At 64.1% G+C, this 109960-nt stretch carries 113 protein-coding genes and 2 pseudogenes (2 of these 115 running past the window's edge); 49 read left to right on the top strand and 66 right to left on the bottom strand.

Going from position 1 to position 109960, the window contains the following annotated elements; translation table 11 throughout:
• On the bottom strand, positions 1-119 hold the start of the coding sequence (locus ACVW1C_RS39840; RefSeq protein ID WP_456762886.1) for a MerR family transcriptional regulator. Its footprint begins 349 nt before the window's first position; only the first 119 of its 468 coding nucleotides appear in the window; its start codon is at positions 117-119; its stop codon lies off the left edge, out of view.
• Between the two features lie 285 nt (positions 120-404).
• Between ACVW1C_RS39840 and ACVW1C_RS39835 the strand changes: the two genes are divergently transcribed.
• The 6 genes from ACVW1C_RS39835 (at position 405) to ACVW1C_RS39810 (ending at position 5982) form a co-directional block, all read left to right on the top strand.
• Complete coding sequence (locus ACVW1C_RS39835) at positions 405-893, top strand: hypothetical protein (RefSeq protein ID WP_456762885.1); 489 nt, start codon at positions 405-407, stop codon at positions 891-893.
• 15 nt (positions 894-908) lie between these two features.
• Positions 909-2210: an AAA family ATPase gene (locus tag ACVW1C_RS39830; RefSeq protein WP_456762884.1), complete on the top strand. Its 1302-nt coding sequence runs from the start codon at positions 909-911 to the stop codon at positions 2208-2210.
• 588 nt (positions 2211-2798) lie between these two features.
• Positions 2799-3599: a hypothetical protein gene (locus ACVW1C_RS39825; protein ID WP_456762883.1), complete on the top strand. Its 801-nt coding sequence runs from the start codon at positions 2799-2801 to the stop codon at positions 3597-3599.
• 318 nt (positions 3600-3917) lie between these two features.
• Entirely contained in the window at positions 3918-4103 is a 186-nt protein-coding gene (locus ACVW1C_RS39820) for a hypothetical protein (RefSeq protein WP_456762882.1), read from the top strand.
• Positions 4100-4396 carry a hypothetical protein gene (locus ACVW1C_RS39815; protein WP_456762881.1) on the top strand — a complete coding sequence of 99 codons (297 nt, stop codon included), beginning with the start codon at positions 4100-4102 and terminating at the stop codon, positions 4394-4396. The genes ACVW1C_RS39820 and ACVW1C_RS39815 overlap by 4 nt, the downstream gene beginning before the upstream one ends.
• 227 nt (positions 4397-4623) lie before the next feature.
• Positions 4624-5982, top strand: a complete 1359-nt coding sequence (locus ACVW1C_RS39810) for a PIN domain-containing protein (RefSeq protein ID WP_456762880.1) — start codon at positions 4624-4626, stop codon at positions 5980-5982.
• Between the two features lie 197 nt (positions 5983-6179).
• Here ACVW1C_RS39810 and ACVW1C_RS39805 read toward each other — a convergent pair whose 3' ends face one another.
• From ACVW1C_RS39805 to ACVW1C_RS39790, 4 genes are all read right to left on the bottom strand, one after another.
• Positions 6180-6431: a DUF7662 domain-containing protein gene (locus tag ACVW1C_RS39805; protein WP_456762879.1), complete on the bottom strand. Its 252-nt coding sequence runs from the start codon at positions 6429-6431 to the stop codon at positions 6180-6182.
• Between the two features lie 410 nt (positions 6432-6841).
• Complete coding sequence (locus tag ACVW1C_RS39800; RefSeq protein WP_456762878.1) at positions 6842-7033, bottom strand: hypothetical protein; 192 nt, start codon at positions 7031-7033, stop codon at positions 6842-6844.
• A complete protein-coding gene (locus tag ACVW1C_RS39795) occupies positions 7033-7470 on the bottom strand; it encodes a hypothetical protein (RefSeq protein ID WP_456762877.1) in 438 nt (145 codons plus the stop codon). The genes ACVW1C_RS39800 and ACVW1C_RS39795 overlap by 1 nt, the downstream gene beginning before the upstream one ends.
• 228 nt (positions 7471-7698) lie before the next feature.
• Positions 7699-7878 carry a hypothetical protein gene (locus ACVW1C_RS39790; RefSeq protein WP_092117602.1) on the bottom strand — a complete coding sequence of 60 codons (180 nt, stop codon included), beginning with the start codon at positions 7876-7878 and terminating at the stop codon, positions 7699-7701.
• 744 nt (positions 7879-8622) lie between these two features.
• Here ACVW1C_RS39790 and ACVW1C_RS39785 point away from each other — a divergent pair.
• The gene (locus ACVW1C_RS39785) at positions 8623-8829 is read left to right on the top strand and encodes a hypothetical protein (protein ID WP_456762876.1); all 207 of its coding nucleotides are present in this window, start codon (positions 8623-8625) and stop codon (positions 8827-8829) included.
• Positions 8830-8944: 115 nt separating this feature from the next.
• Complete coding sequence (locus tag ACVW1C_RS39780) at positions 8945-9877, top strand: phosphatase PAP2 family protein (RefSeq protein WP_456762875.1); 933 nt, start codon at positions 8945-8947, stop codon at positions 9875-9877.
• 33 nt (positions 9878-9910) lie between these two features.
• Here the strand turns inward: ACVW1C_RS39780 and ACVW1C_RS39775 are convergent, their stop codons facing one another.
• Positions 9911-10240 (bottom strand): hypothetical protein, encoded by a 330-nt coding sequence (locus tag ACVW1C_RS39775; RefSeq protein WP_456762874.1) that lies wholly within the window; start codon positions 10238-10240, stop codon positions 9911-9913.
• Positions 10237-11742 (bottom strand): hypothetical protein, encoded by a 1506-nt coding sequence (locus ACVW1C_RS39770; RefSeq protein WP_456762873.1) that lies wholly within the window; start codon positions 11740-11742, stop codon positions 10237-10239. The genes ACVW1C_RS39775 and ACVW1C_RS39770 overlap by 4 nt, the downstream gene beginning before the upstream one ends.
• 95 nt (positions 11743-11837) lie before the next feature.
• Here ACVW1C_RS39770 and ACVW1C_RS39765 point away from each other — a divergent pair, with 95 nt between their 5' ends.
• Entirely contained in the window at positions 11838-11972 is a 135-nt protein-coding gene (locus tag ACVW1C_RS39765; protein WP_456762872.1) for a hypothetical protein, read from the top strand.
• A gap of 7 nt (positions 11973-11979) precedes the next feature.
• Positions 11980-12654: a DUF992 domain-containing protein gene (locus ACVW1C_RS39760; RefSeq protein WP_456762871.1), complete on the top strand. Its 675-nt coding sequence runs from the start codon at positions 11980-11982 to the stop codon at positions 12652-12654.
• 364 nt (positions 12655-13018) lie between these two features.
• Here ACVW1C_RS39760 and ACVW1C_RS39755 read toward each other — a convergent pair whose 3' ends face one another.
• Positions 13019-13408 (bottom strand): hypothetical protein, encoded by a 390-nt coding sequence (locus ACVW1C_RS39755; RefSeq protein WP_456762870.1) that lies wholly within the window; start codon positions 13406-13408, stop codon positions 13019-13021.
• Between the two features lie 1418 nt (positions 13409-14826).
• Here ACVW1C_RS39755 and ACVW1C_RS39750 point away from each other — a divergent pair.
• The gene (locus ACVW1C_RS39750) at positions 14827-15231 is read left to right on the top strand and encodes a hypothetical protein (RefSeq protein ID WP_456762869.1); all 405 of its coding nucleotides are present in this window, start codon (positions 14827-14829) and stop codon (positions 15229-15231) included.
• Positions 15232-15258: 27 nt separating this feature from the next.
• On the opposite strand, the gene ACVW1C_RS39745 is transcribed toward ACVW1C_RS39750, so the two are convergent.
• The 3 genes from ACVW1C_RS39745 to ACVW1C_RS39735 form a co-directional block, all read right to left on the bottom strand.
• Positions 15259-15894: a 2-dehydro-3-deoxy-6-phosphogalactonate aldolase gene (locus ACVW1C_RS39745; RefSeq protein WP_456762868.1), complete on the bottom strand. Its 636-nt coding sequence runs from the start codon at positions 15892-15894 to the stop codon at positions 15259-15261.
• Positions 15895-15905: 11 nt separating this feature from the next.
• Complete coding sequence (locus tag ACVW1C_RS39740; protein WP_456762867.1) at positions 15906-16820, bottom strand: 2-dehydro-3-deoxygalactonokinase; 915 nt, start codon at positions 16818-16820, stop codon at positions 15906-15908.
• Between the two features lie 177 nt (positions 16821-16997).
• Positions 16998-17213, bottom strand: coding sequence for a hypothetical protein (locus ACVW1C_RS39735; RefSeq protein WP_456762866.1), 216 nt, complete (start codon positions 17211-17213; stop codon positions 16998-17000).
• A gap of 208 nt (positions 17214-17421) precedes the next feature.
• On the opposite strand from ACVW1C_RS39735, the gene ACVW1C_RS39730 reads away from it, so the two are divergent.
• Positions 17422-17598 (top strand): hypothetical protein, encoded by a 177-nt coding sequence (locus tag ACVW1C_RS39730; RefSeq protein ID WP_171947593.1) that lies wholly within the window; start codon positions 17422-17424, stop codon positions 17596-17598.
• A gap of 77 nt (positions 17599-17675) precedes the next feature.
• On the opposite strand, the gene ACVW1C_RS39725 is transcribed toward ACVW1C_RS39730, so the two are convergent.
• Positions 17676-17981 carry a hypothetical protein gene (locus ACVW1C_RS39725; RefSeq protein WP_456762865.1) on the bottom strand — a complete coding sequence of 102 codons (306 nt, stop codon included), beginning with the start codon at positions 17979-17981 and terminating at the stop codon, positions 17676-17678.
• Positions 17982-18121: 140 nt separating this feature from the next.
• On the bottom strand, positions 18122-18298 hold the full coding sequence (locus ACVW1C_RS39720) for a hypothetical protein (protein WP_171947595.1): 177 nt from the start codon (positions 18296-18298) through the stop codon (positions 18122-18124).
• 186 nt (positions 18299-18484) lie between these two features.
• Here ACVW1C_RS39720 and ACVW1C_RS39715 point away from each other — a divergent pair, with 186 nt between their 5' ends.
• Together ACVW1C_RS39715 and ACVW1C_RS39710 are read left to right on the top strand one after the other, a co-directional pair.
• The gene (locus ACVW1C_RS39715; RefSeq protein WP_456762864.1) at positions 18485-18706 is read left to right on the top strand and encodes a hypothetical protein; all 222 of its coding nucleotides are present in this window, start codon (positions 18485-18487) and stop codon (positions 18704-18706) included.
• 204 nt (positions 18707-18910) lie between these two features.
• Entirely contained in the window at positions 18911-19267 is a 357-nt protein-coding gene (locus ACVW1C_RS39710) for a DUF6481 family protein (RefSeq protein WP_456762863.1), read from the top strand.
• A 56-nt stretch (positions 19268-19323) separates the two neighbouring features.
• Here ACVW1C_RS39710 and ACVW1C_RS39705 read toward each other — a convergent pair whose 3' ends face one another.
• On the bottom strand, positions 19324-19557 hold the full coding sequence (locus ACVW1C_RS39705; RefSeq protein ID WP_092114537.1) for a pentapeptide MXKDX repeat protein: 234 nt from the start codon (positions 19555-19557) through the stop codon (positions 19324-19326).
• A gap of 317 nt (positions 19558-19874) precedes the next feature.
• Here ACVW1C_RS39705 and dctP point away from each other — a divergent pair, with 317 nt between their 5' ends.
• From dctP to ACVW1C_RS39690, 3 genes are read left to right on the top strand one after another with little or no spacing between them, the layout of a single operon-like run.
• Positions 19875-20897 carry a TRAP transporter substrate-binding protein DctP gene (gene dctP / locus ACVW1C_RS39700; protein WP_456762862.1) on the top strand — a complete coding sequence of 341 codons (1023 nt, stop codon included), beginning with the start codon at positions 19875-19877 and terminating at the stop codon, positions 20895-20897.
• Positions 20894-21448: a TRAP transporter small permease gene (locus tag ACVW1C_RS39695; protein ID WP_456762861.1), complete on the top strand. Its 555-nt coding sequence runs from the start codon at positions 20894-20896 to the stop codon at positions 21446-21448. Before dctP ends, ACVW1C_RS39695 begins: the two co-directional genes overlap by 4 nt.
• On the top strand, positions 21445-22803 hold the full coding sequence (locus ACVW1C_RS39690; RefSeq protein ID WP_456762860.1) for a TRAP transporter large permease: 1359 nt from the start codon (positions 21445-21447) through the stop codon (positions 22801-22803). The genes ACVW1C_RS39695 and ACVW1C_RS39690 overlap by 4 nt, the downstream gene beginning before the upstream one ends.
• A gap of 188 nt (positions 22804-22991) precedes the next feature.
• Here ACVW1C_RS39690 and ACVW1C_RS39685 read toward each other — a convergent pair whose 3' ends face one another.
• The gene (locus tag ACVW1C_RS39685) at positions 22992-23129 is read right to left on the bottom strand and encodes a hypothetical protein (protein ID WP_456762859.1); all 138 of its coding nucleotides are present in this window, start codon (positions 23127-23129) and stop codon (positions 22992-22994) included.
• A gap of 73 nt (positions 23130-23202) precedes the next feature.
• On the opposite strand from ACVW1C_RS39685, the gene ACVW1C_RS39680 reads away from it, so the two are divergent.
• Positions 23203-23424 carry a hypothetical protein gene (locus ACVW1C_RS39680; protein WP_456762858.1) on the top strand — a complete coding sequence of 74 codons (222 nt, stop codon included), beginning with the start codon at positions 23203-23205 and terminating at the stop codon, positions 23422-23424.
• Here the strand turns inward: ACVW1C_RS39680 and ACVW1C_RS39675 are convergent.
• Complete coding sequence (locus ACVW1C_RS39675; protein ID WP_456762857.1) at positions 23415-24260, bottom strand: SMP-30/gluconolactonase/LRE family protein; 846 nt, start codon at positions 24258-24260, stop codon at positions 23415-23417. The two genes, ACVW1C_RS39680 and ACVW1C_RS39675, sit on opposite strands and share 10 nt — an antisense overlap.
• 291 nt (positions 24261-24551) lie before the next feature.
• On the opposite strand from ACVW1C_RS39675, the gene ACVW1C_RS39670 reads away from it, so the two are divergent.
• Positions 24552-26777 carry a lytic transglycosylase domain-containing protein gene (locus ACVW1C_RS39670; RefSeq protein WP_456762856.1) on the top strand — a complete coding sequence of 742 codons (2226 nt, stop codon included), beginning with the start codon at positions 24552-24554 and terminating at the stop codon, positions 26775-26777.
• A gap of 299 nt (positions 26778-27076) precedes the next feature.
• On the opposite strand, the gene ACVW1C_RS39665 is transcribed toward ACVW1C_RS39670, so the two are convergent.
• The 12 genes from ACVW1C_RS39665 to ACVW1C_RS39610 all read right to left on the bottom strand — a co-directional run bounded on the left by ACVW1C_RS39665 (position 27077) and on the right by ACVW1C_RS39610 (position 37176).
• On the bottom strand, positions 27077-27442 hold the full coding sequence (locus tag ACVW1C_RS39665) for a hypothetical protein (RefSeq protein WP_456762855.1): 366 nt from the start codon (positions 27440-27442) through the stop codon (positions 27077-27079).
• Positions 27443-27462: 20 nt separating this feature from the next.
• Positions 27463-28431, bottom strand: coding sequence for a tripartite tricarboxylate transporter substrate binding protein BugD (locus ACVW1C_RS39660; RefSeq protein ID WP_456762854.1), 969 nt, complete (start codon positions 28429-28431; stop codon positions 27463-27465).
• Positions 28432-28510: 79 nt separating this feature from the next.
• Positions 28511-29752 carry a threonine synthase gene (locus ACVW1C_RS39655; protein WP_456762853.1) on the bottom strand — a complete coding sequence of 414 codons (1242 nt, stop codon included), beginning with the start codon at positions 29750-29752 and terminating at the stop codon, positions 28511-28513.
• Between the two features lie 188 nt (positions 29753-29940).
• Complete coding sequence (gene lpdA, locus ACVW1C_RS39650) at positions 29941-31362, bottom strand: dihydrolipoyl dehydrogenase (protein WP_456762852.1); 1422 nt, start codon at positions 31360-31362, stop codon at positions 29941-29943.
• Between the two features lie 17 nt (positions 31363-31379).
• Positions 31380-31622, bottom strand: a complete 243-nt coding sequence (locus ACVW1C_RS39645; protein WP_456762851.1) for a hypothetical protein — start codon at positions 31620-31622, stop codon at positions 31380-31382.
• Complete coding sequence (locus tag ACVW1C_RS39640; protein ID WP_456762850.1) at positions 31623-31799, bottom strand: hypothetical protein; 177 nt, start codon at positions 31797-31799, stop codon at positions 31623-31625.
• Positions 31800-31811: 12 nt separating this feature from the next.
• Positions 31812-33167 (bottom strand): pyruvate dehydrogenase complex dihydrolipoamide acetyltransferase, encoded by a 1356-nt coding sequence (locus ACVW1C_RS39635; RefSeq protein WP_456762849.1) that lies wholly within the window; start codon positions 33165-33167, stop codon positions 31812-31814.
• A gap of 2 nt (positions 33168-33169) precedes the next feature.
• Positions 33170-33475 carry a DUF5076 domain-containing protein gene (locus tag ACVW1C_RS39630; RefSeq protein ID WP_021079261.1) on the bottom strand — a complete coding sequence of 102 codons (306 nt, stop codon included), beginning with the start codon at positions 33473-33475 and terminating at the stop codon, positions 33170-33172.
• A gap of 5 nt (positions 33476-33480) precedes the next feature.
• Positions 33481-34872, bottom strand: coding sequence for a pyruvate dehydrogenase complex E1 component subunit beta (locus tag ACVW1C_RS39625; RefSeq protein ID WP_456762848.1), 1392 nt, complete (start codon positions 34870-34872; stop codon positions 33481-33483).
• A 45-nt stretch (positions 34873-34917) separates the two neighbouring features.
• On the bottom strand, positions 34918-35937 hold the full coding sequence (gene pdhA / locus ACVW1C_RS39620) for a pyruvate dehydrogenase (acetyl-transferring) E1 component subunit alpha (protein WP_456762847.1): 1020 nt from the start codon (positions 35935-35937) through the stop codon (positions 34918-34920).
• A gap of 205 nt (positions 35938-36142) precedes the next feature.
• Positions 36143-36460: an FtsB family cell division protein gene (locus tag ACVW1C_RS39615; RefSeq protein ID WP_021079258.1), complete on the bottom strand. Its 318-nt coding sequence runs from the start codon at positions 36458-36460 to the stop codon at positions 36143-36145.
• A 164-nt stretch (positions 36461-36624) separates the two neighbouring features.
• Positions 36625-37176: an NADPH-dependent FMN reductase gene (locus ACVW1C_RS39610; protein ID WP_456762846.1), complete on the bottom strand. Its 552-nt coding sequence runs from the start codon at positions 37174-37176 to the stop codon at positions 36625-36627.
• 252 nt (positions 37177-37428) lie between these two features.
• On the opposite strand from ACVW1C_RS39610, the gene ACVW1C_RS39605 reads away from it, so the two are divergent.
• Positions 37429-38544, top strand: coding sequence for a D-alanine--D-alanine ligase family protein (locus ACVW1C_RS39605; RefSeq protein WP_456762845.1), 1116 nt, complete (start codon positions 37429-37431; stop codon positions 38542-38544).
• 122 nt (positions 38545-38666) lie between these two features.
• On the opposite strand, the pseudogene ACVW1C_RS39600 reads toward ACVW1C_RS39605, so the two are convergent.
• The 3 genes and pseudogenes from ACVW1C_RS39600 to eno all read right to left on the bottom strand — a co-directional run bounded on the left by ACVW1C_RS39600 (position 38667) and on the right by eno (position 42403).
• Positions 38667-39739: pseudogene (locus ACVW1C_RS39600) on the bottom strand (IS5 family transposase).
• A gap of 191 nt (positions 39740-39930) precedes the next feature.
• Positions 39931-41070, bottom strand: a complete 1140-nt coding sequence (locus ACVW1C_RS39595) for a zinc-binding dehydrogenase (protein WP_456762844.1) — start codon at positions 41068-41070, stop codon at positions 39931-39933.
• A 49-nt stretch (positions 41071-41119) separates the two neighbouring features.
• Entirely contained in the window at positions 41120-42403 is a 1284-nt protein-coding gene (gene eno / locus ACVW1C_RS39590) for a phosphopyruvate hydratase (protein ID WP_456762843.1), read from the bottom strand.
• A gap of 122 nt (positions 42404-42525) precedes the next feature.
• Here eno and queF point away from each other — a divergent pair, with 122 nt between their 5' ends.
• The 3 genes from queF to ACVW1C_RS39575 all read left to right on the top strand — a co-directional run bounded on the left by queF (position 42526) and on the right by ACVW1C_RS39575 (position 43931).
• Positions 42526-43002: a preQ(1) synthase gene (queF, locus tag ACVW1C_RS39585; RefSeq protein WP_456762842.1), complete on the top strand. Its 477-nt coding sequence runs from the start codon at positions 42526-42528 to the stop codon at positions 43000-43002.
• Positions 43003-43341: 339 nt separating this feature from the next.
• Positions 43342-43515, top strand: a complete 174-nt coding sequence (locus tag ACVW1C_RS39580) for a DUF1059 domain-containing protein (protein ID WP_456763291.1) — start codon at positions 43342-43344, stop codon at positions 43513-43515.
• 119 nt (positions 43516-43634) lie between these two features.
• A complete protein-coding gene (locus tag ACVW1C_RS39575) occupies positions 43635-43931 on the top strand; it encodes an antibiotic biosynthesis monooxygenase (RefSeq protein ID WP_456762841.1) in 297 nt (98 codons plus the stop codon).
• 343 nt (positions 43932-44274) lie between these two features.
• Here the strand turns inward: ACVW1C_RS39575 and ACVW1C_RS39570 are convergent, their stop codons facing one another.
• Genes ACVW1C_RS39570 through kdsA form a run of 3 tightly spaced genes read right to left on the bottom strand, consistent with a single transcriptional unit; the run spans position 44275 to position 46860 of the window.
• On the bottom strand, positions 44275-44748 hold the full coding sequence (locus ACVW1C_RS39570; protein ID WP_456762840.1) for a hypothetical protein: 474 nt from the start codon (positions 44746-44748) through the stop codon (positions 44275-44277).
• A gap of 24 nt (positions 44749-44772) precedes the next feature.
• On the bottom strand, positions 44773-45984 hold the full coding sequence (locus ACVW1C_RS39565; RefSeq protein ID WP_456762839.1) for an MFS transporter: 1212 nt from the start codon (positions 45982-45984) through the stop codon (positions 44773-44775).
• Between the two features lie 15 nt (positions 45985-45999).
• Positions 46000-46860, bottom strand: a complete 861-nt coding sequence (kdsA, locus tag ACVW1C_RS39560; RefSeq protein WP_456763290.1) for a 3-deoxy-8-phosphooctulonate synthase — start codon at positions 46858-46860, stop codon at positions 46000-46002.
• A 163-nt stretch (positions 46861-47023) separates the two neighbouring features.
• Between kdsA and ACVW1C_RS39555 the strand changes: the two genes are divergently transcribed.
• Positions 47024-47359 (top strand): PAAR domain-containing protein, encoded by a 336-nt coding sequence (locus ACVW1C_RS39555; RefSeq protein ID WP_456762838.1) that lies wholly within the window; start codon positions 47024-47026, stop codon positions 47357-47359.
• Positions 47360-47421: 62 nt separating this feature from the next.
• Here the strand turns inward: ACVW1C_RS39555 and ACVW1C_RS39550 are convergent, their stop codons facing one another.
• A complete protein-coding gene (locus ACVW1C_RS39550) occupies positions 47422-47748 on the bottom strand; it encodes an NIPSNAP family protein (protein ID WP_456762837.1) in 327 nt (108 codons plus the stop codon).
• A gap of 169 nt (positions 47749-47917) precedes the next feature.
• Here ACVW1C_RS39550 and ACVW1C_RS39545 point away from each other — a divergent pair, with 169 nt between their 5' ends.
• From ACVW1C_RS39545 to ACVW1C_RS39535, 3 genes are all read left to right on the top strand, one after another.
• The gene (locus ACVW1C_RS39545; RefSeq protein WP_176531085.1) at positions 47918-48592 is read left to right on the top strand and encodes a response regulator transcription factor; all 675 of its coding nucleotides are present in this window, start codon (positions 47918-47920) and stop codon (positions 48590-48592) included.
• A complete protein-coding gene (locus tag ACVW1C_RS39540; RefSeq protein ID WP_456762836.1) occupies positions 48589-49968 on the top strand; it encodes a sensor histidine kinase in 1380 nt (459 codons plus the stop codon). The genes ACVW1C_RS39545 and ACVW1C_RS39540 overlap by 4 nt, the downstream gene beginning before the upstream one ends.
• A 221-nt stretch (positions 49969-50189) precedes the next feature.
• A complete protein-coding gene (locus tag ACVW1C_RS39535; RefSeq protein WP_456762835.1) occupies positions 50190-50855 on the top strand; it encodes a class I SAM-dependent methyltransferase in 666 nt (221 codons plus the stop codon).
• A gap of 19 nt (positions 50856-50874) precedes the next feature.
• Here the strand turns inward: ACVW1C_RS39535 and ACVW1C_RS39530 are convergent, their stop codons facing one another.
• Both ACVW1C_RS39530 and secG read right to left on the bottom strand, forming a co-directional pair.
• Positions 50875-52506: a CTP synthase gene (locus ACVW1C_RS39530; RefSeq protein ID WP_076857637.1), complete on the bottom strand. Its 1632-nt coding sequence runs from the start codon at positions 52504-52506 to the stop codon at positions 50875-50877.
• 167 nt (positions 52507-52673) lie between these two features.
• Positions 52674-53063 (bottom strand): preprotein translocase subunit SecG, encoded by a 390-nt coding sequence (gene secG, locus ACVW1C_RS39525; RefSeq protein ID WP_456762834.1) that lies wholly within the window; start codon positions 53061-53063, stop codon positions 52674-52676.
• A 204-nt stretch (positions 53064-53267) separates the two neighbouring features.
• Between secG and ACVW1C_RS39520 the strand changes: the two genes are divergently transcribed.
• Together ACVW1C_RS39520 and ACVW1C_RS39515 are read left to right on the top strand one after the other, a co-directional pair.
• The gene (locus ACVW1C_RS39520) at positions 53268-53834 is read left to right on the top strand and encodes a helix-turn-helix domain-containing protein (RefSeq protein WP_456762833.1); all 567 of its coding nucleotides are present in this window, start codon (positions 53268-53270) and stop codon (positions 53832-53834) included.
• A 3-nt stretch (positions 53835-53837) separates the two neighbouring features.
• Positions 53838-54371: a GNAT family N-acetyltransferase gene (locus ACVW1C_RS39515; RefSeq protein WP_456762832.1), complete on the top strand. Its 534-nt coding sequence runs from the start codon at positions 53838-53840 to the stop codon at positions 54369-54371.
• 192 nt (positions 54372-54563) lie between these two features.
• Here ACVW1C_RS39515 and tpiA read toward each other — a convergent pair whose 3' ends face one another.
• On the bottom strand, positions 54564-55316 hold the full coding sequence (gene tpiA, locus ACVW1C_RS39510) for a triose-phosphate isomerase (RefSeq protein ID WP_456762831.1): 753 nt from the start codon (positions 55314-55316) through the stop codon (positions 54564-54566).
• Between the two features lie 241 nt (positions 55317-55557).
• Here tpiA and ACVW1C_RS39505 point away from each other — a divergent pair, with 241 nt between their 5' ends.
• From ACVW1C_RS39505 to ACVW1C_RS39480, 6 genes are all read left to right on the top strand, one after another.
• Positions 55558-57459: a SurA N-terminal domain-containing protein gene (locus ACVW1C_RS39505; protein ID WP_456762830.1), complete on the top strand. Its 1902-nt coding sequence runs from the start codon at positions 55558-55560 to the stop codon at positions 57457-57459.
• 70 nt (positions 57460-57529) lie between these two features.
• Positions 57530-58543 carry an anthranilate phosphoribosyltransferase gene (gene trpD / locus ACVW1C_RS39500; RefSeq protein WP_456762829.1) on the top strand — a complete coding sequence of 338 codons (1014 nt, stop codon included), beginning with the start codon at positions 57530-57532 and terminating at the stop codon, positions 58541-58543.
• An 11-nt stretch (positions 58544-58554) separates the two neighbouring features.
• Positions 58555-59376, top strand: a complete 822-nt coding sequence (gene trpC / locus ACVW1C_RS39495; RefSeq protein WP_456762828.1) for an indole-3-glycerol phosphate synthase TrpC — start codon at positions 58555-58557, stop codon at positions 59374-59376.
• A 4-nt stretch (positions 59377-59380) separates the two neighbouring features.
• Positions 59381-59896, top strand: coding sequence for a cyclic pyranopterin monophosphate synthase MoaC (gene moaC / locus ACVW1C_RS39490; protein WP_456762827.1), 516 nt, complete (start codon positions 59381-59383; stop codon positions 59894-59896).
• A gap of 271 nt (positions 59897-60167) precedes the next feature.
• A complete protein-coding gene (locus ACVW1C_RS39485; protein WP_456762826.1) occupies positions 60168-61733 on the top strand; it encodes an ABC transporter substrate-binding protein in 1566 nt (521 codons plus the stop codon).
• A gap of 329 nt (positions 61734-62062) precedes the next feature.
• Positions 62063-64795, top strand: coding sequence for a bifunctional diguanylate cyclase/phosphodiesterase (locus ACVW1C_RS39480; protein WP_456762825.1), 2733 nt, complete (start codon positions 62063-62065; stop codon positions 64793-64795).
• A 74-nt stretch (positions 64796-64869) separates the two neighbouring features.
• On the opposite strand, the gene ACVW1C_RS39475 is transcribed toward ACVW1C_RS39480, so the two are convergent.
• From ACVW1C_RS39475 to ACVW1C_RS39460, 4 genes are all read right to left on the bottom strand, one after another.
• The gene (locus ACVW1C_RS39475) at positions 64870-66222 is read right to left on the bottom strand and encodes a S41 family peptidase (RefSeq protein WP_456762824.1); all 1353 of its coding nucleotides are present in this window, start codon (positions 66220-66222) and stop codon (positions 64870-64872) included.
• A gap of 175 nt (positions 66223-66397) precedes the next feature.
• Positions 66398-67585 (bottom strand): NADH:flavin oxidoreductase/NADH oxidase, encoded by a 1188-nt coding sequence (locus tag ACVW1C_RS39470; RefSeq protein WP_456762823.1) that lies wholly within the window; start codon positions 67583-67585, stop codon positions 66398-66400.
• Between the two features lie 136 nt (positions 67586-67721).
• Complete coding sequence (locus ACVW1C_RS39465) at positions 67722-67871, bottom strand: hypothetical protein (protein WP_456762822.1); 150 nt, start codon at positions 67869-67871, stop codon at positions 67722-67724.
• 277 nt (positions 67872-68148) lie between these two features.
• On the bottom strand, positions 68149-69159 hold the full coding sequence (locus ACVW1C_RS39460) for an ABC transporter substrate-binding protein (RefSeq protein ID WP_456763289.1): 1011 nt from the start codon (positions 69157-69159) through the stop codon (positions 68149-68151).
• A 169-nt stretch (positions 69160-69328) separates the two neighbouring features.
• Between ACVW1C_RS39460 and ACVW1C_RS39455 the strand changes: the two genes are divergently transcribed.
• The 6 genes from ACVW1C_RS39455 (at position 69329) to ACVW1C_RS39430 (ending at position 74480) form a co-directional block, all read left to right on the top strand.
• A complete protein-coding gene (locus ACVW1C_RS39455; RefSeq protein WP_456762821.1) occupies positions 69329-69661 on the top strand; it encodes a His/Gly/Thr/Pro-type tRNA ligase C-terminal domain-containing protein in 333 nt (110 codons plus the stop codon).
• 960 nt (positions 69662-70621) lie between these two features.
• Positions 70622-71260 (top strand): HAD family hydrolase, encoded by a 639-nt coding sequence (locus tag ACVW1C_RS39450; protein ID WP_456763288.1) that lies wholly within the window; start codon positions 70622-70624, stop codon positions 71258-71260.
• A gap of 13 nt (positions 71261-71273) precedes the next feature.
• Positions 71274-72485, top strand: coding sequence for a molybdopterin molybdotransferase MoeA (locus tag ACVW1C_RS39445; protein ID WP_456762820.1), 1212 nt, complete (start codon positions 71274-71276; stop codon positions 72483-72485).
• A gap of 231 nt (positions 72486-72716) precedes the next feature.
• Positions 72717-73421 carry a transcriptional repressor LexA gene (gene lexA, locus ACVW1C_RS39440; RefSeq protein WP_456762819.1) on the top strand — a complete coding sequence of 235 codons (705 nt, stop codon included), beginning with the start codon at positions 72717-72719 and terminating at the stop codon, positions 73419-73421.
• 257 nt (positions 73422-73678) lie between these two features.
• Entirely contained in the window at positions 73679-74107 is a 429-nt protein-coding gene (locus ACVW1C_RS39435) for a hypothetical protein (protein ID WP_456762818.1), read from the top strand.
• A 145-nt stretch (positions 74108-74252) separates the two neighbouring features.
• Positions 74253-74480 carry a hypothetical protein gene (locus tag ACVW1C_RS39430; protein WP_456763287.1) on the top strand — a complete coding sequence of 76 codons (228 nt, stop codon included), beginning with the start codon at positions 74253-74255 and terminating at the stop codon, positions 74478-74480.
• On the opposite strand, the gene ACVW1C_RS39425 is transcribed toward ACVW1C_RS39430, so the two are convergent.
• A complete protein-coding gene (locus tag ACVW1C_RS39425; protein ID WP_456762817.1) occupies positions 74477-76762 on the bottom strand; it encodes a ComEC/Rec2 family competence protein in 2286 nt (761 codons plus the stop codon). The genes ACVW1C_RS39430 and ACVW1C_RS39425 overlap by 4 nt on opposite strands.
• 430 nt (positions 76763-77192) lie before the next feature.
• Here ACVW1C_RS39425 and ACVW1C_RS39420 point away from each other — a divergent pair, with 430 nt between their 5' ends.
• Entirely contained in the window at positions 77193-78521 is a 1329-nt protein-coding gene (locus tag ACVW1C_RS39420) for an MFS transporter (RefSeq protein ID WP_456762816.1), read from the top strand.
• 233 nt (positions 78522-78754) lie between these two features.
• On the opposite strand, the gene ACVW1C_RS39415 is transcribed toward ACVW1C_RS39420, so the two are convergent.
• Positions 78755-79117 (bottom strand): SPW repeat domain-containing protein, encoded by a 363-nt coding sequence (locus ACVW1C_RS39415; protein WP_176531062.1) that lies wholly within the window; start codon positions 79115-79117, stop codon positions 78755-78757.
• 250 nt (positions 79118-79367) lie between these two features.
• Here ACVW1C_RS39415 and ACVW1C_RS39410 point away from each other — a divergent pair, with 250 nt between their 5' ends.
• Both ACVW1C_RS39410 and glnA read left to right on the top strand, forming a co-directional pair.
• Complete coding sequence (locus ACVW1C_RS39410; RefSeq protein ID WP_166295895.1) at positions 79368-79550, top strand: hypothetical protein; 183 nt, start codon at positions 79368-79370, stop codon at positions 79548-79550.
• Between the two features lie 113 nt (positions 79551-79663).
• Complete coding sequence (gene glnA, locus ACVW1C_RS39405) at positions 79664-81094, top strand: type I glutamate--ammonia ligase (protein WP_456762815.1); 1431 nt, start codon at positions 79664-79666, stop codon at positions 81092-81094.
• 315 nt (positions 81095-81409) lie between these two features.
• On the opposite strand, the gene ACVW1C_RS39400 is transcribed toward glnA, so the two are convergent.
• Positions 81410-81796 carry a YybH family protein gene (locus ACVW1C_RS39400; protein WP_456762814.1) on the bottom strand — a complete coding sequence of 129 codons (387 nt, stop codon included), beginning with the start codon at positions 81794-81796 and terminating at the stop codon, positions 81410-81412.
• A 35-nt stretch (positions 81797-81831) separates the two neighbouring features.
• A complete protein-coding gene (locus ACVW1C_RS39395) occupies positions 81832-83511 on the bottom strand; it encodes a glutamine--tRNA ligase/YqeY domain fusion protein (protein WP_456762813.1) in 1680 nt (559 codons plus the stop codon).
• Positions 83512-83688: 177 nt separating this feature from the next.
• Between ACVW1C_RS39395 and gltX the strand changes: the two genes are divergently transcribed.
• Entirely contained in the window at positions 83689-85110 is a 1422-nt protein-coding gene (gene gltX / locus ACVW1C_RS39390) for a glutamate--tRNA ligase (RefSeq protein WP_456762812.1), read from the top strand.
• Positions 85111-85270: 160 nt separating this feature from the next.
• Positions 85271-86572 (top strand): citrate synthase, encoded by a 1302-nt coding sequence (gltA, locus tag ACVW1C_RS39385; protein ID WP_173642822.1) that lies wholly within the window; start codon positions 85271-85273, stop codon positions 86570-86572.
• A gap of 32 nt (positions 86573-86604) precedes the next feature.
• Here gltA and ACVW1C_RS39380 read toward each other — a convergent pair whose 3' ends face one another.
• The 5 genes from ACVW1C_RS39380 to lpxA all read right to left on the bottom strand — a co-directional run bounded on the left by ACVW1C_RS39380 (position 86605) and on the right by lpxA (position 90566).
• The gene (locus ACVW1C_RS39380) at positions 86605-86940 is read right to left on the bottom strand and encodes an ArsR/SmtB family transcription factor (RefSeq protein WP_456762811.1); all 336 of its coding nucleotides are present in this window, start codon (positions 86938-86940) and stop codon (positions 86605-86607) included.
• Positions 86941-86946: 6 nt separating this feature from the next.
• Positions 86947-87606: an SRPBCC family protein gene (locus tag ACVW1C_RS39375; RefSeq protein WP_456762810.1), complete on the bottom strand. Its 660-nt coding sequence runs from the start codon at positions 87604-87606 to the stop codon at positions 86947-86949.
• Between the two features lie 110 nt (positions 87607-87716).
• Positions 87717-88895, bottom strand: a complete 1179-nt coding sequence (gene lpxB / locus ACVW1C_RS39370; RefSeq protein WP_456762809.1) for a lipid-A-disaccharide synthase — start codon at positions 88893-88895, stop codon at positions 87717-87719.
• Complete coding sequence (locus tag ACVW1C_RS39365) at positions 88895-89752, bottom strand: LpxI family protein (RefSeq protein WP_456762808.1); 858 nt, start codon at positions 89750-89752, stop codon at positions 88895-88897. The genes lpxB and ACVW1C_RS39365 overlap by 1 nt, the downstream gene beginning before the upstream one ends.
• Before the next feature lie 19 nt (positions 89753-89771).
• Positions 89772-90566, bottom strand: coding sequence for an acyl-ACP--UDP-N-acetylglucosamine O-acyltransferase (lpxA, locus tag ACVW1C_RS39360; RefSeq protein ID WP_456762807.1), 795 nt, complete (start codon positions 90564-90566; stop codon positions 89772-89774).
• Positions 90567-90715: 149 nt separating this feature from the next.
• Here lpxA and ACVW1C_RS39355 point away from each other — a divergent pair, with 149 nt between their 5' ends.
• Complete coding sequence (locus ACVW1C_RS39355; RefSeq protein WP_456762806.1) at positions 90716-91039, top strand: KTSC domain-containing protein; 324 nt, start codon at positions 90716-90718, stop codon at positions 91037-91039.
• 21 nt (positions 91040-91060) lie between these two features.
• Here the strand turns inward: ACVW1C_RS39355 and fabZ are convergent, their stop codons facing one another.
• The 13 genes and pseudogenes from fabZ to ACVW1C_RS39290 all read right to left on the bottom strand — a co-directional run bounded on the left by fabZ (position 91061) and on the right by ACVW1C_RS39290 (position 107967).
• Positions 91061-91519 (bottom strand): 3-hydroxyacyl-ACP dehydratase FabZ, encoded by a 459-nt coding sequence (gene fabZ / locus ACVW1C_RS39350; protein ID WP_016841580.1) that lies wholly within the window; start codon positions 91517-91519, stop codon positions 91061-91063.
• Positions 91519-92581: pseudogene (lpxD, locus tag ACVW1C_RS39345) on the bottom strand (UDP-3-O-(3-hydroxymyristoyl)glucosamine N-acyltransferase). The gene fabZ and the pseudogene lpxD overlap by 1 nt, the downstream one beginning before the upstream one ends.
• A gap of 32 nt (positions 92582-92613) precedes the next feature.
• A complete protein-coding gene (bamA, locus tag ACVW1C_RS39340; protein ID WP_456762805.1) occupies positions 92614-95157 on the bottom strand; it encodes an outer membrane protein assembly factor BamA in 2544 nt (847 codons plus the stop codon).
• 177 nt (positions 95158-95334) lie between these two features.
• Positions 95335-96486 carry an RIP metalloprotease RseP gene (gene rseP, locus ACVW1C_RS39335; protein ID WP_456762804.1) on the bottom strand — a complete coding sequence of 384 codons (1152 nt, stop codon included), beginning with the start codon at positions 96484-96486 and terminating at the stop codon, positions 95335-95337.
• Between the two features lie 44 nt (positions 96487-96530).
• Complete coding sequence (gene dxr, locus ACVW1C_RS39330) at positions 96531-97757, bottom strand: 1-deoxy-D-xylulose-5-phosphate reductoisomerase (RefSeq protein WP_456762803.1); 1227 nt, start codon at positions 97755-97757, stop codon at positions 96531-96533.
• A gap of 4 nt (positions 97758-97761) precedes the next feature.
• Positions 97762-98550: a phosphatidate cytidylyltransferase gene (locus ACVW1C_RS39325; RefSeq protein ID WP_456763286.1), complete on the bottom strand. Its 789-nt coding sequence runs from the start codon at positions 98548-98550 to the stop codon at positions 97762-97764.
• Between the two features lie 80 nt (positions 98551-98630).
• On the bottom strand, positions 98631-99389 hold the full coding sequence (locus tag ACVW1C_RS39320) for an isoprenyl transferase (RefSeq protein WP_456762802.1): 759 nt from the start codon (positions 99387-99389) through the stop codon (positions 98631-98633).
• Positions 99390-99410: 21 nt separating this feature from the next.
• Entirely contained in the window at positions 99411-99974 is a 564-nt protein-coding gene (frr, locus tag ACVW1C_RS39315) for a ribosome recycling factor (protein WP_028334007.1), read from the bottom strand.
• A 53-nt stretch (positions 99975-100027) separates the two neighbouring features.
• Positions 100028-100744: a UMP kinase gene (gene pyrH / locus ACVW1C_RS39310; protein WP_456762801.1), complete on the bottom strand. Its 717-nt coding sequence runs from the start codon at positions 100742-100744 to the stop codon at positions 100028-100030.
• 70 nt (positions 100745-100814) lie between these two features.
• Positions 100815-101738 carry a translation elongation factor Ts gene (gene tsf, locus ACVW1C_RS39305; protein ID WP_456722913.1) on the bottom strand — a complete coding sequence of 308 codons (924 nt, stop codon included), beginning with the start codon at positions 101736-101738 and terminating at the stop codon, positions 100815-100817.
• Positions 101739-101865: 127 nt separating this feature from the next.
• A complete protein-coding gene (locus tag ACVW1C_RS39300) occupies positions 101866-102858 on the bottom strand; it encodes a 30S ribosomal protein S2 (RefSeq protein ID WP_146985730.1) in 993 nt (330 codons plus the stop codon).
• A gap of 387 nt (positions 102859-103245) precedes the next feature.
• Positions 103246-106767 carry a DNA polymerase III subunit alpha gene (gene dnaE, locus ACVW1C_RS39295; protein ID WP_456762800.1) on the bottom strand — a complete coding sequence of 1174 codons (3522 nt, stop codon included), beginning with the start codon at positions 106765-106767 and terminating at the stop codon, positions 103246-103248.
• 465 nt (positions 106768-107232) lie between these two features.
• Positions 107233-107967 (bottom strand): outer membrane protein, encoded by a 735-nt coding sequence (locus tag ACVW1C_RS39290; RefSeq protein ID WP_456762799.1) that lies wholly within the window; start codon positions 107965-107967, stop codon positions 107233-107235.
• A gap of 293 nt (positions 107968-108260) precedes the next feature.
• Between ACVW1C_RS39290 and ACVW1C_RS39285 the strand changes: the two genes are divergently transcribed.
• Complete coding sequence (locus ACVW1C_RS39285; RefSeq protein WP_224924440.1) at positions 108261-108557, top strand: DUF3551 domain-containing protein; 297 nt, start codon at positions 108261-108263, stop codon at positions 108555-108557.
• 116 nt (positions 108558-108673) lie between these two features.
• Entirely contained in the window at positions 108674-108955 is a 282-nt protein-coding gene (locus ACVW1C_RS39280) for a DUF3551 domain-containing protein (protein ID WP_456762798.1), read from the top strand.
• Positions 108956-109064: 109 nt separating this feature from the next.
• On the opposite strand, the gene ACVW1C_RS39275 is transcribed toward ACVW1C_RS39280, so the two are convergent.
• Together ACVW1C_RS39275 and ACVW1C_RS39270 are read right to left on the bottom strand one after the other, a co-directional pair.
• Complete coding sequence (locus ACVW1C_RS39275) at positions 109065-109763, bottom strand: ABC transporter ATP-binding protein (RefSeq protein WP_173642802.1); 699 nt, start codon at positions 109761-109763, stop codon at positions 109065-109067.
• Between the two features lie 9 nt (positions 109764-109772).
• A protein-coding gene (locus ACVW1C_RS39270; protein ID WP_092114619.1) for a lipoprotein-releasing ABC transporter permease subunit crosses the window boundary here: on the bottom strand, positions 109773-109960 show its 3' end. Its footprint extends 1093 nt past the window's final position; only the last 188 of its 1281 coding nucleotides appear in the window; the start codon falls outside the window, past its right edge; the stop codon is at positions 109773-109775.

Raw genomic sequence — 109960 nt, 5'->3', positions numbered from 1 at the left:
GTGACGGTCTCTTTGAAGAGTTTGCCGCGCAGTCGCCACGACGCCAGCGTCGGAAAAGGGCAGCCCGCAGCCTTGGCAACGGTCTCCATATCGAACTGCTTTGCTTCATAATCTGCCATTACGCAATTGCGTAACACGACAACAAATGTTACGCAAGTGCGTAATACAGATTTGTGCAGCAACCCTCCCTCGGCGGATCAGGCCGAGAGAGGATTAGAACAGGAGATAAATCAGTGAGATCCCCATCGTATAGTTCACACGTGGAATTGTCCACGAGCGGGCCGACCCAAATCGGTCCTTGGCCCATCTGCGCCAATGGTCTGGTTGGCGGGCACCGCACCGTTGGCTCACACAAAGTTGGTTCTTCGCGGATCGTTGCGGTGCAGGGTGCCGAGCGCAGGCCAGTGAGCCGAGAACAAGTTGAGATCGCCAAGGACTTCTTTGATCCTTGCCGCCGCTCGCGCTGGGCGCGCAATTTGAGCTCCCCGGTCTCGTCCGACCTGAAGCATTGGATCGAGAACTGGGCTGGCCGCTACATCAGCACCGGCGCCGTCATCGTGGCCGCGTTTGAGCTTGGCTTTGCCTGCGTTCCGACGTTTGAGGGCTCGCGCAACGTCTGGATCGGCGTTTACTTTGACGACGTTGCCGCGAGGATGGCCGAGCGCGGCTGGCATGTCGCGCGCGACCACGTGACAGCGACGCGGATCAAGCCGCCCGCGACGGAATACGACGACAAGGGCTTCTTCGCGAATTGGGCCCGGGAACGCGGCATCGACCTGAGCCGCAATGTCGAGCCCAAGGCGTCCGCGCCTTCGCCGGCGCCCGAGCCGCCGCCGACCTTCTGGGAAGACCTCGCCGAGGCCCTTGGCCTCTCGGAAACCGGCGAGGTGTAAGCCATGGACAGGCCCATGAACAACAATTGGCATTCTCGCCGCAACGGCGCTCAGGCGAAAGCGGAACTGATCAGCATGATCAAGCGGGCGATGCGCCTGCACCACACCGACGAGGAAATCCGGGATCGCATCACCGCCGCTGGGATCGCCCAGGGTGGCTATATGCCGGTCATCAACGCCTTGATCGCCGCCGCACGAAACGAAACCCGCATCCCCGATCCGTCCGATCCGATCGCCCTCGCGGCGTCGGAGCCGATCAGGTTCATGGATATGACGCCTTGGGACGACGAACCGCCGCCGCCCCGTATCTGGGCCGTGCGCGACCGCGTTCCTGGGCGTCAGGTCACGCTGCTCTCGGGCGAAGGCGGCATCGGCAAGTCGCTCCTCTTGAAGCAGTTGTTGTGCTCCGCCGTGCTCGGTCGCGACTGGATCGGCAGCCTGCCTGAGCCAGGGCCGGTGATCTACATGGGCGCTGAGGACGACGCGGACGAATTGCATCGCCGCTTTGATGCCATTGCCCGCCACTACGACGAGCCGTTCTCCGAACTGGTCGTCAACGGACTGTATGCCGCTTCATACGCGGGCGAAGATATGACGTTGGCGCGGTTCGACCGGCACGGCAACATCGAGCCGACGCTGCGCTACGACCGACTGCTCGAACAAGCTTGCGACATCCATCCGGTCATCGTCGCACTCGATACGCTGTCCGACATCTTCGGCGGGAACGAGAACGACCGGGTGCAGGTGTCCTTGTTCGTTGGCTTGCTCCGCAAACTGGCGATGGCGTCGGACTGCGCGGTCATCGTCAACTCGCACCCCTCGCTTGCGGGCACAAACAGCGGCTCCGGCCTCAGCGGATCGACGGCGTGGCACGGCAAGGTCCGTGGCCGCATGTACCTGCGCGCTGCGACTGAGAACGAGGGCGGCGGCACGGCCGATCCTGATCTCCGTGTTCTTGAATTCAAAAAGAACCAGTATGGCCCGCTCGGCGATAGCGTGCCGTTGCGTTACCGGAACGGCGTTTTCGTGCCGGAGCCGCGCGGCGGCTCGCTCGACCCACAGCTTGCCGGGCAGCGCGCCGAACAGGTGTTTCTGACCTTGCTCGACCGCTTTACCAAGGAGGGCCGCAACGTCTCGGACAAGAAGGGCACGACCTACGCTCCGGCCTCCTTTTCCAAGGAGCCGGAAGCCAGGGCCCACAAGCTGTCCAATGATATGCTCACCGACGCTATGCTGCGCCTGTTCCGCTGCTTGAAAATCCGCGTGGTGACCGAGGGGCCGCCGTCGCGCCAGCGGACGCGGATCGTTGCGACGTAGCCGCCGACTGCGCCGAATGGCGCAGTTTAAGGCTGCTGTCACGATTTACCAACCTATTCCACCAGCTTTCCACCATGCTTCCACCGGCTTCCACCAACCCTTCCATCCCTCCCCCCTATAACCCCCCGGCTGGTGGAAGCGCACCAGCGGTGCTGGAAGCACCGTGCGCTATCCACCATCGGGCTCGGGGCGTCGGGACTGTCAAAGAGAGAGAGGCCACAGCACGGTGGAGGGGCAGCGGCGTCGCTGAGTTCATCAACGCCAACGTGGCCGGATCGGGAGACCAGACGTTGCGGAGACCATCGCCGACCGGTCTCAAAAGCTACTTCGCTGGCTTCGCGCCGCGCTTGCTGGATGCGCCCGGCGCTCTACATCTGACTGAACTGCCCCGAACCGCAAAGGCCGTCCTGCGTCGGTCCTGGCCGATCTGGCGGCACTCGACCGGGGACGCGCCTGGCCTCAACCCTGACCGTTCGGCGCCCCACGAAATGGTCGCTGGGCAAGTGAGACGGCGGGAGCGGGGTCGCCTTACATAAGCCAGCGATCTCGATTTCTACTTAGCTGCCCCTGCCGATGCGAGGGAGACACGTGACTTTCATTATTTCAGCGGCCACAGGGAATGCGGCATTTCAGGTCGCAGACACGAGAGTAACTGATGCAAAATCCGGTAAGCTCATAGACGACCAAACCATCAAAATGGCTATAGTCCATTGCGTGGACGCCAAGTTGCTCATGTCGTTCACTGGTCTCGCATCAATTCGCGGCGTCAAGACTGATGCGTGGATCGTCGAGAAGCTCCACGGGTTCAAGGCTTGGGAAAAAGTCTTTCAAGAAATTACGAACTGTATTCGCGACGAGTTAAATAAGGCGCTGGATCAAGACGCGAACCTCACAAAGTACGGCTTAGAGATTGCAATCATCGGTCTCGGACACTCGCCTAACTCAGTTAGGCAACCTGCCATCGCCTGCATCACAAATATTGGCGCTCCTAATCCGGTGAGAAAAAATCAGTTCATGAGGTTCAGCACACCGCACGGGAAATTTGATCGGTACATTTTGACGCCAGCCGAAGACAGCGAACCTCCCGGTATTCAAGCATTCTGGGGTGTCTATGGTTGTGTCGGCCCCTCCAACCTTGCGATTACAGGCGGCCTGAAGCAACTAAAACGACGGCTACAGTCGTTGCAAGGTCAGGCTGATCCTCGCCCGTTGCTCGATTTTCTAGTCTCGCTCGTCAGATTACATCGGCAAGTCCCGCGTTATGAAGGCGTGATCGGCGAGCATTGCGTTGCCGCCGCTATCCGCACCGATTTCTCAACGGTAGTCGTGTCCTATGGCCAAAATGGCAAAAAGCTATTGGTGCCGAACATAATTCGATCTCCCCTCTAAGAGCCTTGCGTGAAGGGAATGGCCCAAACATAGGGGCTGTAGCCTCTGAGCAACGCGGTTCGCGCCTTTACAAAGCAGCGATCGAACCCCGTAGTTTCACGGGTTAGAAATTGGGGTTTATCAACCGAACCCACAGAACCGCGTGACTGTCACGGTCAGAATGTTGCTTTTGGTGCGCGACGGTGTTCGGATTAGCTCGCTCGACCGAAGCCGCTCGTGACGAGCACCCCAAATCGCAAGAGGGCAACGCCTGCGGAGCGTCGGACGGCAATCGCTGTTCGGTGAGGGATGCGGCACGCCCGTGTTTAAGGTGATGAAATGATCACAATTGAAGAGCAAATCAGGCAACTCCGCAGCAATTTGGCGGACCTGCAATCGGGAAGGTTTCACCACACCGATGCTGCTCGAAAGCTCGACGGAGCGATGCAGGCCGATCAGATCGAGAAGATTAGTTTCGTGCTGTCGGCGTATGACGAATTCATGCGGCAGAAAAAGCCGCAATGAGCAATAAATCCGACTATAGCAACATCGTGGACCTAGCTGCGGTGCGTCAGGCACGACAACGCGTAGCCGCACCTGACGGGCTGCGGGAACTCGATGATCACGAGATGGAATTGATCGGCATACTGCTCGACAGATTGTCAGCCTTGAAAGCTGAGAAGGAATTGATAGAGCAATACTGCGATTTGATTGAAGCGGGCGGTGATCAATTCGACGACGCACATATGGAGATCGAGCGGTTGTGCGATTTGATCTCCGCTCGGCAGACGAGCGCCGACAGCAATATCAACCCCTAGCAGGACGCTCCGTGTCGACATCTCGCGACCGCGATAAGTGCGCCGCAACTCCCGCCCCTTCGGGCGCGGCGGCGGAACGACTGTATTTAGGTACTGTGCTTCAACGCACAACGCGGTTCGCGCCTGCGCCCCCGGCATGACTAGTTCTGACTTTTTTCCTAGGAGTATATATTAGCGCCGCCCAATTGCTCTGTTTTCTGGCCAGAAACTGCGTTAATTCCAGGGACATGGCCAGCGAAACCAAGATACTGTTCGTCGACACGAATGCGTTTATCCAGGTTCGTGATCTAAAGGATATCCCCTGGGGCGATCTATTTCCTAGAGCGGACGCCGTCGATCTAATGATTGCCGACGCCGTAGTTCGTGAATTGGATGAACATAAGACAAGCACCAACGAGCGGCGCCGCACCCGTGCGCGCTTGGCGTTGCAGCTTATAGATAAGGCATCACTAGAACCCGATTTCGCACTTGTTTTGAAAGACAGTCCGGTTCGGGTGCGCCTCGTGATCTCGAACAATGCGCGCGTCGACTGGTCGGCATACCCAAATTTTGATCCCTCCAACTCTGATCACCAACTCGTTGCCGAGACCTTGTCTTTTGGCAACGGGGCTGCCGTGTTTTCACACGACACGGGGCCGTTAATTCGAGCGCGCGTTGCGGGGGTCGAAGCATACAAGCCTGCCGAAGATTGGCTCTTGCCTGCGGAGCAGACAGACGATCAACGACGAATTAAACAGCTAGAGCGCCAGGCAAAGGAGACAAGACCAAACATAGTCATTGCGCTTGAGGGCGTAAACGAGACAACCTCAGAAATCCAAGTGATCCGACCTGTGCTCCGGCCACTCGATTCTGAAATTGCGAACCAGCTTGCAACAGCGTACTTGGCCGAGCATCCGCGAGCCGAACTACGGTATCCGCCTAGAGACCCCTTCTGGTCGTCCGTTTCCAACGCTTTAGAAATATCAAGCGTCCGCATCGATCGTTACTATAACGAGTACGCAACTTTCGAGAGGGCGATCCGAGCCTATTACACTGAACTTCACGATCATGTTCGGCGCATGGGTGCTGCCGCCGCGATTTCCTATCGAGTGATAAATGATAGCGGCGTCGCGGCTGACGGACTTCGCATCGAATTTGATCTCGAGGGCGAGGGCTTGCTGCTGGCCGACAGAAATGACGTGGCCGAGTATGTTGGACTGCAAAGGCCGGAACCACCAGAGCGACCACGCGCGCGCTTTGATTTGTTAGGCAGTATCCCGGTGCAGGTTTCGCCCCCTTCCCGTGATCCGATAGCGTTCTACTGGGTCGCACGTCCCGAGGCTCGAAACCACAAGCAAGCTGCACTTCAGTGTGCCGATTTTCGGCCCCGGCGGACTTACTCCGACAGCATCCTCGTGGCGACTGGCCCGGATTTGCCGAAACGACTAGCCATGCGACTTCATGTTGATGCAACGAACCTTCGTGACCCCGTAGATGTCTCGGCCACACTCGTCATCACCGAGAAGGCGGCAGAATGGTCAGATCAAGTCGTCCAGGCAATCCTTCCCGAGGAGGTTAGGAACTCGATGATGCGCTTTTTCAGCTGATTTTTTTGCAGCCGCTAAAGCAGAAAATCGTTCGAGTATAGCCTGTAAGTCACCCGGCTCCTTTTTAAGGTGCGGGTAAACCTTGGCAGCTTCTAGATCGAATTGTTTCCAATTCGGCATATCGAGCAGCCTCAACGAGCGGAGCGCCGGGCCAAAACAGCTACGGGTTCGATCGCGGCGGTGAAGTTCACGGGACGTTATCCCTTTTTCCGAAACGTTACCGTCCGCTGCAATCGATTTGGTTCGGCTTGATATCCTGGCACGGTCCACGCAAGGCTGTGACTGTGATTGGTCTTGTTCGGGTCTTCGTTGGCCCACCAAGCATCATATTCATAGGCTGATTTCGGGAGCGAGCGACCGATTAGCATCTCGATGTCGGCGAAGGTCATCTTGATCGAGGCAGAGGTGTTTGCGATCAGCTTATCTCTCAAAGGATCATATATCGACATCGCGTCCCTCCCCCCAATCCAACGATCTGAGTTTATATCGCGGTCAGGTTCGACTTGGGACCAAGATGGCGCTCTTGCGCCGGTTATCCATTGGACCGAAAACCTAAGCTCGGCAAATGTCGCCATAAGGCCGGTTAGCCGCCCTATCACGTTGAATTTGCTGCCAGTATTCGTTCTGCCGGGATCGCCAATGTTTTCAACGCGATGGACGTTCCGTTCTCTAAAATATCGTGTCTCAGCGCATATTGAAGAAACCCCTTTAGTTTCAAGCTTTCCCGTTTGGTCCCGCTGAGTGGACAGTACACGGATCGTACACGGCGCTTCAGCATTTGTTCTCGTTCGCCGCAAAAACAAAGAGCTCGCCGGCTGTGAACCGGCGAGCTGAGAGAAGATGCCCTAAGGGCGTCGTATCAGGCGCAGTCGTTGCCACCGACCAGAGCGATCACGGGAGCCGACTTCTTCTCCTCCTCGTCGACGGTGAGGAAGTCCGTCACAAGCTGAGTCGCCAAGCGCAATACCAGCAACGCGTCCTCCGTTTTCTCCGGAAGCTGGCTTGCCAACATTACGGCTTGGCGGCGATGCCAGGATTCCTCCTTTGCCATCAGACCATCCCCTGTAGCGCTTCCAGCGCTCTCGCTGCGGACTGGCGGAGCCGGTAGTGCCAACCGTCGCTGCCGATCGTGTCGGTGACGGGCCACTCCTCGCCCTTGTCCTCGCACTCGTTGGCGTAGCGAAGCACAGCGGCGACGCCGGCCAGCGTCGCGGGGATCGTTGTGGCTAGATCCCATGCGGCATCCATCGCCGCGACACAGCATGCTTCGTTGTGGTCTTCGGCGTCGTAACGCTCGTCCGTGCGCGGATCGGTGTCATCGACCGCGTAGATTGATGACAAATGATCGGCCGACGCCTGACGATGTTTGGCAATGGCCGCCAAGGCTGGATCAGGCAGATCATTGCCCGCGGCTGATCCGCGAAGCGTAGAGGCGGCCGCTGCGCCCGCAATCATGCTCAGGCTGAACCTCCGGGTTACCGGTTTCATCCCAAACCTCCCCGGCGCCAGTGAACGCGCGATCGGCGCGATTATTGGCGCATGCCCTGGCGCCGCAAACAATTCCTTCGGTACTGGACCGGCCCCGTCGATCGCGACTACGGCGGACAGTGGAGGGTGAATAACACGGGCTAGGTTCGGTTACGGGTTACGGCTCTCTATAGAGAGAGCCGAACCGTAACGTAACGCCGTGCGCGCGCCGCGATGTGTCTCATTGCCTTAGCCAGGCGGAAGGTAGCCGCCCGGCTTCAGGTCCTTCACCATCGCAAGATTCTTGTCGATCGCCGCCAGCAGCTTGTCGAACGCATTTCCGGGAACACTGACCGGGCTGGTCGGCTTGCCTCCTGAAACTGCTCCCAGTTCGTCGGCTGACAGTTCACGAATGCTCGTCATCTTCATCTGCTTTCCCTCCTGTTGCCGGCGGCTCCATTGCGACCGGTGCGGGATGGATACGAACTCCGAGCGAGGGTCGCCGTGACGCACGTCACACTCGACAGCCTACAAGTGATACAGCAGCGGAGGTGCAGCCGACTTGGAAGGCGCCAAGAGCCGCTTCCGGGAGGCGTGGGAACGGTTCTATGCTGGCCTTGACCCGGAAGAGCATAGAGCTCTGGCACCACACCCAGGACGCGGCTAAAGGGCGGTTCGGACGATCAAAGGAAGACTGATGAAGCACGTCGGCGACCGCCCCTACTCCGACTCCGAGAAAGCCGCCGCAGGATCATGCTTCTTTAGGACGCGATCACGGCAATGATTTCGCCGCAAGCCGCACCAACGGCAGCACCGAATGCGCCAAGTAGAACCGCAATGACTCTGATCTGCCGGGCGGACTGTTTATACATTCCGGAAGTTCGAACGAGGACGTAAGCGACGCCGAGCGCAGCGCCGGCCGTCGCGCCAGTTAGAATCCACATTCCTCCTCCCTTGCGAGGCTTTACCCCTAGTGCTGGGCCACTTTCATCGGAGATTGAGCCCGGTGAAAAAACACCAGCGCCCCATACCCGGCGCTGGTGCTGTAGTTCCGCAAGCGTTGTAGCGTCGCCGCTGCGTGCTCAGAGTTTCTTCAAACTGGCCTGCGCAGGACAATGCGCCATTGGTCTATGCGGAACTCGCAAACCGGCCCGGAATACCTATCTCCCAGGCATGTCGATAACCCGAAAGCCGCTGGAGATCCCGCTGGAGGCTGCCCGCCAGTTCGCGGCCAAGATGCAGCTGTTCCACGCGGAGAAGAGCCCGCTCAAGCGCGACGAGATCGCTGCGGATACACGGCACGTGCTCCTCGAGAACATGCCACGCGGCACCAAGCTGCGGCTGGCCGATGTTCTCCAACTGTTCAAGCTGATGCGATGAACGAACGGCGCTGATCCGCTGCGATGACGTCGGTCGGTTTGCCAAAACCACCGGTTGAGCACGCTCTAATTGTCATGATAACCTGCCGCCATTTCAGGTACGGGCGGCCATTTCCATGAATTTTTTTGAGCGGGCGCGCCTCGGTGCGCTAGCCAGCGCTTCTTCCGAAGATCTTTTGCCAACTCAGATATCCACGTCGGCTGCAAATCACACGGCGATGTGGATCGTCATTGCGTCAATCGTCGCGATCGATGCGATCTGGAGCTTCTACTCTGATATTACCATCTCGATCGGTTGGGCTGTTCCTTCAGTGACGCTCGTACTCGTCGCCGCAAGCTCTGCCTTGACCGCATGGAGGCCGAACAAGCGGCTGGCTTCATTCTTGCTGACCTTCGCTCAGTACGTCGCCTTCGCCAATGCGGCCGGTGTCCTGAGCTATCTGGCGGCGGCTTGCGGATTTCCGTTGGTCGATGACGCTCTCGCTTCTGTCGATCAAAAGATCGGCTTCGACTGGCTAGCCGTTTTCAACTGGACAAGCTTGGAGCATCCCCTCGTCGGCAAGATCCTCAATATCGTCTATTGGTCTCTCGCACCGCAGCTGGCGATTCTGGCAGCCAATCTGAGCGCCAGCGGCAGGCTTTATCAGATGCGCCTGCTGTCCTGGCTCGTCGCAGTTTCGCTCCTCATCATCATGCCGTTGTCGCTGATATTGCCTGCCGAGGGCGCATGGGCCCATTACGGGGTGTCGCATCTGACGAGTGGCTTCTACCTGCCGGATTTCCGCGCCATCCGTTCGGGGGCAATGCAGGTCATCGACCTGTCGCGGATAACCGGAATTATTCAGTTTCCCTCATTCCACGCTGCAATGGGACTGATCCTAATCTTATCGAGCTGGCGAACCCCCCTGTTCCCGCTTTACCTGCCGCTCAACATCGCAATGATTTTCTCCGCGATCACCGCCGGCGGTCACTACCTCATTGATATCGTTTTCGGGCTGGCTACCGCTGTTGCCACGGTCTTTATTCTGCGGAAAGTGAAACATGGGTGACGATGTTGCTGGCGAGAGACGCAGCGCCTGAAATCATGCATTCCTGGCCGGCGTCGCCGCTTGCAGCGAACTTCGCGCTTCCTCCACCTGTTTAGCCTGTGCCGCGTCACACCATTCGGCGATATCGCGCACCAACTTGTCGGCGCATTGCACGAGGTCCGCGGCGGCTGTTACGGCTTCGCCGATCTGCCGGATTTCCTCGATCGTCGTGGCTTCCTGTCCCTTCGATCCACTTCGCTCGCGTTCAAGTAGGAAGGCCTCGGCAACGCATCGGGGGTGCGCCAGGCTTAGCGACTTGAGAATGTATAGGCGCTCTCCGAGCAGCCGCCACATCTCCAGGAATTGATCACGATCGATCGTCACTTCGATCCCCCGTACCAGCCCGGCTTGGTCCCGGTCGTGTACCTCTTGGCTTTCTGCGCCGCAGAATTGAGATGGCGCATTGTGTCGCGCTCGGTGGTAACCTTAAAGTCACCGTGATCGGTTCGGAGGTCGACCGTGCCAAAATGCTGACCGGCGCCGCCGGCAGATGAAGACGCGACCGTCGCACCACTGATCGACGGCAATCCAACATTGCCCATGATTCCGACGGGTCCGCCAACGGCAAAATGGAGGATGTCCCTTCCGCTGTTGATCGCGTGCAGGAGCCCGATGTGCTTCTCCGCGGATGCGGCGTTGACCACGAATTCTTTGTTCGAAAGCATCGCGGGGATGCTGTCTGAGACCGTCGAGCCTGGTCCCGTGATCAGGCCGCCAGTGGCCGCGTATGTGGGCTCCTGTCCCGCCTCTGCTCCAGCGCCACGGATGCTATTCGCGGCTTCGGCGACGGCCGACGCCAACCCCTTGAGGCTGTCGTCAACCTGACCGGCCGATTGATCGAGGTCGTCGCCTGTGTCGCCGCTCGGCGCCTGACGGGCATCGGCGCTCTGCACCGGCTGCGCATCGGTGCCCGTCGTGGTTTGCGCCTTTCCCTTGTTCAACTCCTCCACCACGCCCTGGATGAAGCCGGCAAAGGCCGTGCTCAGACCATTAAGCTGGCTCGCATCTGGCAGTGCTCCCTGCTTCTGCTGGTCAGCTTCTGGCGGACGCGGCTGGGGCAGTGGCACATGCGGCTGTTGGGGTTGTTGTTGCGTACGCCCGTGGAATTGACCGTCATCACCGTAGGTACCGCCGAAGTCTTCGGGGAGACCGCCATACGGCACAGCATTTCGCAGTCGCCGCAGATCACGCTCTGTTAGTCCGTCTTCTCGCGGGTCATAGGGCTTATCGCTAAAGAGCGGCTTCCGGATGTGCGGAGCTATCTCTTCATGCGGCCAAGGCTGCTTCAGTCTCGGCGCCGGTGACTCGTGAATTGAACGCTGACCGCGCTCCTTGGCGCCACTCTCGACCGAGTGTAGGCCAGCGTTCGGGTCTGCGTGGTCACTCGCGACGGTTCGGTGACTGCCGGTTCGACTGACACCATCCCAGAAGCCGGCGCCCTGGTTCTCGCTCTCAGTCCTGTTTCCAGACAATGGCGTCGACTTGCCGAGTTTGTCGACGTTCTGCTGTGCCTGATGGTCTGCCTGATGGTCTGTCTTCTGCAGCAGCGCCGACAGTATTTTATCGAGCAACGTGACGCTGACGTCGCCGCTTTTCGCAATCTTCTCCTGCTCATCGAGCTGCGCCTGGGCGTATCGAAGACCTGCCGCTTCCGTGATTTCACTCGATGCCCGAAAGATTTCTACTCCGCGGGTTGCAGGTTCGAATCCTGCCGGGATCGCCACGCCACTCCCCTTCGATGAAGCCATTTTCCGGAAGCCGCGAAGCCGGCCGGAAACAAAGCCGGGGTATCGTCCCGTCATTGCACCAAAAGGGGATTCGGTCATGTGGGATTTCATCAACGAATTGTACCGGGATTTCTGCCTGGCTCGCCTGCAGGAGATGCGGAAGCTGGAGCAACATATCTGAACAGGCGCGGAGCATGGACAACGATCAGCCCTTGGTCGGCGCCATCCTGACGGCAATGGTGATTGCCGCGGTGGTCTGGGTGACAATCGGAGCTCCGCCGGGGCACAAGAAGGTCAGCAGCCAACACCAGACCGTCGCGAGACGCTAGCGCCCGTATGAATACGGGGTCCTCGAACCTTGGCGCCGGTCTTGCAGACAAAACATCACTGGGATTGCGGGCCCAGGTTGAAACAGACCGCCGCCGGGACAATTCATTTCGAGCCCGGCGGCGTAGTTTCGTTGGCGCCCCCGATTCTAAGGTTCTCTTAACCACCAACGAAGGCCGCGCGCGAGAGCGTGGACCGATCGCGCGTCCATTCGCGTTGTACAGCGCCATGCGTACGACGGGTCATTGGGTCATCGTTGCGCTGTGGGGTGCGGCAGTTCTCGCCACGCCCATCGCAACCGCTGAGGCACAACAGGTGCAGGCCGGAACGCTCGCCTGTCGCGGCGGCCCCGACACCGGTTTCGTCCTCGGCGCGGTCACCAATCTCGATTGCGTGCTGCATGCCGATAGCGCACCGGACAGTCGTTACGTCGCAGCCATTCCCAACCTCGGCATTTTCATCGGCGACGAGGAGGTCGCGCTGATCTGGAAGGTGATGGCGCCAGTGCCGTGGCTCGGGCTCGACCAACTCGCCGGCAGTTACATCCGCGCAAGCGGCGCGGGCGACAATGTCCTCACCGGTGGCACGGATACTCCAATCACGCTGCATCCGTTGAACGAGGATGCTTTCTCGACTCCCCCGGTCAAGATCGAGAGCCTGGAAATGCGGCCGATGGATCGCTGATCCTGATCGAAGCCACGTACCGGCTGCCGAAATGCACAACGCCGATGCTCCTGGTGCGCAAGTCGGTGCGGCATTCCGTGGCAAGAGGCACGCGAGCACAATCTAGCGGCAGATTGCCGAGAATTGCGGCTTGATCCTCATCCAACAAGCCGCCTGAATTCACGTACGTTCCGTTCATGTGAGAGGGTTCACAGGCGTATCGCAATTCGAGTGCTAAGCTTCGAGAATTCTTACAACCATTCGCTGACGAATTTCATGGCGAAGCTCTTGACGGTCACCGTAACGGTGTTTGCTGTTCTGGCAATGCCGCGGGGCCAGCCTAACGCGTTTGTTCCGCTACCCACGCAGCCGATGCCTAGCGCTCTCATTCCGTGACATCATGGAAAGCGCCGGACGAGCATTCTGGCTGATGCTGCTGTGTAGCTGCCTGGGCGCTTGTCTCGTCTGGGCTCTCAACGAGATCGAGCAATCGCGAGACCGGCACCGTCAACGAGCCGATCTTGTACGCAATGCAATGAAGTTTGTCGTGCCGCGGACCAAAGGTCGGAGATAGTGCACGCCGTTCGGCGGCATCGAGAACAGCAACTTGTGACGGCACCGGGCGAAGATAGAGATCGCTCATCGCTCGGCGCAGCGCACGAAATGCACAACGCCGCCCGCTTGAAATATAGGCGGACGGCGCTGCTCCTAGCCCCAGGAAGGTGATGCAAAATCCTGACAGCTCCAACTCTGCACGTTCTGTGCCAGCGATCATGGCCCATATGGGCTATTTGACTGGAGAGAAACAAAGGTAGGTTAAGCGCCGAGGCGCTGGTGACGGTGCCTCACGACCAAAGTGTCAACTTGGCCTCAGCGTGGCCCACGCGTTGAGGCCTTTCTTTTTTCGTGCTCATGGTCTGCTTTGAAAGCGCGTCGTGTTCTTTATCATTCAGCGCACGAAACGATTCCGTAGCTCTCCGTGCGTGAACAAAGTTCCGACGGCGTTTGAGATGCCGATCGTATTCTGTTCGCCACGTTGCAGGTTCCGATTCTCGCAGCGATCTTGGGCGGCCTGCTTCGCGATTTCTTAATCTGGATTTGCTTCGTCAAAGCGGTTCCAGCGCGCTCATTGTTCGTCGATATTTTGGGATCGATATGGAAGACCCCGTCCAGATCCGTTGCACACGCTGCAAGAACGTCTTTCGTGATCGCGCCAAGCGGCTGCAGCACGGTTACCCGCGTCAGTGCCCGAGCTGCGAGATCGTCCTCTTCTTCGACGAGGACTCGCACGATTCAAATATCAAGCGAGCGATGCGGACCGCGCGGCGCGCACGGAAGGAACTACGTGAAAGCGAAGGTGAGCACGAGCAGGGCCGCGGGCGTTCCCCGGCAATACAGCGGGCGCTCGGCATCGAACTCTCGGGGAACCGAAGACGACGGCGCCGATTGAGTTTGGCGCCGGGGGCTACCGCACTATCCGCCTCGGCCGACATTTTCCGAGGCGCGGTCGAGCCACTGGCGTGTCGACTCGTCGCTCCAGCCAGGAACCGCGAAGCGCGCCGCCGGCGTTGCAGACGCGGGCGAACGAACGGTTGCGGGTTGGCGTGGATGGGGGTGACGCCGTGTCGCGGCGCTCGCCGATACGCACAGGATGACCAGTAGGCCAAGTGCCAAGACACAACGCATCGCATTTGCTCCTGACGACCATCGCGACCGCGCCGAGAGAACGATCACCTCGCCCGTTTGCTCGGCCGATACGCCATTCCCATATAGACCCCGCCGGCTTTCAATTCTTCCAGCATCTGGTCGACCCGCTTGCGCTTGGCGACGGCCCGCACGCTGCGGTCGATCCAATGGCAGATAGTCGTTGCGTTGATACGGCGGGCGCTTTTTGAACGCCTCCGCCAGACCGGCAGCGCCGAGTTCGCGACGAATCCCCGCCGGCGTGGTCGCGCGGTCGTTTCAGCATCATGCCTTCCTCTCGCACGGAACTGCGACCTGGCCCTGCGGGCGCTCCGCTTCCGCTACCAGCCATATGCGTTCCGTCGTCTTGAATGAAGCGGATGCGCCCACGGCGCCCGGCCGGGGCGCCGGACCGCGGACACTCGACTGGGGCTATGCGCCGTGATCCACAAATCGCTCCGCCAGACGACAACGCCGGCCAGGGCCGCCAGGAACTTAAGGTGGCCGGCGATGCCGTTCGACGAGCCAGATGGTGTGCGTGGCGGGCACAAGAATTTCGTCAGGAATGACCGTGTATGGAAGACGGGTCCAACGCCCGGAGAGGACGACATGCGTAATCTGAATACTGTGCTGAGCAAGCTGAACGACCGCCTGCTGCGGCTGGAAGGCGAGCTGTTCGTGCTGCGATCGATCGCGCGCGCCGCCCTGACCTCCGGCGACGAGTCCGCCATCCGCACCCGCAAACTGCTCGAAGGCGCCAAGCTCGCGCTGGCAGACGAAGCCGAACGGCCGCTGGACGCCGCGACCGGGAAATACGTCGCGGCCGCGATCGCCATGGTCGAAGAGCTGCTCGAGAATCCTCGCGAGGCAGCCCCGTTGTTCAGGGTGATCGACGGCGGCAAGCGCGACGATTAGCCCGCGTTCAGCAATTACGGACCGGGCCTAGCGCGCGCTCTGCACGACCTTGTCATACGCTTCGATCGTAACTTTCGCCCTGACCGCAACATCGGCGGCCGTCATGCCCGGCTTGTAGAGGCTGCTGCCGAGACCGAAGGCGCGAATGCCCGCCTTCACGTATTCCGCGAAATTCTGATCCGAGACGCCGCCGACCGCGGCGAGCATCACATCCGGCGGCAGTACGGCGCGGATCGCCGAGATACCGGAAGCGCCGAGCACGCTTGCCGGAAAGAACTTCAGGCTCGAGGCACCCGCGCGTGCGGCGAGCAGCGCTTCCGTCGGCGAGAACACACCAGGCATCGTGATCATCGCGTGGTGCCGGGCGCGCGCCAGCACGTCGACATCGACGTTCGGCGACACCATGAGGCGTCCGCCGGCATCATGGAGACGATCGACGTCTCCCGCGGTCAGCACCGTGCCGGCGCCGATCAGGACATCAGCGGGCGCCCGCTTCGCCGCGATCTCGATCGAACGGAACGGCTCGGGGGAGTTCAGCGGAATCTCGATCGCGGTCATTTCAGCCTCGAGCAGCGCGCTGACGATGCCCAGGGCCTCGTCCGGCTTGACGCCGCGCAGGATCGCGACCAGCGGACGCTTCATCGGAGGAAACGGAATGCTCATACGTTGATCCCTCAATTGGTCCAGATCGCCGCCGCGGCGCCGGCGAGGCCACGGCGAACCGCCTCCTCCGCATCCATCACGTTGAGCGGAATCGAAAGGCTTTCGAGCGCGATCCGATAGAGCCGCTGCAGCCGGCCCGATGCAATCAGCGTAACCGGCGTTGCTCGCTCCCGCTCCGCAAGGCCGGCCGCCAGCTCAGCACCGATCAACGTGCCCGAGATCGCCTCACGCGCGGCCTGCCCGCTGCCGCCGAACAGCAACTGCCGGGATCGCACCCGAAACAGCAAATTGGCCGATAGCGCCGGCGTTGCGAACGCCTCGACGACGGCCGAGCGGAACGCATCGGCATCAGCGGCCTCTTCCGCACCGGCGACGGCATGCGACAGAATGGTGTCGCGCGCAACCACGCTGAACAACTCGCCGGTCATGAAGGTCGCAAAGCGCTCGACAGTTCCATTGTGCAGGCGCACCCATTTGGAATGGGTTCCCGGCATGCAAACGAGGGCCTCACCCGGCGCATCCAGACCGAGCGCGCCGAGCAACTGGGTTTCCTCGCCACGCATCACATCAGGGGCCGCAGCATCGCGCTGTGCAATCCCGGGCAGGATGCGGATATCGCGCGGCTGCCCGCTGACCACGACGGCGCCTTTGAGGATATCGGAGAGATGCGCCGGTGTGTCGACATAGCCGGCCTCGACCCAGCCCTGCCGCGCGCCGGCCATGCCGCAGATCACGACCGGCAGATTGGCCGCCGCGCCCAGCGCGTCGAGATGCGATTGCAGCACCGGCGCGAAGCCGGTCCTGGCGGCCGCCGTCATGCCCTCGTCGCTGCGCCGTTCGCCGAACACCTCGCCGTCAGCGCTCATCAGCCAGAGCCGGAAGCTGCTGGTGCCCCAATCGACCGCGACATAGGCAGGCCCGCTCATCGCGCTCTGTTCCACGCTTTTTGGTTTCCGGCTCGGCGATGGCGCCGCTGACTAGACGCGATAACGGCGTTCATCACGCTGCGCAAGGCGCGCCAATATCGCGACGCTACGCGATCACGCGAACGCGCGCGCATGCGACCGCCGGGCCCTGTTCGCGTCGGCGATCGCGCGGATCGGTTACCGCGCGCCCTTCAGCGTACAGGAGGTCGTGCAGGTCGTGACGCTGCCATGGTCACACTTGATGCAGGCGTTGACGCACTGATCCATGACCTTGGGATTGTACTGACTATAAAGATTGGCCGCGCAGCTGTTGGTCGATCCCGTGATCTCCGGGTCGGACCAGCAACCGGACAGTAAAAATGCTGCGGCACTCAAAATGGCGACCTTGCGCATAAGGCCTCCTGCCACGCTCTATCCAAATATCATTGCAAGTAACCTTGATAGGTTAGGTTAAATTTCGGTTTCAATTGCGACCTGATCCGGAAGCAGTATTGCTTATCCACCGGACATTTCCCCAAGGTCCGGGCCCACACCGGCAAGGCCGTCAGGCGACCCCGCCTGGCGGCTTTGTTGCCCAGCAATGCACAAGGATACCAACAAGATGGCCCGAAAGCCGCGGTGGTCGTTCAAGGAGGACCGACGACTGATGGAATTGGCGCGCTCCTCCAAGTCGCTTGAGGAGGTCGTGAAGGCGACCGGCCGTTCGCCGGAGCGAATCAAGAAGATGGCGATGCGCCTTGGCCTCTCCATCAAGCCGCGTGGCGCCACCAAGAAATAGTTTGAAATACCGCGGCGGCCGCAGCGCTCTCGCGTGGGCACCGATCCGCTCGAAGACGACGCGTCAGAAACAAAGATCTAGGGTTCCGGGGGACAATCGTCCTTGGCCCGCACCGGGATCGCCTTGACCTCGCCCTCGGTCTTGACCTCACGCTCAGCCTTGACCTCGCGCTCAGCCCTGGCCTCTTGTTCATCCTCGCCCGCCCGCGTGCAGGTGGTCATCACGAAAGCCACCCGGCTGCATTGCCACGCAGGTCCGAGCGCCGCGCTCGACACCGGTTCTGGCGACGCCAGCGTCAGGGATAGATACGCTACCAAAACGGCACCCGCTGCCGCTGCGGCAGCCAGTGCCGCGCCCGTTCCGGACCACAGCTTGGACATCATGGCCTTGGTTCCCGCCGATCTCTGGGAGTCGAGGCAGCCCGCCTGCCCGTGTGTGACCGCAGTCACAACCGGGACCAAACAGTTCAGCCCGAGTCTTTGGGCTCGATGTGGGAGCCATATTGCACTGCCGCAAGGCAGAGTCAGCGCGCCGGCTCGATCACATTACAGTTGGTCCGGCCCGACATCAGGCAGTCCTGCATCTTGCTCGCCGCCGTCAGGTCATGCGCAAGCCAGAGACCGACCGCGAGCATGACCACCGCGACCAGCAGTCCGATCAGCGCCCCGCGGCGGTTGCCTCCGTCTTCGGATTCGCTCATGGCCGCTTCGGTTCCCTCTCGCTATCGCCCGCATCATGACCGTTTGCACGGTTGCGTGCGATCAATTCTGCAACAGTCGCACAACGAAATGCGCGCCGGCAGCGATCGGCCCTGCAATTCCATTGCGGGCTCGCGCGACTCGCGAAAAACTGCTCACCGAGTGGAGCGCGTGTGCGGGGCGTGCCGGTGAGCGAGCAAGAAGCGAGTTACGATTATCAGCATTACAGGCAGCTGCTCTCGGAAGCTGTCGACGAGGCCAGCAGATTGCGGCTGATCAGCCTTCTGATCACCGAAAAGGCGCGCGACCGGCTGGAAGCGCAGCGCGCCTCGGACCGGAGCGCAATGACCGCCGAGACGGTCGCCAAGGTGCTCGGCAATAGCCGGCGCGAGCAGTTTCAGCGCGGCTAGGCCTGTCGGCAGGTTCGGTGACCAACCACTCACCACGCCGGCCGCCAGCCGGGCGCAAACACCGCCGTCGGCCAATTGCCGTCTGCTCATATCTCCTTTGCTCCACAGCCCCTCGTTCACCACTGGCCTTTTCGCTGCCATTCACTTATTGAACGCCGAACCGAACCCCATCCATCAACGAACAGAAAGCAGCAGGCTTCCTCTATGAGTGGCTTCAAGGAACCGGGTTTTGCCGACCGCCAGAAAGCGGCCCTGCAGGCGCGGCAAAACCTCCTCAACAAGTTTCGCACCCAGCCGGGCGCTGACGATCCGACCGTGAAGGCGCGGGCCGAGGAGCGCGCGGCTATCGCCGAACGCCGCGCCAAGGCCAGGGAAGCCCGTGAAATCGAGAAGGCCGAACGGAAGCGCCGCGAGGAAGAGGCCGCCGCAGCCGAGGCCGCCCGCATTGCGCGGGAGAAGGAAGAGGAAATCGCACGATTGGCTGCGCTCGAGGCCGAGCAGAAGGCCAAGCGCGACGCCCGCTACGCGGCGCGCAAGGAGCGAGGCAAGAAGAAGCGCTGAGGCGCAACCAGGCCCGCCACGGCGGCGGGCCTGTGAAGGATGAGCGGTGGCGGCGGTCAGTTCTTCTTCATGCCGTCGTCTTTCTTCATCATCGCGCCGCCATCCTTCTTCATGGCATCGTCCTTCTTCATCATGCCATCGTCCTTCTTCATGGCATCCTTGGACATCGTGCCTTCCTTCTTCATCGCATCGTCCTTGCCCATCTTGTCCTGAGCGAAGGCGGCGGGCGCAAGCGCGAGGCTGAACGAGAGCAGCGCGGCGGAAAGGCCGAGGCGGGTCTTGGTGGTCATGATGATGATCCCTTGTGTGGTCGAATGTGAGCGCGACGACTTGCCGCTCTCTCCTCGACGCACTTGCGCCGCCGGTTGTTACCTTCAATAACAAATTCTTGAAGCATCCCGGCGCGTACGCCCATCGCTCATCGCGCGAGGATCGGGCGGCGGCGCAGTGTGCGCCGCAGCAACGGCAAAACTTGCGATCGCCTGCCGGCCCGCACTAACAGGGCGCCTCGAACTATCAGACTAGAGAAGTTTCACGCGAAGACCGGCTAAGCTAAAGCTCCGCGCCGGTCTAACAGCCACTCAAGAAGCTCTTCAGGGGGAGAACCATGCTCACACGCCGCCACATCCTCGCTTCCGCCCTCGCCGCACCCGCCGTCCTGCGGATGGGTGTCGGGACCGCGCATGCCGCGACCACGCTGAAGATCTCGCATCAGTTCCCCGGCGGCACCATCGACAAGGGCGATTTCCGCGACAGGCTGTGCCGGATGTTCGCGGCCGAGGTCGCCAAGCGCTCGGGCGGCGACCTCACTGCCGAGGTCTATCCGAACTCCTCGCTGATCAAGACCAACGCGCAGTTCTCGGCGATGCGCAAGGGCGCGCTCGATCTCAGCCTCTATCCGATGCCCTATGCCGGCGGCGAATTGCCGGAAACCAATATCGGCCTGATGCCGGGCCTGGTGACGACCTACGACCAGGGCCTGCGCTGGAAGAAGGAGCCCGTCGGCAAAGCGCTGAGCGACTTCCTCGCCGACAAGGGCATTCTGCTGATCTCCTGGGTCTGGCAGGCCGGCGGCGTCGCGAGCCGCTCCAAGGCGATCGTGGCGCCCGAAGACGCCAAGGGCCTCAAGGTGCGCGGCGGCTCGCGCGAGATGGACATGGTGCTGCAGACCGCCGGCGCCGCCGTGCTGTCGGTGCCCTCAAACGAGATCTACGCCGCGATGCAGACCGGCGCCTGCGATGCCGGCATCACCTCCTCCACCAGCCTGATCTCGTTCCGCCTCGAGGAAGTTGCGAAGTCGCTGACCTCGGGCGCCGGCGCCTCCTACTGGTTCATGCTGGAGCCGTTGATGATGTCGAAGGCGATCTTCGACAAGCTGCCGAAGAGCCAGCAGGACATCATCCTCGCCGTCGGCGCCGACCTCGAGGCGTTCGGCCGCAAGGGGGCGCAGGACGACGATATTGAAGTCACCAAGGTCTACGAAAAGGCGGGCGCCAAGGTCAGCGCGCTCGACGCCGCCATTGTCGGCAAGTGGCGCGACATCGCGCGCGACACCGCCTGGAAGGACTACGGCGCCAAGACGGCGACATCAGCCAACCTGCTGAAGCTCGCAAGCGACGTCGCCGCATGATGCATGGTCCGGTCGCGGATCAAGCCGAAGCCCCAAGCCTCGCCACCGGCAATACACCCGTGGCGCTGCTCGGGCGGGCGCTGTCCGTCTGCAACAACATCATCGTGGTGTTCGCCGCGCTCGCCTTGATCGCGGCCTGCGCGATCCTGAGCTACAGCGTGCTCGGCCGCGCTTTGTTCCACAGTCCGAACTACTGGCAGGACGAGGCCGCCGTGTTCCTGCTGGTCGGCGCTACCTTCATGACCTCGGCCTATGTGCAGAGTCAGCGCGGCCATGTCAGCATCGAGGCGTTTGTCGGCCTGCTCTCGGCCCGCGCCAACGGCATCAGGCTGTGGCTGGTCGATGTCGCAAGCTTCGCGTTTTGCACCTTCTTCGCCTGGAAGTCCTGGACCCTGGCGCATGAAGCCTATGTGGACGGCCAGGTGTCCAACTCGATGTGGTCGCCGCCGCTCGCCATCCCCTATGGGCTGATGGCGCTCGGCATGACCCTGCTCTGCGTGCAGCTCCTACTGCAAATCCTCATTCCGCTGACCGGTGGCGCGCGCCGATGACCGTGTTTGGTATTGGCGTCTCCTACGGGCTTGCCACCCTGTTTGCGATGTTCTCCGGCATGCCGATCGCTTTCGCACTCGGTGCGGTCGCGGTCGTCTTCATGGCGATCTACATGCCCGCGGCCTCGCTCGATACGGTGACCCAGAACGTTTACGAGGAGATGGCCTCGATCACGCTGCTGTCGATCCCGCTGTTCATCCTGAAGGGCGCTGCGATCGGCAAATCGCGCGCCGGCCAGGATCTCTACTCGGCGCTGCATGCCTGGCTGCACCGCGTGCCCGGCGGCCTCGGCGTCGCCAACGTGTTCGCCTGCGCCCTGTTCGCGGCGATGGCCGGCTCCTCGCCCGCCACCTGCTCGGCGATCGGCTCGGCCGGCATCCCCGAGATGCGCAAGCGCGGCTATTCCGGCGGCTTTGCCGCGGGGATCATCGCCGCCGGCGGCACGCTCGGCATCCTGCTGCCGCCCTCGATCACGATGATCCTGTTCGCCGTCGCGGCCGAGAAATCGCTGGGGCGGCTGTTTCTTGCCGGCATCGGTCCCGGACTGCTGCTGGTGTCGTTGTTCGGCTGCTACGCCGTGTTCCGCTTCCGCAAGGAATACGCGACGGCCCGCGCCGTCTACGACGCGACCGGCAAGGACGCGGCGATCCTGCAGCGCGACGAATTCACCATGGCCGAACGCTTCAGCGCGCTGCCGCGCGTGATCCCGTTCGTGCTGCTGCTGACCGGCGTGATGATCGCACTCTATGGCGGCTATGCCACGCCGTCGGAAACCGCCGGCCTCGGCGGCCTCTTGGCGCTCGGCCTGATCGCCGTGATCTACAGCGTGTGGAAACCCAGCGACCTGTCGCCGATCCTGAAATCGACCATCCGCGAGTCGACCATGCTGATGCTGATCATCGGCATGTCGCTGCTCTATTCCTATGTGATGAGCTATTTGCACATCTCGCAGTCGGCGGCGGAGGCGATCGTCGCGATGCACCTGCCGCGCTGGGAGCTGTTGTTTGCGATCCTCGTGATGGTGATCGTGCTCGGCTTCTTCCTGCCGCCGGTCTCGATCATCCTGATGACCGCGCCGATCATCCTGCCGCCGCTCCGCGCCGCCGAGTTCGACATCATCTGGTTCGGAGTCGTCATGACCATCGTGATGGAGATGGGCCTGATCCACCCGCCGGTCGGCCTCAACATCTTCGTCATCCGCAACGTCGCGCCCGACATCCCGCTGAGCGAGGTGATCTGGGGCACGCTGCCGTTCGTGCTGCTGATGATGTTCGCCGTGCTGATGCTGTGCTTCTTCCCGGAGATCTCGACCTGGCTGCCCAATCTGGTGATGGGGCCGGACGGCGGACGCTAATTTTACCGAATCAGAAGGTTTGGAGCGGCCGTCGCAGAGGGCGCTACCAAAATATCGAAAACAACCCCATGTAAAGCAGCCGGCAGCTGCCGGCGTTCGACCGGGCAACTTGACAAGTCGGGCAACTCAGGGGTATTCTTCTAATATTCCGAAATTGCCTGCGGTTGAGCCTATCAAGAACAGGCGATTCAGGCCGCCTCCCGCTCGCGTTCTGCAAGCGCCTTCTCGATCCGGCGGACCATGACCGTTGTCGGGCGTCCCTCGGGCTGCAGCCGGCGGAGCTCATTCCAGAGCCTGATGATCTCGCGGTCTCGTTCGGCATCCATGGCGGCGGTCTCCGGGAGCACCCGAATATGAACGAAACAAGAACATAGATCAAGATCGCAACAAGACCGCAAGGTGCCGTCGCTCGCGCCGGAACCGGTGCGCCATAGCGCGATTGCCTCTTCCATGAAAATGGCAAAGGCAATTCGCAAGCAGGCGCAGACCGCTGAACGGGTCGCGTCGGCGACGGCCGACGCCGTCGTCGCCAACCAGATGCGCTCCCTTGCCCGCGCCTTCAGGAGCCAAGCGGAGATCCTGAAGAAGAAAGAGAAGAAAAAGAAGAAGGCTCAGGGATAGCCGTCGCCAGGTGTATCGACCTCGATGACGTCGATCCGCGACACCGATTTGCCCTTCCGCAGCTCTTCGTGGGACGTCTCCGCGCTCAGGCAGAACAGCGTGCTGCGGTCCGCGCCGCCGAGCGCACAGGCGAGCGCGCGGCGGCCGGTCACCGTGACGCGTTGGCGCTCCACACCATTGCGATCGATCCGGACAAAGGCATCTTCCGTGAACGACGCGACCCAGACTGCGCCGCCATCGAGGCAGATGCCGTCCGGATCGTTGACGCGACCGAACCGCCCGCGAAGGCTCAGGCCGCCGTCCGGCGCGATGTCGTAGCCGGCAAGGCATGCGCCATCCATTTCCGCGACGACGAGCCGTCGGTGATCCGAAGACACGGCGATGCCGTTCGGAAAACGCAATCCGTCGGCGACGACGCGGGCGCTGCCGTCGGACATTACCAGGATGATGCGGCCGACGGCGCCGCGGCCCTCCGGCGGCGGCAGATTGAAGCCGAGATCGCCGACGTAAGCACGGCCCTGCCCGTCGACGATCATGTCGTCGATCGTACCGGTCGCGATCCCGGAGAGATCGGCATACAGCGACAGCGCGCCGCCGGAAAATCGCAGCAGCCGCTTCCTGAACATCGTCAGCACAACGATGTCTCCATCGGGCAGCACGCCGAGACCGCACGGCGTGTCGCCGGTCACCGCGGCATGCTCCTGCAATTCGCCCGACGGGCTGATGCTGAGCAGCGTCCGCGCCATGCAGTCGACGAACCAGAGCCGCCCGCGATGCCAGCGCGGGCCCTCGAAATAGCGCCCACCATCCAGGATGGTTCTGAGCCGAGCCGTCATGACGCACCGGCCTGAAAGAACAGATCTGACATGAGAAGCGCCCCGCCCCACGTCTGATGAGAATATATCCCCGCTGGGACCGGTCAAACCGGAGTCTTGGGCCCTTCAAAAACGCCCTCAAAACCCCGGTTCCCGCGGGTTCCGCTCGTCTTATTCCATATTTCGCCGTGTTTTCCCTGTTGAGTTGCAGCTGCATTAACGCTCGAGAATCGAGGGTGGTGGTAATCTGCGGCGGATGTGCCGCGTACGACGCGTTCCGTTTGTGCCTGATCGTTTCAGGGGGGCCAGGGAATGAACCGTTGCCTACGTCCGGTGGCGTGCCTCGCCACGGTGGCCGTGCTCGCGCTGCTTCCGCTTGAGGCAGGCGCCAAACCACATCATCAGCACCAGGCCAAGAGCGGCCACGGGGACAAGAAGGCGCACGGCGCCAAGGCGACACGCGAGAGCGCCGCCGGCAAGCGGCGCCATGCCAGGCATGGCGCCGACAAACGCAAATCAGCGAAGGCCAAATCGGCGCCGTCCAAGTCCACCGAGGCCTCGAAGGCGCCCGAGCCGGAGAAACCCGCCGGGCCGCAATTGTCGGGCGATCTCGCCACGATCAGGGACGCGATCCTCGCCGCGCGCCGCGGCAAGACCAGCGACGCGACCGATATCCAAGCAAAGATCACCGACCCGGTCGGGCGGAAGCTCGTCGAGTGGTATCTGCTGCGTCACCCCGAGTCGAATGCGCCGTTCAGCCGCTATGCGGCATTCATCGCAGCCAACCCGGACTGGCCAAGCGTCACGCTGTTGCGCAAGCGGGCTGAAGCGCGGATATGGCAGGAGCGCAGCGATCCGGCCACGGTGCACGGCTTCACGCTCGATCAGCCGATCAGCGCCAAGGGCAAATTCGCGCTCGCCCGCACGCTGCTCGCCGAAGGCGATCGCGACGGCGCCACGCGGCTGGTGCGCGAGGCCTGGCGCTCGGAAGACCTGTCCGACCGCACCGAGAGCGACGCCTACGACGCATTCAAGGACCTGCTCACGCGCGACGATCATCGCGCGCGCATGGACAAGCGGATCGGCGCCAAGGATCTCGCCGGCGCGCGGCGCGCGGCACAGCACCTCGGCAGCGACGAGCTGGCCATCGTGAAGGCTTGCGGCGCGGTCCGCGGGCAATCCAGCAAGGCCGAGGACACACTCAACGACGTGCCGGCGGACGCCCGTAGCGACCTCGGCTACACCCTCTGCCGCATCCAGTGGCTGCTCGCGAAGAACCGGATCGACGATGCGGCGCGCGTGACGATTGCCGCGGCGCCCGAGACGATGGCGCAGCAGGACACCGACCAGTGGTGGCGCGAGCGCCGCATCCTCGCCCGCAAGCTGCTCGACCAGGGTGAGTACCAGGCCGCCTATGAGGTCATCCGCGGCGCGGCGCCGCCGGACAATCCGTACTACCGCTCCGACATGCACTTCATGCGCGGCTGGATCGCGCTGCGCTATCTCAATGATGCCAACACCGCCGCGGGGCATTTCGCCCATATCGACGAGGGCCAGACCAACCCGACCGTGCTGGCACGCGCCGCCTACTGGCGCGGCCGTGCCGCCGAGGCGCTCGGCAACACCGCAGCGATGCGGGCCGACTACCAGGCCGCGGCGCGCTACCCGACCGCCTATTACGGTCAGCTCGCGCTGGCCAGGCTCGGCCGTGACGGCGTCGAGCTGCGCGCGCCCTCGCCGGCGGCCAGCGCCGGCAGCATGGCGGCCGACGAGCGCGTACGTGCCGCCGACATGCTCTATGCGATCGGCGAGCCCGACATCGTGCTCTATTTCGCTGCCGACCTCGCCGAGGAAAGCGCCGACGTCGGCATGCTCGAGGCGCTCGGCGAGCTCACGGGCCGCCGCAACGATGCCCGCACCATGCTGCAGATCGGCAAGATCGCGCTGGCGCGCGGCTTTGCCTTCGACCATTACGCTTTCCCGGTCATCGGCATTCCCAAGCACACCCCGATCGCCCCCGATATCGGGCGCAGCATGACCTACTCGATCGCGCGCACCGAAAGCGCGTTCGACCAGCGCGACAAGTCGGCGGCCAACGCCGTCGGGCTGATGCAGGTGACGCCCGAAGCGGGCCGCGACACCGCCAAGCGCTTCGGCGTCAGCTATGACTGGAGCCGGATGGTTTCCGATCCGGTCTACAACACCCAGATGGGGGCCGCCGAATTGAGCGCGCTGCTGGCGGAATATCGCGGCTGCCACATCATGACCTTTGCCGGCTACAACGCCGGCCGCGGCCGCGTCCGCGACTGGATCAAGGCCTATGGCGACCCGCGTGACCCCAAGGTCGATCCGGTCGATTGGGTGGAGCGGATTCCGATCTCGGAGACGCGCAACTACGTCCAGCGCGTGATGGAGAATTTCGCGGTCTATCAGGCGCGGTTCGAGGACGCCGGCACGGCGTTGGCGGCAAAGAGCGGCGAGCGCGTCGTGACGCAGGAGAGCAACGCGGCGCCGGGTGAGGCAATGCCGCCGCAATAATGCAGCGTCGTCCCGGCGAAGGCCGGGGCGCATAACCACCATTGTAAGTTGTTCGCAAATCGTTGAGCCGATTGCCCCTTACGTCGGCCGCGGCGTATGGATCTCGGCCTCTGTGCGCAATTGCGCACTAGCTAGGCCGGGACGACGCGGAGGGCCCCCTCAATCCACCTTCACATTGGCTTCCTTGATCATCGGCCACCACCGGGCGATAGCCATCCTCGACGCCCAAATCGCCCAATCGACAAGCAAGAGAACGTACGACACGGCGAGGACAAATATGAACCAAAAGCCGAATCCGTCTAACCCTGACGTATGATCTCATAGGTGCCGCTTGTCGTGAAGCATTCGTATGGTGTGTTTCCCGCGGTTGAGAGCAATCCGGCGGCCCCCGCGACGGTAATCAGTCCCATAATCAAGTTCGATACGACAAGAGTGTTGCTGCGGGCGAGAAGAACCGGCATTGCAATGACGATCATTGCAAGGACGAGCGTTCTGACGGATTGTCCCTCGCCAAACATCATTCCCTGGCTCGCGCAAAGGTCGTTGTAGGCCTTTGCGGCGACGGGCTGAAGTTTATGAATAATAAGAATCGAGAGACCGTAGGCAATCAGATTGGCCACCCGGACAGCGCTTCGCAAGTAGTTGCGCAACATCTGCCAAGCCATCCAACGGCACCCTTGTAACCTCAATCCACCTTCACATTGGCGGCCTTGATCATCGGCCACCATTTTGCAATCTCCGCCTTCTGCCAGGCGCCGAGTGCGTCCGGCTTGAGCTGGTCCTTTGGCGGCATCTGCAAGCCGAGATTTTCAAGCTGCTTCTTCACGGCAGGATCGTTCATCGCCTGGATCGCCGCGACGTTGAGCCTGTCCACGATCTCCTTCGGCGTGCCCTTCGGCACCCAGAGCCCGGACCACAGCGTCATGTGGAAGCCCGGCAGGCCGGCCTCGTCGACGGTCGGGACCTCAGGCGCGTTCGCGACCCGCTTGGAATCGGTGACCGCATAGGCGCGGATGTTGCCGGCGCGGACCTGGTTGATCGAGTTCGACGTCTGGTCGACGATGATATCGATCTGACCGGCGACGAGGTCGTTCAGCGCCGGCCCGGTGCCGCGATAGGGCACGTATTGCAGCTTGATGCCGGAGACGTTCTCGAAATAGAGCCCGGCGATATGGCTGCCGCTGCCGGCGCCGGCGGTGCCCGCGGTCGGCGGCGCCGGCCGCGACTTCAGCCACTCCAAAAGTTCCTTCAGCGACTTCGCCGGCACGGCGTTCTTGCTGACGATGATCATCGGATTGCTCGGGAGCAGCACCACCGGCTCGAGATCATCGACGAGGTCGTAGCCGAGCTTGTAGATCGCGCCGTTCGCAACATGGGTGCCGAGATGGCCGAACGAGACAGTGTAGCCGTCCGGCGCCGCGCGCACCGCACGGCCGACACCGAGCGAGCCGCCAGCTCCGGTCACGTTCTCGATCAGAACCACCTGGCCGAGCGACTGCTTCATGCGCTCGGCGAGGATGCGCGCCATCGCATCCGACGGACCGCCGGCGGCGAACGGCACGACGATGGTGATCGGGTGCGCGGGCCAGCTTTCCGCCGAAACGCTCCCGGTAAACGCCAACATCGCCAGCACGGCCAGAACCAGCTTCCGCATCACGCGCTCCCCTCAATCTTCGTTGTCGTATCATTTTCGAAGGGCCACCTTTCGACAAGATGGCCCTTCGGACGAGGCGTCAGAACTGCGAGAAGTCGATCGGCTTGTGCCTGTCGAGCGCGCGGGTCACCGGCGGCAGCGGGTATTTCAGGCCGCTGGCGCAATTGAACAGCATCACGCGGTCGGCCTTGGTGACGCGGCCGTCGGCAAGGCTCTGCTTGTAGGCGGCATAGGTCGCTGCCCCCTCGGGGCACAGCAGCAGTCCCTCCTCGCGCGAGACCTCGTTGAGGGCGGCGGTGATCTTGTCGTCGTCGACCGCGATCGCAAATCCCTTGCTCTCGCGCACCGCGCGCAGGATGAGAAAGTCGCCGATCGCCTGCGGCACGCGGATGCCCGAGGCGATGGTGTGAGCGTCCTCCCAGCGCGCCGCATGCTCGGTGCCGGCCTCATAGGCGCGCACCATCGGCGCACAGCCGGAGGCCTGCACCGCGACCATCCGCGGGCGCTTCGAACCGATGAAACCGATCTTCTCGAGCTCGTCGAATGCCTTCCACATGCCGATCAGGCCGGTGCCGCCACCGGTCGGATAGAAGATCACATCGGGCACGTCCCAGCCGAGCTGCTCGGCGAGCTCGAGGCCCATGGTCTTCTTGCCCTCGATCCGGTACGGCTCCTTCAGGGTCGACGTATCGAACCAGCCGACTTTTGCTTTTCCTTCGCCGACGATCTTGCCGCAGTCGTCGATATAGCCGTTGACGCGATAGACGGTGGCGCCCTGCAGCTCGATCTCGCTGACATTCACCTCCGGCGTATCCGCGGGGCAGAAGATCGTGGTCTTGATCCCACAGGAGGTCGCGTAGGCCGCGAGCGCCGCGCCGGCGTTGCCGTTGGTCGGCATCGCCATGTGCTTGATGCCGAGCGCCTTGCCCATCGAGACCGCCATGACGAGGCCGCGCGCCTTGAACGAGCCGGTCGGCAGCCGCCCCTCGTCCTTGACGATGATCTCGCCGCCGCCAAGCCTTGCGGAAAGCCTCGGCAGCCGGATCAGCGGCGTCGTGACCTCGCCGAGGCTGACGATGTCCATGCATTTGCGCACCGGCAACAGCTCGCGGTAGCGCCACAGGTCGGCGGGGCGCTCGGCCAGCGCGTCCTTCGTGAGCGCCTTCTTCACCCCGGCGAGATCGTAGCGCACCAGGAGTGGCTTGCCGGCCTTCGATAGGTTGTGCACCTGATCGGCCGCATAATGGTCGCCCTCCATCGCGCATTCGAGGTGGGTCACGAAGGTCGGGCGTTCGATGGTGAGGTTGTCGTTATCTTTCACGAGAGGCGCTCTTTCCTGTTCTTTGCGAGTTCGTTTTGCCAGACCCGTCACCCTGAGGAGCGCGAAGCGCGTCTCGAAGGGCGACGAGCCCCGCTGCTCGATCCGGGCCGTCCGTCCTTCGAGGCTCGCTGCGCGAGCGCCTCCAGCGACAACGGCAAAGCCGTTGCGCGGGGATGACGGAGCAGAGACTAGATATTCAGCACGCGCCCGTAGGCGTCGAGCACCGCTTCCTTCATCATTTCCGACAAAGTCGGATGCGGGAACACGGTGTGCATCAATTCCTCCTCCGTGGTCTCCAGATTCATCGCCACCACATAGCCCTGGATCAGCTCGGTGACCTCGGCGCCGATCATGTGCGCGCCCAGCAGCTGGCCGGTCTTCTTGTCGAACACCACCTTGACGAGGCCCTGGTCCTCTCCGAGCGCGATCGCCTTGCCGTTGCCAACGAACGGGAAGCGGCCGACGCGGATCTCGCGGCCGGCTTCCTTGGCCTTGGCTTCAGTGAGGCCGACCGAGGCGACCTGCGGGTTGCAATAGGTGCAGCCCGGGATCATCAGCTTGTCCATCGGGTGCGGATGCAGGCCCTTGATCGCCTCGATGCAGATCACGCCCTCATGCTCGGCCTTGTGCGCGAGCATCGGCGGTCCCGCGACGTCGCCGATCGCGTAGATGCCGGGCACATTGGTCTTGCCGAGGCCGTCGATCACGATGCAGCCGCGGTCGGTTTTGACGCCGAGCTTCTCCAGCCCGAGATTCTCGATGTTGCCGACCACGCCGACCGCCGAGATCACGCGCTCGAACTCCTTGGTCTGCGGCTGGCCCTTGCCGTCGTCGATGGTCGCGACCACGCTGTCGGCCTTCTTCTCCAGCTTCGTCACCTTGGTCGAGGACATGATCTTGATGCCCATCTTCTCGAACCGCTTGCGTGCCAGCCCCGCGATCTCGGCGTCCTCGACGGGCAGGATCTGCGGCAGCACCTCGACCACGGTGACGTCAGAGCCCATGGTGTGGAAGAACGAGGCGAACTCGATGCCGATCGCGCCGGAGCCGACCACCAGCAGCGACTTCGGCATCCGCTCCGGCACCATCGCCTCGAAATAGGTCCAGATCAGCTTCTTGTCGGGCTCGAGCCCGGGCAGCACGCGCGGCCGCGCGCCGGTCGCGACAATGATGTGCTTGGCCTGGTAGGTGCCCTCGCCGCTGGCGCCCTTCGGCGCCTCGACCGCCGACTTCTTCACCGTGATCTTGCCGGGCGCGTCGATCGTGGCATCGCCCCAGATCACCGCGACCTTGTTCTTCTTCATCAGGAAGCCGACGCCGTCGTTGAGACGCTTCGAGACCCCGCGCGAGCGCTGCACCACGGCCTTCGGATCGAACGAGACGTTATCGGCCGACAGCCCGTAATCCTTGGCGTGCTGCATGTAGTGATAGATCTCGGCGGAACGCAGCAGCGCTTTGGTCGGGATGCAGCCCCAGTTCAGGCAGATGCCACCAAGATAGGATTTCTCCACGATCGCGGTCTTGAAGCCGAGCTGCGCGGCGCGGATCGCGGTCACGTAGCCGCCGGGGCCGGAGCCGATGATGATGACGTCAAAGGATGTGTCGGCCATGGCGGCTCCCGTTCAACTCAATTTGTGACGCCGCGCGCGCGGCTTCTTGCGATCAACGACCTGACCAGCCATTCGAGCCCGATCGCCACGGCCATGGTGGCCAGGGCCGTCAGCACGATCGGCTGGGCGATGTTCCGCGCCAGCTGTTCGCCGGCGAAAAACGCGGAGTGCAGAAAATCGAATCCGACCGGATTGCACACCAGCGCGGCCGACAGCAGCAGCGAGATCCAGGGCCAGCGCGTGCGAGCCGTGCCGGCCATCTATCCGTACTCCTGCCATACCGCACCGAGGAACACGGTCCACGCCAGCGCCAGCACAGCGGCGCCGACCATCATGATCCTGAACTGGATCGTCGATATCAGGTCGCGGTTGACCGCGACGAGCAACGCGACGGCAACGGCGGCGAGCAGGACGTACGGACCGTAGATCGCGTACATGGCTGATGCCCGTCACACCATCATCATCACGGGGTTTTCGATCAGCTGCCTGAAGGCGCCGATCAGCTCGGCGCCGAGCGCGCCGTCGATCGCGCGGTGATCGCACGACAGCGTCACGCTCATCATGTGCGCGATCTCGATCTTGCCGCCGCGCACCACCGGACGTTCCTCCGAGGTGCCGACCGCGAGGATCGAGGCGTGCGGCGGGTTGATCACGGCGGTGAAGTGATTGATGCCGTACATGCCGAGGTTCGACACCGCGGTGGTGCCGCCCTGGTATTCCTCAGGCTTCAGCTTGCGGGCGCGGGCGCGCGCGGCAAAATCCTTCATCTCGTTGGAGATGGTCGAGAGCGTCTTGGTCTCGGCCTTGCGGATGATGGGCGTGATCAGGCCGCCCGGCATCGCCACCGCGACGCCGACGTCGGAATGCTTGTGCTTCAGCATGCCGCCCTCGGTCCAACTGACGTTGCAGTTCGGGATCTTCTGCAGCGCGACCGCCATCGCCTTGATGACGAAGTCGTTGACCGAGATCTTGTAGAGCGGCCTCTTCTCCTTGTCCTTCGGCGCAGCCGCGTTGATCTCCTCGCGCGCGGCGAGCAGCTTGCCGATGTCGCAGTCGATCGTGAGGTAGAAGTGCGGGACGTTCTGCACCGAGGCGGTGAGACGCTGCGCGATGGTGCGGCGCATGCCGTCATGTGGCACGACCTCATAGGAGCCCGGCTCGAACAGCGCCAGGATCTGCTTGTCGGACATCGACGGTGCGATGCTGGGACCTGTGGCGGCCGGCGCAGCCGCCGGCGCCTTCAGGCCCTTGCCGGACTTGGCGTCGTCGACGTCGCGCGCGATGACGCGGCCGTGCGGGCCGGTGCCGGTGATGCGGCCGAGATCGATGCCGGCTTCCTTCGCAAGACGCCGCGCCAACGGCGAGGAGAACACGCGAGCGTGGCCATTGGCTTGCGCGGCCGGCGCAGCAGCCTGCGGCGCGGCTGCAGGCGCTGCTGCCGGCTGTGGTGCAGGCGCAGCCGCTGCGGAAGCCGCGGCCGGGGCGGCGGGCTTCGGGGCCTCGGCGGGCTTGGCGGCCGGTGCAGCGCCCGCACTGGCGCTGGCCGCCGCCTTCACATCCTCGCCGTCACCCGCCATCACGGCGATGACGTCGTTGACCGGCACATCCTGGGTGCCCTCGGGCACCAGGATCTTGGCGATCGTGCCTTCGTCGACCGCCTCGACTTCCATCGTCGCCTTGTCGGTCTCGATCTCCGCGATCACGTCGCCGGACTTGACCTTGTCGCCCTCTTTCTTGAGCCACTTGGCGAGGTTGCCCTTTTCCATCGTCGGCGACAGCGCGGGCATGAGAATATTGATCGGCATTGTCAGTGACCTTGTTGCGACCGCGGTTTGGTTTGGCCCATGTCGGTCGGCCGGGCGATTTCGGCTTCGAACATCTCGACGATGCGCGCGAGCGCCTCGTCTTCGGTGTATTCGCTCTCGCGCGAATAGGCGCGCGCAGCGTGGCGGGCGATGTCGACGAGCATCAGCCCCCACATGTCCGGCTCCTCGAAGGCGCGCTGGAACGCGATCGACAGGCCGCCGTCGACGACGAAGGCGCGTAGCACCTCGACGGCGTCGTCGCGGCCCATCACGTCAGGCGGCAGCGGCTGCTCCTTGGGACCGGCCATCGGCGTTACCGGTAGGACACGGCCTTGGCGGCCGCGACCACCTCGGCCACGGACGGCAGAGCGAGCTTTTCGAGGTTGGCGGCATAGGGCATCGGCACGTCCTTGCCCGAGACGCGCGCGACCGGCGCATCGAGATAGTCGAAGGCATGCTCCATGATGCGGGCGGCGACCTCGGAGCCGACGCCGCTCTGCTGCCAGCCCTCCTCCACCGTGACCGCACGGCCGGTCTTCTTCACCGAATTGATGATGGTCTCGGTGTCCATCGGACGGATGGTGCGAAGATCGACCACCTCGGCCTCGATGCCTTCCTTGGCGAGTTCATCGGCGGCCTTCAGCGCATAGGACATGCCCATCGCCCAGGAGACGATGGTGACGTCCTTGCCGACGCGGGCAATGCGCGCCTTGCCGATCGGCACCACGAAATCCGGCAGCTTCGGCACCTCGCCGGTGTGGCCGTACAGCATTTCGTTCTCGAGGAAGACCACCGGATTGGGATCGCGGATCGCGGCCTTGAGCAGACCCTTGTAGTCGGCGGCCGAGTACGGCGCGATCACCTTGAGACCCGGGATCTGCGAGTACCAGGCGGCGTAGTCCTGGCTGTGCTGGGCGGCGACGCGCGCCGCGGCGCCGTTCGGGCCGCGGAACACGATCGAGCAGCCCATCTGGCCGCCGGACATATACAGCGTCTTGGCGGCGGAGTTGATGATCTGGTCGATCGCCTGCATCGCGAAATTCCAGGTCATGAACTCGACGATCGGCTTCAGCCCGGCCATCGCGGCGCCGACGCCGACGCCGGCAAAGCCGTGCTCGGTGATCGGCGTGTCGATCACGCGCCGGGCGCCGAACTCCTGCAACAGACCCTGCGTCACCTTGTAGGCGCCCTGATACTCGGCGACCTCCTCGCCCATGATGAAGACATCGCCGTCGCGCCGCATCTCCTCGGCCATCGCATCGCGCAGCGCCTCGCGAATGGTCTGGGTGACCATCTCGGTGCCTGCGGGAATTTCCGGATCGGGCAGCGCCTCACTGACGGGCGCTGCGGGCGCCTTCGCCGCGGGCTGCGGCGCTTCCGCCTTGGCTTCCGCAGCCGGCGCGGCCTCGGCGGGCTTCGGCGCGGGAGCGGCAGGCGCCTTGGCCAGATCGGCGGCGCTTTCGCCGTCGGCCAGAATGGTGGCGATCGGCGTGTTCACCGCGACGTCGGCGGTGCCTTCCGGAATCAGGATCTTGCCGAGCGTGCCCTCGTCCGTCGCCTCGACCTCCATCGTCGCCTTGTCGGTCTCGATCTCGGCGATGACGTCACCGGACTTGATGGTCTCGCCTTCCTTTTTCAGCCATTTGGCGAGGTTGCCCTTCTCCATGGTGGGCGACAGCGCAGGCATCAGCACTTGAATGGGCATATCAGCTCCCGAAATCGGTCTTGAAATTCTTCTGCGCGGGTGGGGTCAGCGGTAGATGTCGGTGTAGAGCTCGGACGGATCGGGCTCAGGATCGTGCTGCGCGAAGTCGGCGGCTGCGTTGACGATCTCGCGCACCTCGGCGTCGATCGCCTTCAAGTCCTGCTCGCTCGCGCCTGCCGCCAGCAAGCGGTTGCGCACCTGCTCGATCGGGTCCTGGTCGTGGCGGACCTTCTCGACCTCCTCGCGGGTGCGGTACTTCGCCGGATCGGACATCGAATGGCCGCGGTAACGGTAGGTCTGCATCTCGAGAATGATCGGACCGTTGCCGCCGCGGCACCATGCCGTGGCCTCATCGGCGGCGGCCTTCACGGCGCGCACGTCCATGCCGTCGACCTGCTTGCCGGGAATGTTGAAGGAGACGCCGCGCTTGGAGAAGTCCTGCTGCGCCGAGGCGCGCGACACCGCGGTGCCCATCGCATAGCGATTGTTCTCGATGACGTAGATCACCGGCAGCTTCCACAGCTCCGCCATGTTGAAGCTTTCGTAGACCTGGCCCTGGTTGGCCGCGCCGTCTCCGAAATAGGTCACGCTGACGTTATCGTTGCCGCGATAGCGGTTGGCGAATGCAAGGCCGGTGCCGAGCGAAACCTGCGCGCCCACGATTCCGTGACCGCCGTAGAAATGCTTCTCCTTGCTGAACATGTGCATGGAGCCGCCCTTGCCGCGGGAATAGCCGCCGCGGCGTCCGGTCAATTCCGCCATCACGCCCTTGGCTTCCATGTCGCAAGCCAGCATGTGGCCGTGGTCGCGGTAGCCGGTTATGACCTCGTCGCCCGGCTTCAGCGCCATCTGCATGCCGACCACGACGGCTTCCTGGCCGATATAGAGATGGCAGAAGCCGCCGATCGCACCCATGCCGTAGAGCTGACCTGCCTTCTCCTCGAAGCGCCGGATCAGGAGCATGTCCCGCAGAGCCTTCAGCTCCTGCTCCCTGGAGAATTCGGGCGGAGAGCCAGCCTTCTCCTGCCCTGATTCCTTTGCGACGGTTTTCTTGGGTGTGGCCATGGCAATTCCGGGTGAGAGAAGTCGAAGAACCCTCTCTAACCCAACTCAAATCGCCTTGGAAGGATTGCATTCGCCGGATGGAATTTTGCTATGCCGCACTGCAACGCGGCGCGACATTTTTGTGATGTTGATTGATCAATTTTGAAATTTGAAGAACGGCCGCGCGTTATTTTCGGACAAGCGCTGCCCAAAACCACTGCCGGTGTCAGTTCGACTTGTTGATCCGAACCAGATCGCGTGGGTTGGCGTAATCGAGCTGGAAGCGCGCACGCTCGTCCAGCATGTCGGGATCGACCCGGTCCGACCGCAGCAGCGACACCCGCTGCTCACCCTCGGCCCGTTCCTTCTTCAGCCGCGCCAGCTCCGAGGTCAGCGCGATGATTTCCTGGTCGAGCTCCTGCCGCGCGTTGAGGCCATATTTGCCGGTGTAGGCGTTGACGCCGAAATAGCCGACCATCAGCGCCGCCAGCGTGTAGAGGGCAAGCCCGGTCAGAATCGATTTGAGGCGTGTGCGGGAAACCATGGCCGCGAAGATGCGGCCATGCGGTTAACGGAGTGCTAAACCAGAGCGTTTTCGAGCGAAGCCTGTCCCGGACTTGATCCCGGATGGATAGCGGTTCGCGTGAAAAACCCGTCAAAACAAGAAGTCTGGAGCCCATTCCGATTCAATCGGAACGAGCCACTGGATCAGCGGTTCTGCTTTTCGATAAAGGCCGCGAAGGCGTCGAGGTACTGCTGCAACACGCCCTTGAGCGACTCCTTGGTCAGCTCGCCCTGCTCGTCGAAGGCATCGCCGACGCCGTTTAGATAGGCTTCCGGCTGACCGAGGATCGGGCCGGAAATGCCCGGCAGGATGTTCTGCAGATGCTTCACCGCGCTGACACCGCCGAGCGGTCCGGGCGAGTTGCCGATGATGCCGACCGGCTTGCCGATGAACGAGCTCTTGCCGTAAGGCCGCGAGGCGACGTCGATCGCGTTCTTCAGGACTCCCGGGATCGAGCGGTTGTATTCGGGCGTCACGAACAGCACGCCGTTCGACTTCTGCAGCTTCTCGCGAAAGGTCAGCCAGTCCGCCGGCGGCGCCGCCTCGAGGTCCTGGTTGAAGAACGAAATGCCCCCGAGGGTCGTCACATCGAGCTTCAGCGAGGCTGGCGCGAGCTTGGCCAGCGCATTGGCGATCTTGAGCGAGAAGCTCTGCTTGCGGATACTGCCGACGACGGTGACGATGTTATAGGCCATTGCAAAATTCCCCTCGGGTTACGCGTAAGACCGGTGCACTTCACCTACCGGCACGCCAAGAACGATGCAAGTGCATGGATCGTCCAATTCCGGAAACGTAGCGTTCGCGAAATTGCGTGAACATCGGGGCGTCACCCAACCAGGAGGTCCCGAAGCGCCGGCCCGGACCATGCGTAGCAAATTGTCGACATCTTCGTCCGAGCATACTGCCACGGATTCCCACATCACCCGCCGACGTCGAGAGGCCAAACAATGCCAGAGCGCAAGATCCGGGTCGCGATCCTGTTCGGTGGCCGTTCCGCCGAGCACGACGTTTCGCGGGCATCAGCGGCCAACGTGCTTCGCTCACTCGACCCGGATCGCTATGATGCGACGGCGATCGGCATCACGCGCGATGGCCGCTGGGTGGTCACCGATGCGGGAAACGGCGCCGGCACGGGGAGCGGCGCGCTGACCATTCCAGACCAGGGACCGCAACTCGCTTTGCTGCCGGGCGGACAGGGCCGCGTCGTGGTGCTTCGGGGACCGGCGGCGGGACCAGCGGAATTGCCGGCGTTCGACGTCGTCTTCCCGGTCCTGCATGGACCGAACGGCGAGGATGGCACGGTGCAGGGCGCGCTGGAATTGTCGGATGTCGCCTATGTCGGCTCGCGCGTGATGGGTTCGGCGGCCGGCATGGACAAGGACATCGCCAAGCGCCTGATGCGCGAAGCGGGCTTGCCGATCGTCCCCTTTGTCGCGATGTCGAGAGCCGCTCCCATCAGCTATGACGACGCGGTCAGCGCGCTGGGGTCGCAGGAGGTCTTCGTCAAGCCCGCCAACATGGGATCATCGGTCGGCGTGTCGAGGGCGCGCACCGCGGAGGAGTTCGAGGCCGGCTGCAGATTGGCGTTCCGCTTCGACACCAAGATCCTGGTCGAGCGCGGTGTCGCGCCGATCCGCGAGGTCGAATGCTCCGTGCTCGAGGACGCCGAGGGCCGCGTCCGCGCCTCCCAGCTCGGCGAGATCGTTCCGTCCGACAAGCACGGCTTTTATTCCTACGACGCGAAGTATCTCGATGCGGACGGCGCGCTGCTGCAGGTGCCGGCCAATGTGCCGGCTGGCGTTGCCGAAACCATCAGGGAGCTCGCCATCAAGACGTTCGGCGTGCTCGGCTGCGAGGGCATGGCGCGGATCGACTTCTTCCTGCACGGCGAGCAGGCCTTCGTGAACGAGGCAAACACCCTGCCCGGTTTCACCAATATCAGCATGTATCCGCGGCTGTGGGAGGCCAGCGGCCTGCCGCAATCCGAGCTGATGGATGTCCTGATCGGCCACGCCCTGGAGCGTCACAAACGCTCCAGGAAGCTGGCATTCGAGCGCGACTAGCAGTCTGCTGAAAAACCTTGAAATGGAGAGCTTTCTTGTTGTTGCGGCCGTTGTTGGGTCGGCGCGGTGGAGTTGGTTATAGTTTTCCAGGCTGGTGTTGGGTGTACCCTGACGCGGGGTGGCTAGGCGGCAAGCAGTTTGGGAATGCGGATCAGGTTATAGGCGATCAGATTGAGCAGGAAATCGGCGGCGACGCGGCCGATGCCACGATGTTTGGTCTTGCGCATGGTGCCGTGCTGCTTGCCCCATCCGAAGATGCACTCGACCATCGCCCGGCGTGATTGCGACATGCCATATCCCGGATGCCGCGTGGTTCGTTCGTCGATGGCGCTGTTGCGGGTCTTGCCGGTTTTGGTGACGGCCTGGTTCTGCGTCACATGCGGCGTCACGCCGATGGCGCGAAGATTGGCGACATGATCGACGGTATCGTACGCCTTGTCCTCACCGGCGGTGATACGGCGGCCTGCGGCTTTGCGTCTCGCCCTCAGCATGGTCTCCGAAGCCCGGCGTTCGGCGGTGCCATCGGCATGTGTGACCCTGCCGGCCACCGCCAGCCCATGCCGATTCTCCATGGTGACGTGGCCCATATAGCAAAGCTTGGCCTCCCGTCCGGCCGCCTTGCGATAAAGCCTGCTGTCCGGATCGCTGGTGCTCGCATGGGTGTCGTTCTTGCGCTTCTGGCCGTGGAAGTTGGCGCCGTCCTCATCGTCGCCGCTGCCGTCCTTGGGGCGAAAGCTCTTCTGTGAAGCCCAGGCTTCGATCAGCGTTCCATCCACCGAGAAGTGCTCGTCCGACAGCAGCGGTTTGACCTGCGGATGGTTCAGAAGCCTGGTCATGAACTTCGTGAACACATCGCCGTTCTGCAGCCGCTCCCGGTTCTTGGTGAAGGTGGTCGGGTCCCACACCGGATCGTCCGGCGACAGTCCCACGAACCAGCGGTACAAAAGATTGTAGTCCAGTTGCTCCATCAACTGGCGTTCCAGAACACCTGCAGCAGCAAGGCGCTCAACAATTGCTCTGGAGGGATCGAAGGGCGTCCCTCGCTGGCGTAGAGCCTCCCAAGGCTGCGGTTCAAATCACTCAAAACGTCCCGGACAAGTTCCCGAACCTGCCGCAGCGGATGGTTCGCTGGCACACGCTTATCCGGCGCAATGTACGAAAACAGGCCGCCCTGATCCGTAAACCTGCCGCGCATCATCATCTCCACCGAATCGAGATGATAAAGTGAATCATCAAGCCCCCTCCGTGGCGAGGAGTTCTTCAGCAGACTGCTAGAGCGTTTTCGAGCGAAGTGGGGGCCGGTTCGCGTGAAGAAAACGCGTCAATGCAAGAAGCAGGAGCTTCGGTTCTGATTCAATCAGAACCGAATGCTCCAGACGCGGTTCGTCACGCGCCCTTGTTCGGGTTGATCAGGAATTTCTCGCCGGTGGCGCGCTTGCCGTAGACCGCTATGTTGTCGAGCTGCAGGGCCTCCTGCAGCGACACCACCTTGGTATAATGGCTGGCGAAAGTCGTCTTCAGCTCGGCCACCACGCGCTGGCGCAGCTTGTTGCCAGCCTCCGGACCGATCTTCATCAGGAACGGGAACAGCAGCCAGCCGCCGATGCCCCAGGCCATGCCGAAGCCGCGCGGCAGCTCGATGTCGCGGGTATCGAGGCCGCCATAGACGTAGACCTGCTTGTGCACGTTCGAGCCGTAGCGGCTGTAGACCTTGGCGGTCTTGTTGATCGCGGTTTCCATCGCGACCAGGATCTGGCCGGCGAGCTTGCCGCCGCCGATCGCATCGAAGGCGATGGTCGCGCCGGTCTCGACCAGCGCGCCGGTGAGCTTGTCCATGAAATCGGGCGCGCTGGAATCGACGACATGTTTGGCGCCGATCTTGTGCAGGATGTCGGCCTGCTCCTTGTTGCGCACGATGTTGACCAGGCCGATGCCGTCCTTGAGGCAGATCTTGTTGAGCATCTGGCCGAGGTTCGACGCCGCCGCCGTGTGCACCAGCGCCTTGTGCCCCTCGCGCCGCATCGTCTCGGTCATGCCGAGCGCGGTCAGCGGATTGACGAAGCAGGATGCGCCTTCCGCCGGCGTGGTGCCGTCGGGCAGCGGCAGGCATTCGTTGACGCGCAGCGTGCGGTATTGCGCATACATCGCGCCGCCAATCATCGCGACGGTGCGGCCCATCAGCGCTTTCGCAGCGTCCGACGAGCCGGTCCTGATCACGACACCGGCGCCTTCATTGCCGACCGGCATCGACTCGTCGAGCCGCGCGGCGAGGCCAGGCAACGCCGCTTCCGACACGCGGGCGGTCACCACAGGCAATTCCTTGCTGCCGGAGACCCTTGCCGCCGCCATGTTGGCCGGGCCGATCAGGAGCCCGAGGTCGGACGGGTTGATCGGGGTCGCCTCGACCCGGACCACGACCTCGTCGGGACCGGGCTCGGGGGTCGGGACATTGACCAGCGACAATTCCAGTTCGCCGTCCTTCTTGAGCAGCGAACGCAGCTGCAGACCGCTCTTGCCGTCACTCATCCCGACCTCCCTTTTTTAGCGTCTTGTTCAGTCCCGATCAGTTGGGGCGCTAGGCCAGCGCCTTCAAGGCCGCCCTGCCCGCGTATTTCGCCTGCGTGCCGAGCTGCTGCTCGATGCGCAGCAGCTGGTTGTACTTGGCGGTGCGGTCGGAGCGCGCTAGCGAGCCGGTCTTGATCTGCCCGCAATTGGTGGCGACCGCGAGGTCGGCGATCGTGGAGTCCTCGGTTTCGCCGGAGCGATGGGACATCACGGCGGTGTAGCCGGCCTTGTAGGCCATCTCGATCGCCGCAAGCGTCTCGGTCAGCGTGCCGATCTGGTTGACCTTGACCAGGATCGAATTGCCGCGGCCGTTCTTGATGCCGTCGGCAAGCCGCGTGACGTTGGTGACGAACAAATCGTCGCCGACCAGCTGGCACTTCTTGCCGATCGCGTCCGTCAGCTCCTTCCAGCCGTCCATGTCGTCTTCCGACATGCCGTCCTCGATGGTGACGATCGGATAGCGGCCGACGAGATCGGCGAGATACTTCACCTGCTCCGAACGCGAGCGGGTCTTGTTCTCGCCGCCGTAGACGTAGGCGCCTTCCTTGAAGAATTCGGTGGAGGCGCAGTCGAGGCCGAGCACGACATCGTCGCCCGCCTTGTAGCCGGCCTTGCCGATCGCGTTCATGACGAACTCGAGCGCGGCATCGGCCGACGGCAGGTTCGGCGCAAAGCCGCCCTCGTCGCCGACATTGGTGTTGTGGCCGGCCTTCTTCAACTCGCCGCGCAGCGTGTGGAAGATTTCCGAACCGCAACGCAGCGCCTCGGCAAACGACGTGGCGCCGACCGGCAGGATCATGAATTCCTGGAAGTCGATCGGGTTGTCGGCATGCACGCCGCCATTGATGATGTTCATCATCGGCACCGGCAGCGTCCGCGCCGAGGTGCCGCCGACATACCGATACAGCGGCATGTCGAAGGATTCGGCCGCGGCTTTGGCGCAGGCCAGCGACACGCCGAGGATGGCGTTGGCGCCAAGCCGGCTCTTGTTCGGCGTGCCGTCGAGCTCGATCATGATCTGGTCGATCGCGACCTGCTCCTCGACGGCCTGGTCGCTGAGCGCCTCGAAGATCTCGCCGTTGACGGCGGCAACCGCCTTTTCCACGCCCTTGCCGAGATAGCGCGACTTGTCGCCGTCGCGCAGTTCCACCGCCTCATGGGCGCCGGTGGACGCGCCCGACGGCACCGCCGCACGGCCGATTGACCCATCCTCCAGCACCACATCGACCTCGACCGTGGGGTTGCCGCGGCTATCCAGGATTTCGCGGCCGATGATGTCGACGATGTCAGTCATGAGTACCTCTTGTGGCAGTGAGGGTGTCGGATGGCGGTGCTTCTAGCGCAATGCATCGAGGGGGAAAAGGCCGGGTGACGGACGCCCGATCATAGGCTAGGAGACCCCCACGGAGACCCCGAATGGCGAAGAAATCCAGCAAATCAACGACCTCCCCCGGCCTGCAACTCGGCCGTGCGGTGGAATGGCCCGACGCGCCGGAAAAGGCGCGGCTCGACCGCGTGCCCAATCCGCAGGCTGGCACCGATTATCTGGTGCGCTTCACGGTGCCGGAATTCACCTCGATCTGCCCGGTGACGGGCCAACCGGATTTCGCGCATCTGGTGATCGACTATGTGCCGGGCCGCTGGCTCTTGGAATCCAAATCGCTGAAGCTGTTCGCCGCGAGCTTCCGCAATCACGGCGCATTCCATGAGGATTGCACGGTCATGATCGGCCGGCGGATATCAGACGAGGTCAAGCCGAAATGGCTGCGCATCGGCGGCTACTGGTACCCGCGCGGCGGCATCCCGATCGACGTGTTCTTCCAGACCGGAAGATTGCCGAAGGGCATCTGGGTTCCCGACCAGGGTGTGGCGACGTATCGCGGGCGGGGTTAGGTCGGGCCCCCTTCGGTTCGCCACGCCTGCTGATCTTCGGAAACCGGCGCAGAAGCCGACATGCATGTCGGCCTTGGGCCAGGAACTGACGTGGCGCTCCCTTCGATGTGTGATATGTTCGATAATGGCTGCTCCGATAATGGCTGCGCCAATGTGGCCGAAGCGACCACGATCGAAGACGATTGGCACGCTCGCTATAGGCGGCGGGTAAGCTGGCCGGCCATGAGCTATCATTTGAAGAAGTCAGGCATAGTGAGCAGACGCGGGCATTATCGTGAGTGGGAGTAGTTCAGCACGGCGAATAGTATACTCGTATTGACGGAGGCAGATTTGGGTAGAATGTTTTTGGATTGCCGAGATTACCCAAGTGAGATGAACTGCACGATCGCGATTTCAGCTGATACTCAAAAGGAACTTCTGGAAGCGGCTGTACAACACGCTGTCGCGGTGCATGGCCATCATGATAGTCCAGAATTGCGCCATGAATTGGCGAAGATGATAAAGACCCAGTAGGCGGGCCAATCGATCCGTGACCGCCGCGCAGCGGAAGTGAATGCATCCGCTTTCAAGCTGCGCGACCTACGTAAGCGCGCTTCCTCTACGGGAGCGTCTCAGTGCTTTGGGAGAAGACGGTGACCGCTTTCAATGCTGTGCGTTTTCGAGTGAAGCCGGGGCGCGATCAAGAGTTCTTGGACGCTCACAAGACAATTGGAACAACCTGGCCGGGTTTATTGCACGCCAGCATTATTAAAACCGGTGACCGTTCCTACTGCATGATCGCCGAGTGGCAAGATATGGACGCGTGCATCGAGGCGCGGCCAGCCATGATTTCCACTCTGAATTCCTTTCGCGACACGCTCGAAGATCTCGGCAACGGTCTCGGCCTAACCGATCCGGTTGCGGGTCCGGTCATCTCATCCCTGAAATAACGGTTGTGGGAATAAGCGCTTGCGTCCGACGTCTCTCAAACGGCGCATGGCGGCCCTGAGGTGGATCATGACGTTTCGGCGATCTTTGCCGCGATGGGTATGCACACCTTCCATCTGATCTAGCGGTCGCAAACCCATAATGGGCTGCGAGGGGATGCAAGGTTCCTCTCGCAGCTCCGCCCACTCTGGGCGGCTCGCGAGCGCGTCCGCCCGGCGCGTCTGCCGTGGCGAAGCGAGATTGTTGCGTAGCCAACAGGAACTGAGCCGCCGGGACCTGTCCATGGCTGGTCCGCGTGACTCTCACAGACCCAGCGCGTGTCCTCACAAAGGATGCAATGACCGATCATGACAGCTCGGCGGACGTGCGGAACAATCGCCAGCCCAAATAGCTGAAGGTGCCCGACCATTGATGCACCAATCTGGCGCAATGAACGCAGTGAAACTTTCCACTGCGATCATTGCGATCCTGTGAGGCCTCATACGTGGCACCACAGCTCTCGCAGGAAAAATACACTGAAATATGCGGCAAACTGATCATTTGGCTGCGCTGCTCCCTGAGTGGGGCGAAAGCGCAACCGGCGTTCTCATCACCGATAGAAGCCACGGGCCGAGCGGCGATGTGGAAAGCATACGCCGATCCGGCTGGCAGCGATAGGGCCACGACCAAAGGCGATGCGGTGGATATCTGGGTCTGAACACCGGCGGATGGTTCGTTCAAGGTCGAGACCACCGTTAAAGCCGCTTTGCGGCGACATTCGATGTCATGGTATCCGCACCTGGCATTTCGGCGACTGACCGCCACAATGCCTTGATGCATACGTGAACATCCCCTGTGGGATCGCTAGGGCTCGACGTCCGGGCGCAGGTCGGCGTCGGCCGGTCGCCGCTGCTTCAGGAATCTCGCGCAGATGAAGCCGAGCACGACCATCACGGCGGCAGCGGAGACGAGCGTCGCGGTCTTGCCGGCATGTTGCAGGCCGAAGCCATAGGCGATCGGGCCGACGGTCTGCCCCATGAAGAAGAAGAAGAACGAGTGCAGCGACAGCGCGGTGGCGCGCGCCTCGACCGACAGCTCGCTGGCGAACACCTGCAGGCAGCCATGGATCATGTAGAAGCCGAGGCCCATCACCAGGAGGCCCGCCATCTGCAGCTTCCAGTGCGGCCCGAAGGCGACGCCGACCAGCTGGATGCCGACCAGCGTTGCGCCGACGACCATCATGCCCCTCACGCCAATCAGCGGCAGCAGGCGCGCCACCGTCAGCGTGTAGAGCAATCCACCGATTGCAAAGCCCGCGATCACGATGCCGGCGATCGAGAGCGAGGTCTCGCCGAGCTCGAACAGGAACGAGGCGATGAAGGGAAACAGCCCGAGCACGCAGCAGCCTTCGATGAAGACCGCGGAATAGCAGATCCGCGCGTTCGGATTGGTGAAGATGGTGCGATAGCCGTGACGCAGCGCCTTCAGGCTGGTGCGCGGCGGACGGTTCAGCGCAGCGCCGCGAAAGCCGGCCGCAACCGCCAGCGCTGCGATGATCACGAGGCCGCCGAGCACGGCGAGCACACCGCGCCAGCCGAGGAAATCGCCGATCAGACCGGAGGCCGTGGCGCCGAGCAGGTTGCCGGTCATCGAGCCTGCGAGCGTTCGCCCGATCGCAAGCTGCCGCTTGTCGGGACCGACGAGATCGCTGGTCAGCGACAGCGCTACGGGAAACACGCCGCCCGAGCCGATGCCGGCGAGGATGCGGGTCACGAACAGCATCGGAAACGAGGTCGAGAGTGCGCCAAGGATGTTGGCGACGCCGAGCAGGCCGAGGCAGATCGTCATCAGCCGCGCCTTGCCGAACAAATCGGCGGCGGCGCCGATCGCCGGCTGGACCGCGGCAAAGGTGAAGGCAAACACTGCGGCGAAGCTCGCCGCGGTCGCGATGCTGACGCCGAAATCCTCCGCGACATGCGGCAGCACCGGATCGAGTGCGCGCACCGACAGGCTCGCCGCGAAGGTCGCCAGCGTGATGACGTTGAGGGCCGGCGGCATGCCGCTCGTTGCGGTCATGTCGTCGTCCGCCGGTCAGGCTGCCGTCTTGGCGAGCGCGTCGAACTGCATCAGCCGCTTGACCAGGGATTCGAAGTCGCGGAGCGGCACCATGTTGGGGCCGTCGGACGGCGCGTGATCCGGATCAGGATGGGTCTCGATGAACACGCCGGCAACGCCGACCGCGACCGCGGCGCGCGCCAGCACCGGTACGAATTCGCGTTCGCCGCCCGAGGACGTGCCCTTGCCGCCCGGCTGTTGCACCGAATGGGTGGCGTCGAAGATCACAGGCGCGCCGGTGGTGCGCGCCAGGATCGGCAGCGCGCGCATGTCGGAGACCAGCGTGTTGTAGCCGAACGACGCGCCGCGCTCGGTGACCAGCACATTGGCATTGCCGGCGCCGGTGATCTTGCTGACCACATTGGTCATGTCCCACGGCGCCAGAAATTGCCCCTTCTTGACGTTGACGACCTTCCCCGTCGCGGCCGCGGCCAGCAAGAGATCGGTCTGCCGGCACAGGAAGGCCGGAATCTGCAACACATCGACCGCCTGCGCCGCCTCAGCGCACTGGTCGGGTTCATGCACGTCGGTCAGCACGGGCAGCCCGAGCGAAGACCGGATCTCGGCGAAGATCGGCAGCGCCTGCTTCAGCCCGATGCCGCGCGCGGCCGACGCGCTGGTGCGGTTCGCCTTGTCGAACGAGGTCTTGTACACCAGACCGATCTTGAGCCTTGCTGCGATCTCCTTCAGCGCGGACGCCACTTCGAGCGCATGCGCACGGCTCTCGAGCTGGCAGGGACCGGCGATGATCGAGATTGGCAACGCATTGCCGAATTTGGCCGATCCGACGGCAACGATCGGCGCGGCGGCTGGCGCGGAAACCTGATTTGTCAAAATGCTGCATCCTTTTTGCCGGCGACCATGCAATCCCGCGCCGGAGGGATCAAGCCATCCCGCACGATGAGGGGGTTGCGCTGACGCCGTGGGTGCGCCCTGCTATCACAATCCTGCCCCAACCGCTCCTAAAGTTGTCGCGGAATGGATTCCCACGAGGAACGAAATGCGCATATCGGTTGTGATCGGAGCTGTGACCGTCCTATCGGCGACGCCGGGCCTGGCGCAGGCCGAGACCAGCAGCCAACCCGGCGTCGTCACCGGCGGCGCCGCCGGCGTCACCGTCAACGGCAAGCCGGCCGCGCGCAGCGGCGACACCACCAGCAATGGCGGCCCGCTCGTCGAGGGCGTCCCCAACGTCCTGATCAACGGCAAGCCGGCCGTGGTGATGGGCGATCGCACGCATTGCGGCGGCAAGACCACTTCAGGCAGCCACGGCGTCTTCATCAACGGCAAGCCGATGGTCCGCGAGGGCGATCAGACCTCGGGGTGCCCGCAATAGCCGCACCGGGGTCGGGCGCGCGACGACGTCTCGCCATCGCGCCGCTCAACTCCGCGCCGGCGTCACTTGACCGACGAAAACGCGGTCGGCACCAACAGCTGGTTGACGATGTTGAGGACGATCTGGCCGTCTTCCTCGGTCTTGGCGCGCGCGGCGATCCATTCCGGATCGGTCGCGAATGCGGTCCATTTCTTCTCGCGCTCGGCGAGCGATTCCCAGGCCAGCAGATAGGTCAGCTCCTGGTTGGATTCGCCGACCAGCGTCGTGAAGAAGCCGGCCTGCCTGATGCCGTGCTTGTCCCAGAGCTTCAGCGTGATGGTCTCGAAGCGCTTCAGCAGCGCCGGCAGCCGGCCCGGCAGACAGCGATAGACGCGGGTCTCGTAGATCATTGGCGGTCCTCCCAATTGTTGCGCGGGCGGTTATAGCCAGCGCCTTCCGGACTGTCTTGAGGGAGTGACAACATGGCACCCCTGCTCGCGGCAGGCGGCCATTTCCGCAATGTTGTGGCAATGTTACTTGCCCTACAACCGGCCGTAGTGGAGCTGGACCCAGAAGCACATGCGGATACTGCTGGTTGAAGACGAGGCCGAAATGGCGGCGGCACTGTCGCAGGCGCTGAAGGGCTACGACATGGTCGTCGATCATGTGCCGACCCTTGCCGAGGCCGAGGAAGCGATTTCCGCCGACGTGCATGGCGCCGTCCTGCTCGACCGCCAGCTTCCCGACGGCGACGGCCTCACGCTGATCCCGAAGCTGCGCGCCAAGGCCGACGGCGTTCCGATCATCGTGCTGACCGCGCGCGGCGATCTCGCCGACCGCATCACCGGCCTTGACAGCGGCGCCGACGACTATCTGGCAAAACCCTTCGCGGTCGAGGAGCTGCTGGCGCGGCTGCGCGCCGTGCTGCGCCGCCCCGCCGGCGTGCAGTTCGAGATCATCAAGGCCGGCCGGATGGCCTTCGATTGCAGCCATCGCGAGGCCAGCGTCAATGGCCGCCCGCTCGAACTGCCCCGACGCGAACTGCTGGTGCTGGAGACGCTGCTGCGCCGGATGGGCCGCACCGTGCTGCGCGCGACGCTCGAGGAAGCCGTCTACAATTTCGAGGACGAGATCCAGTCCAACGCGCTCGACGCTCACGTCTCGCGGCTGCGGCGCAAGCTCGCCGACTCCGATGCCGGCGTCGAGATCCACAGCATCCGGGGCGTGGGCTACCTGCTGAAGCAGGTATCATGAGCGAACCCGCCGATCACTACTGCCTGCGCTCGAAGCTGAGCTGGCGGCTGGTGACGCTTCAGGCGCTGCTGCTCGCCATGCTGATCGTCTGCCTGATCAGCGCGCTGTGCGCCACCGGTTTCCTGATCGTTCCGCGCGACGAGGATCACGTCATCTCCATCGTGCAGAACGCGATCGCGCGCGATGCGCAGGGCAATCTGGTGTTGCGCCCGACCGCCGACCTCAAACAGCTGCGCGAGAACACGCCAGACCTCTGGTTCCTGGTGCGCGACCGGCAAGGCCATTCGCTGGCGGAAGGCGCAGTGCCGCCCGAATTCGCCAGGATCGGCGATGCACTCGACCAGATCAGCCAGGCCAGGCTCGGCTGGCAGATGTTCGAGGACGATCCGCGCAAGCCGCCGGCGCGGCTCAAACGCGTCAATTCCGACGCCGGCCCCGTGCAGGTGCTCACGGCCACGCAAGGGCCGACATCGAGCGTCAAGACAGCCCTCGCCACGACGCTGGCATTCCTTGCCATTGCCCTGCCCGGCCTGTTGCTGATGGCGTGCGCCACCTTCATCGCGACGCCGATGGTGGTGCGGCGCGCGTTTGCGGGCGTCGACTCCACGGCCGACGAAGCCCGCCGGATCGATTTCCGCCAGCGCGGCAGCCGGCTGTCGGCCGACCATTTGCCGCTCGAGGTCGCGCCGCTGGTGAGCGCCGTCAACGATGCGCTGACGCGGCTCGACGACGGCTATTCGCGCCACCAGCGCTTCGTCGCCGACGCCGCGCACGAACTGCGCACGCCGATCGCGATCCTCAACACGCGGCTGGAGTCGCTGCCGTCAGGGCCGGAGAAAACCCGCCTGCTCGAGGATGCGGCACGGCTTGCGACGCTCGCCGAGCAGCTGCTCGACATCCAGCGCTTCGACCAGTGCCGCAATCCGTTCGGCCGCGTCGATCTCGTCGCGGTCGCGCGCAACGTCGCCGCCGATCTCGCGCCGCTCGCGATCGCGGCCGGCTACGAATTGTCGCTCGATACATCGGCCGATCGGGTCGAAACGATCGGCGACCGCGCTGCGCTCGAGCGCGCGCTGACCAATCTCGTGCAGAACGCCATCCAGCATGGCGGCCGCCGCGGCACCATCACCATCCATGTCGGCAGCGCCGCGACGATCGACGTCACCGATGAAGGCAACGGCATTCCGAAGGATGAGCGCACGCGGATCTTCGATCCGTTCTATCGGCTCGCGCCGCTCGATCGCGGCGCCGGCCTCGGACTCAACATGGTGCGCGAGATCGCTAGACTGCATGGCGGTCACGTCTCCGTGCTCGATGGCCCGACGGGCGGCGCGAGCTTCCGTCTCACATTACCGCCGGCACCGTTCGCATCGTGATGCCAGCGCGTTTTCGAGCGACGTTTGTCCCGGACTTGATCCGGGATGGGCACCGGTTCGCGTGAAGGAAACGGGTCGGACCAGAGTCTGGAGCCCGTTCCGATTCAATCCGAACGGGCTTCAGCAACATCGCGCAATGTTGTCGCAATGCAGGCCACGCAAAGAAGAGAACGCGCCGCGCAATCGAGTCGAGGCGCGGCGACATTTTGCTGGGAATCCCAATGGCACATGATCTTCTGTCTTTCTTCACGGCGTGGATGGCAGCCCCCGGCCGCGTCGGCGCCATCGCGCCCTCGGGCGCAGCGCTCGCCGAACTGATCACGCGCGACATCAGCGCCAAGACCGGTCCGGTGCTGGAGCTCGGTCCTGGAACGGGCGCCTTCACCTATCAGCTGCTGAAGCGCGGCGTGCGCCAACAGGATCTCACGTTGATCGAATACGGTTCGGATTTCATGCGGCTGTTGCAGCTCCGCTTTCCCGGCGCGCGCGTGCTGTGGATGGACGCCGCGCGGCTGGCCTCGGAACGGCTGTATGAGGGCGCGCCGGTCGGCGCCGTGGTCAGCGGACTGCCGCTGCTCAACATGTCGCCGCGCAAGGTGATCTCGATCGTCAGCGGCGCATTCAGCTACATGCGTCCCAATGGCGCATTCTATCAATTCACCTACGGCATGCGCTGCCCGGTACCGCGACCGATCCTCGACCGGCTCGGTCTGCGCGCCACGCTGGTCGATCGCGCCATCCTCAACGTGCCGCCTGCCGCGGTCTACCGGCTGACGCGACGCCCGCAATACAAGCTGATCACGCGCGACGTCACTCCTGCCGCCGATGCAGGCGTCTCACCGATCAAGAAGGAACGCCGGGCCAGCAAGGACTGCGCCGCCGTGTGACGGCGCAGCTGATGTCCGCTTACATCAGCCGGCTCTGCTTCGCCGCTGCCTCGATGAACGACGCAAACAGCGGGTGCGGTTCAAAGGGCCGCGACTTCAGCTCGGGGTGGAACTGGACGCCGATGAACCAGGGATGGTCCTCGTATTCGACGATCTCGGGCAGCACGCCATCGGGCGACATGCCGGAGAAACGCAGGCCGTGCTGCTCGAGGCGGTCCTTGTAGGCGGTGTTGACCTCGTAGCGATGGCGGTGCCGCTCGGAGATCTCGGTCGCGCCGCCATAGACCTGCGAGACGCGGCTGCCGCGGTTCAGCGCCGCGGGATAGGCCCCGAGCCGCATGGTGCCGCCGAGGTCGCCGCTCTGCGAGCGCTTCTCGAGCTCGTTGCCGCGCAGCCATTCGGTCATCAGGCCGACCAGCGGCTCGTTGGTCGGGCCGAACTCGGTCGAGTTGGCCTCCTCGATGCCGACCAGATTGCGCGCCGCCTCGATCACGGCCATCTGCATGCCGAAGCAGATGCCGAAATACGGCACGTCACGCTCGCGCGCGAACTGCGCCGCCCGGATCTTGCCCTCGGCGCCGCGCTGGCCGAAGCCGCCGGGCACCAGGATGCCGTTGACATGCTCAAGGAATGGCGCCGGGTCCTCGTTCTCGAACACCTCGCTCTCGATCCAATCGAGATTGACCTTCACCTTGTTGGCGATGCCGCCATGCGAGAGCGCCTCGATCAGCGATTTGTAGGCGTCCTTCATGCCGGTGTACTTGCCGACGATCGCGATCGTCACCGCGCCTTCCGGATTGCGGACGCGCTCGTTGATGACGTTCCAGCTCTGCAGCGCCGGCGGAATCTTCGCCGTGATGCCGAACGCGGCCAGCACCTCGTCGTCGAGGCCGGCGGCGTGATAGGCCTCCGGCACGGCGTAGATGTTGTCGACGTCGCGCGCCTCGATCACGGCGCTCTCGCGCACGTTACAGAACAGGCCGAGCTTGCGCCGCTCTTCCTTCGGGATTTCACGGTCGGTGCGGCACAGCAGGATGTCCGGCTGGATGCCGATCGAGCGCAGCTCCTTGACGGAATGCTGCGTCGGCTTTGTCTTGAGTTCGCCGGCACTTGGAATGTACGGCAAAAGCGTCAGGTGAATGTAGACGGCGTGATCGCGCGGTAGCTCGTTCTTGAGCTGACGGATCGCCTCGAAGAACGGCAGGCCCTCGATGTCGCCGACGGTGCCGCCGATCTCGACCAGCACGAAATCGTACTCGTCGTTGCCCGACAGCACGAATTCCTTGATCGCGTTGGTGACGTGCGGGACCACCTGGATGGTGGCGCCGAGATAATCGCCGCGGCGCTCCTTGGTGATGATGTCCTGGTAGATCCGCCCGGTCGTGATGTTGTCGGCCTTGGTGGCCGGGCGACCGGTGAATCGCTCGTAATGGCCGAGATCGAGATCGGTCTCGGCGCCGTCGTCGGTCACGAACACTTCGCCGTGCTGATACGGCGACATCGTTCCGGGATCGAGGTTGAGATAGGGATCGAGCTTGCGAAGGCGGACTTTGTAGCCTCGGGCCTGCAGCAAAGCGCCGAGCGCCGCTGATGCCAGACCCTTTCCGAGCGAGGAGACCACGCCGCCGGTGATGAATATGTACCGCGCCATGGGACTTTACCTTTAAGCCGACTCCAGCGATTCGCAAAACGAATCGGCTGTTCCCGGCAAACATTCCACCGGGCTGTGGGTTACATTAAATTGGAAGCGATTTCAGAGCATTGATGGGGATTTCTGATGCAGGATGCCAGCGCCGCATCCTGCATGGCGCCCCTGCTTTATTGCGACCGTGGTGCCTGCGGGCCGGTCGGAGCCTGCTGCCCCTGCTGCTCGTCGGTCTTCTTCAGCGAATCGAGGATGCCACCGGAGGTCGGTGGAGTGATCGGCGCGCCGCCGGCCGGCTGGGTCTGCGCCGGTGCGCCGGTGCCGATGATCGAGCTCGGCTTGCGGTCGTAGCCCGCATACCAGGACAGGAACAGGCTGGTCAGGAAGAAGCCCGCCGCGAGGATCGCGGTGGTCCGCGACAACAGATTCGCGGTGCCGCGGCTCGACATGAAGCCGGCGCCGCCGCCCATGCCAAGGCCGCCGCCTTCGGATTTCTGTAGCAGAACAGCGCCGATCATGACGGCGACGATCATGAGATGGATAATGATAACGACAGTCTGCATCGCAAGCCTTCCGTCACAAGCCGCCAAGCGGCCAGACAAACGGCGCTATCGGCTTTGCGGTTTTTCGTGAAGTCGCGCCCTGTTACACGATTGGACCGGGCATTGTCACCCCTGAGATAGTCGCAATGGCTGACATCACAAGTTGCCTCGGCTGCGCTTGCCCCGGCCTTGATCGGAACCGGCTCTTTCCATTATAATAGACAAATGGATACTTTGGTGGACGACCTGAGCCAGCGCCTGGCGCAGCGGATCAGGCTCGAGCGTGACGGCCGCGGCTGGTCGCTGGCCGAGCTTGCCGAACGCTCCAGCGTCTCGAAGGCGACGATCAGCAAGATCGAGCGCGCCGAGGTCAGCCCGACGGCGGTCGTGCTGGTGCGTCTCGCCTCGGCCTTCGACCTCACTCTGGCCGGCCTGATGTTGCGCGCCGAGGGCCAGGGCGAGCGGCTGTCGCGCGCGGCCGCGCAGCCGATCTGGAGCGATCCGGAAACCGGCTATCTGCGCCGCCAGGTGTTCAGCCGTCCCGATCATCCGGTCGAGCTGGTGCGGGTGGAAATGCCGGCGAGACAATCCGTGACCCTGCCCGCCTCGTCCTACGCCCATATCCGCCAACTGGTCTGGGTGCTGAGCGGCAGCCTGGTCATCACCGAGGGCGGCGCGCGCCATGTGCTCGGCGCCGGCGATTGCCTCGGCTTCGGTCCGCCCGCTGAGACCACCTTCGCCAACGAAACCAACGCCGGCTGCACCTACGTGGTCGCCCTGGCCCGGAGCTGATGCATGTCGCACTTCACCATCAAGCCGCTCGAGGACGGGCCGGACCTGCGCAACGCGCTCGGCGCGCTGCTGGTCGAGACCGTCGCGAGCGGCGGCTCAGTGAGCTTCATGCATCCGCTGCCGTTAGATGACGCGAAGACATTCTGGCAGGACTCGCTCGGCGCCGCGGCGCGCGGCGAGCGGGTAGTGCTCGGCGCGTTCGACGGCGACAGCCTGATCGGCACTGTGACGCTGCTGCTGAAGCTGCCGCCGAACCAGCCGCATCGCGCCGAGATCGCCAAGATGATGACGCGCGTGAGCCACCGCAACCGCGGCGTTGCGACGGCATTGCTGCGCGCCGCCGAGCAGCTGGCGATCGCGCACGGGCGCACGCTGCTGGTGCTCGACACCGCCGTCGACGACGGCGCCGCGCCGCTTTACGAAAAGCAGGGATTTCAGCTCAGCGGGATCATCCCCCACTACGCGTTGAAGCCGCATGGCGGCCTCACCGGGACGATGATCTACTGGAAGCGGATCGGCGCGGCTGAGGTCGCCTGATTCCGTAGCCAAGCAGATATGCCGATGAAGGCTGGCTTCGCAATACTGCCAATCCCGTCACCCTGAGGAGCGCGTAGCGCGTCTCGAAGGGTCGACGGCCACCAGCCGAGCCGTCGATCCTTCGAGACGCGCGCAAGAGCGCGCTCCTCAGGATGACGGTGTGAGAGGTCGGGTCGGCGTGGATGGGCAGGCCTAACAGCCCGCGGCGATCGCCAAAAAGTCCGACGCCTTCAGGCTGGCGCCGCCGACCAGCGCGCCGTTGACATTGGCGACGGCCATCAGCTCGGCGGCATTCGACGGCTTCACCGAGCCGCCATAGAGGATCCTGGTCCGGCTTCCCTCGTCCTTGAAGCGATCGGTGAGCTGACCTCGGATAAACCTGTGAACTTCCTCGACATCCTTGGCGGTCGGGGTCAGGCCGGTGCCGATCGCCCAGACCGGCTCATAGGCCACCACCAGATTGGCCCCAGTCGAGCCGTCGGGCAGCGAGCAAGCAAGCTGGGTGCCGCAGACGTCGAGCGTCTTGCCGGCGTCGCGCTGCTCGCGCGTCTCGCCGATGCAGACGATCGCGGTCAGGCCGGCGCGCCAGACGGCCTCCGCCTTCTGCCGAATCAAGGCGTCGGTCTCGCCATGATCGGCGCGCCGCTCGGAATGGCCGACGATGATGGCGACCGCGCCGAGATCCCCAAACATTTCCGCCGAGAGGTCGCCGGTGTGGGCGCCCGACGCCTTCGGATGGCAATCCTGGGCGCCGACGGCGACCTTCGAGCCGCGCGCCTTGTCGGCAAAGGCCGCGACCAATGTCGCCGGCGGGCAGACCAGGAGATCGGCCTTCCCGGCGACATCGCCGGCGCCGGCCAGCATCGCGTCGAACTCGACAAAAGAGGATTTCAGGCCGTTCATTTTCCAGTTGCCGGCGATCAGCGGCCGGATGGCGTCGGTCATGTCGGATTTCCCATCATTCAAGCGTGTCCCTGCGCTATCAGAGCCGGGCGGCGACTTCCAGAGCGCGGCTTCGCGCCTGCCGTGCGACGCTTCCGCCCGCGCGCCCGAGCGTTGCGGGGGGACACGAGCCACTTTATAAGCGTTTTCAATTCGGTGACGCCCCGCTGCCGGACAAAAAGTCCCGACTTTTAGTCCCACTTGGGTACGACCCGGTTCCCCTCCTGTAAAACAAGTTGGACCCATGCTTCGAGGAATGCGGAAAGCCTCATCAAACTGGCTCGGCAAGACGATAATGGCCGTGGTGATGGGCGTTTTGATCGTCAGTTTCGGAATTTGGGGCATTGCCGACATCTTCAAGGGGTTTGGCCAGTCGACCTTCGCCAAGGTGGGCGGGACCGAGATTTCGGCCGAGCAGTTCCGCCAGATCTATACCGACCGGCTACAGCAGCTTGGCCGCCAGTTCGGCCGTCCGCTGACCCCCGACCAGGCGCGCGCCTTCGGGATTGATCGCCAGGTGCTGCAGCAGACGCTCGCGGAGGCCGCGCTGGACGAGGAAGCGCGCCGCATGGGCCTCAACCAGTCCGACGCCGAGGTGCTGCGCACGATCTACAACGATCCGAACTTCAAGGGCCTCAACGGCCAGTTCGATCCGCAGCGCTTCCAGTCCGTGATCCGCAACTTCGGCTACACCGAGGGCCGCTACATCGCCGAGCAGCGGCGCGTCGGCCTGCGGCGGCAGATCGCCGGCACCATCTCGTCGGGGATCGAGCCGACCAAATCGATGGTCGAGGCGCTGACCCGTTTCCAGAACGAGCAGCGCTCGATCGACTACGTCACGCTCGGCGCCGCGCAGGCCGGCACCATCGATCCGCCCTCGCCCGAGGCGCTGGCCGCCTATTTCGAGGACCACAAGGTCCAGTTCCGCGCGCCCGAGTACCGCAAGATCGCCTTCGTCGCGATCACGCCGGAAGAAATCGGCAAGTGGGAAACCGTGTCCGACGAGGATGCCAAGAAGGTCTTCGAGGAGCGCAAGGACCGGCTCAGCACGCCGGAGAAGCGCGAGGTCTCGCAGATCGTGTTTCCGGACGCCGGTGAGGCGCAGGCCGCCCGCGCCCGCATCGCCTCGGGCACCTCGTTCGACGACATCGCCAAGGAGCGCAAGCTCAATCCCGCCGACGTCAATCTCGGCCTGGTCACGAAGTCGGCGATCCTCGATCCGGCCGTCGGCGATGCCGCCTTCTCCCTGCCCGCGGGTGAAGTCAGCCAGCCGATCCAGGGCCGCTTCGGCGTGGCGCTGGTCAAGGTCGGCAAGGTCGAGCCCGGCGTGACCCCGACCTACGAGAGCCTTGCGCAGCAGGTGAAGAACGAGATCGCGACCGAGCGCGCCCGCGCCAAGGTCGCCGAGCTCCGCGACAAGATGGAAGACGAGCGCGGCGGCGGCTCCAGCGTCATCGACGCGGCGCAGAAGCTGAAATTGACCGCCGTCACCATCGACGCGATCGATCGCTCGGGACGTCTGCCGAACGGCCAGGTCGCGTCAAACATTCCGCGCGGCCTCGACGTGGTGTCGCAGGCCTTCAACAGCGACGTCGGCGTCGACAACGATCCGATCCAGTTCAACAACGGCTATGTCTGGTACGACGTGCTCGGCATCACGCCGTCGCGCGAGCGCACCCTCGACGAGGTCCGCGACCAGGTCGAGGCCAAGTGGCGCGAGGACCAGATCTCCGCCAAGCTGCGCGCCAAGGCGACCGAGATGGTCCAGAAGCTCGACAGCGGCGCCAAGCTCGCCGACGAGGCCACGGCGGCCGGCGTCAAGGTCGAGACCGCTGCGAACTTCCGCCGCGAGGCCACGCTGCCCAACGTGCCGGCCGGCGTGATCGCGGCGGCATTCCGCACCGCCAAGGACGGCGACGGACAGACCTCCGCAGCCGGCGGCAGCCAGTGGGTGGTGTTCCGCGTCACCGATGTGACGGTGCCCCCGGTCGACTTCGCCTCCAACGAGGTCAAGCAGCTCGGCGAGGCGCTGCGGCGCTCGTTGAGCGACGAGCAGGTCGCGCAATATGTCGCGAAGATCGAGACCGACATCGGTGTGAGCGTCAACCAGGCAGCCTTCGCACAGGTGACAGGCGCGAATAATTGAGCATGATCGGGACAGCGCGACGACGCGCTGCGCGGCGATCAAGCTCCAACAACAGACCCTGAGCCAGCGAATGGACGACCTGAAATCGATCATCGGAAAAGTCGCCACCGGCGCCACGCTGACGCGTGAAGAAGCGGCGTCCGCCTTCGACAGCATGATGTCGGGCGAAGCCACGCCCTCGCAGATGGGCGGGCTGTTGATGGCGCTGCGGGTGCGCGGCGAGACCGTCGAGGAGATCACCGGCGCGGTCAGCGCGATGCGCGGCAAGATGCTGCGGGTCACCGCACCGGCGGACGCCGTCGACATCGTCGGCACCGGCGGCGACGGCTCGGGCTCGGTCAACGTCTCGACCTGCGCGGCCTTCATCGTGGCCGGCGCCGGCGTGCCGGTTGCCAAGCACGGCAACCGCGCGCTGTCGTCGCGCTCGGGCGCCGCCGACGTACTGGCCTCGCTCGGTGTCAAACTCGACCTGACGCCGGCGCAAGTCGGGCGCTGCATCAAGGAAGCCGGCATCGGCTTCATGTTCGCGCCATCGCATCATCCGGCCATGAAGAACGTCGGCCCGACTCGGGTCGAGCTCGCCACCCGGACCATCTTCAACCTGCTCGGGCCGCTGTCGAACCCGGCGGGCGTCAAGCGGCAGATGGTCGGCGTGTTCTCGCGGCAATGGGTGCAGCCGCTGGCGCAGGTGTTGAAGAACCTCGGCTCCGACAAGGTCTGGGTCGTGCACGGCTCCGATGGCCTCGATGAGATCACCCTCACCGGCCCGACCTTCGTTGCAACGCTCGAGAACGGCGAGATCAGGACATTCGAGGTGACGCCTGAGGAGGCGGGCCTCGGCCGCGTCGGCGGCGAGGCGCTGAAGGGCGGTGATGCCGACGCCAACGCGATCGCGCTGTCGAGCGTGCTCCAGGGCAAGCCGAGCGCCTATCGCGACGTCGCTTTGCTCAACGCGGCCGCCGCGCTGATCGTGGCCGGCCGCGCCAGGGATTTGAAGGAAGGCGTGGCGATCGGCGCCCAGTCGCTCGACAGCGGCGCGGCCGCGGCGCGGCTGAAGCACCTGGTCGCGGTTTCCAACGGCTGAGAGCGCGGGACATGTCCGACATCCTGACCAAGATCGAGGCTTACAAGCGCGAGGAGATCGCAGCCGCGAAGCGCGCGCGTCCGCTCGCCGAGGTCGAGGCACAGGCGAAAGCGGCCTCAGCTCCACGCGGCTTCGTCCGCGCCCTCAAGGACAAGCATGCACGCGGCGACTACGCGCTGATCGCGGAGGTGAAGAAGGCCTCGCCCTCGAAGGGGCTGATCCGGGCCGACTTCGATCCACCGGTGCTCGCGAAAGCCTATGAAGCCGGCGGCGCGGCGTGCCTGTCGGTGCTGACGGATGCGCCCTCGTTCCAGGGCCATCTCGACTTCATGGTCGCGGCCCGCGCGGCGACCAATCTGCCGGTGCTGCGCAAGGATTTCATGTTCGACACCTATCAGGTGGCGGAGGCGCGCGCCCATGGCGCCGACTGCATCCTGATCATCATGGCCGCGCTCGACGATGCGGCGGCCTGGGAGATCGAGGATGCCGCGCTCGACTATGGCATGGACGTGCTGATCGAGATCCACGATCGCGCCGAGCTCGACCGTGCCCTAAAACTTCGCTCGCCGATGATCGGCGTCAACAACCGCAATCTGCGCACCTTCGAGACCACGCTGGCGACCAGCGAAGCGCTGGCGCCGCTGATCCCCGCCGACCGCCTGATGGTCGGCGAGAGCGGCATCTTCTCGCCTGAGGACCTCGCCCGCCTCGAGCGCGTCGGAATGTCGACCTTTTTGGTCGGCGAGAGCCTGATGCGCCAGCAGGACGTCACCGCGGCCACCCGCGCCTTGCTGACGCGGCAGGCGGCACCGCGCGCCACCGGCACGCGCTGACGCGATGGCGCGCAAGACCAAAGCCGGATCGAAGGGACCCGTCGCCGCCCTCACCCATATCGACGCCAAGGGCGAGGCGCGCATGGTCGACGTCTCGGCCAAGCCGGCGACCGAACGGACCGCGATCGCCGAAGGCCGCGTCCTGATGAGCAAGGCAACGCTCGCGCTGATCGAGTCCGGACAGGCCAAGAAAGGCGACGTGCTGGCGACCGCGCGGATATCAGGCATCATGGCGGCGAAGCGGACCTCGGAATTGATCCCGCTCTGCCATCCGCTGGCGCTGACCAAGGTCACGATCGATATCGCCACCGATCGCAAGCTGCCCGGCTGCATCTTGCGCGCCAGCGTCAAGGTGACGGGGCCGACCGGCGTCGAGATGGAGGCGCTGACCGCGGTTTCGGTCGCCTGCCTGACCATCTACGACATGGTCAAGGCGGTCGACCGTGGCATCCGGATCGAAGGCATTCACCTCGTCGAGAAGATCGGCGGCAAGTCCGGACACTATCGCGCGAGCAAGTGATCGCGACCGACGCGCAGCGCCGGCAATGATGGCGATGACGTCGAGCGTCGTGATGGACCCAGGCCGTGAATCGATAAATCTGCCGTCCGATCCGACCGAGAAATTCAGGATTACTACTTAAGCCGTCGGGACTTCGTTCGCACCGGAGAACTACGGAAAGCCTCCTTCCTGTTCATGCATTATTGTGAAAGCAGTGAAGTAGTTCTCGTGGGAGTGGTACATGACTCATGTACTCCGCGCGACGAGACGTTCCATCGCATGGACGGGCGCAGTGGCCTCACTGCTGTTGGCGCTTTCTGCCGGGCATCCGGCCTGCGCGCAGAACCGCGGCGGCATCCTGCGGCTCGCGAGCCCTGCGAGCCCGGCCAACATGTCGATCCACGAGGCAGCGACGATCGTTGCCGAGATGCCGATGATGGGCGTGTTCAACAATCTCATCGTGTTCGACCAGCACAAGCAGCAGGTCAGCCTCGACGCGATCGTTCCCGATCTGGCGACGAGCTGGTCGTGGAACGAGGATGACACCGCGCTGACCTTCCAACTGCGTCAGGACGTCAAATGGCATGACGGCAAGCCATTCACCGCCGCCGATGTCAAGTGCACCTGGGATCTGCTGCTCGATAAGGTGCCCGACAAGCTGCGGCTCAACCCGCGCAAGACCGCGTATGAGAACCTGGCCGACCTAACGACCAACGGCGATTACGAGGTCACGTTCAAACTGAAGCGGCCGCAGGCTGCCTTCCCGATGCTGCTTGCCGCCGGATTCTCGGCGATCTATCGCTGTCATATCACGGCGACGCAGATGCGCCAGCATCCGATCGGCACCGGCCCGTTCAAGTTCGTCGAGTTCAAACCCAATGAACGCATCAAAGTCGCCCGCAATCCGGACTACTGGAAGAAGGACCGGCCGTATCTCGACGGGATCGAATACACCATCATCCAGGAGCCGTCGACCGCGGACCTGGCGTTTGTTTCCGGGCAGTTCGATATGACATTCCCGTTCGAACTGTCGGTTCTCCGCTACAAGAACATGCAGGCGCGGGTGCCGGAGGCGGTGTGCGAGTTGTCGCCCGGCACCGTCAACACCCATTTGCTGATCAACCGTGCCCAGCCGCCGTTCGATCATCCAGATCTGCGGCGGGCGATGGCGCTGACGATCGACCGCAAGGCCTATGTCGACACGATCGGACAAGGCGAAGGCGAGATCGGCGGCATCTTGCAGCCGCCTCCGGCCGGGCTGTGGGGCATGCCCCCGGACGAGATCACCAAGCTGCCGGGCTACGGCGTCGACGTGCACAAGAACCGCGAAGAGGCTCGTACCCTGATGCGAAAGCTCGGCTACGGCCCCGACAACCGGCTCAAGATCAAGGTGACGACGCGTGACTGGTCGATATACCGCGACCCGGCGGTGCTGCTGATTGATCAGCTGAGGCAGATCTACATCGACGGCCAACTCGACCTCGTCGACACGGCGCAATACTTCCCGAAGATCCAGCGCAAGGAATATACGGTCGCGCTCAACCTGCAGACGGCAGGGCCCGATCCCGACCCGACCGTGCAGTTGTTCTACGGCTGCGGCTCCAACCTCAACTGGGACAGCTATTGCGACCCCGAGATGGACAAGATGATCGAGGCGCAATCTCGCGAGGATAACACGGCCAAGCGCAAGCAGATGCTATGGACGATCGAACGCAAGCTGGCCAACGACGGCGTGCGGCCGATCATTTTCTACCGGCGGGGCGGGACGTGCGAGCGTCCATATGTCAAGGGTCTGACGATCATGGTCAACAGCATCTTCAACAGCTGGCGCATGGAGGATGTCTGGCTCGACAAGTAGCCAGCAGATGAATCCGCTGGCAAAGAACGCCAGGTGTCTGGCCTGGGGCCATACGCGACCGGGACGCGTCGGCAGCAAGCCTGGCGTCCTGGCGTCCGGGACCAGATCATGGCCGCCAACAATTCGGCGGTGGCAGTTTCCTCAATTCGCCCGATTGCAGGGCCGTCTTCGGCGTCAACGCAGAAGCTGCCGAATTCAACCAGTCCGGACAACCAGTCGTTAACCAATCTCGCTAACCCGCGCTCCATTTCGTTTGTATACGACTTTCGCGGGCCGGAGGTGCACGAAACCTGCTTCCGGGTGGTAACGCCTGGAAGCGATAGCGTCAGATGAAGCAAAACGGCAGCGCCTCGTTCAACGTCACTTCGGTGATCGGCAGTGGTCCGATCCGCTGGCTGATCCTTGGCGGCGCCGTGCTGATGGCCGCGATCGCAATCGGCGCCACCCTGATGGCCGAGAATTTCCGCGAGCGAGCCCTGCACAACAGCGAGCGTGAGCTCGAGAACACTGTGCTGCTGTTGGCGCGGCATTTCGACCAGCAGCTCGAGGATTTCGAGGTCGTCCAGAAGGACCTGATCGCATTCATGCGCGACAGCGGGATCGCAACGCCGGACAACTACCGGCGCCGGATGTCGGCCGCGGACATCCATGCGATGCTCAAGTCCAAGATGGACGCGCTGTCCAATGTCGGCAGACTCAACGTGTTCGACGCCGACGGCATGCTGATCAACAGCTCAGGCGACTGGCCGTTGCCGCAGGTCAGCATCGCCGACCGCAGCTACTTCCAGATATTCAAGTCGAGCCCCTACTCACCCGACATGCTGGTCGCCCCGGTGGTCAGCCGCGTCAGCGGAGTCTGGACCACCGCCATCACCCGCAAGGTGACCGGCCCACGTGGCGAGTTTCTCGGCGTACTCGTCCGTGGCGTCGAGCCGGCGACCTTCGAGAAGTTCTTCTCGACCGTTGCGCTCGGCGAAGGCGCCGCGATCTCGATGCACCACCGCGACGGCACGCTGCTGGCGCGCTATCCCCATGTCGAGGAGATGATCGGGAAGAACTTCCGCACCGGCCCGGCCGGTCAGCAGCAGGTGTTCGAGCTGCCGCAGAGCACTTCGCGGCTGACCAGCCCGGTCGACGGCAAGGACCGCCTGGTGTCGTCGCGGGCGCTCACCAAATTCCCGATCGTCGTCGTCGCCACCACCACCACGGCAGCGGCACTCGCCAACTGGCGCGAGCAGATCGGCATGCTGATCGCGGTGACCGCAGCATCGGTGCTGGCGATCGCGATCCTGCTGACGCTCGTGGTGCGCAAGCTGTTGCAGCAGCACCGCACCCAGCAGCAGCGCCTGACGCTGGAGAAGCTCCGGCTCGACACCGCCGTCAACAACATGACGCAGGGGCTGTTGCTGTTCGACGCCGCGCAGCGGCTGGTGATCTGCAACAAGCGCTATATCGAGATGTACGGATTATCCGCGGACGTCATCCGGCCTGGCTGCAGCTTCCGCGACGTCATCGTGCATCGCTACCTGACGGGTTCGTTCCAGGGCGACGTCGAGCGCTACGTCAACCTCGTGCTGCGCGACGTCGGCATCCGCAACACCATGGTGATCGCGACGCCCGACGGGCGCTCGATCCAGATCGTCAACGAGCCGCTGGCCGATGGCGGCTGGCTTGCGACCCACGAGGACGTCACCGAGCGCCGCCGCGCCGAGGAGCGCATCACGCATCTTGCCCACTACGATGCTCTCACCGACCTGCCGAACCGCGCGCTGTTCCACGAGGAGATCAAGCGTGAGCTGCCGCATGTCGCCCCCGACAGCCAGCTTGCGGTGCTCTATATCGACATCGACGAATTCAAGGGCGTCAACGACTCGCTCGGACACATGGTCGGCGATGAGCTGCTCAAGTCCGTTGCGCGGACGCTATCTGGCGTGATCGGCGACGGCGATTTCGTCGCCCGGCTCGGCGGCGACGAATTCGCGATCGTGCAGACCGGCGTGAAGAGCGAGGTCGAGGTCACCGACCTCGTCGCGCGCATCTACGAGGTCATCCGCTCGCCCTATCAATGCCTCGGCCACCAGGTCACGACCGACGCCAGCATCGGCATTGCACTGGCGCCGAGGGACGGCACCGATCTCGACCAGATCATGAAGAACGCCGACCTTGCGATGTATGCGGCGAAGTCGGCCGGCCGGCGCGTCTCGCGCTTCTTCGAACCGGCGATGGACGCCGACGCCCGCGCCCGCCGCGAGCTCGAGATGGAGCTGCGGCAGACCATTGCCGCGGGCAGCGGGCTCGAAGTGTATTACCAGCCCTGCGTCGACCTGCGCAGCAACGAGATCACCGGCTGCGAGGCGCTGGTGCGCTGGCGCCATCCGGTGCGCGGCATGATCTCGCCGGCCGACTTCGTGCCGATCGCCGAGGAGACCGGCCTGATCAACCAGCTCGGCGAATGGGTGCTGATGACGGCCTGCAAGGAAGCCGTGAACTGGCCCGATCACGTCAAGCTCGCGGTCAACGTCTCGCCGGTGCAGTTCCGCACCGGCACGCTGGCACTCAAGGTGATCGCGGCGCTGGCGGCATCGGGCCTGTCGGCGGGCCGGCTGGAGCTCGAGATCACCGAGGCGGTGCTGATCCGCGACGACGAGACGGCGCTGGCCGCGCTGCACCAGCTCCGCGCCATCGGCATCAGGATCGCGCTCGACGATTTCGGCACCGGCTATTCGTCGCTGAGCTATTTGAAGCGCTTCCCGTTCGACAAGATCAAGATCGACCGCTGCTTCGTCACCGACATCGCCGATCCGCAAGGTTCGGCCGGCATCGTCGAGGCCGTCGTCAACATCGCCGCCGAGCGCAGCATGACCACGACGGCGGAAGGCGTCGAGACCGCGCAGCAGCAGCAATTGCTGCGCGAGCTCGGCTGTTCGGAGATGCAGGGCTATCTGTTCAGCCCGCCGAAGCCGGCCGCCCAGATCCGCGAGCTCTTGGCCGGGCATCGCCGTGGCCCTGTTGCGGGTCCGATCGCCACGCGTCGGCGCAAACCGGTTGCCGGCGCGGCGTAAACTTCGGAAGGAGTGGACGACCGATAACGCGTCATGCCCGAGCGTGGCCCGGGCATGACGAAGCAGAGATCGGCCTAGTTCGGCACCGGCCGCTTCTGGGCGGTCTTGGTATCGGCGTTCTTGGCGTCGGCGTTCACGGTGACGCCGCGCAGCTGGTTAAGCGCCGCGGCCAGCGCCTTGTCGTTCTTCTCGTCCGGCGGCACGTAGGATTGCGAGCCGGTCTGCTCGGCGCCCTCGGCGGAGAGGTGGCCGCGCATCGAGGCCTCGCCCTTGATCTCGGAGCGGGTCTTGAACTCATCCGGCACGTCCTGCAGCACCTCGATGTCGGGCTTGATGCCAAGCGCCTGGATCGAATGACCCGACGGCGTGAAATAGCGCGCGGTGGTCAGTGCCAGTGCGCCATTGCCGGCGCCGAGCGGAATGATGGTCTGCACCGAGCCCTTGCCGAACGAGCGGGTGCCGATCAGGGTCGCGCGCTTGTGGTCATGCAGCGCGCCGGCGACGATCTCGGAGGCCGAAGCCGAGCCGCCATTGATCAGCACCACCAGCGGCTTGCCCTTGGTCATGTCGCCGCCATGGGCGGTGAAACGCTGGGTCTCTTCCGGATTGCGGCCGCGGGTCGAGACCACCTCGCCGCGCTGCATCAGCGTCGAGGTCACCGAGACTGCCTGGTCGAGCAGGCCGCCCGGATTGTTGCGGAGGTCGACGACGTAGCCGGCCAGCTTGTCCTGCGGGATCTGCTTCTGGATCTCGCCGATCGCCTTGCGCAGGCCCTCGGTGGTCTGCTCGTTGAACGAGGTGATCCTGATATAGCCGATGTCGCCGCCCTCGACGTGATACTTCACCGGACGGACGCGGATGATCTCACGGGTAATCGAGACCTCGATCGGCTTGTCGGCGTCTTTGCGGACGATCTTCAGCCGGATCGAGCTGTTGGGCGCGCCCTTCATCTTGTTGACGGCCTGATCGAGCGTCAGGCCCTGGATCTGCTCATCGTCGATCGAGGTGATCACGTCGCCCGACATGATGCCGGCGCGCGAGGCCGGGGTGTCGTCGATCGGCGCCACCACCTTGACGAAGCCGTCCTCCATCGTGACCTCGATGCCGAGCCCGCCGAACTCGCCATGCGTGGTCTCCTGCATCTCCGCCCAGCCCTTCTCGTTCATGTAGCGGGAGTGCGGATCGAGCGAGGAGATCATGCCGTTGATCGCCCCTTCGACGAGCTTGGAGTCCTCGGGCTTCTCGACGTAGTCGGTCTTGATCTTCTCGAACACCTCGCCGAACAGGTTGAGCTGCGAATAGGTATTGTCGGCATGCGCGGCGGCATTGGCGACGGCGAACAAATGCGTCCCCTGCGGCGAGGCCACGAGCAGGGTGAGACACGCTCCCGCAACCGTCCCGAGGAAGAAGCCAACATGTTTGCGCATTATCCGCGATCCTTTTCGCTATCGGCCGGCAACGTTCGCCTGCCCCACCCCGAAGGGGGCACCACACAACGGCTTTTTGGTCGGATCAAGGCCGCCTGGTCACTGGACCATTACGGTCCTGTCACGATGCCCTGGTCAGCCCCAAAATCAGCATCTAGTCAGCACCACGTCAGCCTCAAGTCGGCTCCCGGTCGGCCTCTGGCCCGGCCTGTCGCAACCCGCTCTGCCAGGTCGACGGCCGGGTCCCGAATCCGCGCTTGGCCCGGGTGCCCAGCCAATAGCCAAACTGCGGAGGAACATGGCGAAATGGCCCTTCAACCCCGAGTTTCAGCGCGGCATCCATCGGCCAGTTGGGGTTATTGAGGATTTCCCGGCCGACCGCGATCAAATCTGCTTGTTTATCGCGCAGTATCTGCTCGGCCTGGTCGCCATGGATGATCAGGCCGACCGCCATGGTCATGATATCGGCATGCCGGCGGACATATTCCGCCAGCGGCACCTGATAGTTGTATTTGATCTCCTTGCCGAGGATCGGGGCCATCTCGCTGATTCCCCCCGACGAGCAGTCGATCACATCGACGCCCTTCGGCTTGAGGATCGCCGCCAGCCGTGCGCTCTGTTCCGGACCCCAGCCGGCATTGTCCTCGACCGACAGCCGCACGAACAGCGGCTTGTGATCCGGCCAGTGCGCACGCACGGCCTCCGTCACCTCGATCAGGAAGCGCATCCGGTTGGCTTCCGAGCCGCCATATTCGTCGCTGCGCAGGTTCGAACGCTCCGAGAGGAATTCGTGCACGAGATAGCCATGGGCGCCGTGCAGCTCGAGCACCTCGAACCCGGCCTCGTGCGCGCGGCGGGCCGCCTGCCCCCAGGCCGCGACGAGGTCCTTCACCTCCTGCGTTTCCAGCGCGCGCGGCACCGGCCAGCGCTCGCTATGGGCGATCGCGCTCGGCGCCACCGGCGTCCAGGCATCCCAATCCTCGATTGCGGCGCTGCGTTCGAGCGGACGGTCGCCCTCCCAGGGCCGGCTTGCGCGCGCCTTGCGGCCGGAATGGCCGAGCTGGATGCCGGCGACTGCGTTCTGCTGCTTGATGAAGCCGACGAGCCGGCTGAGCGGCGCGATGAACTTGTCGTCCCAGATGCCGAGATCGCCGATCGTTCCGCAACCGCGGCGCTCGACCTTGGTCGATTCGACGATCACGAGGCCGGCACCGCCGGCGGCGAACTTGCCTGCGTTCATCAGATGCCAGTCGGTCGGAAAGCCCTTCTCGGCCGAATATTGATGCATCGGCGGCACCACGATGCGGTTCTTCAGCGTGACGCCGCGGATGGTCGTCGGCGAAAACAGCAGCATGTCGGACATCGCTTCCTCACTTCACGTCGTTACCCGGCGCGCGGGACCGATCTCCTATTTTCCGCCGACGTTATACGCACCGCGCGATGGCCGATAGGGGCGCGTGGCGCGCACCACCGAGGCAACATCCATCCACGAGCTGTTCCTATTGAGCGGGCTTGCGGTTCGCCGACAGATCCGTCGGGCAGTTGACCCCGCATGCGATCCCTTTCCTCTGGTCGGCAACGCGCCACACCAGCAGCGCGGCCAGCACGATGATGGTGACGGTGAGCTTGGCCAGCGTGTCGTGATTCAATTTCAGCTCCGAGCAACAATCCGCATGAGCGACAATTATCAGCTGGGAACAAAACTGGCCCCGGGACACGCTGCCGGGGCCGACCTGCGTTCGATTCAACGTGGTCTAAATGATCATCGTACGGATCTGGCGCGGCCTGCAAGCTCTCCGGTCCGCATGGCAGCACAGCACGGCCGCGCGCGGCCATGCTGGAACTTTCTCATCCGGAATGGCGAGATCTGCGGGAACCTGCCCGTCCATTACCTATCCCATATGGGCTACATCGTCACGACAGCCGTCAACTCCGCGCAAGCCTTGCTGCGCCCGCGGCGATCGCATCGTTGAAGCTCGTATCCCAGAATTGTCCAACCTCGGCGCGGGCGTCGAGCACGCCGAGCTTGAGGAAGGTGTCGGCGACCTTCTGGTGGGTCTCCGGCACATCAGGCGTTACACCAGCCAGCGAGAAGTCGCCGCTGCGGCGGCCGAACTGGTCGAGAATGTCCTGCAACGGCAGATGGGTTTCGGCCACCTGCGCCGCCGCATAGAGGGGAAAATTCTTGTTGGCGAACGCATAGGCGCGCTGGATCCGCAGCAGCAGATCGCTCACGGCCGCGTGGCGCAGCGGATCGTCGACCGCCTTCGGATTGGCGTAGATCGGGAAATTGCCCGAGAGATAGCCGACGCCGGTCTTGAGCAGCCGCGCGCCCTGCTTGGCGATCGCGAGCTGCCCGTTGTAGCCATAGATCGCCCAGGCATCGAGCTTGCCGGAGGCGAACGCCGAGTAGCCGTCGGACGGCGTCAGATTGATCGCCTCGATATCGCCGAACGCGAGCCCCGCCTCCTCGAGCTGTTTCGCGAGGAAGTAATGCGCCGTGGTCGCGCGCACATAGCCGACGCGTTTTCCCTTGAGGTCGGCGATCGAATGGATCGGCGCATCCTTTGCCGCCACCGTGACCTGGATGTTGAGATCCTCATCGGTGACGGCGATGAAGCGCACCCTTGCGTTCTGGCGCGCGGCAAACATCGCGGGAATCTCGCTGCCCGAACCGACGTCGAGCGCATCGCCGTTCAGGGCCTCGATGTGGAGCACGCCGTTGTTGAGCTCCTTCCATTCGATCTTGTAGGGCGTCTTGTCCTCGCCGCCGGCCTGCAGCAGCGGACGCCAGCCACCCTTGTAATACGCCACGCGCAGCGTGACGCCGCCGAGATCGGCGCCCCCACCCGCCGCGGTCTCCGCACGCACGCCGCCGGCAATCAAGCTTCCGGCGAGCACGCCGAGCGCGGAACGTCGAGAGAGAGAGGATGGCATGGTCACCGGCGCAGGCTCCTGATCAGCAATCGCTACGCCGCAAGCTTAAGAGAAAACCCGCCGATGTATATGAGACGCTATTTCGTTTTTCGCCGCGCGCGCGAAAGGCCGTTCCAAGGATTGACGGCTTGGCGCAGAAAACAACATCCGACGACGAACCGCAGCCTGGATGGGCGCGGCGATATCCGGGGCCGCTCTCTCGACCAGGTTGCGGTCGCTCCGGGTCTCGCGTGATTACTCCGATTACGCGGTCAAGGTCCGCGATGCATTCGAAGCGGAAGGCATCAGGGGCGTCCCGTTTGCCAGCGCCGACACCCTGTCGCGGCGCATCGTTGCCGCGCATGAGGCGAGCATCCCAATTGTGGCCGTCGTCGGGCAGCGCGAGGCGCAACAAGGCACCGTGAGCCTCCGCGAGCGCGCCGGAGCCGTTTCCGTTTTGCCGCTGGATGACGCCGTCCGGGCGCTTCGACAGCGTGCTTGTCCGGGTCAGGTCGTTGACTGAAAACTCGCTGCGCGCAGCCCCGGCGCCGCAGGGTCCGCGGCGCAAAGAAAGGCCCCAGCGAGGGGGTACACGCTGAGGCCAGAGCAACTTGATCACACCATCCTAGACCTCGCCCTGGCGCTTTCCTTTGCTCCTTTGGAGTACCGGATTCATACGGATCGAAGACTGAACCTTATTGCTCGCTCGCGCGTATCGATAACGCCAGGATTTTGCCATTCCTCCTGGGGCTAGAACCAACGCCGCCCGTCGTATTTCAATGCGGGCGGCGTTGCGCGTTTCTGGCCTGGAACGCGAGGGCTGACATTGAGGAAAGTTCCCGGCTGGAACCGGAACGGATAACAGCCGACGTGAGTTGGAGAGCATGATCTTGAAGGATGGAGCGTCATCGCCGTGAGCCGAAAAACCCTGCAGGCACGTTCGGAGCAGGCGCTCGTCGTCGTCATTCTCAGCACCGGCGCGCTCATCGCCTACCTCGGCTTGGCGCTTTCCAGGATCTGAGAGGTCTGCCCGGCAAGCAGCAGGCCGCTTGACGCACCGAAAGCGCGCAAGGTCCAATCATTGATTTGCCCGACGGCGCAAGCCCCGCGATAAAGATGTTTCGCTCTTTCAGAAGTACGGCCTACTGTATGCTTCGCCCGTCTCACCCGATCGAGGGGCGCTTCGCGATCGTCACGAACGTGGGTCGAGATGCGGAGGACGCGCAGTGTGCAACTGACGAGTGCCCATGAAGCGGCTCCCGTTACACCTGTGGTCATACCCCGAGCTCTCTGCCTTTACGCCGCGGCCTCTCGGCTCGAGCACCAGCGCCTGTGGAATACTTGATCGCCCGCATGCGCGCGGGTGATGACACTGCGTGAGAATGGACCGAGCGGGGCCAACGTCAGCACCTTGGTCGCGTGCCTGCCGCACAAATCGGGGACATTGCCGCCCGCCCGCAATTCTCGTACACGGTTTCACGCAATGACCTCGCAACTCTCCCCCGATTCCGTCGACGTGCTGCTGTTCGATATCGGCCGCGTCGTGCTCGACATCGACTTCGAGAAGGTGATGGCGCACTGGGCGCAGCATGCCGGCTGCGCGCCGGCCGACCTCGCCACGCGCTTTGTCGTCGACGACAGCTTCAAGCATCACGAGATCGGCCGGATCGACGATGCGGCGTTCTTCGAAAACCTGCGCCGGACGCTCGGCATCAACCTCACCCATACGCAGTTTCTGGAAGGCTGGAATGCGATCTTCACCGGCGAGATGCCGGGGATTGCCCCCCTGCTCGCCACCGCCGCCAGGCGGATGCCGCTCTACGCCTTTTCCAACACCAATCCGGCCCACGTCGCGCATTTCTCGGTCATCCATGCCGAGCTGCTCAGCCATTTCCGTACCGTCTTCCTGTCCTCGACGATCGGCTTTCGGAAACCCGACGCCGAGGCCTACGATCATGTGGTAAGGGAGATTGGTGTGCCGGCGTCGCGGATCCTGTTCTTCGACGACCTGGCCGCCAACATCGAGGGCGCGCGGGCGCGCGGCCTTCATGCCATCCACGTGACATCGACGGATGACGTGGCGAGGGCTCTGACTGCACTTGGTATTGAACATTTGGATTGAAGGAGCTCCGAGCGTGGCCCTGATGCCGGTTGCCGATGCCCTGTCCGCCGTCCTCGCCGGCGCCGAACCGCTGCCGGAGGAGATGGTCGCGCTCGATGCCGCCTACCACCGCACCCTGGCCCGCGACCTCGCCGCCCGGCGCACCCAGCCGCCGCAGCCGATGTCGGCGATGGACGGCTACGCCGTGCGCGCGGCCGACGCTGGTGTTCTGAAGGCCCGGCTCAGGGTGATCGGCGAAGTCGCCGCCGGCCGGCCGTTCGAGCGCACGGTCGGCGCCGGCGAAGCGGTGCGGATCTTCACCGGCGGCGTGATCCCCGATGGCGCCGACGCCGTCATCATCCAGGAAGACACCGCCGTCGACGGCGATCACATCACGATCAGCGAGGCCGCAACCGCCGGGCGGCACATCCGCCCGGCCGGCGTCGATTTCCGTGAAGGCGACGTGCTGCTCGCGGCCGGCAGCCGCCTCTCCGATCGCGCGCTGTCGCTTGCGGCCGCCATGAACCATCCGGAGTTCGCGGTGCACCGCCGTCCCAAGGTCGCGGTGCTGGCGACCGGCGACGAACTGGTGATGCCGGGCTCGGCGCCCGGCCCTGGCCAGATCGTCTATTCCAACGGCTATGCGCTGCGTGCGCTGGCGCGCGCCGAAGGCGCCGAAACCGTCGATCTCGGGATTGCCGCCGACACTGTGGAGGCCACCACCGCCGGTATCCGCCGGGCCCGCGAGACCGGTGCCGACATCCTGATCACGACCGGCGGCGCCTCGGTCGGCGACCACGACCTGGTCAAGCAGTCGCTTGAGGCCGAGGGCGTCGAGATGGCGTTCTGGCGGATCGCGATGCGGCCCGGCAAGCCGATGATGCATGGCCGGCTCGGCGCGATGCGGGTGATCGGCCTGCCCGGCAATCCGGTGTCCTCCTATGTCTGCGCCTTCCTGTTTCTGGTGCCGTTGATTCGGGCGCTAAGCGGGCGAAAGACCGTCCATCACGTCCGTGCCAGCGCCCTGCTCGGCCGCGACCTCGCCGCCAACGACCAGCGCGAGGACTATCTGCGCGCGCGCCTCGAGGAGCGCGCGGACGGCACGCTGATCGCAACGCCTGTGATGCAGCAGGACTCGTCGCTGCTCGGGAATCTCGCTGCGGCACAGGCACTTCTCGTGCGTCCGCCGTTTGCGCCTGCCGCCGGCAAAGGCAGCGAATGCGAGATCCTGATGCTGCCTGAGTGAGGCTCGCACAGCCCGCGGATTGTGCGTTGCCGGATGCGTTCACCGGAAATTAAGTGGTTGCGGAACACATATCGAACATATAGTGTCCGTTCATGATTTGTTTCGAGTACTGGTGTGTACAAATGGGAGGCCGCGAGGGAGCGCTTGTGATGAGCACCGTGCTCCTGAGGACTGGCCCCGCCTGAAAAGTCTCGGAATCGAACGACGCTACCAACCGGGGGAATACTCGAGATGCTCACGCGCAAACAGTACGAACTTCTGCGTTTCATCAATGAACGTCTGAAAGAGGCCGGCGTACCGCCCTCGTTCGACGAGATGAAGGATGCGCTCGACCTGCGCTCGAAGTCCGGAATCCACCGCCTGATCACTGCGCTGGAAGAGCGCGGCTTCATCCGCCGCCTGCCCAACCGCGCCCGCGCCATCGAGGTCATCAAGCTGCCAGAACTCTCGGCCGGCGGCGGCAACGGCCGCCGCGGCTTTACCCCGAGCGTGATCGAAGGCACCCTCGGCAAGCGCACCAGCACGCCGCCGGTCACCGAGGACGACGGCAACCGTCCGGTCGCGGTCCCCGTGATGGGCCGGATCGCCGCCGGTACGCCCATCGAGGCGCTGCAGACCCGTAGCCACACCATCAGCGTACCGCCCGACATGCTAGGCTCCGGCGAGCACTATGCGCTGGAAGTGCGCGGCGACTCGATGGTTGATGCCGGCATCCTCGACGGCGACATGGCGCTGATCCAGCGCAACGACGTCGCCAACACCGGCGACATCGTGGTGGCGCTGATCGACGAGGAGGAAGCCACCCTGAAGCGCTTCCGCCGCCGCGGCGCATCAATCGCTCTGGAGCCGGCCAACACCGCCTATGAAGTGCGCATCCTGCCGCCGAACCGGGTCCGCATCCAGGGCAAGCTGATCGGCCTCTATCGCAAATACTGAATTTCCAAATACTTGCGGCGGCCGGGAACGAGCGACACATCGGATCGTTCCTTGAATGATAGCGTAACGTGCTGTTTGCCCGATGCGCTCCGATACCTCTCACGCAGCGTCGCGTGTTTGTGATCGGAGGCGTTGGGCGACCAGTCGTACAATCGCCCAGAAACGAGGAGACACTCGTTCGCTATCGTCCACTCTGGTAGAGGCCCTATGCCTCAAGGAGAGGCACTGGTCGCTACCTCGATTAGAGGAGCCATCCGATGTGTGACTACAGTCTGCACGCCGTGGCGTCGCGCCCCGCCATTGTTGGAGAGACGCTAATCACCACGACTTTCCGCGGGACGTCGACCCGCGGCTTTGCTTCGGAGACCGATCCCACTGTCGCGGTCTGCATGCTGCCGGGCACCGAGCTCGCTTTCGCCGAGAACGTTCGCTACGACAGCCGCTGGATCTGGACCAAGACGATGAACTTCCGCGTCGGCGTGTTCAACGAAGTCGAGCCCGACGTTCCCGATCGCCATCATGACGCGGTCGAATTCCCCGACGGCAGCCATGTGCTGGTGACCCAGCTCGTCGAGGGACAACGTGTCAGCGTGCTGCAATTGCCGGCACTGCATCCGCTGGTCGAGCAGAAGCCGAAGGTTGTGGAGCGGCGGCCCTCCGCATTTGCGTCGCTGTTTTTGGGTTGAGCGCATCGTCGCCGCGGAATGAGCTGTTCAGCGGCGGATGACCTAAGCGATTTCGAGCGACCCCGGACGTCGGGTTCCGGGGCGCGGTTGGAGAATTGCGTCGGCGCGCGCCTTGGCGCATCATCGGGCACGGAGGACGTGCGTGGTGGTCGACAAGGTCACATGGCAAAAGGCTGGACGCGTCACGGAGCCGGGCCGCTACATGTTCCGGTTCGGCTGGCTGACGGTGACGGCTGACGACCTGAAGGTCTGGGAGCATTTCCCCGAGGCTTCCTTCACCCTCGTCAAGAAGCCTGACGCCGGCCCCGACTCCGACGAATACCATCTCGGCCTGTTCGAGCTGCCGACCGGCCCCTCACCCGACAACGGCTAATCCTCGCCCTGCAAATCGGTCTCGGCCGGCGTCGCATCGACGGCGGGCCGCGGAGCGCTGGCGGGCGCGCGCAGCGTCGTCTCGCTCTCGCCATCGCCGGGAACCGCTGGCGACCACGGCCGGTCGATCCCTCCGGGCTTGACCGCATCGATGGCGTAGCCGTCCCTGATGCGCCGCAGCACCAGCGCGCCGTGGCGCCGCAGCCGCTCGGCTTCGATCACCGAGGCCGCGCAGTCCCGCGGTGCCGGCCGCGCGGTCACGATCAGTGCCGCACGGTCGCAGTCGTCGGCCAACGCCTCCGGCCGGCTCGCCAGCGCGACGAAGGCGCCGCCCGGCCCTTGGGTCACGCAGCCGCTCGGATCGCACGAGACGCCCTCGCCGAGCGAGGAATCCGTGGCAGTCCGCGCGTCAGCATCCGCCGCCAGCCACTCCTTGACGAGGAAGGCGTCCTTCGCGCTGTGCATCAGATGCAACCGGCCGTCGCCGCCCCGCACCGCGACATTGCGGCCGTCGGCGGAGACCAGCACGTCCGGCTGCGGCACCCGCAACGCCCAGACCGATGCCGCCACCAGCAGCACCGCACCCGACCAGCGCAGCGGCGTCCGCAACAGTCCGAGCAGGACGAGGCCCGCGCTTGCGACGATCAGCGGCCCGATCCCGAACGCCGCCATCCGGCCGACCGCGCCCGGCAGCGCTGCGACCCATTGCGTCACCAGGATCATCCAGTCGATGCCGAACCCCATGATCGCCCAGAACACGCCGTCGAAGCCGAACGGCATTGCGAGCAGCCCGAGCAGGCCGGCCGGCATCACGACCGCCGACACCACCGGCATCGCCGCAAGGTTCGCGAGCAGCCCGTAGGGCGTCACGCGGTGGAAATGGAACGCGGCGTAGGGCGTCGTCGCGAGCCCCGCCACCAGCGAGGCCAGCATCAGCATCGTGAGCTCGCGCCCGCCCCACAGCGCAAGGCGCGCGGTCGCCGAATGATCGGGCGATGCCAGCAGGTTCGGCAGCCCGATCTGCACCAGCGCCACCAGCCCGAGCGTTGCCGCAAACGACATCTGAAAGCTCGGATGCACCAGCGCTTCCGGCGCGATCGCGAGCACGATCAGCGCCGCCACCGCCAGCGTGCGGAAGGTGATCGCGCGGCGGTCGACGATCACCGCGATCAGCACCACCGCCGTCATGAAGAACGACCGCTGGGTCGCGACCTCCGCCCCCGACAGCAGCAGGTAGAACGCCGCCGCCAGGAGCGCGGCCGCCGCCGCCCATTTCTTGATCGGGTGTCCGGCCGTCAGCGCGGGAAACAGCGCAAGCAGCGCTCGGATCGTGAAGAACACGACGCCGGCGACCACGGCCATGTGGTAGCCGGAGATCGACAGCACGTGGCCGAGGCCCGAGATGAACATCGCGTCGTTGACCGGCGTCGTGATCGCATCGCGCCGGCCGGTGAGCAGCGCGGTTGCGATCGCGCGCTGATCCCCATCGAGCGTGGTGCGGATGCGCGCGTCGATGGCATCGCGCAGCCACTGCATGAAGGCGGCATAACGCAGCGCAAGACCGCCGGTCGCCGGCGGCTCCCTGGCCTTCACCGCGCCCATCACGAAGCCGGATGCGCCGATACCCTGGAAATAGAGATCGCGGCCAAAATCATAGGAGCCCGGCCGCTGCGGCCCGAGCCGCGGCATCAGCCGCGCCTTCAATTCGACGAAGCTGCCGACCTCGGGCGCGGTGCCCTTCTTCACCGAGAGCCTGACGCGCTCGAGTGTTGGCACCTCGCGCTGGCTTTCCATCGACACGACGCGCAGCACGAAGCGGTCGGATTTCTCCCTGATGTCGCGTGTCTCGACGAAGCCGGTCAGTGCCACGGAAAATATCGGCCGCGCCAGCACGCCATGGGCGATCCGCGCGGTCTTCCACGTCGCCATCGCAAAGCCCGCGGCGACCGCCGCCAGCATCACGACGGCGGGAAACACGCTGCGCCGCCGCAGCAGGAGCGCCACCAGGCAGAGCGCGATTGCGACGACGGACGCGACCGACAGCACCGGCTCATGCTCGGCCGCGAAATAGAACGCAATGCCGGTGCCGAACGCCACCGGTACCCACGGCAACAGCCGCCCAGCCCCCGTCTCCGCATGTGCCCATTGCCGCAATGTCTCGACGAGAGGCCGCCAGATGCTGGCGCGCACCGGAATATAGCCACCGACCGGCGCAGCCGCGCGTGGCGGCCACGTCCCCGCGTAGCCGCGTCTGCCGCCCGGCGTCGTGCCCTGCTCCGCCATTCCGCTTGCGATCCCTGCCGGGGGCAAGGCTAGCGGAAGCTGCGGCCTGATCGCTAGCGGAACGGATCGAGAATACGGGACCGGCCAGCCGGGATACCAGGACCGACCTGCGTCACGGCTCCCGGCGGCAGGCCGCCGCCGGTGCCTGCGTCAAACCGATCGAGCCGAAAGTCTCATTAGGTGCCGATCCCATCGGGACTAGACTGTGCTGATGCCTCCACTCCCGGACAGACGGGGATGAGGTGGCAACGGCTCGCGGCACTGAAGGCCGCTGGAGCTCTTCTCAGGTGGCCCAAAACTCCCCTGAGATCGGGCGTTGCGGACAAACTCGCAAATCTCGCCTGCAACGCCGCGCACCACGCGCACGCCGCGAGCGGATCGAGCGCTGAAAAACGCGAAGAGTAGCGTTTGCAATTGATAGGAGCAGCACATGGCAATTCAAGTACCGAGCGATTTTCGTCGCGTGATTGTCGCTGCGTCAGTGGGAAACATCATTGAATGGTACGACTTCTACATTTTTGGCAGCCTGGCCGCAGTTCTGTCGGTCAAATTCTTTGAGCAATCCCACCCCGTCGCAGCCCTGCTGAGCACGATCGCGCTGTTCACCGCGGGATTCCTGATCCGTCCGCTGGGGGCTTTCCTGTTCGGATGGATGGGCGATCGGGTCGGCCGCAAATATACATTTCTCATTACGCTGAGCGGAATGGGACTGGGGACGGGCGCGATCGGACTGATCCCAACCTATCAGTCGATCGGCCTGACGGCCGCATTCGTTCTGTTCGGCTTGCGGATGATCCAGGGTCTCTGCCTGGGCGGCGAATATGGCGGCGCCATCACCTATGTCGCCGAGCATGTTCCGGACGACCGCCGCGGCTACTACACAGGCTGGCTGCAAACCTCGCCGACGCTTGGGATCGTGGTGTCGCTGGCCGTGATCGTCCTGACCCGGACCTGGGCCGGCAATCAGGCCTTCGACGAATGGGCGTGGCGCGTTCCGTTCCTGGTCTCGTTCGTGCTGGTCGCGATCGCCATCTACATCCGCCTCCAGCTCCAGGAGACGCCGATTTTCCAGGAGATCAAGGCACGCGGACAGATGACCAGGAATCCCTGGCGGGAAGCTTTCCTCAGCACCAACATCAAGTACATCTTGATCGCCATAGTCGTCCTGATCGGACAGGGCGTGGTCTGGTACAGCGGTCAATTCTGGGCACTGTACTTCCTGCAGCAGGTCTCCAAGGTCGATCCGGTTACCTCGGCCTATATCGTCGGAACCGCACTGCTGATCGCAACGCCGAGCCTGATCTTCTTTGGCTGGCTGTCGGACCAGATCGGCCGCAAATCCGTGATTCTCGGAGGAATGCTGCTTGCCGCGCTCACCTACTATCCGCTGTATCTGTGGCTCGGCATGGTCACGCAGCCGGGACACATCAACTATCCGGTCGCCGTCTTCATCATCTTCATCCTCGTCTGCTACGTCGGGATGGTGTACGGGCCGGTCGGCGCGTTCCTGGCGGAGTTCTTCCCGGCCAGGATCAGGTACACCTCGGTCTCGGTGCCGTATCATATCGGCAACGGTTGGGGCGGCGGATTGGTGCCGTTCATCACATCGGCCGCCTTCGCAGCGACCGGCAGCATCGGCTACGCGCTGATCTACCCGATTGTCGTTCCCGCGGTGTGCTTCGTGATTGCCCTCGTCATCATGCCGGAGACACGCAAGACCAGAATTTGGGAGCAGATCGAGGCGAGAGCCGCATCGTGACCGAGTGACCTTGCTGAGGGAGCGACTAACCCTTGCAGCAAGAGTCAGGACCTGGTCATGGCCGCCCTGCAGCGCGTACGGGACGACGCTTCGTCCTGTACGCGCGTGATTCCGCTGCGGAGTTTGCATCGGCATGAGGTCAACGCGCCTCGGGGGATCCGGTTTTTGCGCAATCCCTATCTCTCCGGCCACCCGTGACTGGCGGTCAGGCCAACGTTTCAGTCGGCTCCCTCTCAGCCAGCCCGGTGATGCCAGCGATCGTGCCACCAAATGGCAAAATCACGATCCATCGTCAGCTCCCAGCAAGCGAGCACGATCACCGCGATGCCGGCGAGCACGCTGCTCGTCGTGGCCGATCCATGTTCGTAGCTGAACGTCCAGGGTGCCAACACCAGGGCCAGCCCCATCAGCATCTCGCCCCATTCCTCCAGATAGGACGGAATGATGAATGCCTCGATGGCAAACAGCACGACGCCCAATCCAAGTGCGATGGAGATCCAAAGAGCTGCCCCGGAGAAGCCCAGGGCAAACGGCGACGCGACCAGCCAGACGCCAACCAACAGGCTGACAGCATCCTGCCAGTGTTGAATGCGCATAATCCTCACCTCCCTCTTCCGAGCATATGGTGCGGCCGGGACAAAAAGGCATCGGTCCGACCTGCGATGTGTTGCCGCTGTTGATCCGCAAAGCCACGTCCCTCCGGGCGTGCCGCCGCCCGGAAAGCGCTCTTGCAATCGCGCGGCATCAGGATGCACACTGTGCGCGCTTGACTAGGTGTCAACGTCTGCGGTTCGCGGCCCGACCGGTGTCACACGGTTGCGCCCAGGACGAGAGGAGTATGACGCCATGCGAGAAACCGAAATCCACGACTATGCGCGGCAATTGCTTGAGGCACATGGCGTCAGGGCCATTGCGGAAGCTGCCCAAAACGCCATCGAGCTCGAAGCAAAAGGCGAGGCCGAGCTGGCCAGAACCTGGCGGCATATCGAAGACGCCATGAAGCTGATGCGCGGGCCACACCAAAGCTGAGGCCGCCAGCGCTCAGCGCAGAACGTGGAGCGGGAACCGTCTCAAGCCGCCTTGTGGCGGCTGAACGGCAGCACAATTTCAACGACGCGGCTCTCCATAGCAGGAGTGAAGCCATGTTTCCGACGTGCGCAACAGCCGAAGATCTCGTGAAGGCGATCACCGACGAGAAAGTGCAGATGATCGATCTGCGCTTCACCGATTTGCCGGGGCTATGGCAACATTTTTCTGTCCCGCCGAGCGCGGCGAGCATCGAGGCCCTCAGCGAAGGGATTGGATTCGATGGTTCATCGATCCGCGGTTTTCAGGAAATCCAGGAAAGCGACATGCTGGTCGTCCCGGACCCGACCACGGCTTTCCTCGACCCGTATTCCCCTGCATCTACCCTGGTGTTGATCTGCAACATCCGCGACCCCGTGACCGGTCAATCCTATAGCCGTGATGCCCGCTACATCGCCCAGAAAGCCGAAACCCACCTGAAGGCCACGGGCCACGCCGATATCAGCTACTTCGGTCCGGAGGCGGAATTCTTCGTGTTCGACAGCGTGCGCTACGGACAGGGCATCAATTACGCTTTCCACGAAATAGATTCCGATGAGGGCAGCTGGAACACCGGCTCGGACGAAGCGCCCAATCTGGGACACAAGCCGCGCCCGAAAGAGGGATACTTTCCGGTGCCCCCGACGGACAGCATGCAGGCGCTCCGCACCGAAATGGTGTTGACCATGGAGCAGCTTGGCATCCAGATCGAAGCCCATCACCATGAAGTCGCGACCGGTGGGCAGAACGAAATCGACATGCGCTTCGCCACGCTCACGCGCATGGCGGACAATCTGATGATCTACAAATACGTGGTGAAGAACACCGCCCGCCAGAACGGCATGACCGCAACGTTCATGCCAAAACCGTTGTTCGAGGACAACGCGTCTGGAATGCATGTTCATCAGTCGCTGTGGAAGGGCGAGACCAACCTGTTCTACGACAGGGGCGACTATGCCGAACTGAGCCAGCTCGCCCGCCACTATATCGGCGGCCTGTTGACCCATGCTTGGGCATTGTGCGGGCTTTGCGCCCCGACCACCAACTCCTATCGACGTCTGGTGCCGGGCTATGAGGCTCCGATCAATCTGGTCTATTCCCAACGCAACCGATCGGCCTGCTGCCGCATTCCGATGTATTCGCCGAACCCGAAGGCCAAGCGCGTCGAATTTCGCTCGCCGGATCCCTCCTGCAATCCCTATCTGGCGTTTGCCGCGATGCTGATGGCAGGTCTCGACGGCATCCACAACAAGATCGACCCGGGCAGCCCGATCGACAAGAACCTCTACGACCTGCCGCCCGCCGAGGCCAAGGAGGTGAAGTCAACGCCCGGGTCACTGGAACAGGCGCTGGATGCGCTCGAACGCGATCACGCGTTCCTGCTGCGCAGCGATGTCTTCACCGCGGACGTGATCGAAACCTGGCTCGACTACAAACGGAAGAAGGAGGTCGATCCCATCAGATTGCGACCTCATCCCTACGAGTTCCATTTGTACTACGACATCTAGTGGCGACCACACGCTCTGTGCGGACCAACCGAGTGCTCAATCAAGGGGCTCGCCTCCCGCCACAACGGCGTCGGATACCGGAGTCGCCCGTCCAGTCGGGGGGGCGGTCCAACATCCGGAAATCGCTCCCCACGACCTTGGTCCCTCCTCGCCATGCAGCGAGATCCGGATAGCCTGCAACTTGGGTGCAAGATCGCTTGGACGAGCGGCAGCCGCGAGGCGCACGACGCTCGGCCCCACGCACCGCCTATGCACTCTCCCTGACTACGAGGGCCCGCCGGCCCTCGACTTTTGTGTCACGATCCAGCGCGAAGCCTAGATCAGCGGCGTCTGCGACGAGACGTGATGGCAGGCGATCTTCCAGTCGCCGTCCTCGCGTGCGATCACCCAGGTGATCTTGACGGCGAGCGAGGGCACATCGCCGTCGAGGAAGAAGGACGCGATAGCAGCCATGTTGACGAGACCGTCGTTCACCCGTTCGGTCCTGACCTCGCTGAACCGGACGCGCGGCGTATGCCAGCGCGGCAAGCCGGCGAAATAGGCTTTGACGCCGTTACGGCCGCGATAGAGCGTCGGGTTCGAGCCGAAGAAGAACGCGTGCTGCGAGTAGAGCGCAGCAAGCGTATCCGCATCGAGCTTGCCGAAACCCGCGGACCATCGCCCGATGATGGCGGAGGCGATATCGTCGGCTTCGTCAAGCATCGATCGCCTCCCTCTGTCGTCTGTGCCGAACGACGCTAACCCTTGCCGCCGACTTCCTTGGCGAAGGTGTCGCGCAGGCCGATGGTGCGGTTAAACACCAGCCTGTCCGGCGTCGAATCTGCATCGCGCACGAAATAGCCCTGCCGCTCGAACTGCATCGCGTCGTACGAATTGCCCTCGGCGATCGCAGGCTCGACCCGTGCATCCGCCAACACTTCCAGCGACTGCGGGTTGAGGTCGGCGGCGAAATTCGCGGCGTTCGGGCTCGGGTTGGCGAACAGCTGATTGTAGATGCGGATCTCGGCCGGCTTCGACTGCGCCGCTGGCAACCAGTGCATCGTCGCCTTCACCTTGCGGCCATCGGGCGCGTTGCCGCCCTTGGTCGCAGGATCGTACGTGGCGCGAAGCTCGACGATCTCGCCGGCGTCGTTCTTCACGACGCCGGTGCACTTGATGAAGTAGGCATAGCGTAGCCGCACCTCATTGCCGGGCGAGAGGCGGAAGAACTTCTTCGGCGGGTTCTCCATGAAGTCGTCGCGCTCGATATAGAGCTCGCGGCCGAATGCGATCTTGCGGGTGCCGGCGTCCGGATTGTCGGGATGGTTGATCGCCTCGATCTCCTCGACCTGCCCTTCCGGATAGTTCTCGATCACCACCTTGAGCGGCCGCAGCACCGCCATGCGGCGCAGCGACGTGCGGTTGAGCTCCTCGCGGATGCAGAATTCGAGCATGCCGACATCGACCACGCTGTTGGCCTTGGCAACGCCGATGCGCTTGATGAACTCGCGCACCGCCGCCGGCGGCACGCCGCGCCGCTTCAGGCCGGCAATCGTCGGCATCCGCGGATCGTCCCAGCCCGAGACGTGGCCGTCACGGACGAGCTGGGTCAGCACGCGCTTGGACAGCAGCGTGTACGTCAGATTGAGCCGCGCCATTTCATACTGCCGCGGCTTCGACGGCACCGGCAGCTTGTCGAGCAGCCACTCATAGAGCGGCCGGTGATCCTCGAACTCCAGCGTGCAGATCGAATGGGTGATGCCCTCGATGGCGTCGGACTGGCCGTGCGCGTAGTCGTAGCTCGGATAGATCGACCATTTGTCGCCGGTGCGCGGATGGTGGGCGTGCAGGATGCGGTACAGCACGGGATCGCGCAGATTGATGTTGCCGGCGGCCATGTCGATCTTGGCGCGCAGCACGCGGGCGCCGTTCGAGAACTCGCCGGCCTTCATGCGGCGGAACAGGTCGAGGTTCTCCTCGACCGACCGGTCGCGGAACGGCGAGTTCTTGCCGGGCTCGGTCAGCGTACCGCGGGACAGCCGGATCTCCTCCTGCGACTGATCGTCGACATAGGCATGGCCAGCCTTGATCAGGCCCTCGGCCCAATCGTACAGGCGCTCGAAATAGTCCGAGGCAAAGAAGAGGTTTTTGCCCCAATCGTAGCCGAGCCAGTGCACGTCGGCCTGGATCGAGTCGATGTACTCCTGCTCCTCCTTGGTCGGATTGGTGTCGTCGAAGCGCAAATTGCACTGGCCGCCGAACTCCTGCGCGATGCCGAAATTCAGGGCGATCGACTTGGCGTGGCCGATATGCAGGTAGCCGTTCGGCTCCGGCGGGAAGCGGGTCACGATCCGGTTGTGCTTGTGGGAGGAGAGATCGGCCTGGACGATGTCGCGGATGAAGTCGCGCCCTGCCTCTGCCGTCGTGTCAATCGTCATCAAAGGGTTCCCTGGAGGATTCAGCTCAACCTTCTGCCAAATTCGCGCGGTCCGGCCAAGCCTGGTCTCAAGGCTTGGTCAAGCCTGGTTCGGCCGGCAAAAGGTCAGCCGGGGCTTTAGTTATGTTCGGTACCTGATATACACCACCGCCCATTCCAGCATACGTCGCACGCGATCATGACCAATTCCGTCGTTACCCGCTTCGCCCCCTCGCCGACCGGCTTCCTCCACATCGGGGGCGCCCGCACCGCGCTGTTCAACTGGCTCTATGCCAGGAAGCTCGGCGGCAAGATGCTGCTCCGGATCGAGGACACCGACCGCGAACGCTCGACCAAGGAGGCGATCGACGCCATTCTGGACGGCCTGAAATGGCTCGAGCTCGATTGGGACGGCGATGTCATCTACCAGTTCAGCCGCGCCGCCCGCCATCGCGAGGTCGCCGAGGGCCTGCTCGCCGCCGGGCGGGCCTATTACTGCTACGCCACCCCGGAGGAGCTCACTGCGATGCGCGAGAAGGCGCGCGCCGAGGGCCGCACCCGCCTGTATGACGGCATGTGGCGCGACCGCGATCCGGCGACCGCGCCTTCCGACGTCAAGCCGACCATCCGCCTCAAGGCGCCGCAGACCGGCGAGACCGTGATCGAGGATCAGGTCCAGGGCCGCGTGGTCTGGCAGAACGAGAACCTCGACGACCTCGTCCTGCTCCGCGGCGACGGCACCCCGACCTACATGCTCGCGGTCGTGGTCGACGACCACGATATGGGCGTCACCCACATCATCCGCGGCGACGACCACCTGATCAACGCCGCGCGCCAGAAGCAGATCTACGACGCGCTGGAGTGGGAGTTGCCGAGCATGTCCCACATTCCGCTGATCCACGGACCCGACGGCTCGAAACTGTCGAAGCGCCATGGCGCGCTGGGCGTCGATGCCTACCGCGCGCTGGGCTATCTGCCGGCCGCCTTGCGCAACTATCTCGTCCGGCTCGGCTGGAGCCATGGCGACCAGGAGATCTTCTCGACTCAGGAGATGATCGACGCGTTCGATCTCTCGGGCGTCGGCCGCTCGGCGGCGCGGTTCGATTTCGCCAAGCTGGAGAACCTCAACGGTCATTATATCCGGCAGAGCGACGATCAATCCCTCGTGACCCAGTTCGAGAGCGTACTGGATTATGTTCCTGAGGGCGCCGCGCTGAAGGCCAAGCTCAATGACACCACCCGCGCGCAATTGCTGCGGGCGATGCCGAGCCTGAAGGAGCGTGCCAAGACGCTGATCGAGCTGATCGCGGGCGCCTACTTCATTTTCGCCGATCGCCCGCTTGAGCTCGATCCGAAAGCGGCCGCGCTGCTCACGCCGGAAACGCGCGCATTGATCGGCAGGCTGCGCACCGCGCTGGAAGCCGTCAACGACTGGACCGCTGAAACCACCGAGACCGCCATGCGGAATTTCGCCGAGCAGAACAATCTGAAGCTCGGCGCCGTCGCCCAGCCGCTGCGGGTGGCGCTGACGGGACGCACAACGTCGCCCGGTATATTCGACGTGCTGGCCGTCCTGGGACGCCAGGAGTGTCTTGCCCGCCTCGCCGATCAGGCGGCGTGATCCTGCATGGACCCCCTCCAGGGTCCATCTTGCAGCGCACATTGCAATGAGCTACCCATCGCCGGACGCTTTCTCCACAAGCCGTTCCGCCCCGCCATGGGCCGCAAATTAGCGACTGGGCAAGGTCGGTTTTCGCAACGATTTCATCGGGGATCTCACGATGGACGCAAAATCCAGCAAGACAGCCACACTCACCATTGGCAACAAGAACTACGATTTCCCGATCCTGAGCGGCACGGTTGGGCCTGATGTCATCGACATCGGCAAGCTCTACGGCCAGGCCGGGGTGTTCACCTACGATCCCGGCTTCACCTCGACCGGCAGCTGCCAGTCGAAGATCACCTATATCGACGGCGACGCCGGTATCCTCGAATACCGCGGCTACCCGATCGAGCAGCTCGCCGAGCACGGCGACTTCCTCGAGACTTGCTATCTGCTGCTCTACGGGGAGCTTCCGACCCCGGCGCAGAAGAAGGATTTCGACTATCGCGTGATCCACCACACGATGGTGCACGAGCAGATGGCGCGCTTCTTCCAGGGCTTCCGCCGCGACGCGCATCCGATGGCGATCATGGTTGCTGCCGTCGGCGCGCTCGCCGCGTTCTACCATGACTCCACCGACATCAACGATCCGCGGCAGCGCATGATCGCCTCGATGCGGATGATCGCGAAGGTGCCGACGCTGGCGGCGATGGCCTACAAGTACACCATCGGCCAGCCCTTCATGTATCCGAAGAACTCGCTCTCCTTCGCCGAGAACTTCCTGCAGATGTGCTTCAGCGTGCCCTGCGAGGAATACAAGATCAACCCGGTGCTCGCGGACGCGCTCGACAAGATCTTCATCCTGCATGCCGATCACGAGCAGAACGCGTCGACCTCGACGGTGCGTATCGCCGGCTCCTCCGGCGCCAACCCGTTCGCCTGCATCGCGGCCGGCATCGCCTGCCTGTGGGGTCCGGCCCATGGCGGCGCCAACGAAGCCGCGCTCGCCATGCTGTCGTCGATCGGAACGGTCGACAAGATTCCCGAATTCATCGCCAGGGTGAAGGACAAGAACAGCGAAGTCCGCCTGATGGGCTTCGGTCACCGGGTCTACAAGAACTACGATCCGCGCGCCAAGATCATGCAGAAGATGTGTCACGCGGTGCTGGCCGAGACCGGCCACGGCGATGACCCGATGCTGAAGGTTGCGCTCGAGCTCGAGAAGATCGCGCTCAGCGATCCCTACTTCATCGACCGCAAGCTCTACCCGAACGTCGACTTCTATTCGGGCATCACGCTGAAGGCGATGGGCTTCCCGACCTCGATGTTCACCGTGCTGTTCGCGGTCGCCCGCACCGTCGGCTGGATCAGCCAGTGGAGCGAGATGATCGAGGATCCGCAGCAGAAGATCGGCCGTCCGCGCCAGCTCTACACCGGCGTCGCGCGCCGCGACTACGTGACAATCGACAAGCGCAAGTAAGCTTCATCTCTGTCAAGTTCGAGACGGCGCCATCATTCCTGATGGCGCCGTTTTCGATTGCCGCGGGCGACTTCGGTCGCGAGCGCATCGAGACGCGGCAGCCAGAACGCCCTGAACCGGTCGAGCCAGGCGTCGACCTCGCGCAGCCGCCCCGGCTCGACGGCATAGATGCGGCGCGTGCCGTCGGCGCGCACCGACGCAAAACCGGCGTCGCGCAGGATCCGCAGCTGCTGCGAGACCGCCGATTGGGTGATGCCGAACTCGCGCTGCACGACCGCGACGACGTCGCCCGAACTGTGCTCGCCGGTTGCCAGCAACTCCAGGATACGCCGGCGGACGGGATCGCCGAGGATGTCGAAGGCGTGCACGGCGCGCTAGCCTCCGCCGCCGGGCTCAGGCTCGCCGCAATAGAACACGGTGGTGTTGGCTTCTGCCTTGCGCGCGGCCGGCTCATCCGTGCCGGCCTTGATCGAGGCTCGGCACCAGTCGGCGCTGCTGCGGCGGATGAAATCCTTGCCGTCGGCCGACGCAGGCCAGGCCGCCGCGGCCGCGCGGTCGAATGGCTGTCCCGGCGGCGTCGCGAAGTACAAAGCGAGCCCCATCAAGGCGAGGTCCCAGCCGACCCCGACCGCGCCAGGCCCGTAGCGATCCCAGAAGTCATCTTCGATGACCGAGAGGTGCTCCAGCTGCAAACGGGTTCCGCTGGAACCGTCGTCAGCCAGCGTCACCGTCACCCAGCTGACAGTGCCAGCAAACTCCCAGGTCAGAGCGAGCCGACGCGGCGGCTCGCAGGCCGTGATCTGACCGCCGGCCTGCCCCTCGAACTGGTAGCGGCCGCCGAGTTTTAGGTCTCCGGAGATCGGCAGGAACCAGCGCGGGATGCGCTCGGGATTGGTCAGCGCGTCCCAGAGGTCGGCGATGTCGGTGTCGTAGCTGCGCGTCGCAATCACCGCCCGCGCCGGCTTGCCATCGCGTTCCCTGACGGCGACTTCACGAATAACGGCTCCGACATAGGCGACAGGATCGATCCTCATAGGCAGCTCCGCACTATATTAGCTGTCGCTAATATTAGCGTCATCTAAATATCTGGCGCAAGCGGAACCTGTGCGACCGGATGTCCCGCGACCCGTGTGATGAGCGGTAGCTAGGCCGAGCGCCGGCTCATTTCCGCGAGCACAATATCGGCGGCGCGGACGCTTGGCGGCTGGTCGCCGGTCGACATCTTCCCGTCCATCGTCGCGAACGCCACGAGCTGCCGCAGACGGTCGGGCGAATCCGCGAGGACATCACCCAGCGCGCGCGCGAGCTTGTCCGGCGTGCAGTCCTCCTGCAGGAACTCGGGAATGATATCGCTGCCGATCACGAGATTGGCGAGGATCACCGACGACACCCGGATCGCACGGCGCAGGATGAACGCCTCGGCGGCGCCGACGCGATACGCCGTCACCATCGGAATGCCCGACAGCGCGAGCTCCAGCGTCACCGTGCCCGACTTTGCGAGCGCGGCGCGGGCGACGCGGAATGCGGCGCGCTTCTCGATCTCGCCGACAGCGAGCCGCGGCGCCACGGGCCACGACGCGACGCCTTCGCGCACCATGGCCTCGAGATGCGGCATGGTAGGAAGCACGAGCTCGAACGGGGTCTGCTTGTTGAGCTGTCCGAGCGCCGCGCCGAACAGCGCCAGATGATGCTTGATCTCGCTGCGCCGGCTTCCGGGCAAAACCAGCAGGACCGGCGGCTGCGCATCGCGCCGCTTCTGCTCCTCCTCGTTCGGCCGGAGCGAGGAAAGCTGCTCGGTCAGCGGATGCCCGACATAACTGCATGGCGGTCCCTGCAGCTTGCGATATTCCTCCGGCTCGAACGGCAGCAGCGCCAGCACGTGATCGACATAGCGTCGCATCGCGCGCGCCCGGCCCGGCCGCCAGGCCCAGACCGACGGCGACACGTAATCGACGATCGGAATATTCGGGTTGCGCGCGCGGACGCGGCGGGCGACGCGGTGGGTGAAGTCAGGGCTGTCGATGATGACGAGCATGTCAGGGGCATCGGCGAGCACGGCATCGGCCGTACGCCGGATCAATCGCAGGATCTTCGGCAATTGCTTCACGACGGCGGCAAGGCCGATGATCGAGAGCTCCTCGATCGGAAACAGCGGATCGAGGCCCTCGCTCGTCATCTGCCGGCCACCGACGCCGGAAAATTGCACGACATCGCCGAGGCGCTGACGCAGCACCTTCATCAGCGCCGCGCCAAGGCGGTCGCCGGACTCCTCGGTCGCGATGAGGAAGATCTTGCGGCCGCTGCTGGGACTGCGCGCCTGCATCAGCCTGCCAGTCCGATGACAAACAGCCCCTTGGCGTCGGCGGCCTCGATCAGCGCCTGCGGATCGGCGGCAAGCGTGTTGCCGGCGATCACGGCAATCCCGGCGATGCCCGCCGCGGCCGCGCCCTCGACCGTGCGTGGACCGATGGTCGGCAGATCGAAGCGGAGATCCTGCTTGCTCTTCGGCGCCTTCACCAGCACGCCGCGGCCGGCCTTGGCGCGGATGCGGCCGTCGGCGCGCAGCCGCGCCACCCGAGCCAGGAGCCCATCGGTGCCTTCGATGTCCTCGACCGCAACCACGTGACCGTCGATCACCACGGCGGCCTGACCGATGTCGAACGGTCCAAGCGCATCGAGCACGCCGCGTCCGCGCGCAATGTCGGCGAGCGCGCTCGAGTCCGGCGTCGTGCGCGTCACGACGCCCTCGGGCATCAGCAGATCGGGCGCGACATCCTTGATTCCGACCATGCGAAATCCCTGCTGCTCGAGGATGCGGCCGACGCTCGACAGCAGATGATCGTCGCCACCGCGGAACGCGCGCACGACATGGCCGAGCAGCCGCAGCGTGCCCCAGTCGAGCCGGATCTCCGACAGCGCGGGACGCACCAGGGTGCCGATGAAGATCAGGTCGCGGCAGCCTTCGTCGCGGAACAGCCGGGTCGCGCGTCCGAGTTGGCCGACCGAGATCCAGCGGTGGCGAAACCGCTGCGCGCGCGCCGGATCGCAGGCGCCGCGCAGCGCGAACAGCACCGGCGTGATGCCGCGCGCGGTGAGCTGATCGGCGACCGCGAACGGCATGGCGCCGCCGCCGGCGATCACGCCGACCGGCGAAGAAAGCGAAGGAGCCGCTGACGTCATGCTGGCGGCCATCCCGTGCTCAATTGACGTCGGCGGGAAGACAGAGCGGCCGGAGCTTGCCGCCCTCGATGAAGGCGAGGATTTCCGCGATCGCAGGATCCTCACCCGCCAGCGGCTGCACCGCAGCCAGCCGCTCGGCGAAGACGCCGGGACCGTGGAACAGCTTTTGATAGAACGCGCGCACCACAGCCAGCCGCGCCTTGGTGAACTGCCGCCGCCGCATGCCGATGATGTTGAGCCCTTCGAGCACCGCGTATTGACCGTTGGCTAACCCGAACGGGATGATGTCGCCGCGCACGCCGCAGACGCCGCCGATCATCACCTGCGAGCCGACGCGGGTGAACTGGTGCACCGCCGACAGGCCGCCGATATAGACGAAGTCGCCGATCTCGCAGTGGCCGCCGAGCGTCGCCGACGTCGCGAAGATCACGCCGTTGCCGACCATGCAGTCATGGCCGACATGGCTGTTGTTCATGAAGAAGCCGCGATCGCCAACGCGGGTGAGCCCGCCGCCCTTGACCGTTCCGACATTCATCGTCACGCCTTCGCGGATCGTGCAGGCTTCGCCGACTTCGAGACGGGTCGGCTCGCCGCGATAGCTGAAATCCTGCGGCGGCCCGCCGAGCGCGGCAAACGGCGAGATGACGCAGCCGGCGCCGATCGTCGTGTGCCCGCTGATCGTGACATGCGCGATCAGCTTGCAGTTCTCGCCCAGCACGACGTTGGGGCCGATGATGCAGTACGGACCGATCTCGGTGCCGGCCCCGATCACAGCGCCATCCGCAATCCGCGCAGTGGGGTCGATCATGCTCATGTCGTTACGGTCCGGAATTCGTTAGTGGCGCCAAGGCGCTATCAAGGCGTTATGCAGTCGATTTGGGCGGTCGTTAGCGCGACTTTGCCCGCCCTGTCCAGTGACGTATGATGACGGCCTGTTGCAAACGAAAAGGTCGCAACCGATCCATGGTCCGGGCCGCCGCGCTGATCATCAGCCTGTTCTCCGCGCCGATCGGGCCGGAGACCGTCGATCTCGGCAACAGCACGAGCGTCGATCTCTCGGCCTTCGCCTGCCGCGACATCAACCGCAGCACGATCGTCCAGCGCGTCTGCTACAGCGCAAGCGATCGCACGCTGCTGGTCGCGGTCAGAGGCAGCTACCAGCATTATTGCGGCGTGCCTGCCGAAACCTACGACGCGCTAATGATCGCACCATCGATGGGCGTCTTCCTCAATCGCGTCCTGCGGATCGCGGGTGCCGACGGCCGATATGCGTGCAGGACGTCGTGACCCCGACGACTTGAAGCTGCTTTAGTCCGTCAGCATCGCGCCGACATCGGCCTCGGCGACAACCTGACCGTTGACCTTGGCGTCGCCGTGAAACCACCACATCGTCTTGCGGCGGCCGAGCGAGCGCATGTGGTATTCGATGGTGTCGCCGGGCATCACCGGCTTCCTGAACTTGCACTTGTCGATGGTGAGGAAATACACCGCGCGCGGCTTCTCGGTGCCCTCGACCGACTTGATGCCGATCACGCCGGCAGTCTGGGCCATGGCCTCGATCATCATCACGCCGGGGTACACCGGGCGATCCGGGAAATGCCCCTGGAACGGCGGCTCGTTGAAGGTGACGTTCTTGATGCCGATACCGCTGTAGTCGGTGCGGATCTTGATAACGCGGTCGATCAGCAACATCGGAAAGCGATGCGGAAGCGTCTTCAGGATATCGTTGATATCCACGAGCTCGAATTTGACCGGTGCCTCCTCCATCACTCTTGTTCCTTGCCTTTGGCTTCGTTGTCGCGCACCAGGCGCTCCACCGCGATAATTTCCCTGAACCACTGCTTGGTCGGCTTGGCGAAATGGCCGCCCCAGCGACCATTGGCCGGAATGTCGTCCTTGACCGCGCTCATCGCCGTCACCTGGGCGCCGTCGCCGATCTTGAGGTGGTTGTTGATGCCCACCTTGGCGCCGAGCGCGACATTGTCGCCGATCGTCAGACTGCCGGCGAGCCCGATCTGGGCGGCGAGCAGGCAGTGCCGGCCGATGGTCACATTGTGGCCGATCTGGACCTGGTTGTCGATTTTGGTGCCTTCGCCGATCACGGTGTCGCGCAGGGAACCCCGGTCGATGGTCGAGGCCGCGCCGACCTCGACATTGTTCTGGATCACCACGCGGCCGGTCTGCGGCACCTTCACGTGCCCTGCCGACCCGAAGAAGATGAAGCCGTAGCCGTCCTGGCCGATATTGCAGGCCGGGTGGATCAGCACGTTGTTGCCGATCAGCGCGAACTGAATGGTGGTCTTGGCGCCGACGTTGCAGTCGCGGCCGATCTTGACGTCGGCGCCGATCACCGCACCGGCGCCGATGATGGTGCCCGAGCCGATCTCGACCCGCGGGCCGATCACGACCAGCGGATCGACGATGACGCCGTCCTCGAGGCGCGCGGTGGGATCGATGATCGCCGACGGGGCGATGCCCTCGGTCCCGAACCAGGATTGCGGCCGCAGCGCATCGGCGTGCCATTCGCGGGCGAGCTCGACGAACACCTGGAACGGCTTCGCAGCGCGCAGCACAGCCGTGCCCTTCGGCACCTGCGCCTCGAAACGCGGGCTGACCAGGCAGGCGCCGGCCTTGGTCGCGGCGAGTTGGTCGGCGTATTTGAGATTGTCGAAAAAAGGCGAGATGCATCGGACCGGCCTCGTCGAGCGAGGCCAGCCCCCTGATCTGAAGCGCACCCCTTTCGGGGTCGACCAGTTGCGCCTTCGTCAGCGCGGCGATTTCAGCCAGCGATGACGAAGGAGGACTCTTGAAGAAGATCGGCTGCGCCATTCCATCCGTCGCAGTCCGGTCGAGCAGCGGTGTTAGAAAGTCGTACCGCCGCCAAACCGGAATTCTTGCACGCGGTCATACGCACCCTTGGTCAGCGGCACAGCGTAGTCGAAGCGCAGCGGACCAAACGGCGACTGCCAGATCAGGCCGACACCGACCGAGGTGCGGACAACCTTGCTGTCGTCATACGACAGGCCCAGACAGGTGCCCGGCGACGGCGGGTTGTTCGTCGGCTTGATACAGCCGGGCTGGTTGACTTCGCCGGTTGCCGCCCACGAGGTCGGGCCCTGGTAGTCATATAGCCCACCAGCGTCGGCATAGACCGCGCCCTTGAGCCCGACTTCCTTCGGCAGGAACCAGAACGGCATCTGCAGTTCGGCCGACACGCCCCAGTACTTGGTGCCGCCGACGGCGTCCATGGTGCCGTAGGGGTTGATGTCACGCGGACCGATACCGTTCGGCGCGAAGCCGCGGACCAGGTTCGGGCCCATCTGGAAGTGATCGAGCATGCGCAGTTCCTGGGTGCCGAGCTTGTTCAGGATGCCGCCCTGGGCGTGGATCACGCCGACGATGTCCGACACCAGCGGGGTGTAGTACTTCGCGTCGATCGCGCTCTTGATGTAGCTGACGTCGCCGCCGACGCCGGCGAAGTCCTGCTTGAAGTCGACGATCAGGCCGTCGGTCGGGTTCTTGTTGTTGTCGAGCGTGTTGTAGTTGAGCGTGTAGCCCAGCGCCGAGGTCAGGGTCTTGCCACCCGCCAGCTCCTTGCGGACCGGCAGCGAGGCTTCACCATCGCTGTAGCAGCCGAGACCGTTGGTCGACACCAGGCTGATCCCGTTCAGGTTCGCATAGGCCGGGCTCGGATTGAACGCAGGATTGGGCGTTACACCGTCAGCCAGGAAGGGATTGTTGTTACAGTTGTTGAGCGTCGACGGCAGGGTGATTTCCTGCTGATAGATCGAGTAGCGCAGCTGCAGCGACAGATCTTCCCGCAGGCTGAAGCCGAGGCGCGGGCTGAAGCCGAGCGTCTTGGTGCCGTAGGCGATGTAGCTGTTGGACAGCTGCTGGCGCTGGTAGAAATCGAGGCCGAGCGCGACGCGATAGTCGAGCAGGTAGGGTTCGACGAACGAGAGCGAGTAACCGCGGGCATACTGGCCGTAGGTCACCGACGCCTTGGCGAACAGGCCGCGGCCGAGCAGGTTGCGCTCGGAGACGCTGACTTCAGCCAGCGCGCCGTCGGTGGTCGAATAGCCGCCCGACACCGAGAAGTCGCCGGTCGACTTCTCCTCGAGATCGACGATCAGGATGACGCGATCGCTGGAGGACCCGGGCTCGGTGGTGATCTTCACGGTCTTGAAGAAATCGAGGTTCTTCAGCCGGCGCTCGGCACGGTCGACCAGCGCACGGTTGTACGCGTCGCCTTCCGAGATATCGAACTCGCGGCGGATCACGTAGTCGCGCGTGCGGCTGTTGCCGCGGATGTTGATGCGCTCGATATAGGTGCGCGGACCTTCATCGATCGCGAAGGTGATCGACACCGTGTGATTGTCGAAATTGCGATCGCCGCGCGGACGGACCACCGCGAACGCGTAGCCGCGGCGCGACGCCTCGATCTGCATCTCCTCGACCGACTTCTCCAGCGCCTCGGCGTTGTAGAGCGAGCCGATATTGACGCGCGAGAACGAGCGCAGCGCGTTCGGATCGAGCGTTGCGATCGACGACGTATAGTTGACGGCCGCGACGCGGTACTGCTGGCCCTCTTCGATCTTGAAGGTGACCAGGAAGCCCTTCTTGTCGGGATCGTATTCGGTCAGCGCGGCCACGACCTGAACGTCGGCATAGCCGTTCTTGAGGTAGAAGCGGCGCAGCAGGTCACGGTCGGCCTCGACCCGGTCGGGGTCGTAGACGTCGTTGCCGCCGAGGAAGCTCAGGAGGTTCGATTCGCGGGTCTTGATGACGTCGCGCAGGCGGGATGCCGAATAGGCATTGTTGCCGATGAATTCGATCGACCGCACACCGGTCTTCACGCCTTCATTGATCTCGAAGATCAGGTCGACGCGGTTATTCGGCTGCTCGATGATCTGCGGATTGACCCGGACGTCGTAGCGGCCGGAGCGGCGGTAGATTTCAGCGATGCGCAGGGCATCCGACTGCACCATCGGGCGCGAGAAGGTGCCGCGGGGCTTGGACTGGACTTCGGCGGTGAGCTGCTCGTCCTTGACCTTCTTGTTGCCTTCGAAGGCAACGCGGCCAATCACCGGGTTCTCGACCACGACCACGACGAGGCGCCCGCCCCGCTGATCAATATGGACGTCCTGGAACAGGCCGGTCTCGATCAGCGCTTTCAGGCCGTCATCGATCTGGGCCTGGCCCAGCCGACCGCCTGGTCCGGGATGGAAATAGGAACGGATGGTTTCGAGCTCGACGCGACGGTTCCCCTCCACCGTGATCGAATCAACGGTCTGCGCTTGCGCAGGCGCAGAGACAGCAACGGCCGCCAAGGTCGCCGCCACCGGCGCGGCGAACATGACCAAGGCGGCAAACAGCCCCCCCCTCACTCGCATTCCAAACATCATGCGCAACGCGCCCTTATCTTTCGCAATGCCGGACCGTTCCCCAACGACCCGACAGATTCCCAACCTGCCGCTCAGCTTGTAGCCAACTTTGCCAAGGGGGCAAACTTACTACAGCTGAACATTTCCATTTTCATACCAAGACGTTGCCCATTGGCAACGCCACAGAAAAGCCCCGTTTCAGGACCCTGCGATTCTGAGGATGTCGTTATACGTCGCAAACACCATCAGCATCAGAACCAAACCCAGCCCGATTCGGAAACCCACCTCCTGCGTCCGCTCTGAAAGCGGGCGCCCGCGAAGCGCCTCCGCGCTGTAGAACAGCAGGTGCCCGCCATCCAGAAGCGGAATCGGGAACAGATTCAACAGCCCGATCGAGACCGAGAGGATGGCGCAAAGATTGACAACGAACTGGAACCCGGCGCTCGCGGCCTGACCCGACAGCTTCGCGATTCCAATGACCCCGCTCACCTCGGCCGGATTGCCGGTCCCGACGAACAGCGAGCCCAGGAACTTGAAGGTGCTCGAAATAATGTACCAGACCTGCTCGACACCGATCTTCATGGCTTCAAAGACGCCGACCGGAGCGCTCGATGCTTCGCCGACCTGAGCCTTGTGCTCGATTCCGAGCACGCCGATTCGGTGGGCGTTGCCGAAGGGGTCCTTGACCTCCTTTAGCGCCGGCGTCGCCTTCAGCGAAACGATCGCGCCGTCCCGTTTCGCTTTGAAACCAAGTTCTGAACCAGCATTCGAGGCTACGATCCGCTGCATGTCGGCGAAGCTCTGAATCGCGCTGCCGTCGATATCGACGACGACATCCCCGACCTTGAAGCCCGCGTTCGCAGCGGCGCTCTCGGCGACCAGGCCGTCGACCCGGGCGATCGTGCTGGGCTTGCCGTAATAGAGCGCCATGCCCGCGAAAATCAGGGCGCCGAGAATGAAGTTCGCCACCGGACCGGCCGCGACGATGGCGGTGCGCTTGCCGACCGACTTGTGGTGGAAGCTGCCTTCGCGCTCCTCCGCCGTCATGGCGGCGAGCGCCTCCGTCGATGGCGTCGACGCCTCGCTGTCGTCGCCGAAGAACTTGACGTAACCGCCGAGCGGAATCGCGGAGATCTTCCAGCGTGTGCCATGCCGGTCGTTGAAGCCGGCAAGCTCCGGCCCGAACCCCAGCGAGAACGTCAGCACCTTCACGCCAGCCCAGCGTGCAACCAGGAAATGGCCGAGCTCGTGAAAGAAAACAACGATGGTCAGGACGAAGAGAAAGGGAACGATATAGCCGAGGACCCCATGGCTCAACGCATTGATACTATGAAGAAAATACTCGGGCATTCGAATTCCCCTCGACAAGAGCCATAGGCTCCGTCCCCAACCCTCTAGGTTGCCTTTAAGGCAATTTGAGGCAATAGGGCGGCAGCTTTATTTCGCGCGATATGGTCAACGGAAATCGCGTCATCCGCCGAGTTCAGTGGTGGCTGATTCCCCGACCTGATCCAATCATTCATCGTGGCCTCGACCAGCCGGGCGATCGCACCGAACTTGATCTTGCCAGCAATAAACGCCGCAACCGCGATCTCGTTCGAGGCGTTGTAGACCGTTGTCGCGCCATTGCCGAGCCGCAGCGCCTCGTAAGCGAGCCGCAGCCCCGGAAAACGCTGGAAGTCCGGCACCTCGAAGGTGAGCTGCCCGATCTTGGCGAGATCGAGCTTGGCGGATGGGCCCGCGATCCGGTCCGGCCAGCCGAGGCAATGCGCGATCGGGATCCGCATGTCGGGCGTGCCGAGCTGGGCCATCACGGAGCGATCGGAGAACTCGACCATGCCGTGAATGATCGACTGCGGGTGCACCAGCACGTCGATCTCGTCGGGCGCCAAAGCGAACAGGTAGGATGCCTCGATCACCTCGAGGCCCTTGTTCATCATCGAGGCGGAATCGATCGTGATCTTCTGCCCCATGCTCCAGTTGGGATGCTTCAGGGCCTGTTCGAGCGTCGCCTGTTCGATGTCGGCAGGAGCCCAGGTGCGGAACGGCCCGCCGGACGCGGTAATGATCACCCGCGTCAGTTCCTCGCGATTGCCGGACGCCAGCGCCTGGAACAGCGCATTGTGCTCGGAGTCCGCCGGCAGGATGCAGGCGCCGGCCCTTTTGGCCCGCTCCATGAAGATGTCGCCGGCGCAGACCAGGCACTCCTTGTTGGCGAGCGCGACGGTTGCGCCGCGATCGACCGCGGCAAGCGCCGGCTTCAATCCGGCAGCGCCGCTGACCGCGGCCATCACCCAATCCGCCGGCCGCGCGGCCGCCTCGATGATGGCGCTCTCCCCGGCCCCGCATTCGATCCGGGTTCCGGCCAGTGCGTCCTTCAATTCGGAAAGCCGCGCCGGATCGGCAATGGCGGCGAACCGCGCGCCGAACTCCCTGGCGAGCTTGGCCAGTCCCTCGACATTGCTGTTTGCGGTCAGCGCCTCGATCCGGTAACGGTCGCGCGCGCCACGCAGCAGATCCATCGTGCTGTCGCCGATCGAGCCGGTGGCACCGAGGACGGTCACGGACCGCGCTGCGGATGCCGCGGCGGCCTTGTTGTTACGCAACGGAACTGCGCTCATCTCATCACCAAACCATAAGACCGCGTCCGACGCCATCGGCGCCACCACGGAGAAAGCCGAAAATCGCCGCCACGATGACGGCCGCGACAAATCCGTCCAGGCGATCCAAAAGGCCGCCATGGCCGGGAATGATGTGGCTCGAATCCTTCACCCCGAACCGCCGCTTCACAGCGGATTCGAAGAGATCGCCAAGTTGCGAGACCACCGACAACAGGGCTCCGAGCATCAGGAGCGGCCCGGTCGTGCCGATCTCGAAGGCTGCAAAGCAGGCCGCAACCAACAGGCTCGCGACGAAACCGCCGGCCGCGCCAGCCCATGTCTTCTTCGGGCTGACCCGCACCCAAAGCTTCGGCCCACCGATGCTGCGGCCCGCGAAATAGCCGCCGATATCCGTGACCCACACGATCAGCAACACGAACATCAGCGCGGCAAAGCCCTTTACCGGATCGAGGCGCAGCAGCACCGACGCGATCTCGGCGGCCGCGGCATAGAGCAAACCCGCGATGGCCCAGTTGCGCCGCACGCCCGATGTCAGCACCACGACAACCGCACCGACGGCGAGGACCACCAGCGCCGCATCGATGCGGCCGGCGATCAGGCAAAGTCCGGCGAGCAGCAGCGCGACAACACCGGGCACCATGACGCGGAGTTCGCGTCCGAGCCCGGTGACCATGAGCCATTCCGCGAACAATCCGACCGCAACCACCGTCACCAGCAGCGACCAGGCGATGCCGCCCAGATAGGCCAGCGCGATCGCAACCGGCGCCAGCACCAGCGCCGCAACCACGCGCATCGCGAAGTTGCGCGACCCCTGCTCGCTTGCTGCCGCCGGCGACTGCTCGCTTGCTGCCGCCGGTGCGGCTTCGCGCTCGCTCACGAGCCGGTTTTCGCGGCGAGGCCGCCGAACCGGCGCTCACGCTTGCCGTATTCCGCAATTGCGCCTTCGAGCGCCGCCTTGTCGAAATCAGGCCAGTGAATCGGCACGAACACGAGCTCGCTATAGGCGGCCTGCCACATCAGGAAGTTCGACAGACGCTGCTCGCCGCTGGTGCGGATGATCAGATCGGGGTCCGGAATGTCGGGCGCATCGAGATAGTGCCCGAGCGTATCGGCATCGATGGAGTTGGCGTCGCGCTTGCCTTCGGCGACCTCGCGCGCAAGCCGCCGCGCGGCGGCGGCGATCTCCGCCCGCGAGCCGTAGTTGAAGGCGACCACGAGGTTGAGCTTGACGTTGTTCCGCGTCAGCTCCTCGGCCTCGTTGAGCAGCGCGCAGATGTCGGGATCGAGCCCGGCGCGCTCGCCGATCACGCGCACCCGCACGCCGTCACGATGCAGCGTCGCCAGATCGTTGCGGATGAAGCGGCGCAACAGGCCGAACAGGTCGCCGATCTCGCTGGCCGGCCGCGACCAGTTTTCCGAGCTGAACGAAAAGATCGTGAGATAGACAATGCCGAGTTCATTGGCCGCACGCACCACACGGCGCAGGGCCTCGACGCCGCGGCGATGGCCCTCGACGCGCGGCAGGCCACGCGAAGCGGCCCAGCGCCCGTTGCCGTCCATGATGATCGCCACATGCAACGGACTGCCGGAGCGATCCGGTCCGTCGGTTGCTGGGGCGGCAGCGTTCGACATCGACTCTTTCCCGTAGCGCCTTCAGACCGTCAGGATTTCCTTTTCCTTGGCGGCGAGCAGCTGATCGACCTCGGCGATCACGCCGTCGGTCGCCTTCTGCACTTCGTTCGACAGGCGCTCCTGATCGTCTTCGGAGATCTCGTGATTCTTCTCGAGCTTCTTGATCACGTCGAGGCCGTCGCGGCGCACGTGGCGTACCGCGACCTTGGCCGCTTCCGCGTATTTGTGCGCGACCTTGACGAGTTCCTTGCGGCGCTCCTCGTTGAGCTCGGGAATCCGCAAGCGCAGCACCTGTCCTTCGGTTGCCGGCGAAAGGCCGAGGTTGGAGTCGACGATCGCCTTCTCGACGGCCTTCACCATCGTCTTGTCCCAGACCTGCACCGAGAGCAGGCGCGGCTCGGGAACGCTGATGGTCGCAACCTGGTTGAGCGGCATATGCGAGCCGTAAGCCTCGACCTGGACCGGCTCCAGCATGGAGGCCGCGGCGCGGCCGGTCCGCAGACCGCCGAGCTCGTGCTTGAGCGATTGTGTCGCGCCCTGCATGCGGCGCTTCACGTCGTTGATGTCAAAACCAGCTGCGGCCATGACGCTTCTCCCCTTTACTAGAAACCGGCTGTCGACGCCCGGAGGCGCGGCAATCAGCCGGCGACGACCGTACCGTGTCCGGTACCGCGCAGAATCGCACCGAACGAACCGGGCTCCGCGATCGAGAACACGATGATAGGCAGCGACGTCTCGCGGGCAAGTGCGAAAGCGGTCGCGTCCATGACCTTGTAGCCGCCCTCGATTGCCTGCGAATGGGTCAGGCGGTCGAAACGCTTGGCTTTGGGGTCCTTCTTCGGATCGGCGCTGTAGACGCCGTCGACATTGGTGGCTTTCAGCACCGCCTCTGCACCGATCTCGGCCGCGCGCAGCACGGCGGTGGTGTCGGTGGTGAAGAACGGGTTGCCGGTTCCGCCGCCGAGCAGGACGATGCGTCCCTCGGCGAGATATTTGTGCGTCGCACTACGGGTGAACAGCTCGGAAATCTCCGGCATCACGAATGCCGACAAGGTCCGCGCCGGTGTCCCCTTGCGCTCGATCGCCGCCTCGAGCGCGAGGCAGTTCATCATGGTGGCAAGCATGCCCATGGTGTCGCCGGTCGGCCGGGACACGCCGCGCGAGGAGACCTCGACGCCGCGGACGATGTTGCCGCCGCCGATCACGACCGCGACCTCAACACCGAGCTTGCGGGCCACGATCAGGTCGTCGGCAACGCGGTCGACCGTCGGTTGATCGATACCGAACCCGTGGGAGCCGGCCAGATATTCGCCGGACAGCTTGATCACCACGCGACGATAGATCGGCTCAGCCATGATGCGATCGCTTTCTCATCCCGCGCAGGCAGGCCTCCGGCGCGGACGCCGGACGCCCTGGTGTCAGCGGTTACTTCTTGCCGCTGGCGGCCGCGACTTCGGCGGCGAAGTCGCTTTCCTGCTTCTCGATTCCCTCACCGAGAGCATAGTTCACAAAGCCAGCGATTTTGATCGGCCCGCCGACCTTACCCTCAGCTTCCTTCACCGCCTGGGCAACGGACTTGCCGCTGTCGTGGATAAAGGCCTGATCGAGCAGGCAGACTTCCTTGTAGTAGGTCTTCAGGCCGGAATCGACGATCTTCTCGATGACGTTCTCCGGCTTGCCCTGCTGGCGGTACTTGTCGGCCAGCACGTCCTTCTCGCGCTTGACGGTCTCCGGATCGAGGCCGGCCGGATCGAGCGCCAGCGGCTTTGCCGCCGCGACGTGCATGGCGAGCTGGCGGCCGAGCACTGCCAGTTCGTCGGTCTTGCCGGTGGATTCCAGTGCCACGATCACGCCGATCTTGCCGGCGCCTTCGACGACGGCGTTGTGGACGTAGCTCGACACCACGCCCTTGCTCACCTCGAGCGAGGCGGCGCGGCGCAGCGTCATGTTCTCACCGATGGTCGCGATAGCGTCGGAGATCGCGGTCTCGACGGTGACGTCGCCGACCTTGGCCGCCTTGATCGTCTCGACATCGGCACCGTTATGCAGTGCGACCTGGGCGATCATCTTGACCAGGCCCTGGAACTGCTCGTTGCGTGCAACGAAGTCGGTCTCGGAATTGACCTCGACCAGCACGCCCTTGGTGCCGGAGGTCAGCGCGCCGATCAGGCCCTCGGCCGCCACGCGGCCGGCCTTCTTGGCGGCCTTGGACAGGCCCTTCTTGCGCAGCCAATCCTGCGCAGCCTGCATGTCGCCGTTGTTCTCGGTCAGCGCCGCCTTGCAATCCATCATGCCCGCGCCGGTCGATTCGCGGAGATCCTTGACCATCGCTGCTGTGATCGTTGCCATCGTTCAATGTCCTTCTTGCCTGTGCAGAAACCGCGGCGCCCGTTGGCGCCGCCGTCAGCGACAGGGGAATCGTTGTTCGTGGAATAGAAGCGGCGGCCGGGCGAGACCCGGCCACGCCGCGTAGCGTTTATTCCGCTTCGGCGAGCGTCTTGGCCTGGGCGACCCAGGCATCGGCACGACTCGGCAGACCGACTTCTTCGCCGATCTTGTGCGCGGTGTCGTGGTCGAGCTCGGCGAGCTGCCAGTAGTGGAAGATGCCGAGGTCGTTGAGCTTCTTCTCGATGGCACCGGACACGCCGGTGAGCTTCTTGAGGTTGTCGGCGGTGCCGCGCGGACCGGCGAGGCCCTGGAAGCCGGACGGCGCAGCCGCCGGAAGGTCTTCCTGCACGGGCGCAGCCGACGCACCGATATCGATTCCGGAATCGCCCTGCGCGCGCGAGATGCCGTCGATGGCGGCGCGCGCCACGAGATCGCAGTAAAGCGAGATCGCGCGGCCGGCGTCGTCATTGCCCGGCACCACATAGGTGATGCCCTTGGGGTCCGAATTGGTGTCGACGATCGCGGCGACCGGGATGTTGAGCCGCTGGGCTTCCTGGATCGCGATGTCTTCCTTGTTGGTGTCGATCACGAAGATCATGTCGGGAAGACCGCCCATGTCCTTGATGCCGCCGAGCGAACGGTCGAGCTTGTCGCGCTCGCGCTGCAGCGTCAGCCGCTCCTTCTTGGTGTAGGAGTTGGCTTCGCCCGACGACAGCACGTCGTCGAGATGACGCAGGCGCTTGATCGAGGCCGAGATCGTCTTCCAGTTGGTCAGCGTGCCGCCGAGCCAGCGCGAGTTGACGAAGTACTGGGCCGAACGCTTCGCAGCGTCGGCAACGCCGTCCTGGGCCGAGCGCTTGGTGCCGACGAACAGGATGCGGCCGCCCTTGGCGACGGTATCGCTGACCGCCTGCAGGGCACGGTGCAGCATCGGCACGGTCTGCGCGAGGTCGATGATGTGGATGTTGTTGCGGGCGCCGAAGATGTAATCCTGCATCTTCGGGTTCCAGCGGTGGGCCTGATGGCCAAAGTGAACGCCAGCTTCCAAAAGCTGGCGCATGTTGAATTCGGGCAGCGACATAGATCTAGTTCTCCGGTTGGTTCCTCCGGAAACGTGTGAGCAAACGAGCCTGAATGGCCCGGTTGCCACCGGACGGCCTTTGAGAGCCATGTTTCCGTGTGAGATGGCGCGCTATATAGCCTGATTTGCGCCAGAAGCAAGGAAATACGGCCGGTTCCACCGGCCGGACAGGCCCAAATCGTGCCGAAACGGCCCTGTTTGGCGGCCCCAGGACTATCGCAGGTGGGCGCGGCAAAAATATCGAAAACAACCCCATGCAAAGGAGCTGGCGGCGACCGGCGCTGGACAAGCCGCTTGACCCGTCGGGCAAATCACGGCCACATTTCCAATATTCCGAAATCGTGCAAGCACGCCTCGCGGGCAAGGCCTTGTGGGATCGCCCTGCCCCTATAGCGTCTGGACGTCGACCACGCCCGCGACCGCCTTGATCGCGCCGGCGATCTGCGGCGAGACCTTGTAGCGGCCGGGCAGCTTCATCTCCACCTCGGTCTCGAGGTCCAGCATCATCACCAGCGAGACGTCGCCGTCGGCGGCACCTGCCGGCGGCGCGGCTGCCGGCTTGACCGCTGGTGCCTTTGCGGAAGCGCCCGGGGCGGGCGCGGCATCCGGCATGTTGAGCCGGCGGGCGATCGAATCCAGCGGCTTGGTGTCGCGCACGAAGATCCGCAGGCCCTTTTGCGTCTTGGCCGCGGCGTGATCCAGCGGCTCGGCGTGCAGCACCCTCGCCCGCACATCCTCGCCCTGCAGTTCGGCGCCGAGCTGCAACAGCACGGCCGCCCCGGGCTCCAGCACATCGCGGTACTGCGCGAGGCCCTCGGAGAACAACACCGCCTCGAAATGGCCGGTCGGATCCGACAGGCCCATGATGCCCATCTTGTTGCCGGTCTTGGTACGCCGCTCCATGCGCGACACCACGGTTGCCGCGACCTTGCCTGCCGTCGCGCCGGTCTTCACCGCACGGGAGAATTCCGCCCAGGATTGTACGCGCAGCCGCTTCAGCGCGGTCGCGTAGTCGTCGAGCGGATGACCCGAGAGGAAGAACCCGATCGCGTCATATTCGCGCCGCAGCCGGTCCGCGGGCAGCCATGGCTCGACCTGCGGCAGCATGATGCTGGGCGCATCCGGAGCGCTGCCGAACATGTCATTCTGGCCCGAAGTCGCCGCCTCGTGGCTGCGCTGACACGCCGCGAGAATCGCATCGGCGCCGGCGAAAACGCGCGCCCGGTTCGGGTCCAGCGTGTCGAACGCGCCGGCCGCCGCAAGGCTTTCGATGATCCGCTTGTTGACGGCGCGCGGGCTCACCCTTGCGGCGAAATCGGCGAGCGAGGTGAAGGCGCCCTTCTTGTTGCGCTCCTCGATGATCTGTTCCACCGCCTGGATGCCGACGCCTTTCAGCGCGGCGAGCGCGTAGTAGATCGTGTTGCCGCTGACCTCGAAGGTCGGGCCGGAGCGATTGATGTTGGGCGCCTCGACCTTGATGCCGAGCCGCTGCGCCTCGGAGCGGAATTCGGAAAGCTTGTCGGTGTTGTTGAGTTCGAGCGTCATCGACGCCGCCAGGAACTCGACCGGGTAATGCGCCTTCATATAGGCGGTGTGGTACGACACCAGCGCATAGGCCGCCGCGTGGCTCTTGTTGAAGCCGTAGTCGGCGAATTTGGCGAGCAGCTCGAAGATCGTCTCCGCCTGTCCCTTCGACACGCCGTTCTTCATCGCGCCGGCGACGAAGATGTCGCGCTGCTTGTCCATCTCGGCGCGGATCTTCTTGCCCATCGCGCGGCGCAGCAGGTCGGCCTGGCCGAGCGAATAGCCCGCCATCTGCTGCGCGATCTGCATCACCTGTTCCTGATAGATGATGACGCCGAAGGTCTCCTTCAGGATCGGCTCCAGGATCGGATGCAGATATTCCGGCTCCTCGTCGCCGTGCTTGCGCGCGCAATAGGTCGGGATGTTCGCCATCGGGCCCGGGCGATACAGCGCCACCAGCGCGATGATGTCCTCGAAGCGGTCCGGCCGCATGTCGATCAGCGCGCGCCGCATACCCTGGCTTTCCACCTGGAACACGCCGACGACGTCGCCCCGGGCCAGCATCTGATAACTCGGCGCATCGTCGATCGGCAGCGTCGCGAGGTCGACATGAACGTCGCGCTGCTTGAGCAGCTTGACCGCGACATCGAGCACCGTCAGCGTCTTGAGGCCGAGGAAGTCGAACTTCACGAGGCCCGCCGGCTCGACCCATTTCATGTTGAACTGGGTGACCGGCATGTCCGATTTCGGATCGCGGTACATCGGCACCAGCTCGCTCAGCGGCCGATCGCCGATCACGATACCTGCGGCGTGGGTCGAGGCGTGGCGGGTCAGGCCCTCGAGGCGCTGCGCGATGTCGAACGCACGCGCCACCACCGGATCCTCGTCGCGGAACGCCTGCAGCTTGGGCTCGCCTTCGATCGCCTGCGCCAGCGTCACCGGAGCCGCGGGATTCTGCGGCACCAGCTTGGTCAGCTTGTCGACCTGCCCGTACGGCATCTGCAGCACGCGCCCGACGTCGCGCAGCACGCCGCGCGCCTGCAGCGTACCGAAGGTGATGATCTGCGCCACCTGGTCGCGGCCATAGCGCTCCTGAACGTACTGGATCACCTCGCCGCGGCGGTCCTGGCAGAAGTCGATGTCGAAGTCCGGCATCGAGACGCGTTCGGGATTGAGGAAGCGCTCGAACAGCAAGGCGAAGCGCATCGGATCGAGGTCGGTGATGGTGAGCACCCAGGCGACCAGTGAGCCCGCACCGGAGCCGCGGCCCGGCCCGACCGGAATCCCCTGCGCCTTCGCCCATTTGATGAAATCCGAGACGATCAGGAAGTAGCCCGCGTATTTCATGCGAGTGATGACGTCGAGCTCGAAGGCGAGCCGCTTGGCGTAATCCTCCTCCGTCATGCCCGGCGAGAGACCGTGCACCCGCAGGCGGTTGGCGAGCCCCTCCTCGGCCTGGCGCTTCAGCTCGGCCGCCTCGTCGGCGGCCGCATCGGCACTGGCGGAGCCGCCGACCGTGAAGAACGGCAGGATCGGCTTGCGGGTCTTCGGGCGGAACGAGCAGCGCTCGGCGATCTCCACCGTCGAGGCCAGCGCCTCCGGAATATCGGCGAACAGCACCGCCATTTCCGCGCGGGTCTTGAAGCGGTGATCCGGGGTCAGTTGCTCGCGGTTGGTCTCGGCGATCAGGTGTCCGCCGGCGATGCACAGCAGCGCATCATGCGATTCGTAGTCGTCACTGCTGGCGAAATACGGCTCGTTGGTCGCAACCAGCGGCAGGCCCTTCGCATAGGCGAGATCAATCAGGCCCCCCTCGGTGCGGCGTTCCTTGTCGATGCCGTGGCGCTGCAGTTCGATGTAGAGACGATCGCCGAACAGGCTCGCCAGGCGTTCGCAGCGGGTCGCGGCCAGCGCGGCCTGCTCGGCGCGCAGCGCCAGCGCGATCGGCCCGTCGGGCCCCCCGGTCAGCGCGATCAGATCCTCGGCGTCGTCGGTCAGCCAGTCGAGCTTGATGTGCGGGGTCTGGTTGACCGGTGTCTCCAGGAACGCCCGCGAGTTGAGCCGCATCAGGCTGCGGTAGCCGCGCTCGCGGGCCGCCAGCAGCACGATTCGCGTCGGCCCCGTCGTCGCCAGGATGCTCCGCGTATTGGGGTCGACATCGCCGAAATCCACCGCCAGCTCGCAACCGACGATCGGCTGGATGCCGTAGCCGGCCATCTTGTCGGAGAATTCCAGCGCCCCGAACATGTTGTCGGTGTCGGTGAGCGCCAGCGCCGGCTGACGGTCGGCCTTGGCGAGTTCGCCGAGCTTGGCGATCTTGATCGAGCCCTTCAGCAGCGAATAGGCGGAATGAACGTGAAGGTGAACGAATCCGGCATTCGGCATGGCTGCTCGGGGGTCTCTTGAAGGCAGGGATGGCGCGAGTGCCCAAGCCGGAGCTCGAAAGCATCAGACCCGACTCGCATCCCCATCGTGGGGCCTCGGCCCTGCCAAGTCCACGCCGAACGCGGCGTGGCGCCGGGTCGTCCTGCTTTTCCCCAGACGCAACCTATGTCCCTGTCCCCGCGGGCACATTTCAGAACTGGGTGATCAGCTGGGCCCAAACCGCGATCATCCCGACGAACAGCGTGATCGATGCCAGCGCTGCAGCTTCCTGCACGAAAATCTTCAACATGCCCGCTCTCCCTGAACTGGAACGTATGCAGAACATTGTTCCTTTTTTGTTCCAGGAGTCAAGCGAGCCTAGGAATGCCCGCGCAGCCTTCACCGCCGATGGTTAATCCGCCAGGCCAACAAAAAACCCCGGGCCGAGGCCCGGGGTTTTCGATGCCGCTTGGATTAAGCGAGCGATCAGTAACGCCCGATGACCGGGCCACCGAACTTGTAGTTCAGACGGCCGAGGACCATGTCGGTGTCGCCACCGGTGTGGAAGCCGGTCACGCCGACGCCAGCCGGGGTCACGAAGGTCGCACCGTGGGTGTCTTCGAAGATGTGGTTGTATTCGACGCCGAGCGACCAGCCCTGCGAGAAGGCGAATTCGAGGCCAACACCAACCGTCGGGCTCCAACGCGTGTCGTAGCCGGTCGAGGACGCCAGCGCGCCGCCGGGTGCCAGGAACTCGTAGTTGCGATCGGTGACCGCAGCACCGCCCTTGGCGTACAGCAGGACGTTGTTCCAAGCGTAGCCGATCTGACCGGTGAACAGGCCGAACGCATCGGTCTTCGAGCGAACGACGCCGCCCGGGACGAGCAGGTTGCCGGTGCTGCCGGAGAAGTCAGCCCAGTTGCCCTGAGCTTCCAGACCGAACACCCAGCCGCCGGTCTGCCAGCGGTAGCCGACCTGGCCACCGACGGTGCCGCCGTTGGCATCGTAGCTGCCGACGCCACCGATGCCGTCGACCGAACGGTTGTCGTGGCTCTGGCCCCAACCACCGTTGATACCGATGTAGAAGCCGGTCCAATCATACACAGCGGCAACCATGGGCGGCGGAGCCTTCGTGTAAGGGCGAGCCGCGAGGTCAGCCGCAGAGGCAGCGGTCGCGCTGAGCGCGAGCAGGCTGGCGGTGACAAGCAAAATCTGTTTCATTTTCCCGTTCCAACTTTTTCTACAGGCCCCCAAGGCCGCGAGACACCGTCATAGCAGCCCCCGTCGGAATTGCTGTAACTTCGCTGCAACAGGCAGGCCCAAACGACTTCGCTCAAATTTGAAGTTAATGCTGCGTTACAAGCACTTCTTGGAACTTTCGCCACATAACTGCCGCACAATCTTCACAATTCAAAGCGCCTGCGCGGCTGCGCGCAAGATCGTGTTGACCGGAACCGGCTTGTCCGATTTGGATCGTCGCCGATATCGAATCTTCGCAGCGATAAGGAATGCACATGCGGACGATGATTCTTGCTGCTGCGGCGTCGGTGGTCGCGCTCGCCACGTTTGGTACCGCGCCCTCGCATGCCGTCGGCGTGCGATACCCGTTCTGCATCCAGGGCGACCGCTATCCAGGTCTCAGCAACTGCTCCTATCCGTCCTATGAGGCGTGCCTTGCCACCGCCTCCGGCATTGGACAGAACTGCATCGCCAACCCCTATTATGCCGGCGACAACGACCCGCGCTCCTATCTGCACGTCGCCCCGCGCGACCGCCGTGAGGGCAATTTCTTCGACCTGTTCTTCCACTGACGCCCGCCCGGCGTCGCCGCCGCGGGAATGTGAGTTGATCGCTCCCGCACGCGGGGGACTGTTCGCACGGACGTTCGGCGCGAGCGTTGCCGGCGCCAGATCGATTGGAGCTTCTGATGCGAAACCTGATTCTGGCACTGTTTCCGGCGCTCTTGGCGCTGGGTACGATCGCAAGCACGCCAGCCAATGCCCAGAAATACGATTCGACCTCGCCGGTCTGCAAGACGAACTACCGATGGGGCGGCGAGGATACCGACTGCGGCTACACGTCGCTGGAGCAGTGCCGCGCCTCGGCGTCCGGCCTCGCCGCGATGTGCATCACCAATCCGTATTATGCCGGGCCGCCGATTGATCGTCGGCCGAGCCAGTCTGGCAAACGACCTCGCCCCGCTTATTGAGGGCTCAAAAGCCCTTTCCATTGCGACTGAAGCAGAGCGGAAAAAGCTCTAGACTCCTGTGCTTAGCGTATGTTCTTCACACGAGCTGCGACCCACTTCGCGCGAAACGCTATTCGAGCTCGACGACCTGTCCGTTCGACAGCGACACCCGGCGGTCCATCCGCGCGGCGAGATCCATGTTGTGGGTTGCGATCAGCATCGCGACCCGGGTCGCCTTCACGAGCTGCATCAGTGCGTTGAAGACGTGATCGGCCGTTCCGGGATCCAGATTCCCGGTCGGCTCGTCAGCAAACAGCACCCGCGGTGCGTTGGCAACCGCGCGCGCGATCGCCACGCGTTGCTGCTCGCCGCCCGAGAGCTCGGCCGGACGATGGGTGATGCGGTCGCCAAGCCCGAGATAGGCCAGGATCTCGGTCGCGCGTTTCACGGTTTCGGAGCGCTTGAGGCCACGAATCATCTGCGGCAGCATGACGTTCTCGAGCGCCGAGAACTCCGGCAGCAGCCGGTGCGACTGATAGACGAAGCCGATATCGGAGCGGCGAATCTGCGTGCGGTCGACGTCCGACATCTGCGAGGTCGGCGTGCCCGCGACATAGACCTCACCCTCATCGGGACTCTCCAGCAGGCCCGCGATGTGCAGCAGCGTCGACTTGCCGGATCCCGACGGCGCCACCAGCGCCACCGACTGACCCGGCCACAGCGCCAGCTTGGCGCCGTTCAGCACCGTCAGCGTCGCTTCGCCCTGCCTGTATTCCCGCTTGATATCATGAAGATAGACGACCGGTACGTCTTCCGCCCCCTCTGCCATGTGCGCTCCCTATTCGTACCGGAGCGCTTCGACCGGATCGAGGCGCGCGGCGCGCCACGACGGGTAGAGCGTCGCAAGGAAGGACAGCGTCAACGCCATGATCACGACGGCGAGCGTCTCGCCGAAATCGACCTCAGCCGGCAGCTTGGAGAGGAAATACAGTTCCGGCGAGAACAGCTCGGTGTTGGTGAGCCATG

This window comes from Bradyrhizobium sp. USDA 4011 (assembly GCF_054063415.1).
The sequence above is the reverse complement of the archived record's forward strand: the minus strand, read 5'-3'. Positions and strand labels throughout refer to the sequence as shown.

What these genes read in the sequence shown, in the direction of transcription:
- ACVW1C_RS39420 (WP_456762816.1), top strand. Translation starts at nt 77,193, where the DNA reads ATGGCAATTCAAGTACCGAGCGATTTTCGTCGCGTGATTGTCGCTGCG.
- ACVW1C_RS39415 (WP_176531062.1), bottom strand. Translation starts at nt 79,117, where the DNA reads ATGCGCATTCAACACTGGCAGGATGCTGTCAGCCTGTTGGTTGGCGTC.
- dnaE (WP_456762800.1), bottom strand. Translation starts at nt 106,767, where the DNA reads ATGCCGAATGCCGGATTCGTTCACCTTCACGTTCATTCCGCCTATTCG.
- ACVW1C_RS39395 (WP_456762813.1), bottom strand. Translation starts at nt 83,511, where the DNA reads ATGACGATTGACACGACGGCAGAGGCAGGGCGCGACTTCATCCGCGAC.
- ACVW1C_RS39580 (WP_456763291.1), top strand. Translation starts at nt 43,342, where the DNA reads ATGTTTTTGGATTGCCGAGATTACCCAAGTGAGATGAACTGCACGATC.
- ACVW1C_RS39695 (WP_456762861.1), top strand. Translation starts at nt 20,894, where the DNA reads ATGATGCATGGTCCGGTCGCGGATCAAGCCGAAGCCCCAAGCCTCGCC.
- ACVW1C_RS39570 (WP_456762840.1), bottom strand. Translation starts at nt 44,748, where the DNA reads ATGCATCAAGGCATTGTGGCGGTCAGTCGCCGAAATGCCAGGTGCGGA.
- ACVW1C_RS39285 (WP_224924440.1), top strand. Translation starts at nt 108,261, where the DNA reads ATGCGGACGATGATTCTTGCTGCTGCGGCGTCGGTGGTCGCGCTCGCC.
- ACVW1C_RS39735 (WP_456762866.1), bottom strand. Translation starts at nt 17,213, where the DNA reads ATGCGCAAGGTCGCCATTTTGAGTGCCGCAGCATTTTTACTGTCCGGT.
- lpxB (WP_456762809.1), bottom strand. Translation starts at nt 88,895, where the DNA reads ATGCAGGCGCGCAGTCCCAGCAGCGGCCGCAAGATCTTCCTCATCGCG.
- ACVW1C_RS39540 (WP_456762836.1), top strand. Translation starts at nt 48,589, where the DNA reads ATGAGCGAACCCGCCGATCACTACTGCCTGCGCTCGAAGCTGAGCTGG.
- ACVW1C_RS39685 (WP_456762859.1), bottom strand. Translation starts at nt 23,129, where the DNA reads ATGGATGCCGAACGAGACCGCGAGATCATCAGGCTCTGGAATGAGCTC.
- ACVW1C_RS39435 (WP_456762818.1), top strand. Translation starts at nt 73,679, where the DNA reads ATGTGTGACTACAGTCTGCACGCCGTGGCGTCGCGCCCCGCCATTGTT.
- ACVW1C_RS39375 (WP_456762810.1), bottom strand. Translation starts at nt 87,606, where the DNA reads ATGAGGATCGATCCTGTCGCCTATGTCGGAGCCGTTATTCGTGAAGTC.
- ACVW1C_RS39750 (WP_456762869.1), top strand. Translation starts at nt 14,827, where the DNA reads ATGCCGTTCGACGAGCCAGATGGTGTGCGTGGCGGGCACAAGAATTTC.
- ACVW1C_RS39530 (WP_076857637.1), bottom strand. Translation starts at nt 52,506, where the DNA reads ATGGCGCGGTACATATTCATCACCGGCGGCGTGGTCTCCTCGCTCGGA.
- ACVW1C_RS39475 (WP_456762824.1), bottom strand. Translation starts at nt 66,222, where the DNA reads ATGCGCAAACATGTTGGCTTCTTCCTCGGGACGGTTGCGGGAGCGTGT.
- ACVW1C_RS39705 (WP_092114537.1), bottom strand. Translation starts at nt 19,557, where the DNA reads ATGACCACCAAGACCCGCCTCGGCCTTTCCGCCGCGCTGCTCTCGTTC.
- ACVW1C_RS39275 (WP_173642802.1), bottom strand. Translation starts at nt 109,763, where the DNA reads ATGGCAGAGGGGGCGGAAGACGTACCGGTCGTCTATCTTCATGATATC.
- ACVW1C_RS39460 (WP_456763289.1), bottom strand. Translation starts at nt 69,159, where the DNA reads ATGCCATCCTCTCTCTCTCGACGTTCCGCGCTCGGCGTGCTCGCCGGA.
- lexA (WP_456762819.1), top strand. Translation starts at nt 72,717, where the DNA reads ATGCTCACGCGCAAACAGTACGAACTTCTGCGTTTCATCAATGAACGT.
- ACVW1C_RS39320 (WP_456762802.1), bottom strand. Translation starts at nt 99,389, where the DNA reads ATGTCGAACGCTGCCGCCCCAGCAACCGACGGACCGGATCGCTCCGGC.
- tsf (WP_456722913.1), bottom strand. Translation starts at nt 101,738, where the DNA reads ATGGCAACGATCACAGCAGCGATGGTCAAGGATCTCCGCGAATCGACC.
- ACVW1C_RS39800 (WP_456762878.1), bottom strand. Translation starts at nt 7,033, where the DNA reads ATGGCAAAGGAGGAATCCTGGCATCGCCGCCAAGCCGTAATGTTGGCA.
- ACVW1C_RS39480 (WP_456762825.1), top strand. Translation starts at nt 62,063, where the DNA reads ATGAAGCAAAACGGCAGCGCCTCGTTCAACGTCACTTCGGTGATCGGC.
- ACVW1C_RS39730 (WP_171947593.1), top strand. Translation starts at nt 17,422, where the DNA reads ATGGCCCGAAAGCCGCGGTGGTCGTTCAAGGAGGACCGACGACTGATG.
- ACVW1C_RS39365 (WP_456762808.1), bottom strand. Translation starts at nt 89,752, where the DNA reads ATGACGTCAGCGGCTCCTTCGCTTTCTTCGCCGGTCGGCGTGATCGCC.
- lpdA (WP_456762852.1), bottom strand. Translation starts at nt 31,362, where the DNA reads ATGGCCGACACATCCTTTGACGTCATCATCATCGGCTCCGGCCCCGGC.
- gltA (WP_173642822.1), top strand. Translation starts at nt 85,271, where the DNA reads ATGGACGCAAAATCCAGCAAGACAGCCACACTCACCATTGGCAACAAG.
- ACVW1C_RS39400 (WP_456762814.1), bottom strand. Translation starts at nt 81,796, where the DNA reads ATGCTTGACGAAGCCGACGATATCGCCTCCGCCATCATCGGGCGATGG.
- ACVW1C_RS39790 (WP_092117602.1), bottom strand. Translation starts at nt 7,878, where the DNA reads ATGAAGATGACGAGCATTCGTGAACTGTCAGCCGACGAACTGGGAGCA.
- ACVW1C_RS39545 (WP_176531085.1), top strand. Translation starts at nt 47,918, where the DNA reads ATGCGGATACTGCTGGTTGAAGACGAGGCCGAAATGGCGGCGGCACTG.
- secG (WP_456762834.1), bottom strand. Translation starts at nt 53,063, where the DNA reads ATGCAGACTGTCGTTATCATTATCCATCTCATGATCGTCGCCGTCATG.
- ACVW1C_RS39595 (WP_456762844.1), bottom strand. Translation starts at nt 41,070, where the DNA reads ATGAGTGACGGCAAGAGCGGTCTGCAGCTGCGTTCGCTGCTCAAGAAG.
- ACVW1C_RS39355 (WP_456762806.1), top strand. Translation starts at nt 90,716, where the DNA reads ATGGTCCGGGCCGCCGCGCTGATCATCAGCCTGTTCTCCGCGCCGATC.
- ACVW1C_RS39615 (WP_021079258.1), bottom strand. Translation starts at nt 36,460, where the DNA reads ATGGTTTCCCGCACACGCCTCAAATCGATTCTGACCGGGCTTGCCCTC.
- tpiA (WP_456762831.1), bottom strand. Translation starts at nt 55,316, where the DNA reads ATGACCGACGCCATCCGGCCGCTGATCGCCGGCAACTGGAAAATGAAC.
- rseP (WP_456762804.1), bottom strand. Translation starts at nt 96,486, where the DNA reads ATGCCCGAGTATTTTCTTCATAGTATCAATGCGTTGAGCCATGGGGTC.
- moaC (WP_456762827.1), top strand. Translation starts at nt 59,381, where the DNA reads ATGGCGCGCAAGACCAAAGCCGGATCGAAGGGACCCGTCGCCGCCCTC.
- ACVW1C_RS39780 (WP_456762875.1), top strand. Translation starts at nt 8,945, where the DNA reads ATGAATTTTTTTGAGCGGGCGCGCCTCGGTGCGCTAGCCAGCGCTTCT.
- ACVW1C_RS39515 (WP_456762832.1), top strand. Translation starts at nt 53,838, where the DNA reads ATGTCGCACTTCACCATCAAGCCGCTCGAGGACGGGCCGGACCTGCGC.
- queF (WP_456762842.1), top strand. Translation starts at nt 42,526, where the DNA reads ATGGCGAAGAAATCCAGCAAATCAACGACCTCCCCCGGCCTGCAACTC.
- ACVW1C_RS39815 (WP_456762881.1), top strand. Translation starts at nt 4,100, where the DNA reads ATGAGCAATAAATCCGACTATAGCAACATCGTGGACCTAGCTGCGGTG.
- ACVW1C_RS39505 (WP_456762830.1), top strand. Translation starts at nt 55,558, where the DNA reads ATGCTTCGAGGAATGCGGAAAGCCTCATCAAACTGGCTCGGCAAGACG.
- ACVW1C_RS39610 (WP_456762846.1), bottom strand. Translation starts at nt 37,176, where the DNA reads ATGGCCTATAACATCGTCACCGTCGTCGGCAGTATCCGCAAGCAGAGC.
- ACVW1C_RS39670 (WP_456762856.1), top strand. Translation starts at nt 24,552, where the DNA reads ATGAACCGTTGCCTACGTCCGGTGGCGTGCCTCGCCACGGTGGCCGTG.
- ACVW1C_RS39520 (WP_456762833.1), top strand. Translation starts at nt 53,268, where the DNA reads ATGGATACTTTGGTGGACGACCTGAGCCAGCGCCTGGCGCAGCGGATC.
- ACVW1C_RS39635 (WP_456762849.1), bottom strand. Translation starts at nt 33,167, where the DNA reads ATGCCGATCAATATTCTCATGCCCGCGCTGTCGCCGACGATGGAAAAG.
- ACVW1C_RS39555 (WP_456762838.1), top strand. Translation starts at nt 47,024, where the DNA reads ATGCGCATATCGGTTGTGATCGGAGCTGTGACCGTCCTATCGGCGACG.
- ACVW1C_RS39450 (WP_456763288.1), top strand. Translation starts at nt 70,622, where the DNA reads ATGACCTCGCAACTCTCCCCCGATTCCGTCGACGTGCTGCTGTTCGAT.
- ACVW1C_RS39770 (WP_456762873.1), bottom strand. Translation starts at nt 11,742, where the DNA reads ATGACCGAATCCCCTTTTGGTGCAATGACGGGACGATACCCCGGCTTT.
- ACVW1C_RS39760 (WP_456762871.1), top strand. Translation starts at nt 11,980, where the DNA reads ATGAATACGGGGTCCTCGAACCTTGGCGCCGGTCTTGCAGACAAAACA.
- ACVW1C_RS39410 (WP_166295895.1), top strand. Translation starts at nt 79,368, where the DNA reads ATGCGAGAAACCGAAATCCACGACTATGCGCGGCAATTGCTTGAGGCA.
- ACVW1C_RS39625 (WP_456762848.1), bottom strand. Translation starts at nt 34,872, where the DNA reads ATGCCCATTCAAGTGCTGATGCCTGCGCTGTCGCCCACCATGGAGAAG.
- ACVW1C_RS39765 (WP_456762872.1), top strand. Translation starts at nt 11,838, where the DNA reads ATGGACAACGATCAGCCCTTGGTCGGCGCCATCCTGACGGCAATGGTG.
- ACVW1C_RS39725 (WP_456762865.1), bottom strand. Translation starts at nt 17,981, where the DNA reads ATGATGTCCAAGCTGTGGTCCGGAACGGGCGCGGCACTGGCTGCCGCA.
- dxr (WP_456762803.1), bottom strand. Translation starts at nt 97,757, where the DNA reads ATGAGCGCAGTTCCGTTGCGTAACAACAAGGCCGCCGCGGCATCCGCA.
- ACVW1C_RS39795 (WP_456762877.1), bottom strand. Translation starts at nt 7,470, where the DNA reads ATGAAACCGGTAACCCGGAGGTTCAGCCTGAGCATGATTGCGGGCGCA.
- frr (WP_028334007.1), bottom strand. Translation starts at nt 99,974, where the DNA reads ATGGCCGCAGCTGGTTTTGACATCAACGACGTGAAGCGCCGCATGCAG.
- ACVW1C_RS39785 (WP_456762876.1), top strand. Translation starts at nt 8,623, where the DNA reads ATGTCGATAACCCGAAAGCCGCTGGAGATCCCGCTGGAGGCTGCCCGC.
- gltX (WP_456762812.1), top strand. Translation starts at nt 83,689, where the DNA reads ATGACCAATTCCGTCGTTACCCGCTTCGCCCCCTCGCCGACCGGCTTC.
- ACVW1C_RS39280 (WP_456762798.1), top strand. Translation starts at nt 108,674, where the DNA reads ATGCGAAACCTGATTCTGGCACTGTTTCCGGCGCTCTTGGCGCTGGGT.
- ACVW1C_RS39455 (WP_456762821.1), top strand. Translation starts at nt 69,329, where the DNA reads ATGGGCGCGGCGATATCCGGGGCCGCTCTCTCGACCAGGTTGCGGTCG.
- pdhA (WP_456762847.1), bottom strand. Translation starts at nt 35,937, where the DNA reads ATGGCCACACCCAAGAAAACCGTCGCAAAGGAATCAGGGCAGGAGAAG.
- ACVW1C_RS39740 (WP_456762867.1), bottom strand. Translation starts at nt 16,820, where the DNA reads ATGAGCGGGCCTGCCTATGTCGCGGTCGATTGGGGCACCAGCAGCTTC.
- ACVW1C_RS39605 (WP_456762845.1), top strand. Translation starts at nt 37,429, where the DNA reads ATGCCAGAGCGCAAGATCCGGGTCGCGATCCTGTTCGGTGGCCGTTCC.
- ACVW1C_RS39710 (WP_456762863.1), top strand. Translation starts at nt 18,911, where the DNA reads ATGAGTGGCTTCAAGGAACCGGGTTTTGCCGACCGCCAGAAAGCGGCC.
- pyrH (WP_456762801.1), bottom strand. Translation starts at nt 100,744, where the DNA reads ATGGCTGAGCCGATCTATCGTCGCGTGGTGATCAAGCTGTCCGGCGAA.
- ACVW1C_RS39470 (WP_456762823.1), bottom strand. Translation starts at nt 67,585, where the DNA reads ATGTCCGACATGCTGCTGTTTTCGCCGACGACCATCCGCGGCGTCACG.
- ACVW1C_RS39665 (WP_456762855.1), bottom strand. Translation starts at nt 27,442, where the DNA reads ATGGCTTGGCAGATGTTGCGCAACTACTTGCGAAGCGCTGTCCGGGTG.
- ACVW1C_RS39640 (WP_456762850.1), bottom strand. Translation starts at nt 31,799, where the DNA reads ATGTACGCGATCTACGGTCCGTACGTCCTGCTCGCCGCCGTTGCCGTC.
- ACVW1C_RS39720 (WP_171947595.1), bottom strand. Translation starts at nt 18,298, where the DNA reads ATGAGCGAATCCGAAGACGGAGGCAACCGCCGCGGGGCGCTGATCGGA.
- glnA (WP_456762815.1), top strand. Translation starts at nt 79,664, where the DNA reads ATGTTTCCGACGTGCGCAACAGCCGAAGATCTCGTGAAGGCGATCACC.
- ACVW1C_RS39675 (WP_456762857.1), bottom strand. Translation starts at nt 24,260, where the DNA reads ATGACGGCTCGGCTCAGAACCATCCTGGATGGTGGGCGCTATTTCGAG.
- ACVW1C_RS39830 (WP_456762884.1), top strand. Translation starts at nt 909, where the DNA reads ATGAACAACAATTGGCATTCTCGCCGCAACGGCGCTCAGGCGAAAGCG.
- ACVW1C_RS39300 (WP_146985730.1), bottom strand. Translation starts at nt 102,858, where the DNA reads ATGTCGCTGCCCGAATTCAACATGCGCCAGCTTTTGGAAGCTGGCGTT.
- ACVW1C_RS39645 (WP_456762851.1), bottom strand. Translation starts at nt 31,622, where the DNA reads ATGGCCGGCACGGCTCGCACGCGCTGGCCCTGGATCTCGCTGCTGCTG.
- ACVW1C_RS39565 (WP_456762839.1), bottom strand. Translation starts at nt 45,984, where the DNA reads ATGACCGCAACGAGCGGCATGCCGCCGGCCCTCAACGTCATCACGCTG.
- ACVW1C_RS39630 (WP_021079261.1), bottom strand. Translation starts at nt 33,475, where the DNA reads ATGGCCGGTCCCAAGGAGCAGCCGCTGCCGCCTGACGTGATGGGCCGC.
- ACVW1C_RS39660 (WP_456762854.1), bottom strand. Translation starts at nt 28,431, where the DNA reads ATGCGGAAGCTGGTTCTGGCCGTGCTGGCGATGTTGGCGTTTACCGGG.
- trpC (WP_456762828.1), top strand. Translation starts at nt 58,555, where the DNA reads ATGTCCGACATCCTGACCAAGATCGAGGCTTACAAGCGCGAGGAGATC.
- ACVW1C_RS39325 (WP_456763286.1), bottom strand. Translation starts at nt 98,550, where the DNA reads ATGCGCGTGGTTGCGGCGCTGGTGCTGGCGCCGGTTGCGATCGCGCTG.
- ACVW1C_RS39755 (WP_456762870.1), bottom strand. Translation starts at nt 13,408, where the DNA reads ATGATCGCTGGCACAGAACGTGCAGAGTTGGAGCTGTCAGGATTTTGC.
- ACVW1C_RS39745 (WP_456762868.1), bottom strand. Translation starts at nt 15,894, where the DNA reads ATGAGCATTCCGTTTCCTCCGATGAAGCGTCCGCTGGTCGCGATCCTG.
- lpxA (WP_456762807.1), bottom strand. Translation starts at nt 90,566, where the DNA reads ATGAGCATGATCGACCCCACTGCGCGGATTGCGGATGGCGCTGTGATC.
- ACVW1C_RS39690 (WP_456762860.1), top strand. Translation starts at nt 21,445, where the DNA reads ATGACCGTGTTTGGTATTGGCGTCTCCTACGGGCTTGCCACCCTGTTT.
- ACVW1C_RS39805 (WP_456762879.1), bottom strand. Translation starts at nt 6,431, where the DNA reads ATGTCGATATATGATCCTTTGAGAGATAAGCTGATCGCAAACACCTCT.
- bamA (WP_456762805.1), bottom strand. Translation starts at nt 95,157, where the DNA reads ATGATGTTTGGAATGCGAGTGAGGGGGGGGCTGTTTGCCGCCTTGGTC.
- dctP (WP_456762862.1), top strand. Translation starts at nt 19,875, where the DNA reads ATGCTCACACGCCGCCACATCCTCGCTTCCGCCCTCGCCGCACCCGCC.
- ACVW1C_RS39810 (WP_456762880.1), top strand. Translation starts at nt 4,624, where the DNA reads ATGGCCAGCGAAACCAAGATACTGTTCGTCGACACGAATGCGTTTATC.
- ACVW1C_RS39820 (WP_456762882.1), top strand. Translation starts at nt 3,918, where the DNA reads ATGATCACAATTGAAGAGCAAATCAGGCAACTCCGCAGCAATTTGGCG.
- ACVW1C_RS39535 (WP_456762835.1), top strand. Translation starts at nt 50,190, where the DNA reads ATGGCACATGATCTTCTGTCTTTCTTCACGGCGTGGATGGCAGCCCCC.
- eno (WP_456762843.1), bottom strand. Translation starts at nt 42,403, where the DNA reads ATGACTGACATCGTCGACATCATCGGCCGCGAAATCCTGGATAGCCGC.
- ACVW1C_RS39550 (WP_456762837.1), bottom strand. Translation starts at nt 47,748, where the DNA reads ATGATCTACGAGACCCGCGTCTATCGCTGTCTGCCGGGCCGGCTGCCG.
- trpD (WP_456762829.1), top strand. Translation starts at nt 57,530, where the DNA reads ATGGACGACCTGAAATCGATCATCGGAAAAGTCGCCACCGGCGCCACG.
- fabZ (WP_016841580.1), bottom strand. Translation starts at nt 91,519, where the DNA reads ATGGAGGAGGCACCGGTCAAATTCGAGCTCGTGGATATCAACGATATC.
- ACVW1C_RS39290 (WP_456762799.1), bottom strand. Translation starts at nt 107,967, where the DNA reads ATGAAACAGATTTTGCTTGTCACCGCCAGCCTGCTCGCGCTCAGCGCG.
- ACVW1C_RS39425 (WP_456762817.1), bottom strand. Translation starts at nt 76,762, where the DNA reads ATGGCGGAGCAGGGCACGACGCCGGGCGGCAGACGCGGCTACGCGGGG.